Below are 114128 nucleotides of genomic sequence, written 5' to 3'. Positions count from 1 at the left end.
CCGAGGACGACCCCGAGGACGAGTCGGACGTCGAGCCGGACGCCGAGCCGGACGCCGACCGCGCAGCCGACCGCGCCGCCGACCCCGAGCCCGACGAGTCGGGTCCCGGGAAGGGCTGAGGGGCGTGCGCGAGTACCTCGTGCTGTTCCTGGTCGCCGGGGCGGTGACCTACCTGCTCACGGTCGTCGCCCGCGAGATCGCCCTGCGCACCCACGCGGTGGCCGCGGTCCGCGACCGGGACGTGCACGCGGAGCCGATCCCCTACCTCGGCGGGCTCGCGATGCTCGGCGGGCTGCTCGCCGCCTACGTGGTCGCGCGCGAGCTGCCGTTCCTGTCCATCGCCAACGACTTCGTGCTCCGCGACGCCGGCGTGGTGCTCATGGCGGGTGCGCTGATCTGCGCCGTCGGGGTGCTCGACGACCTCTACGAGCTCGACGCCCTCACCAAGCTGGGCGGGCAGATCCTGGCCTGCGGGCTGCTCATCCTCTTCGGGGTCCGCTTCTACTTCTTCCCCCAGCCCGACGGGGGGCAGTTCGTCATCGACCCCTCCCAGGGCGCGCTGCTGACCGTCTTCGTCGTCGTGGCCACCGTCAACGCCGTGAACTTCGTCGACGGTCTGGACGGCCTGGCCGCCGGCGTGGTCGGCATCGGCGCGGCGTCCTTCTTCCTCTTCTGCTACCAGCTCACCGTGCTCAGCGACGCCACCCGGGCCACCACGGCCGCGCTGCTGAGCGCCGCCCTCGCCGGCGCCTGCGCCGGCTTCCTCGCCCACAACTTCCACCCCGCGCGGATCTTTATGGGCGACAGCGGCTCCATGCTGATCGGCCTCGTGCTGTCCGCGAGCACCCTCACGCTGACGGGCCAGTTCGAGGCGTCCGACCTGGCGACGGGCTCCGCGACCGGCCGCAGCTTCCTGCCGGTCGTGCTGCCGGTCCTGCTGCCCGTCGCGATCCTGGTGGTGCCGCTCGTCGACATGCTGCTGGCGGTGGTGCGGCGCACCCGCGCCGGCCGCTCGCCGTTCGCGCCGGACAAGCAGCACCTGCACCACCGGCTGCTGGAGATCGGCCACTCCCACCGCCGCGCGGTCGTCATGATGTGGCTGTGGGCGGGCCTGGTCGGCTTCGGCACCGTCCTCGCGAGCCTCTACCGCGGACCGCTGATGTGGACGACGCTCGCGGCCATGGTGGTCCTCACGCTCGTGCTGACCCTGATCGTGCCCCGCGCCCCGGCCCCCGCCTTCCTCGGCGAGCTCGAGGGGGAGGAGCAGGACAGCCCGGGCTAGGGACCTGTGACGACCTTGTGATAACTTTCACGAGCGGTTCCAGGCCGGTGCGAGAACGCCCGGCAGGACCGCCGCACCGCCCCCGAGACGAACGGCCGCCACCATGACGACCGCCCGCACCCCGACCCAGCAGATGCTGGTCCTGGGCTCGCTCGGCACCCTCCTGCTCGGAGGGGCCTGCGTGCTCGTGGCCTGGCTCGTGCAGGGCACCCCGGGCCTGTGGGGAGCCCTCGTCGGCATCGCGATCGTCTGGGCGTCCTCGGCGATCAGCCTGCTGGCGCTCGGCGCCACCCGCCGGCTCGACCCGAGCACCACGATGCTGGTCGCGCTGGTGGTCCACACCGGCAAGGTCGCGGTCATCCTCGTGGGCCTCGTCGTGGTGGCCAGCATCGGCCTGCTCGACGAGCGGATCGACCGCTGGAGCCTCGCCGCGACCATCGTCCTGCTGTCCCTGACCTGGACCACCGCGGAGCTCGCGGCCTACCTGCGGACCCGCCAGCCGACCTACGACCTGGATGCCGCATGAGGCCCCGCGACTGCTACGGTCTGGACCGTCGCCGGCGCTCGGCGCGGCACTCGCGTGCCCTCGGCGCGCGGACGTCCCGGGCGCACGGCGTGACGGGTCCCTCGTCGGTCCCGTGCGGCCCGGCCGGTGCGCTCGCGCGCAGCAACACGAGTCATCTGGAGGAGAGACTGTGACCCTCGCCGGTGCCACGATCCGAGCGGCGGAGTCCCCGCCGCAGCCGGGTCCCGCCGACTTCAACCTCCCGCCGATCTTCGAGGTCGCGGGCTTCGGGGTCACCAAGCCGATGGTGCTGGTGGTCGTCTCCGCGCTGATCGTCTTCGGCGTCACCTACGCGATGTCGCGCAAGGCCGCCGTGGTCCCCGGTCGGCTGCAGTTCGCCGGCGAGGCCGTCTACGGCTTCGTGCGCAACGGCGTCGCCCGCGACAACATCGGCGCGCCGGACTACCACCGCTTCGTGCCGTACCTGTTCACGATCTTCTGCTTCGTGCTCGTGAACAACTACTACGGCCTGATCCCGTTCTTCCAGTTCCCCACGATGTCGCGCATCGGCTACGTGGTGGCGATCGCCCTGATCGCCTGGGTCGTCTACAACGGCGTGGGCATCGCCCGCCACGGCGTCGTCGGCTACCTGCGCAACCAGACCCTGCCGCCGGGCCTGCCCTGGTGGATCGTCCCGATCATCGTGCCGCTGGAGTTCCTCTCGAACATCCTGCTGCGGCCGCTGACGCTGACGCTGCGTCTGTTCGCGACGATGTTCGCCGGTCACCTCCTGCTGATCCTGTTCGCCCTCGGTGCGGAGTACCTCCTCCTGCACTCGGACAACCCGCTGGCCATCCCCGGCGGCATCCTGTCCGCCCTGATGGGCATCGCGATCAGCTTCCTCGAGGTCCTCATCATGTTCCTGCAGGCCTACGTCTTCACGCTGCTGACCGCGATGTACATCGGTCTGGCGCTGGCGGACGAGCACTGAGGCAGGTCCCCCGGGCGGTGCCCGCACCGCCCACCCCGAATCGCTCAACCCCCGCGACGCCGTACGGAGCGGCGTCACAACGAAAGGAACTGCCGTGGGTGGCACCTTGAACATGGTTGGTCTCGGCCTCGCCGCGATCGGCCCCGGTATCGGTATCGGCCTCATCTTCGCCGCGTTCGTCAGCGGCGTCGCCCGTCAGCCCGAGGCCGAGGGCAAGCTCCGCACGAACGCGATCCTCGGCTTCGTGCTCTGTGAGCAGCTGTTCGTCATCGGGGTCGCGCTGGCGTTCGTCCTCGCGCCGTAGTCTCCCGACACCGCACCGGAAGGACGACCATGACCACTGACGTGGTGAGGGCAGCGGAGGATCTGAACCCGCTGATCCCGCACGTGTCCGAGATCATCATCGGGCTGATCGTCTTCGCGCTGCTCTTCTTCCTCGTCGCCAAGTTCGTGGCGCCGAACTTCGAGAAGGCCTACGCGGACCGCACGAAGGCGATCGAGGGTGGCATCAGCGCGGCCGAGACCAAGCAGGCCGAGGCCGACGCCAGGCTCGCCGAGCTCGAGAAGCAGCTCGCGGACGCCCGCCACGAGGCGGCGCGGATCCGCGAGGAGGCCCGAGAGCAGGGCGCGCAGATCGTCGCCGAGATGCGCGAGCAGGCCCAGCGCGAGTCGGACCGCATCAAGGAGAACGGCAAGGCCACCATCGAGGCCGAGCGCCAGCAGGCGGTCACCTCGCTGCGGGCCGAGGTCGGCGCCCTCGCGACGTCCCTCGCGGGACGCATCGTGGGCGAGTCCCTCGAGGACGACGCCCGCGCGAACCGCGTGGTCGAGCGCTTCCTCGAGGACCTCGAGGACCTGGAGTCCTCGCAGGGTGCAGCGGGCCGCGGGAACAGCGGAGCCGTCTGATGGCGGGTTCCACCTTCCTGCGCGGGGCGTCCGCGGACGCCCTCGCGACGACCGCCGAGCGGCTCGACGAGCGGCTGTCGGCCGACTCGGGCGACGCGGCCGCGAGCGTCGGCGAGGACCTCTTCGCCGTCGCGATGCTGCTGCACCGCGAGGCCGGCCTGCGTCGGACGGCGACCGACGTGTCGCTCGACCCGGGCTCGCGCTCCGAGCTGCTGCGTCGTCTCCTCGACGGCAAGGTCGGGGCCACGAGCCTCGACGTCGCCGCCGGGGCGGCCGGCCAGCGCTGGACCGCGCCGCGTGACCTCGCGGACGCGCTCGAGCACCTCTCGGTGGTCGCCACCGTCCGCTCGGCACCCGACGCGGACGCCGGTCGGCTGTCCGACGAGCTGTTCACCGCCGCGGCGATCGTGCGCGACGAGTCGGGGCTGCGCGACGCGCTGGCCGACCCGGCGCGCAGCACCGAGGACAAGTCCGCGCTCGTGGACGCCGTCTTCGGGGCCCAGGCGCTCCCGGCGACGACCACCCTGCTCAAGCGGGCCCTCGCGGGGACCCACCGCACGGTGGGCGTGGCGCTCGAGGACTACCAGCGCGTCGCCGCCGACGTGCACTCCGAGCGGGTCGCCACCGTGCGGGTCGCCCAGGAGCTCGGCCAGGCCGAGCTCGACCGGCTCCAGCGGGCGCTCACCCGGCAGTACGGGCGCGAGGTGCACCTCAACGTGCAGGTCGACCCGGCCGTGATCGGCGGCATGCGCGTGGAGATCGGGGACGACGTCATCGACGGCACCGTCTCCTCCCGCCTCGACGAGGCCCGGCGCCGCCTCGCCGGCTGACCGGCCGGCACCGTCGCGGGACACCGCGACGTACTTTCGACACCAGTACGACCGACCCACCGAGAGTAGGGACCCAGACATGACGGAGCTTTCGATCCGTCCGGACGACATCCGGGACGCGCTGCAGCGGTTCGTCTCCGACTACAACCCGGACACCGCCAGCAAGGAGGAGGTCGGCACGGTCGCCGAGGCCGGCGACGGCATCGCCCGCGTCAGCGGCCTCCCCTCGGCGATGGCCAACGAGCTCCTCGAGTTCGAGGACGGCACGCTCGGCCTGGCCCTGAACCTCGACACCCGCATCATTGGTGTCGTCGTGCTCGGTGAGTTCGCCGGCATCGAGGAGGGCCAGACGGTCCGCCGCACCGGCCAGATCCTCTCGGTGCCGGTCGGGGACAACTTCCTCGGCCGCGTCGTCGACCCGCTGGGCACGCCGATCGACGGCCTCGGCGAGATCGAGACCAGCGAGCGCCGCGCCCTCGAGCTGCAGGCGCCCACGGTGATGCAGCGCAAGTCGGTGCACGAGCCCCTGTCCACCGGCATCAAGGCGATCGACGCCATGACGCCGATCGGCCGTGGCCAGCGCCAGCTGATCATCGGTGACCGGGCGACGGGCAAGACCACCATCGCGATGGACACGATCATCAACCAGCGGCAGAACTGGGAGTCCGGCGACCCGGACAAGCAGGTCCGCTGCATCTACGTCGCGATCGGCCAGAAGGGCTCGACCATCGCCTCCGTGCGTGGTGCCCTCGAGGAGGCCGGCGCGCTGGAGTACACGACCATCGTCGCGGCGCCCGCGTCGGACTCGGCCGGCTTCAAGTACCTCGCGCCGTACACCGGCTCGGCCATCGGCCAGCACTGGATGTACGACGGCAAGCACGTCCTCATCGTGTTCGACGACCTCACCAAGCAGGCCGAGGCCTACCGCGCCGTGTCGCTGCTGCTGCGTCGCCCGCCGGGCCGCGAGGCGTTCCCGGGTGACGTGTTCTACGTGCACTCGCGGCTCCTCGAGCGCTGCGCCAAGCTCTCCGACGACATGGGCGCGGGCTCGATGACCGGACTGCCGATCATCGAGACCAAGGCCAACGACGTCTCGGCCTTCATCCCGACCAACGTCATCTCGATCACCGACGGCCAGATCTTCCTGCAGTCGGACCTGTTCGCGGCCAACCAGCGCCCGGCGATCGACGTCGGCGTCTCGGTGTCGCGCGTCGGCGGTGCGGCCATGACCAAGGCGCTCAAGGGCGTGACCGGCTCGCTGAAGGTCGACCTCGCGCAGTTCCGCGCGATGGAGGCGTTCGCCATGTTCGCCTCCGACCTGGACGCCGCGTCGCGCCAGCAGCTCGCCCGGGGCCAGCGCCTGATGGCGCTGCTCAAGCAGCCGCAGTACTCGCCGTACCCGATCGACGAGATGACGGTCTCGCTGTGGCTCGGCACGACCGGGCGCCTGGACAAGGTGCCGACGGACGACGTGCTGCGCTTCGAGCAGGAGTTCATCGACTACCTCAAGCGCAGCCACGACGGCATCCTGTCGGCCATCCGCGAGTCGCTGAAGTTCGACGACGACACGGCCAGCTCGCTCAGCGACGCCTACGACTCCTTCCTGGACCAGTTCGAGACCTCCGACGGGTCCTCGCTGAAGCCGGGCAAGGAGCAGCACGAGGCGCTCGAGGACGAGGACATCGAGCAGGAGCAGATCGTCAAGCAGAAGCGGGGCTGAGGTAACCCATGGCTGTATCGCTGCGTGAGTACCGCGCGCGGATCAAGTCGACGGAGTCGATGAAGAAGATCACGCGCGCCATGGAGCTCATCGCTGCGTCCCGCATCATCAAGGCGCAGCAGCGGGCGCAGGCGGCCGCGCCGTACGCGCGGGAGCTGACCCGTGCGGTGTCGGCGGTGGCGACGTTCTCCAACGTCGAGCACCCGCTGACCACCGAGCCGGAGGACCCGAAGCGGGCCGCGGTGCTGGTCGTGACCAGCGACCGCGGCCTGGCCGGGGCCTACTCCTCGTCGGTGCTGCGCGAGGCGGAGCGCCTCGCGGAGCGCCTGCGGGGCGAGGGCAAGGAGGTCGACACCTACATCTCCGGACGCAAGGGGCAGGCCTACTTCGGCTTCCGCCAGCGTCCCGTGGTGCGGGCGTGGACGGGCTTCTCCGACCAGCCGACCTACGAGAAGGCCGCCGAGATCGGCCAGGCGCTGATCGCGGCGTTCCTCGCCCACGAGGGCGAGCAGGGCCAGGTCTCCTCGCGCGGCGCGGAGGGCGAGGAGTACGAGGTGCCCGCCGTGGACGAGGTCCACGTCGTGTTCACCCGCTTCCGCTCGATGCTCTCGCAGGAGCCGAGCACGATCCGGCTGCTGCCGCTCGAGGTCGTCGAGGGGGCCGAGCGCCCGGAGTCCTCCGAGCTGCTCCCGCTCTACGAGTTCGAGCCCAGCGCGGAGGAGGTGCTCGACACGCTGCTGCCGCAGTACGTGCAGAGCCGCATCTACTTCGCGCACCTGCAGGCGGCGGCCTCCGAGCTCGCGGCCCGGCAGCAGGCCATGAAGTCGGCCACCGACAACGCCGACGAGCTCATCAAGAAGTACAAGCGGATCGCCAACCAGGCCCGCCAGGCCGGCATCACCCAGGAAATCAGCGAGATCGTCGGTGGCGTCAACGCGCTGGCCGACGCCAACGCCGGGAGTGAGTGAGAGACAGACATGACTGCCACCATCGACGAGACCACCACCTCCGGCGACGCCCAGGGCGCCACCGGGCGGATCGCCCGGGTCATCGGCCCGGTCGTGGACATCGAGTTCCCCACGGACGCGATGCCCGACATCTACAACGCCCTCAAGGTCGACCTGGAGCTCGGCGGCGAGACCCAGACGCTGACCCTCGAGGTCGCCCAGCACATCGGTGAGGGCATGGTCCGCGCGATCTCCATGCGCCCCACCGACGGCATGGTGCGCGGCTCGACCGTGCGCGACACCGGCGGCCCGATCTCGGTGCCCGTCGGCGACGTCACGCTCGGCAAGGTGTTCAACACCACCGGCGAGTGCCTGAACCTCGCCGAGGGCGAGACCCTCGGCGAGGTCGAGCGGTGGGGCATCCACCGCAAGGCGCCGGCGTTCGACCAGCTCGAGTCGAAGACCACGATGTTCGAGACCGGCATCAAGGTCATCGACCTGCTCACGCCGTACGTGCAGGGCGGCAAGATCGGCCTGTTCGGCGGCGCCGGGGTCGGCAAGACCGTGCTGATCCAGGAGATGATCGCCCGCGTCGCCAAGGACCACGGCGGCGTGTCGGTGTTCGCAGGCGTCGGCGAGCGCACCCGTGAGGGCAACGACCTCATCGAGGAGATGACCGAGGCCGGCGTCATCGGGCAGACCGCCCTGGTGTTCGGCCAGATGGACGAGCCGCCGGGCACCCGGCTGCGCGTCGCGCTCTCGGCGCTGACGATGGCGGAGTACTTCCGCGACGTGCAGAACCAGGACGTGCTGCTCTTCATCGACAACATCTTCCGGTTCACCCAGGCCGGCTCCGAGGTCTCGACGCTGCTCGGTCGCATGCCCTCCGCCGTGGGCTACCAGCCCAACCTGGCCGACGAGATGGGCCAGCTGCAGGAGCGGATCACCTCGACGCGCGGTCACTCGATCACCTCGCTGCAGGCGATCTACGTGCCCGCCGACGACTACACCGACCCGGCGCCGGCGACGACGTTCGCGCACCTCGACGCCACCACGGAGCTGTCCCGCGAGATCGCCTCGCAGGGCATCTACCCGGCCGTCGACCCGCTGACCTCGACGTCGCGGATCCTCGACCCGCAGTACATCGGTCGGGAGCACTACGACTGCGCGATCCGCGTCAAGCAGATCCTGCAGCGCAACAAGGAGCTCCAGGACATCATCGCGATCCTCGGCGTCGACGAGCTCAGCGAGGAGGACAAGGTGATCGTGCAGCGGGCGCGCCGCATCCAGCGCTTCCTGTCGCAGAACACCTACGTCGCCAAGCAGTTCACCGGCATCGAGGGCTCGACAGTCCCCGTGGCCGACACGATCGAGGCCTTCAACAAGATCGCCGACGGCGAGTACGACCACGTCGCCGAGCAGGCCTTCTTCATGTGCGGTGGCCTCGAGGACGTCGAGGCCAAGTGGGCCGAGCTGCAGAAGAACGGTTGATCTGATGGCTGACTCGACACGCTCCGGCCTCCAGGTCGAGCTGGTCGCCGCCGACCGCCTGGTGTGGTCGGGGGAGGCGTCCCGCGTGGTCGCGCGCACGGTCGAGGGCGACCTCGGCGTGCTGCCCGGCCACGCGCCCCTGCTCTCGGTGCTCGTGCCGGGGGTGGTGGACGTGCAGACCACCGACGGCGAGACCTGGTCGGCCGCGGTCGACACCGGCTTCCTGTCGGTGGCCGACGACCGGGTGTCCATCCTCTCCGAGTACGCGCAGCTGTCGCACGAGATCGACCTCGAGAAGGCCCGCGCCGACCTCGAGCGGGCCCACGAGGCCGGCGAGGACGACGACGAGGCCGTGGCGGCCGTCCGGAGCGCCGAGGCGCGCATCCGGGCCGCCGAGCGCAGCTCCTGAGGTGACGCACGCCGTGACGCCCGGTGCCCCGTCAGGGGTGCCGGGCGTCACCGCTACCCTGACTGACGTCGGGGCGGCCGGCGGACGGGCTCACGACGCAGGAGGGTGCGGATGGCGTGGTGGCAGGTCGCACTGGAGGCCCTCGGGGCCGTGCTGCTGCTCGTCCTCCTCTACGGCGTGGCCCTCGTCGTCCGTCGCCGCTGGATCGCCCGCGACGGCGGCACCTTCGAGCTCAGCCACCGGGTCCGCTCGGACCGTGAGGGTCGTGGCTGGGTCCTCGGTCTCGGCCGGTACTCGGGGGAGACCCTCGAGTGGTTCCGGATCTTCTCGCTCTCGCCGCGCCCCCGCCGCACCTTCGCGCGCGAGACGCTCTCGCTCGGCGCCCGTCGCGACCCCCGCGCCGCCGAGCTCGCCGCGCTGTACGCCGACCACGTCGTCGTGTGCTGCCGCACGCCCCAGGGCGAGGTCGAGCTCGCGATGAACCCGTCCTCGGTGACGGGGTTCCAGGCGTGGCTCGAGGCCGGCCCGCCCGGCGTCCGGGGTGGCGTCTGATGCGCGCCGCGATCTGTGTGGTCCTCTCGCTGCTGGCGGCGGTCGCCGCGGCCACCGCCGCCGTCCTGGCGCTGACCGGTGTCGTGGTGGCCGACCCGGAGCGCCCCGGGCGGCTCGGCGCGCTCGCCCTCGCCTCGCCCGGGCTCCGGGAGGACGCCACCGCCTACCTCGTCGACGGCCTGCGTGAGCAGGGCCTCGCCGCCGGCGCCGACGACGCCCAGGTGGCGGCCGCGACCGAGCAGGCCGTCCGCGACCCGCGAGTGCGCGAGGCGCTGGCGGCCGCGGAGATCACCGACGACGGCGACCTGCGGCTGGGTGGGGTCTACGACGCCGTGGCGGAGCGCCTCGAGGAGCGGGGCCGCACCGCCGAGGCCCGCCGGCTGCGTCAGCTCCCGGACACCCCGCCGGGCTCCGAGGAGCTCGCCGGGTCCCTCTCCGACCTGGCCGGCACGGCCCGGGCGGCGCTGCTGACGGCGGCGGTGGTCGTCGGCGTCGGCGCCGCGGTGCTGCTCGGCCTCGCGCTCCTGGCCGCCCGCCGCCGACTGCTGTGCCTCGGGGGCACGCTGGTGGTCACCGGCGTGATCCTGGCCGTCGGCCTCGAGGTGCTGCCGGTCCTCGCCGGTCCCGAGGGCGTCGACGGCTCGGAGTGGCTCTCCGCCGCCCGGGGGCTCGACGAGGCCCTCGGTCGCCCGGGGACGGTGACCGCGGTCGCCGTGACCGTCGTCGGCGCCGTGCTCGCGCTGCTCGGCCTGCGCTCCCGTCGTACGGCCGGGTCGGCGGCAGCTCCCGCCTGAGGCGGCTCGACCCGGCGACAGCTCCCGCCCGGGACGGCTCGAGCCGGCGGCAGCTCCCGCCGCGGGGCGGGATCTTCTGCCGGGTCGGCCCTCAGGCGTCGTCGAGCACGACCTGGAGCAGACCGGTCACCAGCTCGAGGTACGCCGCGGTGCGGCCCGGGCCGTCGAGGCCGCGCAGGTCGGCGGCGGGCGTCGCGCCCCAGACCACGACGGTGTCGTCGTCCGGGGTCTCCTCGCCGTCGGCCGGGTCGGCGGGCTCGCCGTCCGGGGCCCAGAGGGTGATGTCGGGCTCGGTCAGCCCGTCGCGCAGAACGAGCCACACGTGGACGGCGTCCCACTCGACGCCGAAGCGGGCGCCGATGTCGCGCCGGGCCTCCGCCACGCCGGCGTCGGCGTGGAGGGCGTCGCGGGCGGCGTCCCAGGCCGGGTCGGTCGCGGGCACGAAGCCGAACGCCGGGTCGTCGGGGTCGACCCCGTCCGGCAGCGCGGGCTCCTCGCCGGTCCAGGCCGAGCCCACGCCGTCGGGGAGGTCGGCGGTGAGCCACTGGAGCACGAACGGCGAGCGGTCCCACTCGTCGTCGCCCTCGAGCCCGGCGACGAGCAGCGCCTCGGCGCCCTCCCAGCGCCACGCGCCGGGGTCCAGCTCGCCACCGGTCTCCCGCGTCGACCGGTACGTCGACCGGCCGGCCGCGACGACCGCGGCCGCGAGCAGCTCGGCGGCGTCACCCTCGTGGGTCGCGGGCACCCGGCACCGCGCGAGCAGCCCCTCGACCGCCTCGTCCAGCGCGGCACCGAACGCGTCGACCTCGTCGGCGGCGAGCTGCGCGGAGAGCCGGGCGACCGACCCGTCGTCGGCGACCCCGTCGAGCAGGTCGATGAGGGCCCAGAAGCGTGCGTCGTCCACGGCCCCAGCCTCTCAGGTCGTCGTCGCGGCCCCGAGGGGAGCCGCGAAGAACCGCCGCTCGTGCTCCACCGACGCCGCGAACGCCGCCCGCATCCGCTCCCGCACCTCGGGTCGCGCGCGGGCGGCGGCCTCGCCGACGAGCCGGACGGCCTCGGCGGTCGTGGCCGCGAACGCCTGGTCGCCGTAGGTGCGCAGCCACGCGGCGTACGGGTGGCCGTCGTGGGCCTGCGGGAGCAGCCGCGAGCCGACGTCCTCGTAGACCCAGAAGCACGGCAGGAGCGCCGCGACGAGCACCTCGTGGGAGCCGCGGGCGACCGCTGCCAGCAGGTGGTCGACGTACGCCGTGAGCGCGGGGCCGGGCGTGGCGTCGAACAGCTCCGCGGGAGGCAGGAAGCCGCCGTGCAGCTGCAGCTCGGTGGCGACCGCCCCCTCGGCGGCCGCCGCCCAGAACGCCTGCTCGGCCGCGGTCGGGGCCGTGGCGCTCGCGGCGGCCAGCGCTCGGGCGAACTCGCGGAGGTAGAGCGCGTCCTGGCCCACGTAGTCGTCGAAGGCACGGCGGTCGAGCGACCCGTCGCCGAGCGCCCGCACGAAGGGCAGCGCGTCGATGGCCGCGCGAACGGGAGCCGTCTCCCGCCACCAGCCCTCGGTGACCTCGGCGGCCGCCGGTGGGGTCTCGGTGCCGCCGCGCGCCCAGAGCCCGGCGAAGTGGGAGACCGGCCCGCGCCCGGTGCCCACGTGCAGGTCGTCGGCGGCCGCGACCGACTCGCGCAGCCAGCGGGTCGCCTCGGCGACGGCGTCGGGCCACGAGCCCCTCGCGCACCGCAGGGTCGCGACGGCCGACGACAGCGAGCACCCGGTGCCGTGGGTGTGCGGGGTCTCGACCCGGGCGCCGACCGTCTCGACCACGGTGCCGTCGGGGTCCACGAGCGCGTCGCGCACGACGGGGTCGTCCACGAGGTGGCCGCCCTTCGCGAGCACGCGCACCCCCAGTCCCGCGGCCACCTCGCGCGCCTGGGCCAGCACGCCGGCCCAGTCCGTGGCGGGCGGGCCGCCGGCGAGGACCGCCAGCTCGGGCACGTTGGGCGTCACCAGGTCGGCGACGCCCCGCACCAGCTCGCGCAGCGCGTCGACGGCCTCGGCGTCCAGCAGCCGGTCCCCGCTGGTCGCGACCATGACCGGGTCCACGACGACCACGGGCGGCCGGTGGGCCGCGAGCCAGTCGTGGACGGTGCGCACCAGGTCGGCGTCGGCGAGCATCCCCACCTTGACCGCGTCGACCACCACGTCGTCGCCCACGGCGTCGAGCTGCGCCCGCAGGAAGTCGTCCGGGGGGCGGTGGACGGCGCGCACACCCCGGGTGTTCTGCGCGACCAGCGCGGTGACCACGGCCATGCCGTAGCCGCCCTGGGCGGCGATCGACTTCAGGTCGGCCTGCACCCCGGCCCCGCCCGTCGGGTCGGTGCCGGCGATCGAGAGCACGCGGGGGATCACGCCGCCCGCTCCCACGCCCGCACGAGCCGCCGCGTCTGCAGCGCGGGGTCGGCCGCCGCGCAGATCGCCGAGACGACGGCGGCGCCGTCGAAGCCGCCGGCGCGCAGCGCGGGCAGGTCGTCGACACCGAGCCCGCCGATCGCGACCGAGGCCAGCCCGTGGCCCGCGGCGACCGCCGCCAGCGCCGTCGCGCCCGCGAGACCCAGCGGAGCCGGGGCGTCGGGCTTGGTCGAGGTGGCGTGCACGGCGCCGATCCCGACGTGGTCCGCGCCGTCGGCGGCGGCCCGGCGCAGCTGGTCGGGCGTGGAGGCGCTGACGCCCACCAGCATCCCGGGGCCGAGCGCCTCCCGCGCCCGTGCGGGGGAGCCGTCGCCCTGCCCGAGGTGCACGCCGTCCACCCGGGCACCCGCCTCCCGGGCGGCGAGGACGACACCCAGCCGGTCGTTGACGAGCAGCCGGACGTCGTCGGGAACGGCGTCGCCGACCGCTCGCAGCAGCGCCAGCACCTCGGCGTCGGCCGCGTCCTTGGCGCGCAGCTGCACCCAGCGCACGCCGCCCGCGACGGCGGCCACGACGGTCTCGACGACGTCGCGGCCGGCGCGGGCCGCCTGCGCGCCGTCGGTCACGAGGTAGACCCCGTCCGGGGCGCTCACGCGAGCCCCGCCGGAGGCGTGGCGGGGTCGAGTGCGGCCAGCTCGTCGAGGAGGGCGACCGCGAACGAGCCCGGCCCGCCCGCCCCCGGACGTCGACCGGCGGCGGCCGCCGCCGCGCCGTACCAGGCGCAGGCCGCGGTCGCGGCCACGAGCGGCGCCGACGAGCCGGCGAAGGCCGCGACGACGGCGCCGAGGAGGCACCCCCCGCCGGTGACGCGGGTCAGCAGCGGGTGGCCCCCGGGCACGCGGACCTCGAGCACCCCGTCGGTGACGAGGTCGACCGGACCGGTGACCACGACCACCCCGCCGGTCCGCGCGGCGAGCTCGCGGGCCGCGGGCAGCGCGGCCGCCACGTCGTCGGCGCTGTCGGTGCCGCGCCCGCCCCCGCCGAGGCCCGCGAGCGCCATCACCTCGGAGGCGTTGCCCTTGACGACGGCGGGCCGCCGCTCGACCAGCTCGGCGGCCAGCGCCGTGCGCACGGGCAGCGCGCCGATCGCGACCGGGTCGAGCACCCAGGGGGTGCCGGCCTCCTCGGCGGCCGTCACGGCCTCCCGCATCGCCTCGCGCTGCGCGGCGTGGGGCGTCCCCAGGTTGACCAGCACGCCGGAGGCCACGCGGGCGAACGGCCCCGCCTCCTGCGGCACGTCGACCATGGCGGGGGAGGCGCCGAGCGCCAGCAGCCCGTTGGCGGTCAGGGGCATGACCACCGCGTTGGTCAGGCACTGCACCAGGGGCGCCTGCTCCCGGAGGCGCGCCAGCGCGCCCGCCAGGTCGCCCGGCGTGGGTGCCCCAGCAGGGTCGGGACCGGGGGCGGCAGCCGGGGAGATGGACCCGGAGGAGGGGTGGGAGGACGACGTCACCACGGACATCCCTTCGCTAGTACGAGCTAGATCAGGTTCGACGGGTGTGATCTCAGCCCCGCGCAGGGGGCACCCCGTGTCGATCCCGACCGTACCGGGCGAGGGATGGGAGGGCGGTCGCGGCCTGCCGACGGGTCAGCGCCGGCCGGTGCCGGTGACCGCCCGTCGGCGCCGGGTCAGCGCTCGCCGCCCGGCTTCCACAGCACGTCGCCGACGGAGCGGTTCGCGTGGCGGGCGAGGATGAACAGCAGGTCCGAGAGCCGGTTGAGGTAGGCGATGGCGACGACGTTCATCCCCTCGCCGTGCTCGGCGTGGGCACGCCAGCCCGAGCGCTCCGCACGCCGGCACACGGTGCGGGCGACGTGCAGCAGGGCCGCGCCGGCCGAGCCGCCCGGAAGGATGAAGGACCGCAGGGGCTCGAGGTCCTCGTTGTAGGAGTCGCACCACCCCTCGAGCCGGTCGACGTAGGCCTGCTCCACGCGCAGCGGCGGGAACTCGGGGTCGGCGACGACCGGGTTGCCGAGGTCGGCGCCGGCGTCGAAGAGGTCGTTCTGGACGGTGCGCAGCACCTCCACGACGTCGTCGTCGAGCCCGCCGAGCTCGATGGCGACCCCGATCTGGGCGTTGAGCTCGTCGACGTCGGCGTAGGCGTGCAGCCGCAGGTCGTTCTTCGTCGTCTCGGTCATGTCGACCAGCCGGGTGCGCCCGCCGTCGCCGGTCCGGGTGTAGATGCGCGTCAGGTTCACCATGGGCCCAGGGTAGGGCCCGGGCACGACGCCGCGGGTCGGTCGGGCGCGCCCCGTAGATTCTCCGCATGGACCTGCCCCGCACGCCCGTGCTGCGCCGCTCGCCGCTGCTGTACGCCGCGCTGTTCGCCGTGCCCGGTCTCGGCCTCGCCGTCGCCGGCCTCTTCCACCCGCACTCGCTGTCCTACGAGACCTCCGGTCTCTGGTACGGCCTGCACCTGCCCGGGCTGCTGTTCTTCCCGCTGGTCGGCGTCGCGCTGGTGATGCTGGTCCGGGGCCGCACCGACCTGCTGTCGTGGGCGATCCGGCTCACCGCCTACGTCTACATGACCTTCTACTCCGCGCTCGACGTCGTCAGCGGCATCGGGGCGGGCTACGTGACGCGCGAGCTGGGCCCCGACGTGCCCCGCCCCGACGCAGTGAGCCTGATGTTCCGGATCGGCACCCCGCTGGGCGAGGTGGGCTCCTACGCCCTGATGGCCTGCGTCGTGCTGGTGCTCGCGGACGCGGTGCGACGGATGCGGGTCGCCGCGCTGCCGGGCGTCCTGCTGCTGCCCGGCGCCTACCTCGTGCACGTCGGCCACATCTTCAGCCCCGAGGGGGTCGTCGGCATGGCGCTGCTGGCGGTGGGATCGGCCGCACTGGCGTACGCCGCGGCGACACGGGCGGGCGGTTCCGCGGGTAATGCAACCTCGGGGGCCCTCCACGCGTCACCCTGAGCAGACGGTCGCGTCCGACGCGGCCGAAGGATCGGGGGATCTGATGCTGGCCGAGGTGACCACGGACCTGGACGGACGGCGTCTCGTGCTGTCCGGCGACGTCGACTGTCGGAGCACGGCGCGGCTGCGCACGGCGCTGGCGGAGCTGCTGGAGACCGCCGACCCGTGGAGCGACGAGCCGGGCGCCGACGTCGTCGTGGTGGACCTCGCGGCGGTCGAGTGCGTCGACGTGACCGCCCTCAAGGTGCTGGCCGCCGCGAGCTGTCGCGCCGGGGCGCGCGGACGCCGGGTGGTGCTGCGAGCGCCCGGACCCGCCGTACGACGGCTGCTGCACCTGACCCACCTGATCCGCGTGGTCGAGCTCGAGCCGGCGCACGCCGACGCCTGAGCGCCCGGCTCCGCCGTGCGCGGGGCCGGGTCCCCGGGCCCGGGCCGTGTGGCCTTTTCCACACCGCTCGACCGGTTACCTACCAGTAGCCACGGGACTACCCTCCGGTCATGGCAGACCCCACCGCGTCCGGCCCGCTCACGCCGGAGCCCACGGCCCCCCGTCCGTCGCGGGACCGCCCCTGGGTGATGCGCACGTACGCCGGCCACTCGACCGCGACGGCGTCCAACGCGCTGTACCGCGGCAACCTCGAGAAGGGCCAGACCGGCCTCTCGGTCGCCTTCGACCTGCCGACGCAGACCGGCTACGACCCCGACAGCCCGCTCGCCGCGGGCGAGGTCGGGAAGGTCGGCGTGCCCGTGCCCCACCTCGGGGAGATGCGCCGGCTCTTCGAGGGCATCCCGCTCACGTCGATGAACACGTCGATGACGATCAACGCCACGGCGATGTGGCTGCTGGCGCTGTACCAGGTCGTCGCCGAGGAGCAGGCCGGCGTCGGCGGGGGCGAGGGGTCGCCCACCGCCGAGGAGGTCGCGGCGCAGCTCGCCGGCACCACCCAGAACGACATCATCAAGGAGTACCTGTCCCGCGGGACCTACGTGTTCGGCCCCGAGCACTCGCTGCGGCTGATCGCCGACGTGATCGCCTACACGGTCAACCAGGTCCCGAAGTGGAACCCGATCAACATCTGCAGCTACCACCTGCAGGAGGCGGGCGCGACACCGACGCAGGAGCTCGCGTACGCCATGTGCACCGCGATCGCCGTGCTCGACCAGGTCCGCAACGGCGGCCAGGTGGCCGAGGAGGACTTCCCGGCCGTCGTGGGCCGGATGTCGTTCTTCGTCAACGCCGGGGTCCGCTTCGTCGAGGAGACCTGCAAGATGCGGGCCTTCGTCGAGCTGTGGGACGAGCTGTGCCGCGAGCGGTACGGCGTGACCGACCCCAAGATGCGCCGCTTCCGCTACGGCGTGCAGGTCAACTCGCTCGGGCTGACCGAGGCGCAGCCGGAGAACAACGTGCAGCGCATCGTGCTCGAGATGCTCGGCGTGACGCTCTCCAAGAACGCCCGGGCCCGAGCACTCCAGCTGCCGGCGTGGAACGAGGCGCTCGGCCTGCCGCGACCCTGGGACCAGCAGTGGTCCCTGCGGCTGCAGCAGGTGCTGGCCTTCGAGTCCGACCTGCTGGAGTACGAGGACATCTTCGACGGCAGCCACGTGATCGAGGCCAAGGTCGCCGAGCTGGTCGCCGGCGCCCGGGAGGAGATGGACCGCGTGCAGGCGATGGGCGGGGCGATCGCGGCCGTCGAGTCCGGCTACATGAAGCAGGCCCTCGTCTCCGCCCACGCGGCCCGCCGCGGGCGCATCGAGAGCGGCGAGGAGAAGATCGTGGGCGTCAACGTCTACACCTCGACCGAGCCCTCGCCGCTGACCGCCGACCTCGACGGGGCGATCCAGACCGCCGACCCCGAGGCCGAGCGCGCGGCGCTGCGATCGGTCGAGGAGTGGAAGGCCGGGCGCGACCAGGCCGCGGTCGACGAGGCACTGGCCCGGCTCGCCGCCGACGCGAAGACCGACGCCAACCTGATGACCGCCACCCTCGCGGCCGCCCGCGCGGGCGCGACGACGGGGGAGTGGGCCGGCACGCTGCGCGAGGTGTTCGGCGAGTTCCGTGCGCCGACCGGAGTCAGCGGGGCCGTGGGCGTCGTGGCCGCCGCCGGTGAGGCCGGCGACGAGCTGCGGGCGGTGCGGGAGAAGGTGCGCACGACCGGTGAGGAGCTGGGCGGGCGCCTGCGCCTGCTCGTCGGGAAGCCCGGTCTCGACGGCCACAGCAACGGCGCCGAGCAGGTCGCCGTGCGGGCCCGCGACGCCGGCTTCGAGGTCGTCTACCAGGGGATCCGGCTCACGCCCGCGCAGATCGTCCGCGCCGCCGTCGACGAGGACGTGCACTGCGTGGGGCTGTCGATCCTGTCGGGCTCGCACATGGAGCTCGTGCCGGCGGTGGTCGAGGGGCTGCGCGCCGAGGGGCTCGGGGACGTGCCGGTCATCGTCGGCGGGATCATCCCCGACGCCGACGCCCGGAGCCTGCGGGAGGCGGGTGTCGCCGCGGTCTACACGCCGAAGGACTACGGGCTGACCCAGATCATGGGCAGCATCGTCGACGTCATCCGGGGCGCCGAGGGCCTCGCGGTCGACTGACGCGGGTCCGCCGCGCTCACCAGCCCCAGGAGCCGGGGATGCCCTTGAACGGTCCGACGACCTTCGAGGTGATCCACCCGCCGTAGAACCCGCCCTCCTGGGGCTGCACCCGCTCGCCGTCCACGAAGCACGCCTCGACGGCCAGCGGGGTGACGGCCCAGTGGCCGCGGAGGTCGACGAACCCCGGCGTCGGGTCCGGGTAGGTCCAGGCGGCCTGCTCCGCGCGGGCCTCGCCGCCGACGAGGTCGGCGTAGGCCGCTCGGCCCTTCCACTCGCAGAACGACCCGCCCTCGATCCGCACGAGCGCCCCGGGGGCGAAGTCCTCCTCGGGCAGGTAGTACGTCGGGGGGTGGGAGGTCTCGAGCACCCGGTAGGTGCGGGTGGAGGAGGCGACGACGACGCCGCCGACGACCACCTCGACCGTCTCTCGGCTGCGGACCAGGTCCGGGGGTCGGGGGTAGTCCCAGACCGACTCCTGACCGGGTGCGGGCTTCTCGGGCTTCGGCCGCTTCACGTCGCCATTCAACGCCCGGGCTCCAACCCGGCCACCGGAGCCACCCGCGGATCCGGACGTGGACACAGGTAAGGCTTGCCTGACCTGCTGCTAGGTTGACGGCATGGGCAAGAAGTCGGGCATCACCTCGCTGGGCAAGGTGCCGAAGACGAAGTGCTGCGAGTCCCGCTCGAAGTGCGACCGCTGCCCGCTGCGGATGCTCAAGGAGGGCACGCTCCCCGTGGAGTACGCCGTGCGCAAGCGCCGGCTGGTCCACGCCGACACGAAGACCCCGGTCTCGAAGGACGAGCTGCCGAAGAAGGTCAAGAAGTCCACGAAGCCCGCGAAGCCCTCGAAGCGCAAGGACGCCGCGAGGGTCGACCGGAAGGGCCGTCGGCTGCCCTCCGCGGCCTGAGGAGACAGATGACCCCCACCCGGTTCGCCGCCCAGCTGAACGAGCAGGTGGGTCACGAGCTCGCCGCGCACAACCAGTACCTCGCCTGCGCCGTGCACTACGACGCGCTGACCATGCCGCGCATGGCCGCCTTCTTCTACGCCCAGGCGCTCGAGGAGCGCCAGCACGCGATGATGATGGTGCGCTACCTGCTGGACACCGACGCCGAGGTCGCCATCCCCGCCCTGCCCGCCCCCCGGTCGTCGTTCGCCGACGTCGTGGCCCCGATCGCGCTGGCGCTCGAGCAGGAGAAGCAGGTCACCCGCCAGATCAACGCGCTGGTGCGCACTGCCCGCGACGAGGACGACTACGCCGCCGAGCAGTTCCTGCAGTGGTTCGTGAAGGAGCAGGTCGAGGAGGTCGCGACCATGTCGGACCTGCTGGCGGTCGCGACCCGCAACGCGAGCGACGTCGACGACATCGAGGACTGGGTCGCTCGTGAGCAGACCGCCGAGGGCGCCGACCCCACGGCCCCGCCCGCCGCGGGCGCCTGAGACCCCGGGACCGGCGGGACCGCCGCGGAGCCGCTCCGGTCACTCGAAGAGCGCACGGACGTCCTCGGCGGTGATCGCGCCCGACGAGGCCCCACCACCGTCTACGACCTGGGCGAACAGGGCGGCCTTGCGCGCCTTCAGCGCCATCACCTTGTCCTCGATCGTGTCGGTCGACACGAGGCGGTAGACCATCACGGTCCGGTCCTGGCCGATCCGGTGGGCGCGGTCCACCGCCTGCGCCTCGGCCGCCGGGTTCCACCACGGGTCGAGCACGTACACGTAGTCGGCCTCGGTGAGCGTGAGCCCGGTGCCGCCGGCCTTGAGGCTGATCGCGAAGACCGGGACCTCCCCGGAGCGGAAGCGGGTGACCTCACGGGCCCGGTCGGTCGTGCTGCCGTCGAGGTAGGCGTGGTCGATGCCGGCGGCCTCCAGCCGGGCGGAGACGCGGCCGAGGAAACCGGTGAACGAGCTGAACACCAGCGCCCGGTGGCCCTCCGCGACCACCTCGCCGAGGTGCTCGAGCAGCAGGTCCGCCTTCGCGGAGCCGACGGCCTCGTGCTCGGCGTCGACCAGGGCGGGGTCGAGGGCGAGCTGTCGCAGCCGGGTGAGCGCCGCGAGGATCGCGACCCGGTTCTCGCTGAAGTCCTCCAGCAGCCCGAGGATCCGCTGCCGCTCGCGCGCCAGGTGGGCGTCGTAGAGGCGCCGGTGCCGGGGCGCCAGCTCGACGTCGAGCACCTGCTCCTGCTTGGCGGGGAGGTCGGGGGCGACCAGCTCCTTGGTGCGGCGTAGCACGAACGGCTTGACGCGCCGGCGGAAGCGCGCCAGGGCGGCCTCGTCGCCCTTCTCGACCGGCGTGGCCACCGAGCGGGTGAACGACGCGAGCCGGGGGTAGAGCCCCGGGGCGACCAGCGAGAGCAGCGACCACAGCTCCGTGAGCCGGTTCTCGAACGGCGTGCCGGTCACCGCGAGCAGGAACGGCGCCCGCAGACCCTTCACCGCGAGGTGGGCGCGGGAGCGGTGGTTCTTGACCTGCTGGGCCTCGTCGAGCACGACCCCGCCCCAGGCCACCGCGGCGTACTCCTCGGCCTCCAGCCGCAGCAGCGTGTACGTCGTGACCACCACGTCGGCGCCGGCGGCGAGCTCGGCGACGCTGCCGCCGCGCCGGGTGCCGGTGCCCGTGACCGGGACCACCCGCAGGCCCGGGGTGTGACGGGCGGCCTCGGTGGCCCAGGCGCCGACGACGCTGGTCGGGGCGACGACGAGGAACGGGGTGTCGTCGCCGCGGCCGCGGGTGTGCGCGACGAGGGCGAGCACCTGCAGGGTCTTGCCCAGCCCCATGTCGTCGGCCAGGACCCCGCCGAGGGAGTGCTCCCACAGGAAGGCCAGCCAGGCGAAGCCGTCGCGCTGGTAGGACCGCAGCTCGGCGCTCACCCCGCTCGGCTCGGGACGGGGGATCCCGGTCAGGTCCCGCAGGGCGCGGGCACGGGCCACCCAGTCGGCGACCGACGGGTCGACGTCGCCGAGGTCGGCCAGCGAGGCGAGGGTGTCGAGGTCGTGCCGGCCGACCCGCAGGTCACCGGGTCCGGGGCCCTCACCGGGCTCCCGCTCGTGGACCTCGGCGGCGGCGGCCACCGCCTCGGACAGGGCGGTCAGCTCGGGGGAGTCCGTGGGCAGGTAGAGCCCGCTGGGGAGCACGAGGTAGTCGGCACCCTCGGTGAGCGCGGCGATCACCTGGGGCAGCGGCAGCCGCTCGCCCTGGACCTCCACGACGACCGTCAGGTCGAGCCAGTCGGTGGCCGCGGGAGCGCCGTCGGTGGCGGTGGCCGACGGCTCGGGCCCGGCGAGCTCGACGGTGACCCGCGCCGGTGACTCCGCCCGCCGGAAGTCCGGGCGGTGGCTCTCGTGGACCTCCAGGCCCTCACGCGACCGCCAGTCGGGGATCTCGAGCAGCGCGAGCGAGACCGCGTCGGAGCCGCCCACCTCGCGGTCCTCGACGTCCAGCGGGCCCCGCTCCCGGTGCTCGGCGAGGACCCGGCGCTCCTCGGCGCGGTCGCGGACCCCGCCGAGCGACTCCTCCGACGACACGGAGCAGGCCCGTCGGGCCTCGTCCTCGCCGTAGGCCCAGCCCCAGCGCACGTCGGCGCTCGAGCCGTCGCGCCAGGTGATCGCCACCGACAGGCGCGGCGTCAGCCGGTCGGGCACCGCGACGCTCGCGTCGCTCGAGGTCACCGGCACGAAGCGGCGCAGCCGGGTCAGGTAGTCGTCGAGCTCGGCCGCGGCCTCGGCGGGGACCACGACGGGCCCGTCCTGGGCGAGCGCGCGCAGGGTCGCCGTCGGCATCGCGCCCTCGAGGGCGGCGAGGGTGAGCACGCCGTCCTCGACCAGCGCGACGGTGTGGGAGGGCACGCCGAGCAGGGTCAGGCCGGAGACGGGCCGCACCACGTCGTCCACGACGACGCCCAGGTCGACCACGAGGTCGGCGTCCGCGGGGGCGTCACCGGCCCGCCGCCCGCCGGGACCGGCGGGCCCGCCGCCGGCCAGCCGGGTGTCGGCGGCGAACGAGACCGGGTCGTCGAGCAGCCGCAGCCCGCTCAGCGGCGCGTCGGCGTACACCTCGATCCCGGCGTCGCGGGCCGACCGCAGCAGCCGCACGACACGACGACCGAAGTCGGCCAGCGACGGCTCGGTGCCGCCGTACCAGTAGGAGCCGCCGAGGGCCTGCTGCAACGCGGCGAGGGCCTCGAGCTGGGCGGGGTCGTGCCGGCGGGTGGCGACCATGCTGGGCACGGTCTGCCAGTCGATGCCCGACTTCACCCAGCCCCGGGTGCCGCGACGCATCGGCCGGAGGGTGACACGGGCGCCGTCCCCGACGGCGAACCGGTCGCGTCGACCCGCGTCGTGGCCGATCCGCAGCGCCAGCGGGGGGTGCTCGCCGACCGGCGGCTCGGAGGCGCCGAGGTCGGCCAGGACGGCGTCGAGGCGCCGGCGCCACACGGGGACGACCTCGCGCGCGCGAGGCTCGTCCGGGTCGGGCTCCGGCGGCAGCTCGCGGGCCAGGTGGCCCAGGGTCAGGCAGAGGGCCGCGCCGTGCTTGCACTGCAGGGTGACCGGGCAGGTGCACCAGCTGTCGACGAGGGGCGCGGGCCGGGGCGCGTCGTCCTGCAGCCCGCTGATCTCCACCGTCACCCGGTAGGCGCGCGTGGCCGAGCCGTGGACCTCGCCACGCGCCACGAGGTGCCCGCCGTCGCGCAGCTCGACCTCCACGCCCGTGACCAGCCGGTCCAGGGCGTACGCCCGTGCGCGGTCCAGCGCGCCGGCGTCGAAGCTGCCGAGGAGCACCTGCGGCTCGGCGAGGTGGTGGAGGACCATGACGACGATCGTGCCAGCGCCCGCCGACGGTCGTGCCGCGCCGTCCACAGGCCCCGACGGGCGCCCTCAGCCCTCCGTGCGGCGGTCCCAGCGGCGGTAGGCGACGACGGCCGCCGCGATGCCCAGCACCAGGGCCCCGAGCGCCCCGAGCAGTCCACCCCCCTCGCCGAGCGCGGCCTCGGCGAGGGTGCCGACGAGCACGGCCAGCGTCATCACCGCCACGGCCAGCCCGAGCCGCACCCCGATCTCGGCCATCAGCAGCGACGAGAACGACCGGCCGCCGGCGGGGTCCGCGGCGCCGTCCGGGCCTGCGTCGGGGCCTGCGTCCGGGCCCGTGATCGGGCCCGGCCCCACTGCGGGGGACCGCAGGGGCGTGACGCCGACGACGGCGTCCAGGGGCACGGCGCCGTACACGTGGGGGAACCGCTCACCGCGACCGGCGGGGTCGGCCGAGGCGGGGTCGGCGGGCTCCTCCACGACGGGGGCGTCGAGCCGGTCGGTGTCGATGGTCAGCAGCACCAGGGGCTCGACCACGTCGCCGTAGACGGTTTCGCGGACGCGCTGCCACTGGTCGGCCCGCGAGCAGTGCACGAAGCCCACCTCGGCGAGCGAGCGCCCCCGCGTGGAGCGGTCGTAGTAGGAGCCGCCCTGCGCGGCCCGCCACTCCGAGGCCAGCGCCACGTGGAAGATCCGCATCAGCCGCGCGCCCGGGGCCGCGCCATCAGAACAGCCGCGAGGTGGGGTCGTCGAGGCCGCGCAGGGCGTCGTAGTCGACGACCGCGCAGGCGATGCCGCGGTCGGTCGCGAGCACCCGCGCCTGCGGCTTGATCTCCTGGGCCGCGAAGATGCCCTGCACCGGCCCCCGCCGCGTCAGGGCCGGGTCGCGGTTGAGAAGCTGGAGGTAGCGCGTGAGCTGCTCCACGCCGTCGATCTCGCCGCGGCGCTTGATCTCGACCGCCACCGAGACGCCCGCGGCGTCACGGCACATCAGGTCGACCGGGCCGATCGCGGTCGGGAACTCGCGGCGGACCAGCGAGAGGCCCTCGGCGAGGGTCGCGGGGTGCTCGGCGAGCAGCTCCTGCAGGTGCTTCTCGACGCCGTCCTTGACCAGGCCGGGGTCGACGCCGAGGTCGTGGACCGCCTCGTGCAGGACCTCCTCGAGGGTGATCCGCAGGGTGTCGTCGGTCTTGGGGCTGGTGACGGTCCACTCGCGGCGGCCCTCGTCGTCGACCCCCTCGCGCAGGGTGCACGGCGGGGACATCCAGTTCAGCGGCTTGTAGGAGCCGCCGTCGGAGTGCACCAGCACCGAGCCGTCGGCCTTGATCATCAGCACCCGGGTCGCCATCGGCAGGTGGGCGGTCAGCCGACCTGCGTAGTCGACCTGGCACCGCGCCACCACGAGTCTCACGTCGGCGCAATCTACCGGTCCGGTCACGACCGGGTGACCTGCCTTGCGTCCGCCGAGCGGGGGACGGTTGAGTGGCGCCCCATGTCGCCCTCCCCGCCGTCCGACGTCGTCGTGCTCGCCGCCGAGACCACCCAGGAGGGCTGGCTCGGTCGCGTGGAGCAGGCGATCAGCGACGGGTTCGACCCCGTCGCCTCCGCGGTGTCGGGCGTCGTCTTCTACGCCCCGACCGTCGGCGGGATCACCTTCCCGCTGATCGTCCTGTGGCTGGTGGCCGCGGCCGCCGTCTTCACCGTGTACTTCCGCGGGATCCAGTTCTACAGCTGGGGCACCTCGAAGGACCTGATCAGGGGCACGTACTCCCGCGCCTCCGACCCCGGCGAGGTCACCCACTTCCAGGCCCTGTCGTCGGCCCTGTCCGGCACCGTCGGCCTCGGGAACATCGCGGGCGTCGGCGCCGCGGTGACGCTGGGCGGTCCCGGTGCGACGTTCTGGATGATCATCGCCGGGCTGCTCGGCATGTGCACCAAGTTCGTCGAGTGCACGCTGGGCGTGAAGTACCGGGAGGTCCACGAGGACGGGACGGTCACCGGCGGCCCGTTCCGCTACCTCCCGGTCGCCTTCGCCCGGTTCGGCTCGGGCGTCAGCTGGGCGCTGACCTCGGTGTTCGCGGTCGCGCTGTTCTTCTTCGGCGCGGTCGGCGGCAACATGTTCCAGGCCAACCAGACCTTCGCCCAGGCCCGCGAGGTCACGGGCGGGGAGGACGGGCTGCTGGGCTCGGCCGGAGCCTCCCTCGTCTTCGGGCTGCTCCTGGCGGGCGGGGTGGCGGCGGTCATCATCGGAGGCATCCAGTCCATCGGCCGGGTCACCTCCAGGCTGGTGCCGGCCATGGCCGTCGTGTACGTCGTCGCGTGCCTGCTCGTGATCGGCGCCAACGTCGACCACGTGCCGTCGGCCCTCGGCGCCATCGTCCAGGGGGCCTTCTCGCCCACCGGTGTCGCCGGCGGTGCGGTCGGCGTGCTCATCATCGGCTTCCAGCGCGCGGCGTTCTCCAACGAGGCGGGCGTCGGCTCCGCCCCGATCGCGCACTCCGCGGTCAAGACCAGGCACCCGGTGAGCGAGGGGTTCGTGGCGCTGCTGGAGCCGTTCGTCGACACCGTCGTGATCTGCACGATGACCGCGCTGACGATCGTCATCGCGGACACGGCCTACTACTCCGAGCAGCGTCAGGCCGTGGCCGGGGGAGCCGCCGCCCCCGACGGCGTGGTCGTCACCTCCGACGCGTTCGAGACGTTCCTGCCCTGGTTCCCGGTCGTGCTGGCCGTGGCGGTCGCGCTGTTCGCGTTCTCCACGCTCCTCACCTGGAGCTACTACACGCAGAAGGCGTGGTGCCACTTCTTCGGTCGTTCCGCGCGCAGCGAGAACACCTTCAAGGTGTTCTTCTGCGCGTTCACGGTCGTCGGGACGGTGATCTCCTTCGGCTCCGTGATCGACTTCGCCGACTCGATGCTCTTCGTCTGCGCGATCGTCAACCTGCTGGCGTGCTACCTGCTCCTCCCGGTCGTCAAGCGCGAGCTCCGCAGCTTCCGCGAGGGCCGCCGGTCCGGCGCCATCACCCCGGTCCCCCACGAGGAGCGTTCGACCACGTGAGCGACCTCCACGCGACGCACCTCGGCGAGCACGGACCGCGCGTCGTGTTCTGCCACGGCCTGTTCGGCCAGGGCCGCAACTGGACGACCGCGGCGAAGGCGCTGGCCGGGCGCCACCGGGTGACCCTGCTCGACATGCCCAACCACGGGCGCTCGGCCTGGACCGAGCACCTCGACTACGTCGACATGGCCGACACCGTGGCCGCGACGGTCCGCGGGGGAGGCGAGGACCCCGTCGCGCTGGTCGGTCACTCGATGGGCGGCAAGATCGCGATGCTGCTGGCCCTGCGCCACCCGGACCTCGTCGAGCGGCTGTGCGTGGTCGACATGTCCCCGGTGACCTACGACGCCGGGCGGAGCGAGTTCGCGGGCTACATCGCGGCGATGTCCGGGATGGACCTCGACGCCCTCGAGCGGCGCGCCGACGCCGACGCGGCGCTGTCCCCGGCCGTGCCCCACCCCACGATCCGGGGCTTCCTGCTGCAGAACCTGCGCAGCGGCGGCACCGACGGAGGCTGGCGCTGGGCGCCCAACCTGGCCCTGCTCGGCGCCGAGCTCGAGGTGCTGTCGGGCTGGCCGGAGGACCGCCTCGCCGACACCACGCCGTACGACGGGCCGGTGCTCTGGGTCGCGGGCGCCACGTCGCCGTACGTCACCGACGACTACGAGCCCGCGATGTCGCGGTGGTTCCCGCGCCAGCGCCGGGTGACCGTCAAGAACGCGGGCCACTGGGTGCACTCCGAGCAGCCGGAGGTGTTCGCCGAGGTCCTGCGGCGCTTCGTCGACGGCGCCTGACCCCGACCACGCAGGCACCTGCGGCGTGAGGACCGTCACGTCCGCGGCGGCGGCCCGCGTGCCATGATCCGGGCCATGACGACCCTCGCCGAGTCCACCGACAGCGCCGCCGACTCGGCGCGCCCCATCACGACCGTCGGGGTGGTCGGCCTCGGCACGATGGGGGCCGGGATCGCGGAGGTCTTCGCCCGCCACGGCTTCTCCGTCATCGGCGTGGAGCGCGACGACGCGGCCGCCGAGCGCGGCCACGGCCACCTCACCCACTCCACCGACCGTGCCGTGGCCCGCCAGAAGCTGTCCGAGGAGGACGCGGCGGCCCTCATCGGGCGGATCCGGGTCTCCACCGACCTCGCCGACCTCGCCGAGGCCGGCCTGGTCGTCGAGGCGATCGGCGAGTCGCTCCAGCTGAAGAAGACCCTCTTCGCGGCCCTCGACGACATCGTGTCGCCCGACGCCGTGCTCGCCACCAACACCTCGTCGCTCTCGGTCACCGAGATCTCCACCGCCACGAGCCACCCGGGCCGGGTCGTCGGCATGCACTTCTTCAACCCCGCTCCGGTGCAGAAGTTCGTCGAGGTGGTGCGCACGGTGGTCACCGAGCCGCGCGTGCTCGAGGACGTCACGACCCTCGTCGAGCAGCTCGGCAAGAGCCCCGTGGTGTGCGGTGACCGCGCGGGCTTCATCGCCAACACGCTGCTGTTCGGCTACCTCAACCACGCGGCGTCGATGTACGAGACCCGCTACGCCAACCGCGAGGACATCGACGCGGCCATGCGGTTCGGCTGCGGCTACCCCATGGGCCCGCTGGCCCTGCTCGACCTGATCGGCCTGGACACGGCGTACGAGATCCTCGAGACGATGTACCGCCAGGGTCGCGACCGGCTCCACGCGCCCACGCCGCTGCTCAAGCAGATGGTCTCGGCGGGCCTGCTGGGCCGCAAGACCGGTCGGGGCTTCTACACCTACGAGGGTCCCGACAGCCCCGTCGTCGTCGCCGACGAGCAGACCCCGACCGCCGACGACATGCCGGCGCTGCGTCGCGACGTGCGGCTGGTCGGCGTCGTCGGCACCGGCACCATGGCCTCGGGCATCGTCGAGGTGATGGCCAAGGGCGGCTACGACGTCGTGTTCGTCGGCCGCTCCCAGGCCAAGGTCGACGCGGTGCACGCCCGGGTCGCGAAGTCGCTGGACAAGGCGGTGCAGCGCGGCAAGCTGGAGGAGTCCGCCCGTGACGAGGCGCTCGGTCGCCTCACCGGCTCCACCTCGCTGGACGACCTCGCCCCCGTGGACCTCGTCGTCGAGGCGATCGCGGAGGACCTCGGGGTCAAGACCACCCTGTTCGAGAACCTCGACGAGATCTGCAAGCCGGGCGCGATCCTGGCCACCACCACCTCGTCGCTCCCGGTGATCGAGCTGGCCCGGGTGACCGGCCGGCCCGCGGACGTGGTCGGCATGCACTTCTTCAACCCGGCGCCGGTGATGCGCCTGGTCGAGGTAGTCTCGACGGTGGCCACGGCCGACGACGTGACCGAGACCGTGCAGGCGCTGTGCGGCACGGTCGGCAAGACCGCGGTCAGCTGCGGCGACCGTGCGGGCTTCATCGTCAACGCGCTGCTGTTCCCCTACCTCAACGACGCCGTGAAGATGCTCGAGGGCCACTACGCCACCGCCGACGACATCGACACCGCCATGAAGCTGGGCTGCGCGCTGCCCATGGGCCCCTTCGAGCTGCTCGACGTGGTCGGCAACGACGTGTCGCTCGCCATCCAGCGCGAGCTGTACCTGGAGTTTCGCGAGCCCGGGTTCGCCCCGGCGCCCCTGCTGGAGCACCTCGTGACCGCGGGCTACCTCGGGCGCAAGACCGGCCGCGGGTTCCGCGACCACAGCCGCTGAGCCACGGGCAGACTGTCGGGGTGCGCGCTCTCCTGACGGCCCTGCTCACCGGTCTGCTGCTGCTCGGGGCGACGCCCGCCTCGGCCGCGCCCGAGCCGCTGCCGGCCGACCTCGACCGGTGGGACTACCAGATCGGCGGGCCCCGCGCGGTCGGCGACCGGGTCGACGTCGTCGTGCGCGACCGCGAGGCGCGGCCGGCCGGGGTGTACGACGTCTGCTACGTCAACGCCTTCCAGACCCAGCCGGGGGAGCAGCGGTTCTGGCGCGAGCGGTGGTCGCTGGTGCTGAAGGACGGTCGCGGCCGTCCCGTCGTGGACGCGGGCTGGGGGGAGTGGCTGCTCGACATCCGCACGGCCGCGAAGCGGCAGCGGCTGGCGCGGATCGTCGGTGGCTGGTTCGCGGGGTGCGCCGCGGACGGCTACGAGGCGGTGGAGCCCGACAACCTCGACTCGTTCTCCCGCAGCCGCGGTCACCTCGACCGTGCCGACGCCCGTGCCTTCGCGCGGCTGCTGGTCGCGCGCGCCCACGCGGCGGACCTGGCGATCGCGCAGAAGAACTGGGCCGAGCTGGACGGGAGCCGCCTCGGCTTCGACTTCGCCGTGGCCGAGTCGTGCGCGCGGTGGCGCGAGTGCGACCGCTACGCCACGGCGTATGACGGGGCGGTGCTGGCGGTGGAGTACGACGCGCCGTCCTTCCGTCGGGCCTGCGCGCGCTGGGCTGACGACGTCGCCGTCGTGCGCCGCGACCGCGCCGTGACCCCGCGCGGGGTCCGCCGCTGGTGCTGACCCCGCGGTGGTCGGCGGCGCGACGGTGCCCCGACCGGCGGGCCGGGGAGGATCAGCCGCCGTCGCGCCGGCGGGCGCGGTAGGCGGCGGCGGCCTCGCGGTTGCCGCAGGTGGTGGAGCAGAAGCGGCGTGAGCGGTTGCGGGAGAGGTCGAGCACGAGGCCCGCGCAGCCGTCGGCGGCGCAGAGGGCCAGCCGCGAGAGCTCGTCCGCGCGGATCACGTCGATCATCGCCATCGCGGTCTCCACGACGATGCGGTCGGCCAGGGGCCGGTCGTCGTCGATCGCGTGGAGGTGCCAGTCCCAGCCGTCGTGGCGGGCCAGCCGCGGCACGGCCCCGGCCTCGGCGAGCAACCGGTTGACCACCGGCGCCGCCTCGTCGCGCTCGGCGGTCAGCAGGTCGCGCAGCACGGGTCGCAGCTCGCGCACGGCCGCGAGCTCGACCTCGTCGCGGTCGTGGCGACCGGTGTAGCCGTACTCCAGCCACAGCGCGTGGAGATCCTCGACGTCGGTGAGCGTGTCCGGGGCCTCCGCGCTGTTGACCAGGGCGGTGGCCGCCTGCAGCGCCATCACGGTGTCATGGGTGAAGTCCACGTTGACACCTTACGCGACGCGGACCTAGTGTCAGGTGCCATGAGCAGCATGACTCCTGACGTCCGCCGGAGCGGCGTCGCCTCGGGCCTCGCCTTCGCCCTCGTCTCCGCGACCGTCTTCGGCCTGGCCGGTCCCCTCGCCCGCGGTCTGCTGGACAACGGCTGGTCCGCGGGCGCCGCGGTGCTCGCGCGGATCGGGATCGCCGCGGTCGTGCTGGCACCTGCCGCGATCTGGGTGCTCCGCGGACGCTGGGCGCTGCTGGGCGCCAACCTCGGCGTGGTCACCGTCTACGGCCTCGTCGCCGTCGCCGGCATCCAGCTCGCCTTCTTCTACGCCGTGACCTACCTCGAGGTCGGGGTCGCCCTGCTCATCGAGTACACCGCCCCGGTCGCGGTCGTCACCTGGATGTGGCTGCGCCACGGCCAGCGTCCCGGACGACTGACCCTGGCCGGCGCGCTCGTCGCCGCGCTCGGCCTCGTCCTGGTGCTCGACGTCGTCTCGGGCGCGTCGCTCGACGCGGTGGGGGTGGCCTGGGCGCTCGCGGCGATGGTCGGCCTGGCCGTCTACTTCGTGCTGTCCGCCTCGCAGGACAACGGGCTGCCGCCGATCGTCCTCGCCGAGGGCGGGCTCGTCGTCGGCACCGTGGTGATGGCGCTCGCCGGGGTCGTCGGCCTGGTGCCGATGACCGCCTCCACCGCGCCCGCGACCTACCAGGACGTCGCGGTGCCCTGGTGGCTCGCGACGCTCGGGCTCGGGGTGCTCTGCGCGGCCGTCGCCTACGCCACGGGCATCGCCGCCGGGCGCCGGCTGGGCTCGCGGCTCGCCTCGTTCGTCGGGCTCAGCGAGGTCCTCGCCGCGCTCGTCTTCTCGGTGCTGCTGCTCGCCGAGCTGCCCGGCCCCTGGCAGCTCCTGGGCGGTGTGCTGGTCCTCGCGGGCGTCCTGCTCGTCCGGGCCGGCGAGCCGGACCCCGACGCCGACCTGCCGGCCGCCGCCCACCTCGGCGCGGCGGACGCCGCGGTCGGGCCGGAGGCGGGGGTGGCAGGCTCGCGCCCATGACCCGCGAGTGGGACGCCTCGACGTACGACGCCCTGCCCCTGCCGCACGAGGCCTGGGGCGCGGGCGTGCTCGACCGCCTCGGTGCGGGCGGCCCCGTGGCCGGCGAGCGGGTCCTCGACGCGGGCTGCGGCACCGGGCGGGACGCCGCGGCGCTGCTGGCGCGCTGGCCCGAGGCCGACCTCGTCCTGCTCGACGGCTCCCGGACCATGCTCGACCGGGCGCGCGAGCGGCTCGGCGGGCGGGCGACGTACGTGGAGGCCGACCTCACCCGGCCGCTGCCCGACGGGGTCGGGCGCCCCGACGCCGTGATGAGCGTCGCCGCGTTCCACTGGGTCCCGGACCACCGCGCGCTGTTCGCGCACCTCGCCCGGGTCGTGCGCCCCGGCGGGCGCCTGGTGGCCGAGTGCGGGGGAGCGGGCAACCTGGCCGGGCTGCGCCCCGCCCTCGCCGCGGTCGACCCGACGGCGGTGGGCGAGGAGTGGACGTTCGCCGACGTCGGGGCGACCCGCGCGGCGCTGACGGCCGCGGGCTGGCGGGCGGACGGGGTCCGCCTGCGGCCCGACCCGATCCGCCTCGAGGACCCCGCGCTCCTGCGCACCTACCTGGCGACGGTCGTGCTCGGCGCCCACGAGGCACGCCTGGGCGAGGACTACCCGCGTTTCGTGGACGCCGTCGCGGCGGCCCTCGACGAGCCCGTCGTCGACTACGTGCGCCTCGAGGTCGAGGCGCACGTCGCCTGAGGTCCGCCTACTTCTTGCGCGGGTTGCGGGCCGGGGCCGCCTTCCCCGACGAGGTCGGCGCGGTGGCCGGGCCGGCTGCGGTGCCGCCCGGGGTGCCCGTCGACGCGGCCTCGGGGGCGTCCGGGACCTCCGGCTCGTCCGGGTCGTCGTCGCCGAAGCCGGCCACGACGTCGCGCAGGGCACCGAGCTGGACGGCGATCGCCTCGCGGCGCTTGACCATCCGCTCCACCTGCGAGCGCACCGCGGCGAGCTCGCGCTCGGACTCCTTGGTGCGGCTGTCGGTGATCGCCTCGGCCTGGGTGCGGGCGGAGGCCACCACCTGCTCGGCCTCGCGGCGGGCCCGCGACAGGACCGCCTCGGCCTCGCGCTGCGCCTGCTGCCGGTTGTCGGTGGCCTGGGCGATCGCGTCGCGGGCCCGCTGCTCGGCGGCGTCGGCCCGCTGCTCGGCCTCGGTGACCAGTCGGGCGGTCTCCGCGGTCGCGCTGGCGTGGTGGTCGGAGGCCTCGCGGGCCAGCCGCTCCTTCTCCACGGCGAGGGCGCGGCGCGCCTCCTGGGCCTCGCGGTCGGCCGCCGCACGGACCTTCTCGGCCTCGCGGGTCGCCGACGTGCGCAGCTCGTTGGCCTCCTGCTCGGCGGCCAGCCGCAGCTGGTCGGCCTGGCGCTGCGCCGAGGCACGGAGGTCCTCGCCCTCCGTGCGGGCCAGCGTGCGCTCGGTCTCGGCGTCCGCCATGACGCGGGAGCGGGTCTCGTCGAGGTCCTTGAGCTGGACCAGGCGCATGTCGTCGGCGTCGCGGGCCGCCTCGGCGCGCACGGCCTTGGCGTCGCGCTGGGCCTGCTCGCGGATCTCGGCGGCCTCGCGCTCGGCGGCGAGCCGGACGTCGGCGGCCTCCTCCTCGGCGAGGCGGAGCATGGCGCTCGCGCGCCCCCCGAGCCCGGCGTACGACGGGTTGCGGTTCTCGGCGAGCTCCTGCTCGAGCTCGGAGATGCGGGCCTCGAGGTGGCCGTGGCGACGCTCGGCCTCGGCGAGGTCGGTCGCCAGCGCGGCCCGCTCGCCGGCCATCTCGCGCACGGCGGCGTCCACGGCGGACCTGTCGTAGCCCTCCAGGCCCCACTTGCGGATGACCGGGAAGGTCGGGAGGGGCGCGTTGGCCGCGGCCCGGGCGCTCCCCGAGGCCGTCGGTGCGCCCGCCGGGCGGGCGGGGCCGGGCCCGGACGGCGCGCGGCCGGTCGGTGCCGGCCCGCCCGGGCGGGTGGCCGGCTGCTGGCGGGTCCGCTCGGACTCCGCGCCACCGGCGGCGGAGTCGGCCTGGGAGCCCACCGTGGGAATCGCCTCGGTGGCCTTCTCGTCGGCGGGATCAGCGGCCCCCGGACGCGGAGTCCCCTCGGCCGGGGTCGGCGGCGCGTCCGCGTCGTCGTCGAAGATGGACAGGCCGCGATCGCTCATGCAGGCCCCTCTCCTGGTCGGTGCGGTCAGGAAGCCTCCAGTCTGTCCGATCCACCGCGCCAAACCCACCCCGCGCCCGGCGGGTCCCGGGGATGTGACGCAGCCGACCGGCCCGATCGCCCGCCGGGCGGGCGATCAGGCCGGTCGAGGAGCCGATCAGACCCCGCGGAACCGGTTGATCGCGTCGAGGTGGGTCGCGCGGAGCTCGTGGTCGCGGACGCCGAGGCCCTCCTCGGGCGCGAGGCACAGCACGCCGACCTTGCCCTGGTGCTTGTTGTGGTGCACGTCCAGCGCGGCCTGGCCGACGTCCTCGAGACGGTAGGTGCGCGAGAGCGTCGGGTGGATCTTGCCCTTGGCGACGAGGCGGTTGGCCTCCCAGGACTCGCGGTAGTTGGCGAAGTGCGAGGAGATGATGCGCTTGAGGTTCATCCACAGGTAGCGGTTGTCGTACTCGTGCATGTAGCCGCTCGTGGAGGCGCAGGTGGTGATCGTGCCGCCCTTGCGCGTGACGTAGACCGAGGCGCCGAAGGTCTCGCGGCCCGGGTGCTCGAAGACGATGTCGATGTCCTCGCCCCCGGTCAGCTCGCGGATCCGCGACCCGAAGCGCTTCCACTCCCTCGGGTCCTGCGCGGTGCCCTCGTCGTTCCAGAAGCGGTAGCCCTCCTCGGAGCGGTTGATCACCAGCTCCGCGCCCATCGAGCGGGCGATCGCGGCCTTCTCCTCGTTGGAGACCACGCAGACCGGGGTGGCGCCACCGTTGAGCGCGTACTGCGTGGCGAAGCCGCCGAGGCCGCCGGAGGCGCCCCAGATCAGGACGTTGTCGCCCTGCTTCATGTCACCGCCGTTCTTGGAGACCAGCTGGCGGTACGCCGTGCAGTTCACGAGCCCGGGGGAGGCGGCCTCCTCCCAGGTCAGGTGGGCGGGCTTGGGCATCAGCTGGTTGGCCTTGACCAGCGCGACGTGCGCCAGGCCGCCGAAGTTGGTCTCGAAGCCCCAGATGCGCTGCTCGGGGTCGAGCATCGTGTCGTTGTGGCCGTCGGGACCCTCGAGCTCCACCGACAGGCAGTGCGCGACGACCTCCTGGCCGGGCTTCCAGGTGTGGACACCGGGCCCGGTGCGCAGCACGACGCCGGCGAGGTCGGAGCCGACCACGTGGTAGGGCAGGTCGTGACGCTTGGCCAGCGGCGAGAGCCGGCCGTAGCGCTCCAGGAAGCCGAAGGTGGAGACGGGCTCGAAGATCGAGGTCCACACGGTGTTGTAGTTGATGGCCGAGGCCATGACGGCCACCAGCGCCTCGCCCGGGCCCAGCTCGGGCATCGCCACGTCCTCGACGTGCAGCGACTTGCGGGGGTCCTTGTCCTTGGCGCTGAGGCCCTCGAACATGTCGACGTCGTCCTTGCGGACCAGCGCCGCGGTGTAGGACTCGGGCAGGTCGAGGGCGGCGACGTCCTCGCTGGTGGCGTCGTCGGAGGTGATGGCGTCGAGGATCTGCTGCACGGTCTCTCCTGGGTCGGGCGGGTCCGGGGTGGCTGCAAACTACCGACGAGTAACCGCCCCGGGTGCTCCTAGTGTCGTATGTCACGTGCGCGACCGGGCCCTCCGACGGGGCAGGTCGGCCCCCACCGACCGGTCGCCTGTGTCCCCGATCACAGCCCGTGGGTAGTCTCGGCGCAGCGGCGTACGGCGGCCATCGAGGCCGGCACCGACGCGCGAGGCGCGAGCCGACACGGGAGGCGACATGACCGCACCACTGATCACCCGGGTGGCTCGGTGAGCACCGTCGAGCAGGAGCGGGAGTCCGCGCAGGAGGGCCAGGAGTCCCCCGCGCTCGCGACCCCGATGGACCTGCTGCTCGCCGACGCCGGCACCAGCCCGATCCGGCGCTTCGTGCCCGGCATGTCGGGGGTGCGCTTCGCCGCCGGCCTCGCGCGTCACCCGCGCCGCGTCGTGGGTCGTACGGCGGGCCTGGCCGGCGAGCTCGTGAAGGTCGGGCTCGGCCGCTCCGAGGTCGCGCCCGCCGAGAAGGACCGCCGCTTCGCCGACGAGGCCTGGGCGAAGAACCCCTTCTTCCGGCGGACCCTGCAGTCCTACCTCGCCGCCGGCCACGCGGTGCGCGGCCTGGTCGACGACGCCGACCTCGACTGGGGCGACGACCAGCGCATGCGCTTCATCGTCGACAACCTCGTCGAGGCGCTCTCGCCGACCAACCACCCGCTGACCAACCCGAAGGTGGTCAAGCGCACGATCGACACCGGCGGCGGCAACCTCGTGGAGGGCGGGCGCCGCTTCGTGCGCGACTTCGCGACCGCGCCGCGGGTGCCGTCGATGGTCGAGGCCGACGCGTTCGCGGTCGGCGAGGACGTCGCGGTCACGCCGGGCGAGGTGGTGCTGCGCACCGACGTCTTCGAGCTCATCCAGTACACGCCGCAGACCCCGAAGGTCCGCGAGGTCCCGGTGCTGGTGGTGCCGCCGACCATCAACAAGTACTACGTCATCGACCTCGCCCCGGACCGCTCGCTGGTCGAACACCTGGTGCGCTCGGGGCTCACCGTCTTCTGCGTCTCCTGGCGCAACCCGGACGTCCGGCACGCCGACTGGGACCTCGACACCTACGGCGCGGCCGTCGTGGAGGCCATGGACGCCGCGCAGGCCATCGCCCGGCAGCCGAAGGTCTCGGTCTTCGGCATCTGCTCCGGCGGCATGATCACCTCGATGGTGCTGGCGCACCTGGCGGCCATCGGCGAGCAGGACCGCGTCGCGTCGTACAGCCTGGCGGTGACGGTCCTCGACCAGTCCCGCGCCGGCGTGACCAGCGCGCTGCTCTCGCACAAGGCGGCGGCGGCCTCGACCCGGCTCTCGCAGGACAAGGGCTACCTCGACGGCCGCGCGCTGGCGGAGATCTTCGCGTGGCTGCGGCCCAACGACCTGATCTGGAACTACTGGGTCAACAACTACCTGATGGGTCACGCGCCGAAGGCGTTCGACATCCTCTACTGGAACGCCGACCCCGTGCGGATGAGCGCCGGGATGCACCGCGACTTCATGGACCTCGCGATCCGCAACGCGCTGGTCGAGCCCGGGGCCTCGACCATGCTCGGCTCGCCGGTGGACCTGTCGGCGATCACCGTCGACTCCTACGTCGTGGCCGGGATCGCGGACCACCTGTGCCAGTGGCAGTCGTGCTACGAGGCGACGCAGCTCTTCGGCGGCGACACCCGCTTCGTGCTGTCGACCAGCGGCCACATCGCGGCGATGGTCAACCCGCCCGGCAACCCGAAGGCCAACTTCCGCACCTCCCCGACCCGCGACGGGCACCCGTCCAACCCCGCGGACCCGCAGGAGTGGCTGGCCGCCGCGCCCCGGGTGCAGGGCAGCTGGTGGGAGAACTGGAGCGACTGGCTCACCGAGCGCAGCGGCGACGAGCGCGGCAAGCCGCGCAGGCTGGGCAACGCCGAGCACGAGCCGGTCGCCGAGGCCCCGGGCACCTATGTCCACGACCGCTGAGCGGCTCGACGTGTCGACGCCCGGCCCCCGCCCGGTCACCGGCCGCGACCGCGACCGGGTCCGCCAGGTCTCCGTGCGCGGGATCTCGGCGCGGGTCTCGGTCCGCCCGGGCGTCGGTGCGCTGACCGACGCCCCGCCGCTGCTGCTGTGCAACGGCATCGGCATCAGCCTCGAGGCCCTCCAGCCGCTCGTCGACCACCTCTCGCCCGAGCGCGGGGTCGTGCGCTTCGACGTGCCGGGGATCGGCGGCTCCGCGCTGCCGCCCACGCCGTACGCGATCGCGGCGCTGAGCTCGTGGGTCACCGCGCTGATGAAGAAGCTGGGCCACCGCCAGTTCGACGTGCTCGGGCTGTCCTGGGGCGGCGGGCTGGCCCAGCAGCTGGCGGTGCAGTCGCCCCGACGCGTCCGGCGCGTGGTGCTCGTCGCCACCGGCACCGGCGTGCTGATGGTGCCGGCCCGTCCCGAGGTGCTGCGGATCATGGCCACGCCCCGCCGCCACCGCGACCCCGACTACGCCGCCACCGTCGCCTCGACGATCTACGGCGGCACGATGCGTACCGACCCCGCCCGCGGGGCGGCCCTGCTGCACGCCACCACCCGGTCGGGACCGAAGCGCGGCTACTACTACCAGCTCGCGGCGATGGCCGGCTGGTCCAGCCTGCCGTTCCTCGGCCTGCTGCGGCAGCCGACGCTGGTGATGGGCGGCGACGACGACCCGATCATCCCCGTGGCGAACCCGCGGATGCAGGCGGCGCTGATCCCGCACTCCCGGCTGCACGTCTACCACGGCGGCCACCTGGGCCTGCTCACGGAGGCCGACGACAACGTCCCGGTCGTCGAGCGGTTCCTGTCCGCGTCCGACCCCCTGAGCGACACCCCCGAGGAGACCGCGTGAGCGACCCGGCCGGCCAGATGACCATCGAGGTCGACGAGACACCGTTCTCGGACTTCCTCGGATTCGAGCTGCTCCTGGCCGAGGAGGACCGCGAGCTGCTCGGCCGGGTGCGGGCCTTCATGACCCGCGAGGTCGAGCCCGTCATCAACGAGCACTGGACCCGCGCCAGCTTCCCCCACGAGCTGGTCCCCGGCATGGCCGAGCTCGGCATCGCGGGCCTGGCGTACGACGGGCCCGGCTGCCCCGGTCGCGGCGCGCTGGTCGACGGCCTGGTCGCCATGGAGCTCGCGCGGGTCGACCCGTCGATGGGCACCTTCATGGGCGTCCACGGCGGGCTCGCGATGGGCTCGGTGATGATCGGCGGCTCCGACGAGCAGCGCGAGCGCTGGCTGCCCGCGATGGCCCGGATGGAGAAGATCGGGGCCTTCGGGCTGACCGAGCCCGACGTCGGCTCGGCGATCAGCCAGGGCCTCGCGACGACCGCGACGCGCGACGGTGACGGCTGGGTGCTGAACGGCCGCAAGAAGTGGATCGGCAACGCCGCGTTCGCGGACCTGGTGATCATCTGGGCGCGCGACACCGACGACGGCCAGGTCAAGGGCTTCGTCGTCGAGAAGGGCAGCGAGGGGATCGAGTTCACCAAGCAGGAGGACAAGATCGCCCTGCGCGTGGTCCAGAACGCCGAGATCACCCTCACCGACTGCTACGTGCCCGAGGAGAACCGGCTGGGTCGTGCGGAGTCGTTCCGCACCACCGCCGACGTGCTCCGGGTGACCCGGATGGGGGTGGCGTGGCAGGCGGCGGGCTGCGCCCGCGGCGCGTTCGAGCACGCCCTGCGCTACACCAAGCAGCGCGAGCAGTTCGGGCGTCCGATCGCCGGCTTCCAGCTGGTGCAGGACCTGCTGGTCAAGATGCTGTCCAACGTCACGGCGTCGACGGCGATGAACGCCCGCGCGTCCCAGCTGCAGGACGCCGGCCAGCTCCGCGACGAGCACGCCTCGCTGTGCAAGGCCCACGCGACCGCGCGGATGCGCGAGGCCGTTGGGTGGGCCCGGGAGGTCCTCGGAGGCAACGGCATCCTGCTCGAGCACCACGTCGGACGGTTCGTCGCCGACGCCGAGGCGATCTACTCCTACGAGGGCACCCGCGAGATCAACACCCTCATCGTCGGCCGCGCGATCACGGGGGAGTCGGCCTTCGTGTGACCCCGGCGGTGCGCCCGACCCGGGTCCTGACGGTCGCCGTGGCCCTGCTGCTCGTCCTGACGGGCTGCGGCGGGGGACCGGGACCGCAGGAGCCCGACCCGGAGCAGGTGGCGGTGCCCGCCGGCGTCGATGCCGACGACCCGGTCCTCGGGTGGTTCGAGGTGACCGCGGTCGCCGCCGACGCCCTGGGCTCGCCGGTGCAGTCGCCGCGCAGCGCCCTGTGGGCCACCGCGTGGAGCGCCGGTGAGGCGGCCGTGGACGCGGTCGGCACGGCGGGGCCGGAGGCCGCTGCTCCGGCCGGCTTCGCGCAGGCGGTCCACGACGTCCTCGTCGACCGGGTGCCCGTCGTCGCCGAGGCCGCCGACGCGCAGCTCGCCGCGACCCTCGACGCCGTCGCCGAGGTCGTCACCACGGCGGAGCGCGACCGGGCCGCCGCGCTCGGGGCCCGGGTCGCGGACGGCGTCCTGGCGCGACGGGCCGGCGACGGCCTGAGCGCCGCGGAGGTCGCGGTGGGCGCGGACTCCTTCGTGCCCCGCGGCGGGCCGGGCGCCTGGGTGCCCACCGACCCCGGCACCGCGCCGAGCCAGCCGGCCCTGGGGCGGGCGCGCCCGTTCCTGGTGACCCCGGGGCGCGTGGCCGTGCCGGCCCCGCCCGCCCTCGGCAGCCCGGCGTACCGCGCCGACCTGGCGGAGGTCCGTGCCCTCGGCGCCGCCGACTCCCCGACCCGCACGGCTGCTCAGACCGAGACCGCGCTGTTCTGGGCGGACGACAGCCTGAGCGCGTGGACGCAGGTGCTGCGCGGCCTGCTCGCGGCCCGGCCCGAGCAGCCGCTGGAGCAGCGGGTCCACCTGGTCGCCGTGCTGCACCAGGTCACGACCGACGCGCAGATCGCCTGCTTCGCCGCCAAGTACGACGTGCAGCGCTGGCGGCCCGTCACGGCGATCCGCGAGGCCGCTCCCGACGGCACCGCCGATCCCGACGGCGACCCCGCCACGATGCCCGACGCGACCTGGGAGCCGCTCCTGACGACCCCGTCCCACCCGGAGTTCCCGAGCGCCCACACCGTGTACGCCGGAGCAGCCGAGGTGGTCCTCGACGCGCTGGTCGGCGCACCGTCCGAGCCCGTGCGGATCCGCGTGGACGGCCTCCCGCCGCGTGACTACACCGACTGGACCGACCTCGTCGAGGAGAACGTCGAGGCCCGGGTCGCGTCCGGCATCCACTACCGGACCTCGGACGAGGCCGGCGCGGCCCTCGGGCGCGCCGTGGCCCGGGCGGCGCTGTCCGTGCTCGCCCGCCCGGCCCGTGGCTGAGAGGGGCCGAGATGGGGCCGGGGTCGCGGCGCAGCCGGGTCTCAGGCGGGCTCGACGAGCTCCACGAGCACGCCGCCGGCGTCCTTGGGGTGGACGAAGTTGATCCGCGACCCGGCCGTCCCGCGGCGGGGCTCGTCGTACAGCAGCCGGAGGCCGCGCTCACGCAGCGTGGCGGAGACCGCGTCGACGTCCGCGACCCGGTAGGCCACCTGCTGCAGCCCCGGACCGGAGCGGTCGAGGAACTTCGCGATCGTCGAGTCCTCCGAGAGCGGCGCGAGGAGCTGGACGCAGGACCCGGAGTCGCCGACGGCCATCATCGCCTCGCGCACGCCCTGCTCCTCGTTGGTCTCGGAGTGGACCAGGCGCATCCCGAAGGAGTCGCGGTAGAACGCGATCGCCGCGTCGAGGTCGGGCACGGCGACCCCCACGTGGTCGACGGCGGTGAACAGGTCGGTGGGCAGGCCCGTCGCGGGGCCGCCGGTGGCGTCGGTGCTCATCGCCCCATCGTCGTACGACGGGCCGCGGCGCGGGGCGTGGTGTGACGTGCGCGACACCCCTACTCGGCGTCGGTACCCGTCGGTAAGGTCCGCAGCGGAACCACCCATCAGCTGGAGCGCAGGCCTGGAGGTCAGTCATGTCCGGATCCGTCATCGTCGCCGGAGCACGCACGCCGATCGGACGACTGCTGGGCGGGCTGAAGACCCTGTCCGCGGCCGAGCTCGGCGGGGTCGCGATCAAGGGCGCCCTCGAGAAGGCCGGCGTCGCCGGCGAGGACGTCGACTACCTGATCATGGGCCAGGTCATCCTGGCCGGCGCCGGCCAGAACCCGGCGCGCACCGCGGGTCTCGCGGCGGGCCTGCCGGCCTCGCTGCCGTCGATCACGATCAACAAGGTCTGCCTCTCGGGCCTCAACGCCATCGCGACCGCCGACGCGATGATCCGCGCCGGCGAGGCCGACGTGATCGTGGCCGGCGGCATGGAGTCGATGACCAACGCGCCCCACCTGCTGCCGAAGTCGCGCGAGGGCTTCAAGTACGGCGACACCGCGCTCGTCGACTCGATGGCCTACGACGCCCTCTACGACCAGCTCACCCAGCAGGCGATGGGCGCGCTGACCGAGCAGTGCAACGCCGACGGCCTCGGCCTGACCCGCGAGGAGCAGGACGCGTTCTCCGCGCGCTCCCACCAGCGCGCCGCCGAGGCGTGGAAGAACGGCGTCTTCGACGACGAGGTCGTGCCCGTCTCGATCCCGCAGCGCAAGGGCGACCCGGTCGTGGTCGCCGCCGACGAGGGCGTCCGCGGCGACACGACCACCGAGTCCCTCGGCGGCCTGCGCCCCGCCTTCGACAAGCAGGGCACCATCACCGCCGGCTCCGCCTCCCAGATCTCCGACGGCGCCTGCGCCGTGGTGGTGATGAGCAAGGCCAAGGCCGAGGAGCTCGGCCTGGAGTGGCTCGCCGAGATCGGCGCGCACGGCATGGTCGCGGGTCCCGACTCGACGCTCCAGATGCAGCCGGCCAACGCGACCGCCAAGGCGTGCGCCAAGGAGGGCATCAGCCCCGCCGACCTGGACCTGGTCGAGTTCAACGAGGCCTTCGCCGCGGTCGGGATCGCCTCGGCCCGCGAGCTCGGGCTCGACGAGGACAAGGTCAACGTCAACGGCGGCGCCATCGCGCTCGGCCACCCGGTCGGCATGTCGGGCGCCCGCGTGGTGCTGCACCTGGCGCTCGAGCTCAAGCGCCGGGGCGGCGGCACCGGCGCCGCCGCGCTCTGCGGCGGCGGCGGTCAGGGCGACGCGCTGATCGTGCGGGTCCCCGCCTGAGCGCTCGCCGGGGCGGGTCCGCGGACGACCTGGTCGCCCGGGCCCGCGCGGGCGAGGTGCGGGCCGTGGCCCGTCTCGTCTCCTGGGTCGAGGACGAGGCCCCGGCGCTGACGGACGTCGCGCGGCTGCTCGCCCCGCACACGGGGCGGGCCCACGTCGTCGGCGTCACCGGGGCACCGGGCGTCGGGAAGTCGACCACCACGAGCGCCCTCGTGCGCCACCTGCGCGCGCAGGACCGCACCGTGGGCGTCCTCGCGGTGGACCCCTCCTCGCCGTTCACCGGGGGCGCGCTCCTCGGCGACCGGGTCCGGATGGGCGAGCACGCCGAGGACCCGGGGGTGTTCATCCGGTCGATGGCCGCCCGTGGCCACCTGGGCGGGCTGGCGTGGTCGACGCCGCAGGCCGTGCGCGTCCTGGACGCCGCCGGGTACGACGTGGTGCTGGTCGAGACCGTCGGGGTCGGTCAGAGCGAGGTCGAGGTGGCCGGACTGGCCGACACGACGCTGGTGCTGCTGGCGCCGGGGATGGGTGACGGCATCCAGGCGGCCAAGGCGGGGATCCTCGAGACCGCCGACGTCCTCGGCGTCAACAAGGCCGACCACCCCGACGCCGACCGCGTCGTGCACGACCTGCGGGCCGCCGCCGCACTGGTCGAGCGGGAACCGGATGACTGGCGCCCGCCCGTGCGGCGCACCGTCGCGCGCGACGGCACCGGGCTGGCCGAGCTCGTCACGGCGCTCGGCGAGCACCGGTCGTGGCTCGAGGCCTCCGGGCAGCTGGCCCGCAGGCGGGCGCGCCGCGCCCGCGCGGAGGTCGAGGCGATCGCGGTCGCGCGGCTGCGCTCCCGCTGGGCCGACCTCGGCGACGTCGACCTCGACGTGCTGGCGGGCGAGGTCGCCGCCGGTCGCAGCGACCCGTACGCCGCCGCGGCGACGCTGCTCGACGGTCTCGCCGCGCCGGCCGGCGGGTCCGCGCGCCGGTAGGGTCGCCGACCGTGACCACCCGCCGTACGACGAGGGCCGCGGTGCGTCCGCTGCTGCCGGCCGCCGCCGCGCTGGCCGCGCTGGTCGCGCTGGTCGGTGCCGGCGGAGCCGCGGGGGCCGACGACGGCGCGGGGGCGGGGTCGCCGGCCGGGGTGGTCGCGCTCCCGGGTGAGGACGTGGAGCTGTCCTCCGACGCGGACGCCCCGACCCCGGTGACCGCGGGCGCCTGGCGGGGCGACCTCGGTCCGGTGGAGTCGGACTCCGGCGAGGTGTGGTTCGAGTACCGCCGCGAGACCGACGACGCGACGCTGCTCGTCTCCGCGGTCTCCCCGGGCGCGGACCCGGCCCGGGAGGACGCGCTCGAGCTGGAGGTCCTCGACCCCGCCGGGGACCGGTGCACGACCGGCGCCGCCACGAGCACGCGCATCGACGGCGACCCGACCCTGCTGGCCGTCGAGACGGTCGTCGGGGTGCAGGAGGCGGTGCTGGCCGAGGACGAGGACGGCTTCGAGTGCCTCACCGAGAGCCGCCTGCTGATCCGGGTCGCGCGCGGCACGAACGGCGAGCAGGGTCGGGCGCCGTTCACCCTGCGCGTCGTCGAGGAGTCGCCCCTGGTCTCCGCCGACGGGCTGCCCGGACCCCTCGAGCTCGGCGAGCCGGAGGCGCCCGACGTCGACGCGGCGCGGGAGGACCTGCCCGGCGGGGCGGGCCTCGAGGACGCGCCCGAGGCCGCCGGCGGGCGCTACCGCGGCACTACCACCACCGACCGCACCCTCGTCTACCGCGTCCCCGACGTCGGGTGGGGCCAGACCCTGCGCACCGCCCTGGCGGTCGAGCCCGTCCGGCTCGCCGACGGCGTCTTCCTCGGCCCCGACGTCGAGCTGACGGTCCTGTCGCCGATGGGCACCCGGGTGGGTGCCACGGATCCCGACGGGGCCGCCCTCTCCGACGACCGCCTCGGGCTGGTGGTCTCGGCCGGCCCCGTGCGCTACCTGAACCGTCGCGCCGACCTCGACGCCCCGCCGTACGTGCCGGGGGACCACTACGTCCTCGTCACCGTGGAGGCACCGGACGAGGGTCCGGCGCTCGAGGTCGACTACACCCTCGAGGTCGAGGTCGCCGGTGAGGAGGACGAGCCGCCGGACTTCGTGGATCCCGACGCCTACCTGCTCGCGGACGGCGACCGGCAGCCCGTCGTGCGGGCCGTCGGGGCGGGCGGCCTGCTGGCGGGGCTGGGGGCGCCGCTGCGGTACGGCGGGGCCGCGCTGCTGGCGCTCGGGGGCCTGGCCGCGCTCACGGGCGGCGTCCGCACGCTGCGCGCCTGAGACCGCCCGACGTCGTCGGCGCGGCCTCCCGGACGGCGCCGGCCGTCGCGTCTCAGCCGCCGAGGGCCAGGACGACCGCCAGCCCGAGGAGCACGACGCCCACCGCGAGCAGCGCGAGCCCACGCACGGTGGCGCCCGCCGTGCGGGACGCCCGCGGCGAGCGGCGACGCCCCGCGCCCGCCACGGCGGGGGCCCGCGTCGCGTCCGGGTCGGGCGCCCCGGCGGCGGGGGCGCCGTGACCGGGCCCGGGCCGGGCCCCGCCCTCGGGCCCGTCGACCCCGGCCGTCCGGGCGAAGAGGTCGGCCACCGCGACCTGCTCACCGGGTGCCGCGGGCAGGGCCGAGACGTCGAGCGCGAGCATCTCGGCGCGGAGTGCGGCGGCGCTGGCGGGCCGACGGGCCGGGTCCGGGTCGGCGGCGCGGCCCAGCAGCTCCACCAGGGCGGTGACGGCGGCGGGCTCGCTGCCGGGGGCCCAGGGGAGGGGCGGCGACCAGGTCGGGTCGCCCGGGCCCGTCGGCCCGCGGGCGGGAGGGCGCACGGCGGTGAGCATCTCGAGACCGACCACGCCGACGGCGTACAGGTCCTGGCGGGGGTCGGGGTCGGCGCCGTGCTGCTGCTCGGGGGCCATGTAGCCCGGGGTGCCGATCGCGGTCGCCGCCCGGGTCATCCGCGGCTGGTCGACGCCGGCGGCGATGCCGAAGTCCGTCAGCCGCAGGTGGGGCCGGGCGCGGCCGGTGGGCTCGAGGAGCAGGTTCGCGGGCTTCACGTCGCGGTGCACGATCCCGGCGGCGTGCACCGCCTCGAGCGCCTGGAGGGTCTGGTCGAGCAGCGTCGCGGCCCAGCGGGGCGGCAGGGCGCCGTGGGCGCGCAGCAGGTCCGCCACCGAGCCCCCGCGCACCAGCGGCATCGTGAACAGCACGCGCTCGTCCATGCCCGCCCACGACTGCGGCGTGACGACGTGGCGGTGGTCGATGCGCACCGACTGCTCGCGCACGAAGCGCAGCAGCGACGCGGCGTCGGACTGCTGGAGGATCTTCGCGACCTTGAGGGCGCCGTCGGCCTGGTCGCGGACGGTCCAGACGGTACCCATGCCGCCGACGGCGACGGGCTCGAGCAGCTCGTAGCGCCCGGCGAAGACCTCACCCATGGCGCCGCAGCCTACGGTCCGGGGCGTCGTGGTGACCTTGCGACGGGCGCGGTCCGGGGATGGGCGAGGATGGGGGCATGACGCAGCAGCCGTTCAGCCGCCCCGGCGCGGTCGACCTGTCCGCCCTGAAGCGTCCCGCCCCCGCGGGTCCCGCCGGCCCGGGGGCCGCGCGGCCCGGGGGGTCGGGCGGTGCTCCCGGCGGCTCGCCCGCGCAGGGCGGCGCCTACTGGGTCGCGCTCGACGAGCAGAACTTCCAGACCGTGCTCGAGGCCTCGATGTCGGCACCGGTCTTCCTCGTGTTCTTCTCGCCGTCGCGGATGCCGGAGAGCGCCACCCTGGCCGACGACGTGGCCACGTTGGCCGAGGAGTTCACCGGGCGGTTCGTGGCCGGCCTCGTCGACATCGACGCCGTGCCGCAGATCGCCCAGGCGATGCAGATCCCGTCGGTCCCGCTCGTGGTCGCCGTCGTCGACGGACGCCCCGTCCCGCTGCTGCAGGACGTCGTCCCGCTCGAGGAGCTGCGCACCGCCTTCACCCAGGTGCTGCAGCAGCTCACGGCGCAGGGCGTGACCGGCCGGCACCAGCCGCTGGCCGGTGCGTCGGCGGGCGGCGGGGACGACCCCGACGCCGAGCCGGCCGTCGACCCGCGGTTCGCGCCGGCCGAGGACGCGCTGCAGCGCGGGGACGCCGCCGGAGCCGTGGCCGAGTACCGCAGGCTCGTCGACGCCAACCCCGCGGACGCCGAGGCGGCCGCGGGCCTGGCCCGCGCCCAGCTGCTCGAGCGGGCCGGGACCGCCGACCTCGCCGAGGCCCGCGCGGCGGCGGCCGCCGACCCCGACGACGTCGACGCCCAGCTGCTCGTCGCCGACCTCGACCTCCTCGGCGGCCACGTCGAGGACTCGTTCGGCCGGCTCGTCGGGCTGGTGCGCCGGACCCGCGAGGGGGAGCGGGACCGCGTGCGCGAGCACCTGATCTCGCTGTTCACCGTCGTCGGCAACGCCGACCCGCGGGTCCAGCGGGGCCGTCAGGACCTGGCGTCGGCGCTGTTCTGACCCGCCGCCGGGGCCCCGGTCCGGCCGGATTCGCTGTAGGCCGGCGCCCCGCCCGCGAGGGCCGCGGTCGCGGCGGCGACACGGCGGGCGGTCTGCTCCGAGCACCGTGCCGCGACCTCCTCGGGGGTGCAGAACGCCGCGCTGCGGATCTCGCGCTCCTGCCGCACGATGCGGTCGACCACGGCCGGGTCGTGCACGCCGCCGTCGAAGACCAGGCACAGCGCGTCGTCCCACCCGCTCCACGGCGGCAGCCAGTCGGTGAGCAGCAGCGGGCCCGCGTCGACGTCGAGCGCCAGCTCCTCGCGGACCTCCCGGGAGACCGCCAGCTGCGGTGACTCGCCGACCTCGACGACCCCGCCGGGCAGGTCCCAGTCCCGCTTGTAGGTCAGCTGGCACAGCAGCACCCGACCCGACGGGTCGCGCAGCAGCATCTGCGCGATCGCCCGCTTGCGCGGCAGGAAGCTGTTGAGCAGGGCCCGGAAGCCCTCGGGCTCGCCGACCGGCGCGTCCGTGGCGAGTCGCGCGTAGACGACCTCGTCACCCGCGACGCCCCGTCGTACGCCCTCCTTGCGCAGGCCCGACCAGGTCGCGACCCGGTGCGCCCGCGCGTCGCCCGCCGGCACCTGCGCCTCGACCCGGCCGTGCGTCCCCAGCGCCGCCTCGACCGCGCCGCTGACGGCCTCGATCCCGGCGTGGGCCCAGCTCACCCGGGCGACGCCCTCCGACACCGTCTCCGTCCTGGGGTCCTCGCTCACACCGCGACCCTAGGCGGTGCCCGGTCGCCCGCCCCGCCGCGGTCGCGGCCGGCTCGCGCCTGCCCTCCCCGGTTCACCACGCCAGGTGGGGGGCCCAGGCCGGCCGGCGCGTCAGCCCCCGGGCCCGCTCCGCGGTGACCCGCGTGCGGTCGTCGTCGGTCCAGACATCCGGACCACGGCGTGACCGGTCAGCGCGGCGTCGTCGGCGCCGTCAGCCACGACGGGGGAGGAAGAGGTCCCCGTGCGACCTGTGGACGCGGACGGGCCGCGGTCGTCAGGCGCGGCGGCGGAACCAGACGGTCGCGAGGGGGGGCACCCGGATGTCGGCGTGCGCCGGGTGGCCCGCGTGGTCGCCGGCGACGGCCTCGATCGAGCCGAGGTTGCCGACGCCGGAGCCGGTGTAGGACTCGGCGTCGGTGTTGAGCACCTCGTCCCACACCCCGGCGGCGGGCAGGCCCAGGCGGTAGCCCTCGTGGGGGACGGCCGCGAAGTTCGACACGCAGACCAGGTCCGGGGCCGCCTCCGCGGAGCCCGAGCCCTCACCCGACGTCGCCGCCGCGGACCCGCCGAGCGGCGCCGAGCGCCGGACGAACGAGAACACGTTGTGGGGTGCGTCGTTGGCGTCGATCCAGGCGAAGCCGTCCGGGGTGGCGTCGGCGGTCCACAGCGCGGGGGTGTCGGTGTAGACCCGGTTGAGGTCCCTCACCAGCGCGTGCACGCCGAGGTGCTCGGGGTGGTCGAGCAGCCACCAGTCGAGCTCACGGGACTCCGCCCACTCCGACTCCTGGCCGAACTCGGCGCCCATGAACAGCAGCTGCTTGCCGGGGTGGGCCCACATGAAGCCCAGGTAGGCGCGCAGGTTGGCGAGCTGCTGCCACCGGTCGCCCGGCATCTTGCGCAGCAGGGAGCCCTTGCCGTGCACGACCTCGTCGTGGCTGATCGGCAGCACGAAGTTCTCGCTGAACGCGTAGACGAGGGAGAAGGTCATCTCGCCGTGGTGGTGGGAGCGGTAGATCGGCTCGTACGCCGCGTAGTCGAGCGAGTCGTGCATCCAGCCCATGTTCCACTTGAAGCCGAAGCCGAGACCGTCGGCCGACGTCGGCTGGGTGACACCCGGCCAGGACGTCGACTCCTCGGCGATGGTCACCACGCCCGGCGTGCGCCGGTAGACGGTGGCGTTCATCTCCTGCAGGAACTGCACGGCCTCGAGGTTCTCCCGGCCGCCGAAGCGGTTGGGGCTCCACTCGCCCTCCTCGCGGGAGTAGTCGAGGTAGAGCATCGAGGCGACGCCGTCGACGCGCAGGCCGTCGGCGTGGAACTCCTCGCACCAGTAGACGGCGTTGGCGTAGAGGAAGTTGCGGACCTCGTTCCGGCCGAAGTCGAAGATGTGGGAGCCCCACTCCTTGTGCCAGCCGCGCTGGGGGTTGGGGTCCTCGTACAGCGGCTGGCCGTCGAAGCGCGCGAGCGCCCACGGGTCCGTCGCGAAGTGGCCGGGCACCCAGTCGAGGATCACGCCGACGCCCGCCTGGTGCAGCCGGTCCACCAGCAGCCGGAAGCCGTCGGGGTCGCCGAAGCGGCTGTCGGGGGCGAAGTACGACGTGACGTGGTAGCCCCACGAGCCACCGAACGGGTGCTGCATCACGGGCATCAGCTCGACGTGGGTGAACCCGAGGTCGGAGACGTAGCCGACCAGCTCGTCGGCGAGCTGCTCCCAGGTGCGCCCGCGCCGCCAGGAGGCCAGGTGGACCTCGTAGGTCGACATCGGGGCCGCGACGGGCTGCCGCTCCGCACGGGCCGCCATCCAGGCGTCGTCGCCCCAGGCGTACGACGACTCGAACACCCGCGAGGCGGTCTCCGGCGGCTCCTGCGCCCAGCCCGCGAGCGGGTCGGCGCGGTCGGTCCAGACGCCGTCGGAGCCCAGCACGGCGTACTTGTAGTGGGCGCCGGAGCCGACGTCGGGCACGAACAGCTCCCACACGCCGGACGTGCCGAGCTGGCGCATCGGGTGCTGCTGGCCGTCCCAGCCGTTGAAGTCGCCCTTGAGCCGTACGGCGCGGGCGCGGGGCGCCCAGACCGCGAACGAGGTGCCGACGACGTCGCCCTCGAGCCCGCCGGAGTAGCGGTGCACCCGGGCGCCGAGCACGGTCCACAGCTGCTCGTGGCGGCCCTCGCCGATGAGGTGCAGGTCGCCCTCGCGCAGCGTGGGCAGGAAGCGGTAGGGGTCGTCGGTGACGTGGTGGGCGCCGTCGGGGTAGGTCACCGAGATCCGGTAGTCGGGGGTCTCGGCCAGCGGGAGGACGCCGACCCACACCCCGCCGTGCTCGTGGCTCAGCGCGGTCTCGAGCGCACCGTCGGGCGCGGGGGCCGAGCCGTGGCGGATCGTCACGGTCTCGGCGAAGGGCCGCACCACCCGCACGGTCACGCCGGAGCCGTCCGCGGCCGGGTGGGGGCCCAGCACGGAGTGCGGCTGACCGTGCTCGCCGCGCAGCAGGGCGTCGAGCTCGTCGAGCGCCACGGGCACGGGCCCGCCGGGGGCCGACGAGCGGGCGGTCCCCGGGGAGCCATGCTCGGGGGAGGAGGGGGTGGGCGGGAGGGTCATCGCGCTCCGATCCGTGCGATCGCGGCCAGCGGGATGGACACCCAGGTCGGCCGGTTGCGGGTCTCGTACACCGTCTCGTAGACGGCCTTGTCGGCGACGTACGCCGAGAGCAGGGCCTGCTCGGCGTCGGTCAGGTCCCGGCCGGCGTAGGACGACAGGAACGCCGCCCGGTTGCGGTCGGCCCACTCGGCGGCGCGGTAGGCGCGCTGGTGGGCGCCCTCGCCCTCGTCGTCGTCGATGGTGTGCTGGACGACGCGGGGGACGTAGTCGAAGGAGCGCAGCATCCCCGCGACGTCGCGCCACGGGGAGTCGGGCAGCACCCGCTCGCCGAGCGGCTTCGCGGGCTCGCCCTCGAAGTCGACGATCTTCCAGCCGCGGACGGTGCGCAGCGTCTGTCCGAGGTGCAGGTCGCCGTGGACCCGCTGGACGCGGACGCCCTCGAGCGAGGCCACGTCCTCGTAGAGCGACCGCAGCGCGTCGGCGTGGTCGGCGAGGCCGGGCACGACGGGCAGCGCCTCGTCGAGCCGGCGTGCCATCGCGGCAGCGAGCCCGCCCATCGCGGCGCGGTCGGCGGTGGCGGTGGGGAAGTGCTCGGCGAGCGTCTCGTGGACCTCGGCGAGCGCGACCCCGAGCCGGGCGGACTCGGCGGCGAAGTCGCCCCCGACCTCGTCGGCGTGGAGGTCGGCCTCCGCGAACAGGTTGCGCACGGACGCCAGGCCGAGCTCCCAGCCGTCGCTCGCGGTGCGCAGGAACTGCTGGATCATCGCGAGCTGCAGCGGCTCGCCCGAGGTCGGCTCGGCGGTCTCGAGCCAGCCGTAGAGGGCGGCGACGTGCTCGGAGGAGGCCCGGGTGAGCACCTCGTGGATCGCGATGTCGGGGTTGATGCCGGTGGTGACCTTGCGGAACACCTTCATCAGCGAGTCCTCGCCGAACGCCACCGAGGAGTTCGACTGCTCCCCGGTGAACAGCAGCGAGGTGGCGGTCTCGTCGAGCGTGTAGAACGGCAGCCGGTGGAAGGCCAGCCCGGTGTCGGTGCGCAGCACCTTGTCGGGCGCCTCGAAGGCGTCGGAGAACGCGGTCAGCCACGCGGCCATCGCCGCACGGTCGTGCAGGGCGTCGTAGGCCTGGACGGGCGCGTCGGCCCCGGCGGGCCAGGTCGCGACCAGCGCGTACTCGAGGGCCTCCTGCGGCTCGGCGTAGCACGACAGCGGCACCTGGTAGGTCTCGCGCCGGTCGGCGTCGGTGCCCTCGGCGTACTCGACGTCGACGAGCAGCAGCCGCACCTGGGGCGCGTCGCCCGGCAGCCGGCCGAGCTCGCGGACGTCGGTGATCGCGAAGTCCCGGCCCTTGCCGGCGAACCAGCGGGTGCGCACCAGGTAGTCGGCCAGCGAGGCGCGGATCGACCCGGCCCCGAGGTCGGGTGCGGGCAGGTCGGGTGCGGTCGAGTCGGGTGCGGTCGGGTCGGGTGCGCTCACAGCAGGCCTCCGGTGCTCGTGGTCCCGGCGTCGTCGGGCGGGGTGAGCCGCAGCCAGTAGAAGCCGTACGCCGCCATGGTCAGCAGGTAGGGCAGCTCGCCGATGACCGGGAACGGCACCCCGCCGAGGAGCTCGACGGGCCGGTACCCCTGCCAGCGCCGCAGATCCAGCTCGACGGGCTGGGGGAACCGGGAGAGGTTGTTGACGCAGAGGATGACGTCGTCGCGGGCGGTGCCGTCGGCGGCGGTCTCGGTGTGGGTGCGCAGGTAGGACAGCACCGAGGGGTTGGAGCCGCCGAGGTCGGTGAAGTCGCCGAGCCCGAACGCCGCGTGCTGGCGGCGGGCGTGGATCATCCGGCGCGTCCAGTGCAGCAGCGAGGAGGAGTTCTCCAGCTGCGACTCGACGTTGACCGACTGGTAGCCGAACACCGGGTCCTGGTTGAGCGGCAGGTCCAGGCGTCCCGGCGTGGCCGAGGAGAAGCCGGCGTTGCGGTCGGGCGTCCACTGCATCGGGGTGCGCACGCCGTCGCGGTCGCCGAGCCAGATGTTGTCGCCCATCCCGATCTCGTCGCCGTAGTACAGGACCGGTGAGCCGGGCAGCGACAGCAGCAGGGCGCTGAAGAGCTCCATGCGGTTGATGTCGTTGTCCAGCAGCGGGGCCAGCCGTCGGCGGATGCCGATGTTGGCGACCATGCGGGGGTCCTTGGCGTACTCGTCCCACATGTAGTCGCGGTCCTCGTCGCTGACCATCTCGAGGGTGAGCTCGTCGTGGTTGCGCAGGAAGATGCCCCACTGGCAGTTCTCGGGGATCGCGGGCGTCTGCTCGAGGATCTCGGAGATCGGGTAGCGCGACTCGCGACGCACGGCCATGAAGATGCGCGGCATCACGGGGAAGTGGAACGCCATGTGGCACTCGTCGCCGCCGACCGAGTAGTCCCCGAAGTACTCCACGACGTCGGCCGGCCACTGGTTGGCCTCGCACAGCAGCACCCGGCCCGGGAACTCCTCGTCGACGAACCGGCGGACCTTCTTGAGGAACTCGTGGGTCTCGGGGAGGTTCTCGCCGTTGGTGCCGGGCCGCTCGTAGAGGTAGGGCACCGCGTCGAGGCGGAAGCCGTCAAGGCCCATGTCGAGCCAGAACCGCATCGCGTCGATCATCGCGTCGTGCACGGCCGGGTTGTCGAAGTTGAGGTCGGGCTGGTGGTGGAAGAACCGGTGCCAGAAGTACTGGCCGCGCACCGGGTCCCACGTCCAGTTCGACGGCTCGGTGTCGACGAAGATCACCCGCGCCTCGGAGTAGAGGTCGTCGGTGTCCGACCACACGTAGAAGTCGCCGTAGGGCCCCTCGGGGTCCTTGCGGGACTCCTGGAACCAGTGGTGCTGGTCGGAGGTGTGGTTGGCGACGAAGTCGATGATCACGCGGATGCCGCGCGAGTGGGCCTCGTCGAGGAGGTGGTGGAAGTCCTCGACCGTGCCGACCTCGGGCAGGACGCCGGAGTAGTCGGCCACGTCGTACCCGCCGTCGCGCAGGGGCGAGGGGAAGAACGGGGGCACCCACAGGCAGTCGACGCCCAGCCACTGCAGGTAGTCCAGCTTCTCGATCAGACCCCGGAAGTCGCCGGTGCCGTCGCCGTTGGAGTCCCGGAACGAGCGGACCAGCACCTCGTAGAACACCGCGGTCTTGAACCAGTCGGGGGTGTCGCCGGCCGCGAAGTCCGCGTTGTCGGCGGCGGTGGTGCCGGCCGCCGGGTCGGCCTCGAGCGCGGGGTCGCCCGACTCGTGGTCGAAGTCGGGGGCGGGGCCGAGGCCCTCCTTCTCCTGCTCGCCGGTGCTCACGCGGTCCTCCTGACGCTCAAGACGTGCGCGGGCTCGTGGCCGGGGTCGAGCCGCACGTAGTTGTGCTCGCCCCAGCTGTAGGTCTCACCGGTGATCTCGTCGGTGACGGCGAAGCCGTCGTGCCACTCGAGGCCGAGCGCGCCCATGTCGAGGTGGACGGTGGTCTCGCGGGTGGCGTGCGGGTCGAGGTTGACGACCACGATGACGGTGTCGTCCTCGGGGCCCGCCGGCTCGGTGGGCAGCCGGGTGCTCTTGGAGAAGACGAGCACGTTCTCGTCGTCGCTGTGGTGGATGACGACGTTGCGCAGCAGCTGCAGCGCGGGGTGGGCGCGGCGCACCTCGTTGAGGCGGGTCAGGTACGGCGCCAGCGTGCGGCCCTCGGCCTCGGCGCCCTCCCAGTCCCGGACCCGGACCTGGTACTTCTCGGAGTCCAGGTACTCCTCGCTGCCCGGCTTGACCGCGACGTGCTCGAAGAGCTCGTAGCCGGCGTAGACGCCCCAGCTGGGGGCGCTCGTGGCGGCCAGCGCGGCGCGGATCTTGAACGCCGCGGGCCCGCCGTACTGGAGGAAGCCGTGGAGGATGTCGGGGGTGTTGACGAAGAAGTTCGGGCGCATCCGGTCGTCGGTCTCGCGGGCCAGCTCGCGCAGGTAGTCCTCGATCTCCCACTTGGCGGTGCGCCACGTGAAGTAGGTGTAGGACTGCTGGAAGCCGACGGCACCGAGCCCGCGCATCATCGCGGGCTTCGTGAACGCCTCGGCCAGGAACAGCACGTCGGGGTCGGTGCGGCGCACCTCCTTGAGCAGCCACTCCCAGAACGCGACGGGCTTGGTGTGCGGGTTGTCGACGCGGAAGATCCGCACGCCGTGGCTCATCCACAGCCGCACCGTGCGCAGGACCTCCCGGCAGATGCCGGTGGGGTCGTTGTCGAAGTTGAGCGGGTAGATGTCCTGGTACTTCTTCGGCGGGTTCTCCGCGTAGGCGATCGTGCCGTCGGCGCGCGTGGTGAACCACTCGGGGTGGCTGGTGACCCACGGGTGGTCGGGGGCGCACTGCAGCGCGAGGTCCAGCGCGACCTCGAGGCCCAGCTCGCCGGCGCGGGCCACGAACGCGTCGAAGTCGTCGAAGTCGCCCAGGTCGGGGTGGATGGCGTCGTGCCCGCCGTCCTTGCTGCCGATGGCCCAGGGGCTGCCGGGATCGGTGGGGCCGGGGGTCAGCGTGTTGTTGGGGCCCTTGCGGTTGACCTCGCCGATGGGGTGGATCGGCGGCAGGTAGACGACGTCGAAGCCCATCGCCCGGGCCCGCTCCAGGCCGGCGACGGCGGTGCGCAGCGTGCCGGGGACGACGGCGCCGGTGGCCTCGTCGTACGTCGCGCCCTCGGAGCGGGGGAAGAACTCGTACCAGGATCCGTACAGCGCCCGGCGACGGTCGGCGTACGCCGGGAACGGGCCCTCGGTGGTGAGCATCTCGCGCAGCGGGTGGCGGCGCAGGACGTCGAGGAGCGCGGCGTCCTGGGTGGCGGCGAGCCGGGCCGGGACGGGGCGCTCGGTGTCGCGGCAGGCCTCGACCGCGGAGGCCAGCGACGCGCGGTCCGCGGGGTCGGTCACCTCCGCGGCGACCCGTTCGAAGAGCAGCGCGCCCTCGGTGAACATCAGCTCGACGTCGACGCCGGCGGGGATCTTGAGGCCGGCGTCGTGCTCCCACGTGGCCAGCGGGTCCGACCAGGCCTGCACCTCGAAGCCCCACGCGCCGGGCGCGTCGGGGGTCACCCAGGCGACGTACTCGCCCGGCTCCTCGCTCGCCGGCACCATCCGCACCGGCGGCCTCCGGGTGCCGTCGGGGGCGACCAGCACCGCCTCCGCGCCCAGCCGGTCGTGCCCCTCGCGGAACACGGTGGCGGTGACGGGGAAGGGCTCGTCGACGGTGGCCTTCGCAGGCTGTCTCCCGAGGTCGACGAGGGGGGCGACGTCCATGACAGGGATGCGTCCGACCATGCCGTCGACCCTAGCGATGCCCGCCGGACCTGCGACAACCTCGCGTCCACGGTGGGCGGGCCGGGCGCGATGCGCCCGGCCCGTCGTGGCTCTAGACGGGGCAGGCGTCGACCCGCAGGTTGGGTCCCGTCTCGACGTAGTGGCAGGTGACGTAGCCCGACGCGGGGGAGGAGATCCTCGCCCAGTTGCGGCTCGTGTTGCCGCCGATGGTCACGGCCTCCCCGACCGCCTGGCAGTCCACGGTCATCACCGTGCCGTTGGCCAGGCTCGCGACGACGGCCCCCGAGGTGGACGGCGTCGTACGCACGTTGAGGTTGCCGACCGTGGCGCGCAGCCGGGTGCCCCCGGACGGCGGCTCGGTCGGCGGCGCGCCGCCCATCGCGGCGGCGACGTCGGCGCGCATGACGTCGAGGTCGATGAACGACGGGTCGATCTTGCCGGTCGTCGAGGTCTCCCGGTGGCCACGGGCGTACGACGCGTCGCGGCCGAGCCGGTCGAGCACGGCCGCGGTCGCGAGCACCGAGGCGTCGTACTGGGCCTGCGTCATCTCCTGCCGCACCCCGCCGCCGCCGTCGCCGGCGTAGTCGATCTCCCACCCGACCATCAGGGTGTTGCCGTCGCCGGCCGGGATCGGTCCGGAGCCCGCGCTGCGGCCGGCGTGGTTGGCCCGGTTCGCGGAGATGACGTGGAACACGCCGTGGTAATCGACGAGCGCGTGGCACAGAGGCCCCGGCAGGTCGGAGCGGCCGTTGATGCAGATGCCGAGCGCCGGCGCCGGGCGCGAGGCGCTGCTGGGGGCCGCGGTGTGGTGCCACAGCACGCCGATCGGCGAGAAGGACGACCCGGCGCTGCGGCTCAGCCAGTCGCCCTCCTCGACCACCTGGACCCCGGCGCCGCGCAGGACGTCAGCCAGCCACGAGATCGCCACGGCTCACCACCCCCGTCTCGATCAGGTCCGCGAGGCAGGAGGGCTCCGCGGGCGTCTCGTAGCCGCGCGCGTCGACCCGGCCCTCCTCGCCGTACGACGGCCCGCCGAGGACCGTGAGCGCGGCCGGGGCCACGGCGAGCGCCCCCAGCCCCTTCAGCAGTGCGCGGCGGCCGGGGCGCAGGGGCCCGGTCGCGGGGATCGGTGGCGTCATCGCGTTCCCTCCGGGGTGCCGGTGTCGTCACCACCACCCCACCACCAGCCGCCGCGCTCCCGATACGGGGAGAACCCTTGCGTGCGTGAGCTCGTCGGGAGGTGGTCGGGACCGTGGGCGGGCCTGAGGTGGTCGGGACCGTGGGCGGGCCTGAGGTGGTCGGGACCGTGGGCGGGCCTGAGGTGGTCGAGCAGCTCGCGAGCCCTGGCGAGCGCGCGGCGTCGAGACCGCCGGGGACCTTCGTCCACAGCCCAGGAAACCGGCCCTGGCACCACCCTTCACGACCTAGCAGCATCACCGCATGAGCAGATCAGGGGTCGTCTACATGCTCCGCTGCAGCGACGGCGGCTACTACGTCGGGAGCACGACGGACCTCGCCGCGCGCCTCCACCAGCACCAGGAAGGTCTGGGAGCCCGGCACACCCGTCACCGACGGCCCGTCGAGCTGGTGTGGTTCGAGGAGCACGACCGCATCGACGACGCCTTCGCCCGGGAGAAGCAGGTCCAGAACTGGTCCAGGCGCAAGCGTGAGGCATTGATCCGGCAGGCGTACGACGAGCTCCCCGACCTCGCCGAGAGCCGCTACCGCACGGAGCGTCGCGAAGCCGAGACCGCGCGGGCGGCGCTGCGGGATGCCTCGCGGGAGTGAGCGGTCGCGGTTGTCCGCCGACCCCCTCGGTGCGGGTCGGACGTCACGGGATCGGCGGTCTCGACGCCGCGCGCTCGCCGGGGCTCGCGTGCTGCTCGACCACCTCAGGTGCCCGGGCTCCTCGACTTCCTCGTGGCGGCGGTCTCGACGCCGCGCGCTCGCCGGGGCTCGCGTGCTGCTCGACCACCTCAGGTGCCCGGGCTCCTCGACCTCCTCGCGGCGGCGGCCGCGGGAACGGCGTGAGGGGAGGATCGGTGCCACCTGGTGGCACCGATCCTCCCCTCGGGGCCGGTCAGTAGACCTGGAGCTCCGCGGCCCGCACCGACCGACCGCGGTCGCTGGCGGTCTTGCAGTCGGTGGCGTTGGTCGGGTCGTCGTCCTGCTCACCGGCGTAGCCGGAGAAGCCGGTGCACTGGTTCTCCAGCGCCACCATCCGGATCGCGGCGGCCCTCGTGGGCGTCACGGGGAAGGACCGCAGCGTCAGGTCCGGCGCCACCGGTCGTGGCCGCAGGGCCGGGAAGGCGTCGGCCGGCGAGGTGTAGAACCGGCGGAACGTCGCGCCCGGGCTGTCGCACCGGCTGGTGCAGGCCTCCAGGGCGAACCGGCGCAGCGCGGTGAACCGTGAGCCCGACTCGGGGTCGGTCTCGCCCTCGGCCGCCGCGGGGCGGAGCAGGGCGCTCACCTGCACCCGGCGCACGGTCTGCGTGCCCCCGGCCAGGTCGACCGTCACGAACGGGGACTGCCCCGTGTCGACGTCGGTCGAGGAGATCCCGGCCCAGTTGGTGCCCTCGGTGCCGTCGATCAGTGCCTCGGGGGTCAGGGAGCCCTCGCTGGCCGCGAGGACGGAGGCACCCCGCGAGGCGGCGGCGAGGTTGGCCGGGGCCGCCACCGTCACGGTGCGCCTCTGCCCGGCGGCCACCGTCAGGGAGAACCGCGTGGCCCCGCGACCCGGCGAGACGTAGACCAGCTCGTAGCGGCCCGGGGCGAACGACTTCGTGGCCGCGAGCGGCGTCCCGCCCAGGGTGTCGGCGTACGGCGTGGAGCGGGCCTCGTAGTCGCCCACGTAGATCCGGCCCGGTGCGGGGGTGCGGAACGTGACCCGGGCGTTCTCCGACCGCGGCGAGGCGAAGCTCGGCCTGGTGTCGCCCGAGTCCGGGCCCGGCACCGAGGCCCCCTCGCCCATGCCGCGACGGGCGAACGCGTCCCAGATGGGCTTCGCGTTGGCGCCGTCGAAGCGGATCCGGTCGGCGGCGAGGAACGCGTCGCGCATGTCGAGCATGCTCACCGCGCCGTTGGCCTGCAGCAGGAACGAGTCGAACATCAGCTGCACCCAGCGGCGGTTGCCCGGGCAGTCGATCGGGCGCGACGGCGACTGGGAGCCGCTGCCCTGAGCGCAGCGCAGCTGGAGGTTGCGGTCGCCGTAGGGGAAGCGGGACTGGTAGCGGTCGACGAGGGCCTGGCGGACCTCCCACATCGTGCCGTTCCAGATCTCGCCGTCGGCGTGGACCTCGTCACCGGTGGTGTCGAAGCCGTAGTTGGAGAAGTTCAGCGGGTTGCGGTCGATCGCGTAGTCGCGGATGCCCTTGACCCGGTTGCCGGTCGCGTACGCGCCGAGGACCCAGGGCCGGGTGCCGGCGTCGTAGCCGTGGCTGAAGACGTACTCCGCGGCCACCAGGTCGCTCCACGACTCGCCCATGGCGCCGCCGTGCTCGGAGGTCAGGCCCTCGTCGGGCCCGGCGACCATGCGGTTGGTGATGGCGTGGGTGTACTCGTGACCGGCGATCCCGAAGTCCAGCGCCCCGTCGGCGCACGGGGCGTAGAAGGCGCCCGCGAGCGGCTGGAACAGGTACTGGTTGGTGATCCCGGGGATGCCGTCCTGCAGCGTGATCTGGTTGGCGTTGGTGCGCCCGAGCCCGGTGGTCGCCGGGGACCCGGTGATCGCGCCGGCCTGCACGTTGCCGACCTCGGGGTCCTGCGCCCGCGTGGGGTCGGTGTTGCGGCCCAGGTTGGACACCTGCATGTTGTAGTTGCGCTCGGTGAACCCGAGCCCGTAGCTGTAGTCGTGCATCCGGTTGTGGCCGACGTTCAGGTTGGTGACGGCGAACTCGATGTCGTTGCCGCCCGGCACGAGCTGGTCGGGGTTGCACCGCGCGTTGTTCCAGGCGTCGGTGAACTCGGTGTCGTACTCCCGGAACGCCGAGAACGGGCGTTGCATCAGACCGCCCGGGGTGAGCGGGCTGGCCCACGCCTCGGCGGTGCTCGCGTTGTTGCCGAGCGTCGTGAACGACGGCACGTCGACGCCGCGGACGACGTCCCAGGGCGCGCTGAACGGCTGCTCGAGCGGACCGCTGGGCAGGTCGCAGCGGCCGTTGCCGCCCGGCTGGCTGCGGTTGCCGGTCCAGCAGCCCAGGAAGTCGCCGCCGGCCACCGTGTCGGGCGACCAGTCCAGGTCGGGGTTGGCGGGGAAGAACCGGTAGCGGGGCAGCGGCAGCGCGGTCCCGCCGCCGGGGGCGGCGGTGTCGGAGGTCTGCACGACGCCGGTGTAGGCCCCGGGTCCGGGCACGGAGTCGGCGTCGAAGGGGCAGATCCGCACGGCGTAGTCGCCGGCCGGGATCGCGGTGCCCGGAGAGTAGGTGAGCACCTCGGGCGACGTCAGGAGGTCCTGCGAGGCGAGGGTGGTGCCGTCCTCGTCGAGCAGGGTCACGGTGATGTCGTCGACCGGGACCACGGTGGTCGCGGCGACGGTGACGGTGCGGGTGGCGCCGTCGGTCAGGGTGAACGGGTGCTCCGGGCCGCACGAGGTGGCGGTCACCGAGCCCTGGAACGGCACGGTGCGCACCTGGGTCGCGACGGGGGAGGCCGCCGTCGTGGCGGACGCGGGCGCGGCGGCACCGGGGGCCCCGGCGTGCTCGACCTGGTTCTCCCGCAGCAGCACCCGGCCCGAGACGGCGTCGAGGACGACGGTGTACGCCGAGGCCTCGCCGCCGACGACGTCGACGACGTTGGCCTCGATCACTGGGCGGACGGTGCCGTCGGCCCCGGCCAGCGCCGAGACGCGGGCCTGCTGCTCCTGCAGCAGCCCGGGGACGTCGAGGCGGGTCCAGGGGCGCAGCGAGCCGACCACCCCGGCGGCGTCGTCGACGCTCTCGCTGATGCCGTCGAGGGCGTCGCCGGCGAGGTCCAGGCCGACGTACTCGGCGGCGAGCCGCCAGCCCTCGCCCGGGTCCAGGGTGGGGGCGTCGGCGAGGGCGCCGGGCGCGGCCTTCACGAGGGAGGACGAGACGTACTCGACGCGTCCGCGGGCGATGCCGACGCTCACGAGGCCGCCGCGGGCGGAGGCCAGCCGGTCCTCGCCGCCACCGAAGGTCTGGCGCAGCAGCACCGCGCGTCCGCTCGAGCCCTGCAGCGGTGCGTCGTTGACGAGCTCGAGGCCCTGGACCACCTCGGCGCTGACGCCGAGCAACGAGCGGTTGGCGCCGAGCCAGGCGCGGGCGGCGTCGACGGGGCCCCCGGTCGCGGCGCCGAGGTCGGAGCCCCCGGCCGGGCTGACCGACGCGGCGGTGCCGAACCGGTTCCAGGTGACCCGCAGGCCGAGCCGCTCGGCGGCGGCGCGCTGCGCCGGGCTCGGCGAGGCCAGGCCCCGGACGTCGAGGTCCTCCAGGCCGCGGGGGGCGTCGGCCAGGGTGACGGTGTCGTCGGTGGGGAGGGCCGCCGCGGAGGCGGTCGTGGCGCTCTGGGAGAGCGCGGGCAACGGCGTCAGGCCGGGGATCGCGGCGGCGACCAGCAGGCTGACGGCCACGGCTCCGAGACGGGGCCGGCCGAGGGGGCGAGGTGTCATGACTCCCCCCAACGGGGCCGGGGGGTCGTGGTTACGCGCCGATCCGGGGACCCCGTCGCGCACGACGGGCTTGGATCGATCCAAGCAAAGCGTTACGTTCCGTCCGTGCGCGCTATCCGTCGGTTCACGGTCCGTCCCCTGCTGCCCGAGGCGCTGGAGGGTCTCGCCGTCCTCGCCCGCAACCTCCGCTGGTCGTGGCACCCCGAGACCCAGGACGTGTTCGCGGCGGTCGACGCCGAGCTGTGGACGGCCGTCGGCCACGATCCCGGCCGGCTCCTGGGGGCGGTCTCGCGCGAGCGGCTCGCCGAGCTGGAGCGCGACAAGCGCTTCACCCGCATGCTCGCCCTCGCCGTCGCGGACCTCGAGCAGTACCTGACGGGGGAGCGCTGGTACCAGCGCCGCACCGCCGAGGGCGGCGAGGAGGGGCCGCGGGGCATCGGCTACTTCTCCCCGGAGTTCGGCATCACCTCGGTGCTGCCGCAGTACTCCGGCGGTCTCGGGATCCTCGCCGGCGACCACCTCAAGACCGCCTCCGACCTGGGCGTGCCGATCACGGGCGTGGGTCTGCTCTACCGGCACGGCTACTTCCGGCAGTCGCTGTCGCGCGACGGCTGGCAGCAGGAGACCTACCCGGTCGCCGACCCCGACGGGCTGCCGATCACCCTGCTGCGCCGCGGTGACGGCACCCCGGCCACCGTCTCCCTCGGGGTCCCCGGCGGCACCCTGCACGCCCGGATCTGGGTCGCCCAGGTCGGACGCGTCCCGCTGCTGCTGCTCGACTCCGACATCGAGGCCAACGAGGGCCACCTGCGCGACGTGACCGACCGCCTGTACGGCGGGGCCGGCGAGCACCGGCTGCTGCAGGAGCTGCTGCTCGGCGTCGGCGGCACCCGTGCCATCGGCGTGCACGCCGAGATCACGGGGGCGCCGTACCCGGAGGTCTTCCACACCAACGAGGGCCACGCGGGCTTCCTCGGCCTGGAGCGCATCCGTCAGCTCTCGGTCGTGGAGGGCGGGCCGGGCCTGCCGCTCGACGCCGCGCTCGAGATGTCGCGCGCGGGCACGGTGTTCACCACCCACACCCCGGTGCCCGCGGGCATCGACCGCTTCCCGATCGACCTGGTGCGCCAGTACTTCGGCGCGGGCTCGGTCGGCAGCGACGGCCCGGTGCCCGGTCTGCCCGTCGACTGGGTGCTGGCCCTGGGCCGTGAGGACTACCCGGGCGGCGACCCCGGCGTGTTCAACATGGCGGTCATGGGCTTCCGCCTCGCCCAGCGCGCCAACGGCGTCTCGCTGCTGCACGGCGAGGTCTCCCGCGGGATGTTCAACGGCCTGTGGCCCGACTTCGACGCCGGGGACGTGCCGATCGCCTCGATCACCAACGGCGTCCACGCCCCGACCTGGGTCGCGCGCGAGGTCTTCGGGCTCGCCGCCGACGCCGGGGCGGACCCCGACGACCCGACCGCGTTCGAGGCCGTCGACAAGGTCCCCGCGGCCGACCTGTGGCGCACCAAGCGCGTGCTGCGCTCGCGCCTGGTCGACGACGCGCGGCGGCGCCTGCGCGCCTCCTGGCTGGAGCGGGGCGCCGCGCCGGCCGAGCTCGGCTGGATCGACGACGCCCTCGACCCCGACGTGCTGACGATCGGCTTCGCGCGGCGGGTCCCGTCGTACAAGCGGCTGACGCTGATGCTGCGCGACCCCGCGCGGCTCAAGCGGCTGCTGCTGCACCCCGAGCGCCCCGTCCAGCTGGTCATCGCCGGCAAGTCGCACCCCGCCGACGACGGCGGCAAGCGCCTGATCCAGGAGCTCGTCCGCTTCGCCGACGACCCCGAGGTCCGGCACCGGATCGTGTTCCTGCCCAACTACGACATCGCGATGGCGCAGCCGCTGTACCCCGGCTGCGACGTGTGGTTGAACAACCCGCTGCGTCCCTACGAGGCCTGCGGCACCTCCGGCATGAAGGCGGCGCTGAACGGCGGGCTCAACCTGTCGATCCTCGACGGCTGGTGGGACGAGTGGTTCGACGGCCACAACGGCTGGGCGATCCCGTCCGCGGACGGCGTCGACGACCCCGACCGTCGCGACGACGTCGAGGCCACGGCCCTCTACGACCTCGTCGAGCACGAGGTCGCGCCCCGCTTCTACGACGTCGACCGCGAGGGCGTGCCGGACCGCTGGGTCGCGATGGTGCGCCACACCCTGAAGTCGCTCGGGCCGAAGGTCCTCGCCTCACGGATGGTGCGGGACTACGTGGCCGAGCTGTACGCCCCCGCCGCCGCGACGGCGCGGCTGCTCGACGGCGACTTCACCGGCGCCACGGAGCTCGCGGCGTGGAAGGCGCACGTGCGGGCGCAGTGGGGCGCCGTGCAGGTCGAGCACGTGGAGACCGCCGACCTGCCGGACACCCCCGAGCTCGGGGCCACCATGTCGGCGCACGCCTACGTCGCGCTGGGCGGGCTGTCGCCCGACGACGTCGTCGTCCAGCTCGTGCACGGGGGGATCGGTGCGCACGACGAGCTGACCGGCACCGTCGCGGAGCCGCTGGCGGTCGCCGAGTCCTACGACGGCGGGCGCCACCGCTTCGAGGGCACCGTCACCCTCGACCGCACCGGCCCCTTCGGCTACACGGTCCGCGTCCTGCCGCGCCACCCCCACCTGGCCTCGTCCTCCGAGCTGGGCCTCGTCGCCCTGCCCTGACGGCGGGCCCCCTCCCGGGGGCCGCTCTCAGGGCGCGTGGGGGCGGGGACGGGCGCTGGTGTCGCGCTCGCTGCCGGCGAGGCGGTAGGCCGCGGCCGGGTAGGTGCCGAGCATCCGGAGCTCGTCGGTGAAGAACGACAGCTCCTCGAGCGCGTAGGCGAGACCGGTGTCGTCGGGGTGGCCCTCGACGTCGACGTAGAACTGGGTGGCCGCGAAGACGCCGCCGACCTGGTAGCTCTCCAGCTTGGTCATGTTGACGCCGTTGGTCGCGAAGCCCCCGAGCGCCTTGTAGAGCGCGGAGGGGATGTTGCGGACGCGGAAGACGAAGCTGGTGACGTACGGCGTGCCCTCCTGCCGCTCCACCTCGACGGGCTCCGGCGACAGGGTCACGAAGCGGGTCGTGTTGTGGTGCTCGTCCTCGACGTCGCGCGCCAGCACGTCGAGGCCGTAGAGCTCGGCGGCGAGCGCGGGCGCCAGGGCCGCGACCGACGGGTCGCCGCCCTCGGAGACCTCGCGGGCCGCCCCGGCGGTGTCGTCGGCGACCACCGCGCGCCAGCCGTGCTCGCGCATGATCGTGCGGCACTGGCCGAAGGCGTGGGCGTGGCTGCGGGCGGTGCGGACCTCGCCGATCGCCGTGCCCGGCAGCGCCATGAGGTGGAAGTGGATGGGCAGGAAGTGCTCCCCGACCAGCCACAGGCCCGACCCGGGCAGCAGGTGGTGCACGTCGGCGACCCGGCCAGCGCTGGAGTTGTCGATGGGGATCACGGCGAGGTCGGCCGTGCCCGACTGCACCGCGCCGATCGCGTCCTCGAACGTCTGGCAGGGCATCGGCTCGAGGTGCTCGGCCATCTGCTGGGCGGCGAGGTGGGAGTTCGCGCCGGGCTCGCCCTGGTAGGCGACGCGACCGGTGGCGGGGCGGGTGCTCACGGACGACGAGCCTAGGGCGCCGGCCGGGCGGGGTGCGCTCAGGTCTCGCGCAGCACCACGACGCAGCGCGCGTCCAGGTCGAGGGAGGAGCCGGCGGCGACCACCGTGCCGACCGGGAGGCTCGGCACCGTCGACAGCACGACCTCGCCGGCCTCGACCCAGTCGTTCTCGGGCAGCGCGACCGTGACCGGACCCGGTCGTGCGTGCAGCCAGATCAGGAACGACGCGTCGTGCTGCTGCTCCCCGCGCGGGCCGGGGGAGCGGAGCGGGGAGCCGGACAGGAACATGCCGACCACGGCCAGGTCGGAGTGCCAGTCCTCCGGGGTCATCTCGCGCCCCGACGGGTGGATCCAGGCGAGGTCCTTGGGACCGCCCGGCACCGTCGGGCGCCCCTCGAACCAGTGCCGCTGCGCGAGCGCCGGGTGCTCGCGCCGCAGCCGCAGCGCCGTGCGCACCACGTCGTGCACCTCGTCCCAGGTGGCCTCCGCCGACCAGTCGACCCAGGACGTCTCGTCGTCCTGGCAGTAGGCGTTGTTGTTGCCGCCCTGGGTGCGGCCGCGCTCGTCGCCGGCGGTGATCATCGGGACGCCGTTGGACAGGCACAGGGTGGCCATCAGGTTGGCGGCCTGGCGGCGGCGCAGCTCCACCACCCGCGGATCGTCGGTCTCGCCCTCGACGCCGTGGTTGGAGGAGCGGTTGTCGTCGGTGCCGTCGCGCCCGTCCTCGCCGTTCGCGTCGTTGTGCTTGCGCTCGTAGGTGACCAGGTCGCGCACCGTGAAGCCGTCGTGGGCGGTCACGAAGTTCACCGACGCGTACGGCGAGCGGCCGTCGTCGGCGTACAGGTCGGAGGAGCCGGCCAGCCGGGTCGCCACCGAGCGCAGCGCGCCCTTCTCGGAGCGGTCTCCGCGCCAGAAGTCGCGCACGGCGTCGCGGAACTGGTCGTTCCACTCCACCCACGGCGGGGGGAACCGCCCCACCTGGTAGCCCTCGCCGGTGGCGTCCCACGGCTCCGCGATGAGCTTGACGTGGCGCAGCACGGGGTCCTGGCCGATCGCGGAGAGCAGGTGCCCGGCGAGGTCGACGTCGTGGCCGTCGCGCGTCAGGGCGGGCAGGAGGTCGAACCGGAACCCGTCGACGTGCATCTCGGTCACCCAGTAGCGCAGCGAGTCCATGATCAGCCGCAGCGAGGCCGGGTGGTCGGTGGAGACGGTGTTGCCGCAGCCGGTGGCGTCCCAGTAGTGGGGCACCTCGCCCTTCCGCGACGACGGCGCGCGGTGGTAGCAGCGCTCGTCGAGGCCGCGCAGCGACAGCACCGGGCCGTCGAGGCCGCCCTCGGCGGTGTGGTTGTAGACCACGTCCAGGATCACCTCGAGGCCCGCCGCGTGCAGGGCCTTGACCATGGCCTGGAACTCGGTGACCTGCCCGCCCAGCTCGCCCGCCGAGGAGTACGCCGCGTGCGGGGCGAGGAAGCCGATCGTGTTGTAGCCCCAGTAGTTGACCAGGCCGCGCGCCGCGACGCCGGGCTCGGTGAGGAACTGCTGGACCGGCAGCAGCTCGACGGCCGTGACCCCCAGGTCGCGCAGGTACGACGTGACCGCGGGGTGGGCGAGCCCGGCGTAGGTGCCGCGGAGCTCGGGCGGCACCTCGGGGTGGAGCATCGTGAGGCCCTTGACGTGCGCCTCGTAGATGACGGTGTCGCGCAGCCGCCGGCGCGGCGGGGTGTCGCCGCCCCAGTCGAAGCCGTCGCGCACCACGACCCCGCGCGGCACGTACGCCGCGCTGTCGACGCCGCTCGGCGCGTCCGCGTGGGGGTCGTCGTACACGGCCGGGTCGTCGGTGAAGCCCCCCGTCACGGCGCGGGCGTAGGGGTCCAGGAGCAGCTTGGCCGGGTCGAAGCGCAGCCCGTCGGCCGGGTGCCAGGGGCCGTCGGCGCGCAGGCCGTAGCGCGTGCCCGGGACCAGGCGCGGCACCGCGCCGTGCCACACGCCGAGCGACTGCTCGGGCAGCCGGTGGCGGGTCTCGACCCCCGCCTCGTCGAAGGTGCACACCCACATGGCGGTGGCCGCCGGCGCGTGCACGGCGAAGTTGGTCGCCTCCGGCGCCCACGTCGCGCCCAGCGGGAAGTGGCGCCCGGGCCACACCTCCGCCGACTCGCCGAGGCTGGTCCACCCGCTCGTCTGTGTCATCGCCTCGTCATTGTTCCGCAGGAGGGCACAATGCGTGCCATGACCGCGAACGCCGACGAGACCAGCGACCAGTCCTCCGCCCAGCGGACCGTCCACCTCGAAGTCGCCGACGGGGTCGCGACGATCCGGCTGGACCGGCCGAAGATGAACGCGCTCGACGTCTCGACCCAGGAGCAGATCCGCGCCGCGGCACAGGAGTGCACCGACCGCGACGACGTCCGCGCGGTCGTGCTGTGGGGCGGGGAGCGGCTGTTCGCGGCCGGCGCCGACGTGGTCGAGATGGAGACGATGTCGCACCGCGACATGGTCAAGCGCTCCGGCGGCCTGCAGTCCGCGCTGAGCGCCGTCGCCCGGATCCCGAAGCCCGTCGTCGCCGCGGTCACCGGCTACGCGCTCGGCGGCGGCTGCGAGCTCGCGCTGTGCGCCGACGTGCGGATCGCCGCGGACGACGCGACCCTGGGCCAGCCCGAGGTCCTGCTGGGGATCATCCCGGGCGCCGGCGGCACCCAGCGCCTGACGCGGCTCGTCGGCATCAGCACCGCCAAGGACCTGATCTTCACCGGTCGCTTCGTCAAGGCCGACGAGGCGCTGGCGATCGGGCTGGTCGACCGACTCGTCCCCGCCGCCGAGGTGTACGACGCCGCGCACACCTGGGCCGCGCAGTTCGCGGCCGGTCCGGCGCTCGCGCTGCGCGCGGCCAAGGAAGCGATCGACCGCGGGATCGAGACCGACCTGGAGACCGGCCTCGAGATCGAGCGGGCGGCGTTCGCGGCCCTCTTCGCCACCGCCGACCGCGCCGCCGGCATGCGGTCCTTCGTCGAGAACGGGCCCGGGAAGGCGACCTTCACCGGGGAGTGAGCACTACTCGTGGGTAACCCCGCGGGCAGCACAACCGTTCACCCTGTTGTAATCGCGCCGGATGGGCAAGAATCGTCCGTCGACGCGCGTCTTCGAGGAGGAGCCATGTCGACCGAGACCGACAAGCCCACGCCCGAGTCCACCGGCGACCCCAAGGCCCGTACGCGCGCCGAGGTGAAGGCCAAGCGCGAGGAGAAGCGGGAGGAGCGCCGCGCGGCGCGCGCCGAGAAGGCCGCGGACAAGGAGTCGCGGGCCGCTGAGAAGGCGGCCGCGAAGGAGTCGCGTGCGGCGTCCTCCTCGGCGCCGAGGACCGGGTCGAAGGGTTCGGGCGACAAGGGGGACAAGGGGGAGAAGGCCGCGAAGGGCGTCGCCCTGCTGAAGGGCGGCGTCGACGGGGTCCGCACCCTGCTCGGCCAGGTCGTCTGGATCGTCGCGGTCGTCTGCGCGCTGTTCCTCGCGGTCGGCGCGCTGTGCATCGCCCTCGACGCCAACCGCGGCAACGAGCTCGTCGAGTTCGTGCTGCGCGGCGCCGACGTCGTGTCGCTGGGGATCTTCTCGCTCGAGGACGGCATCAAGACGTTCGTGGGCGTCAACTCCGACGTCAAGAACGCCCTGGTCAACTACGGGATCGGCGCCGTCGCCTACCTCATCGTGGGCCGCGTGCTGGAGCGCGTGATCCGCCCCTGACGGTCGGGTACCGGACGTGTGAGGCTTGCCACCCGTGCCACCCCTGCCCCGACTAAGTGACTCGCGGGTAACATCGAGGCACATCCGAGCGCACGTACAGGAGGGGCCCCCGGGCCACACCATGAACATCGTTGTCTGCGTGAAGTACGTCCCTGACGCCACTGCCGACCGGCAGTTCGAGTCCGACAACACCGTCGACCGCGTCGGTGTCGACGGTCTGCTGTCCGAGCTCGACGAGTACGCCGTCGAGCAGGCCCTGCAGATCAAGGAGAAGCGAGCCGACGAGGACGTGACGATCACCGCGTTGTGCGTCGGCCCCGAGAAGGCGGTCGACGCCGTCCGCAAGGCGCTGCAGATGGGCGCCGACAAGGGCGTCCACGTCTCCGACGAGGCGATCGCCGGCTCCGACTACGGCGCCACCTCGCTGGTGCTGGCCAAGGCCGTCGAGAAGATCGCCGAGGAGGCCCCGGTCGACCTCGTCATGTGCGGCATGGCCTCCACCGACGCCGCCGGCAGCGTCATCCCGGCGATGCTGGCCGAGCGCCTGGACTACCCGCAGGTCACCTTCGGCTCGAAGATCGAGACCCAGGGCGACCAGGTGCGCATCCAGCGCGACGGCGATGTCGCCACCGAGATCATCGGCGGGTCGATGCCGCTGGTGCTCTCGGTCACCGACCAGACCGGCGAGGCCCGCTACCCGTCGTTCAAGGGGATCATGGCGGCGAAGAAGAAGCCGATGGAGACCTACTCCCTGGCCGACATCGGGGTCTCCTCCGACGACGTCGGGCTCTCGGTCGCCTGGACCGAGGTCACCGAGGCCACGCCCCGCCCGCCCCGCGAGGCCGGCGAGGTCCACACCGACGAGGACGGCTCTGGCGCCGGAGCGCTGGCCGACTTCCTCGCCTCGAAGAAGTTCATCTGAGGAGCCGACCGATGTCTGAAGTTCTCGTCCTCGTCGACCACGTCGACGGCGCCGTCAGCAAGCCCACCCTCGAGCTGCTGGCCCTCGCGGGCCGTCTCGGCGAGCCCTCCGCGGTCTTCATCGGCCCCGCGGGCTCGGCGTCCGACGCCGCAGCCCGCCTCGGGGAGTACGGCGCGGCCAAGGTCTACACCGTCGACGACACCGAGGTGAAGGGCTACCTCGTGGCCCCCAAGGCCGAGGTGCTCGCGCAGCTCGTCGAGAAGACCTCGCCGGCCGCGGTGCTCGTCGTGTCCTCCTACGAGGGCAAGGAGATCGCCGCCCGCCTCGCGATCAAGACGAAGTCGGGGCTCATCACCGACGCCGTCGACATCGCCGCGGACGGCACCACCACCCAGGCCGTCTTCGCCGGCAACTACTCGGTGCAGGCCAAGGTCACCTCCGGCACCCCGATCGTCACGGTGAAGCCGAACTCGGCCGCGCCGGAGAAGTCGGACGCCGCCGGGACCGTCGAGGAGTTCGCCGCGACGATCTCCGACTCGGCCAAGAAGGCCCAGATCGTGGCCTCGCAGCCGCGTCAGTCGTCGGGCCGTCCCGAGCTCACCGAGGCCGCCATCGTGGTCTCCGGCGGGCGGGGGACCGGCGGCGACTTCGCCCCCGTCGAGGGTCTCGCGGACGCGCTCGGCGCCGCCGTCGGCGCCTCCCGCGCCGCGGTCGACTCCGGCTGGATGCCCCACAGCTTCCAGGTCGGGCAGACCGGCAAGACCGTCTCCCCGCAGCTCTACGTCGCCAACGGGATCTCCGGCGCCATCCAGCACCGCGCGGGCATGCAGACGTCCAAGACCATCGTCGCGGTCAACAAGGACGAGGAGGCACCGATCTTCGAGCTCGTCGACTTCGGCGTGGTCGGCGACCTCCACGCGGTCCTGCCCGCCCTGACCGACAAGGTCAAGGAGCGCAAGGGCTGACCCCTCGCCCCTCACGCAGGGCCCGGCACCTCCACGGTGCCGGGCCCTGCGTCGTTCCCGGGTGTCGGACGGCGCGGGTGCGCCCGGTCATGTCCCGCGGTGTCACGGGCACTGCAGGGGGCCTGGGCAGCCGTTCTGGCGCAGGGATCCTGCTGCAGTCGGGCCGCGGTCCCCGTCATCCACAGACAAGGGTTCACCCGGTAGCCGAGGTGCGGTTCGCGACGTAGCGTGCCGGGCGAGACGTCGTTGGACCGGTGTCGCGTCGGTACCGCCTCGGAACTGTGGGAGCCCCTCCATGCACCACCCCCGCACCGTGCTCGCCCTCGTCCTGACGGGCACCCTGCTGCTCGGCGCCGGCTGCTCGGACGAGGGGGCCGAGGCCGACCCCCAGCCGATCCTGCCGTCCAGCTCCTCGGCCTCACCGACCGACGAGCCCACCCCGTCGGCGTCGCCGACCGAGGCGCCCACGATGCCGGCGGCGGCGGAGGAGCGGACCTTGGGAGGAGCGGAAGCCTTCGTCCGCCACTGGGTGGACACGTTCAACTATTCGACCAGTACGGGCGCAACCCAGCCTCTTGAGACCCTGAGTGACGACACCTGCGAAGGCTGCGCCAACATCGTGTCCGCGACAGACGTCATTTATGACGCCGGGGGACGGATCGAGTCAACCGGGTGGAAGATCCGCCGTGTGGGGGTCACCCCGGGCGAGACCGTCCGAGCGCCATCGGTTGCCGCCCAGATCCAGCGATCTTCACAGCGCGTGTTTCAGACGCCCGAAGGTCGAGCAGACCGCTACGAGGGTGGCCCGGCGGCCTACATCTTCGACCTAACTTGGAGCGGCGGGTGGCGGATGGCGGAGGTCGAGGTCGTCGATTCATGAGGTGGATCGCCGCGCTGTTCGTGATTGCTCTTACCTTGACCGTCTGCGAGCCGATGGGTACCGCGAGTGCCGACCCGTCGGGTGGTGTGACTGCTGGCGGGGACTATTTCGACCTTGCCGTGACGGGTACGGGTGCAGGGGGGACGTCTGCACCGGGTTCGACAGCGGGCGGCGGTCCCGTGAGCGGTGCTAGTTCCGGGGGTGGCCCTGTTTCCTACTGGATCCCGACGTGCGCCCCGATCTTGGGTCTCAGCACCGTGTCGGCAGCGGACGGCTGCGGCGGGTCGGGCATCCCGTGTGGTGACGGGGGCACCGTCGGCACGACGTACACGCTCGCCGGAGGCGTCCACACCAACAACGGGATGGGGTGCATCGAGCCCACCGAGCCCGGTGCAGTGACCACCGCTGCCGCGGCGCCTGTCATCACGCCCGCGATGATCCTGTCCGCCTTCCGCCGGATCCCGCTGCCCGACTCCGAGATCGTGGTGCAGCCGCCGGGCGGGGAGACGTTGGTCAACTTCGACACGATCTTCTCGACCGAGGCGGAGGAGGACACGGCGTCGGTGAGCCTGCTGGGTCAGCTGCTGGAGTTCGAGGCGTTCCCGTCGTCGTACACGTGGGAGCACGGGGACGGCTCGACGCAGACCACGGACCACCCGGGACGTGCGTACGCGGAGGGTGTGGCGGCGAGCCGCTACGTGAGCCACCGCTACGAGGACGCCCAGGTCACGGTGGAGCCGAGCGTGGACACGACCTGGTCGGGTCGCTACCGGTTGAACGGGGGCCCGTGGCTGCCGGTGGCGGGCACGGTCACGATCGAGGGCGACCCCTCCAGCCTGCGCGTGGTGGAGGGGCAGCCCAACCTCGTGGGCTGAGGCCGGCCCGTCGGGGACGGCACCAGCCGCGAGGTGGTGGCAGCGCTGCCGCCTCAGCTGCCCGTGATCAGACCGACCGGGGCGACCCGGACGGTGCGCGCCCCCGGCTTGCCGCCGAGCCAGATCTTGCGCAGGGCGCGGTTGTCCTCGGTCGAGGACTCCACCAGCCGGCCCTCGGGGTTGGCGTCGACCGCGATCCAGTACTGGCCGTTGGGCAGGCCCTTCAGGTTGAAGGACTGACCGGCCCGGTACTGGCTGTAGGTGTCGCCCGACCCGGCCGACAGCACCTGACGCACCGACTGCGCGCCGCGCCCGCCGCACGCCGTGGACAGGTCGGTGCCGTCGGGCTGCCAGTCGGCACCGGGGAGCGTGTAGTCGACGGCGTCGGTGTTGGCGAGGCAGAACGACTGCTTGCGGCTCCGGAAGACCTCGGCCTGGTCCTTGCTCAGCAGCGAGTAGCGGGCGAAGTCGAGGAAGTGCCAGTGGTTGTGCGAGGGGGCGGCGTGCCAGTGCATGGCGCCGATCCGGCGGTAGCCGGTCTGCTCGCCCTCGGCGTCGAAGAAGTACTGGTAGGCGTCCATCATCTCCTCGCCACGGCGGCGGAAGCCGTCGACGACGAGCGGGCTGTCACCGGCGTTCCAGACCGTCGCCGCGAAGGCGAGGTGGTTGCCCGTGCCCGTCACGGACATCCCGAAAGCGGGCAGCGACTTCAGGTCGGCCAGCGGCCCGTCCGGCACCGGGCCGCCGTCGCCCGGGGGCTGCGGCTCGGGGTGCGCGGCCGCGCCGTTCGGGGCCACCGGTCCGCCGGCGACGCGCCAGCCCGTGCCCCACCCGTCGCCACCGCGCGCCGTGCGCACCTGCAGGGGGTAGCGGACCGTCGCGTCCTCGGGCGCCACGCCCAGCAGCGCGGCCCACGCCGGCGTGATCCGGGCGACGACCGTGTGGCGACCCGCCGCCAGCCGGGTGCGGCTGTAGAAGTCGGTGACCGGGTTGCCGTAGCCCTTCGCGACGCCTTGGACCGACCCGATCGTGAACGGGTTCCAGGGGCAGCCGTACGGGTACGGCGAGCGCGCGGGCGCGTCCGGGCCCATCCGCTGGGGCTCGTAGGAGTTCAGGCACACCCGCGGGCTGCGCGACCACACCGCGCGGCCCTTGGCGTCGCGGATCGTGATGTCGACGAAGTCCTCGAGCTGGTCGAAGCCGCGGATCATGCTGCGCGGCACCTCCCCGCTGCCCGCCGACGTGGTGAACGTCGTGACCGGCTCGACGTCCCAGGAGGCCCGCTTCGTGCGGATCTCGAGCGGACCGCCCTGGGCCACGACCCGCAGGCCGAGGTCGCCGTACGCGTACCTCCCCTCGCGGAAGAGCTTGGCCCCGGGGGCGCCCACCAGGGCGACGGGCGAGGTCGGCTCGACCTCGTCGGCCGCACCGGCGCTCACCGGAGCCCCCACGGCGGGCGCCAGGGACGCGGTCAGCGCGGCCAGGGTGGCGGCGGTCAGAGCGAGACGACGTCGGTGCACGGTTCCCCCAGGAGCTCGATGGTCTTGCCGGGGAGGACGCCGGCCGGGGCCCGCGGGTTGCCCCGAGCGTCCGGATCGTCGCACCGGTGCGCGGTTTCCCGCCGACCGGTCTAGACCGGCTCGGCCCGGGAGCGCGGGCGTCCCGATCGCGGCTCGGCGGCACGACCCCGGTACGATGCCGACATGTCATCGATCGCGCCGTACGTGGTGCTCGCGTCCGAGGCCGCCGGCGAGCCCGAGATCAGCGTCTGGCTGGTGGGCGCCATCACCTTCGCCATCCTGCTGATCCTCCTGGCGGTCGTCGTCGGCATCGGCGGAGGCCGCGACCACTCGTGACCGGCCGTCGGGTCGGTGTCATGGGTGGCACCTTCGACCCGATCCACCACGGTCACCTCGTCGCGGCCAGCGAGGTGCAGTCCTGGTTCGGGCTGGACGAGGTCGTCTTCGTGCCCACGGGCGACCCCTGGCAGAAGTCGGGTCGCGACGTCTCGCCCGCCGAGCACCGCTATCTGATGACGGTCGTCGCCACGGCGTCGAACCCGCGCTTCACCGTCTCCCGGGTCGACATCGACCGCGACGGCCCGACGTACACGATCGACACCCTGCGCGACCTGCGGGTGCAGCTGCCGGACGCCGAGCTCTACTTCATCACCGGCGCCGACGCCCTCGCGGAGATCTTCACGTGGCGCGACGCCGAGGAGCTCTTCGGCCTCGCGAACTTCGTCGGCTGCACCCGGCCCGGCTACACGATGGACGCCGCCACCATCGACGCCATCCCCTCCCAGCGCATCACCATGGTGGAGATCCCCGCGCTGGCCATCAGCTCCACGGACTGCCGTGAGCGCACGTCCAAGGGCGACCCGGTCTGGTACCTCGTGCCCGACGGCGTCGTCCAGTACATCGCCAAGCACCGCCTGTACGCCGGCTCCGACGAGCCCGATGCCGTGCTGACGGTGCCCCACCCCTCCGACCACGCGGGAGACCCATGACCGCCTCCGACCACGCCGTCGAGCTCGTCACCGTCGCGGCACGCGCCGCCTCCGACAAGCTCGCCCAGCAGATCGTCGCCTTCGACGTCTCCGAGCAGCTCGCCATCACCGACGCCTTCCTCATCGCCTCGGCCGGCAACGACCGCCAGGTCCGCTCCGTCGTCGAGGCCGTCGAGGACGCGCTGCGCGAGATCGACGTCAAGCCGATCCGCCGCGAGGGCCACCGCGAGGGGCGCTGGGTGCTGCTCGACTACGGCGAGATCGTCGTGCACGTGCAGCACGAGGAGGAGCGACAGTTCTACGCCCTCGAGCGGCTCTGGCGCGACTGTCCGGCCATCGCGCTGCCCGCCGACGTCACCCGCGAGCGGTGACCTCGCCGACCACCCCGCCGACCGCCCCGCCGACGGGCGACGAGCGCCCCGGACGCACCCTCGTCCTGGTGCGCCACGGCCGCACCGCCTGGAACGCCGACGGTCGCGCCCAGGGCCAGACCGACGTGGACCTCGACGAGCTCGGGCACGAGCAGGCGGCCCGGATGGCGCCCGTCGTGGCGGCGCTCGGCCCGAGCGTGCTGTGGTGCTCCGACCTCGCGCGCGCCCGTGACACCGCGTCGTACGTCGCGAAGGAGCTGGGCGTCGAGCCCACCGTCGACCGGCGCCTGCGGGAGTTCCACCTCGGCGAGCGCGAGGGGGTCCGCCGGGCCGACTGGGTCGCCCGGTGGCCGGACGAGCGGGCGCGGTTCGAGGACGGCGACTACGACGTCGTCCCCGGTGGCGAGCGGCGCGCCGAGGTCGCGAGCCGCATGGGCGAGGTGTGCCGCGCCGTCCTCGACGCGGTCGGCCCGGGGGAGACCGCGGCGGCGGTGTCCCACGGCGGCGCCATCCGCACGGCGGTCGCCTCCCTCCTGGGCTGGGACACCCCCGGAGCCTCGAGCCTGCGGGGCCTCGACAACTGCGGCTGGACCCGCCTGGCCGAGCGCACGTACGGCGGGCCGCTGCGCCTGGTGTCCTGGAACGAGCAGGCCTGACCCCGGTTTCGCACCCCTGCCCGGTGCGGGGTAAGGTTCCCGTCGTTGTCCTGCTCCGGCGGGACGCGATCTGGGGCTGTGGCGCAGCTGGTAGCGCACTTCCATGGCATGGAAGGGGTCAGGGGTTCGAGTCCCCTCAGCTCCACCGGATCACCTCGAAACGCCCCGCGTCCCTGTCTCGGACCGGGGCGTTCGTCGTCCGGGGCGCGTGGGCTGGCGAAGACGACCGGTTCACGAGACATTGACTCCATGAGCCACCCGATCACCGTGCTGTGGAGCATCCCGCGCTCCGTCTCGACCTCCTTCGAGCGCATGGTCAGCGAGCGGGGCGACCACCTCGTGCTCGACGAGCCGTTCTCCCGGGCCTACTACTTCGGCCCCGACCGCCGCTCGGACCGCTATGACCGGACCATCCCGCACAGCTCCCTGCGCGAGGTCGTCGAGGAGATCGAGGAGGCCGCACGCGAGCGGCCGGTGTTCGTCAAGGACATGGCCTACCAGGCCCAGGACCTCCTCGACGGCGACTTCGTCGGGCGGGTGCGCAACGCGTTCATGGTCCGCCACCCCGCCGCGACGCTGCGCTCCCTGGCGCGGACGTGGCCGGACTTCACCGACGACGAGACCGGGTGGGCCCACCTGGACCGGGTCGCCGACCTCGTCGAGGACGCCGGTGAGCCCCTCGTCGTGGTCGACGCCGAGGCGCTGTGCGCAGACCCCGAGCGCGTCGTGGCCGACTTCTGCGACCGACTCGGCCTCGACCACCGACCGGACGCCCTGACGTGGGAGCCCGGGATGCGACCGGAGTGGGAGCTGTGGCAGGAGTGGCACGGGTCCACCGCCGGCACGACCGGCTTCAGCCCGCTGCGCCCGCCACCGCCCCCGCCGGGGGACGACCAGCACCGCCTGCGGGCGGCGTACGAGGCGGCGATGCCCGTCTACGAGCGACTGCTCGCCCACGCCGTGCGAGGCGCCTCCAAAGACAAGTAAGTCGATAGTGTTAGGTTCTTCGGACCGCCGACCACCCGAGGAGCAGCAGCGTGTCGATCGTCCTGAACGCCTTCCTGATGAGCACCGGCCACCACGAGGCGTCCTGGCGCCTGCCGGAGTCCGACCCCGGGGCGCACCGCGACGTCGCCCACTTCCAGGCGCTCGCCCGCACGGCCGAGGCCGGCCTGATGGACTCGGTGTTCTTCGCCGACAGCCCGTCGGTCCGCTCCGACCTGGCCCGCAGGCCGGCGGAGTCGCTGGACCCGGTGCTGCTGCTGACCGCGATGGCGGCCGCCACCGAGCGCATCGGGCTGGTGGCCACGGCGTCGACCACCTACAACGAGCCCTACAACCTCGCCCGGGCGTTCGCGTCGCTCGACGTGATCAGCGGCGGGCGCGCCGGCTGGAACGCCGTCACCTCGGCGGACCTGCAGGCGGGGGCGAACTTCGGGTTCACCAGTGCCCCGACCCACGCGGAGCGCTACGAGCGCGCGCAGGAGTTCCTCGAGGTCGTGCTCGGCCTCTGGGACGGCTGGGACGACGACGCACGCGTCGCCGACAAGGGCTCCGGCGTCCACACCGACCCGGCTCGGGTCCGCGACCTGGAGCACGTCGGGCGACACTTCCGGGTGAAGGGGCCGCTCAACGTCGGTCGCAGCCCCCAGGGCTCGCCGGTCGTCGTGCAGGCCGGGTCCTCGGTGCCCGGCGTCGCCCTCGCCGCCCGCTACGCCGAGGCCGTGTTCACCGCCCAGCCCACCCTCGCCGAGGGGCGCGACTTCCACGCCCGGCTCAAGCGCGCCGTGGCCGGCGCCGGCCGCGACCCCGAGCACTGCAAGGTCCTGCCCGGCCTGGTGCCGATCCTCGGGGGACCGAGGAGGAGGCGCGCCGGCTGGAGTCCGAGCTCGACGACCTGGTCGTCCTGGACCACCCGCTGCGCCAGCTCTCCGAGACCGCAGGCGTCGAGCTCGACCTGGACGCCCCGCTGCCCGCGGACATCCGTCCCGCCGAGGAGGTCCAGGGCAACCGCACCCGCTACGAGCTGATCGTCGCGATGGCGCGCGAGGAGTCGCTGACCGTGCGGCAGCTGCTGCTGCGGCTGGGCAGCGGTCGCGGACACCGCGCGTTCACCGGGACGCCCGAGCAGGTCGCGGACACGATCGAGGAGTGGGTGCGCGCCGGTGCCGCCGACGGCTTCAACGTCATGCCGCCGGTCCTGCCCCGCGGCCTGGAGGACTTCGTGACCCACGTGGTGCCGCTGCTGCAGCAGCGCGGCCTGGTCCGTCGCGAGTACGCCGGGTCGACCCTGCGCGAGCACTACGGGCTGCCCGTGCCCCCGGTGGGCGGCCGCGCGCCGGGTCTCGCGCAGACGGGTTGAGCCCGGGCGGGCGTCGGCCGCCGGCCTAGGCTCGCCGCATGACCCTGAGCGACGCCGACGTCCAGGCCGTGCTGGAGCACATGAACGCCGACCACCGCGACGCCAGCCTCGCCATCGCGCGGGCGCACGGCTACCCGGCCGCCGACGACGCCGAGATGACCGGCGTCGACGAGCACGGCGCGACCTGGCACGTCAGCGAGGGGCCGACGGAGGCCGCCGTACGGGTGACGTGGCCCGACGGCCCCGTCACGGGCCCCGACGGGGTCCGCCGGGCCGTCGTGGCGCTCAGCCGCGCGGCGCGATGAGTCCCGGGGTCGCGGCGGGTCGGTGAGACCATGACCACCCACACGCTGGCCGTGCCCGGCGCCACCCTGACCTACGACGTCCACGGCGAGCTCACGCCCGGGACGACCCCGCTGGTGCTCGCCGGCTCCCCGATGGACGCGGCCGGGTTCACGACCCTGCGCTCCCACCTCACGGACCGCGTCGTGGTCACCTACGACCCCCGCAACGCCGGACGGAGCTCCGCGGACGACCCGGCCGCGGCGGTGAGCGCGGCCCGGCACGCCGAGGACCTCCACGCCCTCGTGGACGCCCTCGGCGCCCGCCCGGTCGAGCTGTTCGGCACGAGCGGCGGCGCCACCAACGCCCTGGTGCTCGTGGCGCGCCACCCCGAGGACGTGGCGGTCCTGGTCGCCCACGAGCCGCCGATGGCCGCGGTCCTGCCCGACCGCGAGGCCGTGCTCGGCGCCGTCGACGACCTGGTGAGCACGTACGACGCGTCGGGGAGCGGACCGGCCATGGCGCGGTTCATCGCCCTGGTGACGCACCGTGGGCCCGTGCCGGGGGACTACCTCGAGCGTCCCGCGCCGGACCCGGCCGCCTTCGGACTGCCGACCACGGACGACGGGCGGCGCGACGACCCGCTGATGGCCAACATGCGCGACCGGGGCCTCGACGCGGCGCTCGACGTGAGCGCGCTGCGCGCGGCCCCCACCCGGGTCGTGCTGGCGGTGGGGGAGGAGTCCGGCGGACCCGAGGACGGGGAGATCGCCGGCCGCGCCGCCCACGCCGTGGCGGCCGCGCTCGGTGACGACGCCGTGGTGTTCCCGGGCGGGCACGCCGGCTTCCTGGGCGGAGAGCACGGCCAGACCGGCCGGCCGGAGGAGTTCGCCGCGCGCCTGCGCGAGGTGCTCGCCGGTTAGGGGGCCGCCCCCGGCCCGGCCTCAGCCTGGGTGCCGTCGGTGCCGTCGGTGCCGTCGGTGCGGACGGCGACCTCGGCGACCTCGGCGGCTAGGCGCCGCGGGTCGTCGTCCGGCAGGGAGGTGATCAGCAGGCGGCGCGGGTGGGCGGCCGACCCCGTGACCAGCCAGGTCTGCCCGGGCCGCACCCGGCGTGCCTCCTCGACGAGGCGCGGGTCCGCGCCGGTGACGAGGGAGGCCGCTCCCACGGTGTCCGTCGGCTGCGTCAGCGCCGTGCGGACGACGTGACGAGGGTCGTACCGACGCAGGTCCCAGGCGCGTTGCTGCTCGGACCAGGCCGCGGGGTGCAGTGCGACCCCCAGCTCGGACTCCGCCCGGACCCGCTGGTCGTCGACGAGGGCACGGAACGAGCGCACCAGGGTGGCGAGGCGGTGGGCGTGGACCGGCAGCTGCTGGGGGCCCACCAGGACCCCGGCGACGAGGGCGACCAGGACCAGCTTCTCGAAGCTCAACCCGGACACGGGCGCTCCTCTCAGGACAGGGACGGGGCGGGATCGGGCCCGGGGAGGGCACGACGGGCGGCGCGGGCGTCGTGGACGTGCGTCACGAGGACCGCGACCCCGAACAGCCCGGCCATGGGTGCCGCGACGAGGAACATCGACAGCAGGTCGGCGGCGGGCGTGACGAGGGCGCTGAACAGCGTGATCACGACGACGATCAGCCGCCAGCTGCGACGGATGGACGCGGCCGGCGCCAGCCCCAGGACGTTGAGCATGACGACCACCACCGGCAGCACGAAGGCGATCCCGATGGCGACGACGAGGGTGAGCACGAAGTCGACGTAGTACGTGGCGGTCAGGATCGTGGTGTCCTCCGCCGCCGAGAAGCCCGCCAGGAGCTCGACCATGTGGGGGAAGAGGGCGAGCCCGAACGCACAGCCGCCGGCGAACAGCGGCACCGCGGCCAGCCCGAAGCCGAGGGCGTGGAGCCGCTCGCGGCGGGTGAGGCCGGGGGCGAGGAACGCGAACACCTCGCGGGCCCAGACCGGGCTCGAGAGCACGAGGCCCGCCATGACCGCGATCCGCATCCGCAGGTCGAAGGCCCCGGTGACGGTGTCGTAGTTGAGGCTCGCGGCCCGGTCCCGGGCGATCTGCTCGACGGGCGCCCGCAGCACGTCGAGCACGTCGTCGGCGAGCCAGAAGCCGAGCGCGATGCCGACCAGCACCGCCGCCGCCGCGCGGACGCCGCGTCGGCGTGCCTCGGCGAGGTGGTCGACCAGGGGCATCGTCCCCCGCGCGACGGAGGCGGTGGTCACGAGGCGCTGCGCACGCTCGGCGCCTCGGCCGGCGAGGTCCCCGGCGCCGTGCCGGTGGCGCCGGCGCCGGTGACGTCGTCGCCGACCTCGTGCTTGAGGATCCGGACCGACTGACCGACGCTGCGGGCCAGCGCCGGCAGCTTGGTGGAGCCGAAGACGAGCAGGACGATGGCGAGGATGACGAGGGCGTGCCAGCCCGTGAGGTTCTGCAGCATGGGGTTCTCCTGGGTGCGTGGTGTGCGTGGTGCGCGTGGTGTGCGTGCGGGGGAGGGGCGTCAGGCGGCGTCGGCGGGGGGCTCGCCGGACGGGGGCTCGCCGCCGGGACCGCCGCCGCCGGGAATGCCTCCGCCCGCGGCGCCCGGCTCGGTCGAGGTGTCGACCCCGACCGCGAGCGTCGCGGTGTAGCCCGCGTCGACGTCGCCCGTGATCGTCGGGACCTGCAGGGTCCAGTCGCCCTCGCCGAACAGGCTGTCGTCGGAGACCCGGGTCCCGACGGCGGCGAGGTTGTCGGTGGATCCGGCGTACGTGTCGAGGGCGTAGACGTCGGCCAGCATCTCCGGCGGGAAGGCGAGCTGGGAGGTCGCGACGACGTTCGCGACGTCGGTGGCCGAGTCGAGGTCGGGGTAGACCTCGAAGTGGACGTGCGGCCAGCGACCCGAGTAGCAGGCGGGGACGACGGTGGTGAAGGTGACCTCGCCGGCGCTGTCGGCGACCTGGATGCCGCGCAGGTAGGTCTCGTCCTCCACGCCGGAGGAGTACATCGAGTAGCGGCCCTGGGCGTCGCAGTGCCACACGTAGACCGCGACCCCGGCGAACGCCGCGTCGCTCTGCAGGTCCGTGACCTGGAGGGTGAGCCGCAGCGGCACGCCGTCGGCGACCGTGCCGCCGTCGAGGCTCGAGGTGATGTCGCTGCGCTCGATGCCGGACTCGGTGAGCACGTTGACGTCGGCGGTGCCGTCCGCGGGGTAGGGGCCGTTCGTCTCCTCGGGGATCTCGCCCTCGGAGGTGGTCGCCGCGGCGGAGGCGGTCGACGTGGACTCGGTGGCGCTCGAGCCCGAGCCGCCGCCGCAGGCCGCGAGGGCGAACGCGCCCGCACCGACGCCGACGAGGCCGAGGACCCGCCGGCGCGTGACGAGGGTGCCGAGGTCGAAGCCGGCGCCCTGGTCGACGACCTCGTCGTCGGGGCGCGCGAGCGCGCGACCCTCGTACGTCGGGCCGTCGGGCGACGGCTGGGGCTCGGGGATCTGGCTCACGGGGGACCTCCTGGTCACGTCGGGATGGGGACGTGATCACGATGACCCGCGCTCGTGTGCTGGAGGTGTGCTGTGCCTGTCGCCTTCCTGTGAGCCTGCGGTGGGTCTCAGGCGTGACGCAGGACGGCCAGGCTGGTGAGCCGCTGCTCGGTGGTGCCGGGGTCGTCCACGGGCCCCGACAGCCGGACGGTCGCCGGGTCGTCCGCCGGGCTCAGCAGCGCCAGCGCGACCGGGCGCTCGCCCCACCGGCCGGCGGCGACGAGCGACTCCACGGTGAGGGCGGCGGCGTGGTGGCCGTCGTCGCGCAGCCGCCGGGCACCCGCCGCGGACAGCGCGACCCGCGGGTGCCAGCGCACCACGCGGGGGATCACGGCCATGATCCGGCCGGCGTGGTGGAACGCGAGGTGCTCGACCTCGGCCGGCAGGCGCTCCTCCGCCGCGCACACGTACGCCGCGTGGTCGAGGAAGGTGCGCCACGCGCCGGGCTGGGTGACCAGCAACGTGTCGCGTCGCGCCGACGCCGCCACCCGCGGCCCGGTCGACGCCGGCCCGGTCGACACCTGGGCTGTCGACACCCGAGCGGTCGACGCCGGGTCGGTCCCGACCGCGACGTCCGGCACGTCGGCGACGTTCGGCGTGCCCTCGGCGTCGTCGGCACCCGACGGGCCGTCCGGGTCCGGCGCGGCCCGCAGGACGTCGTGCCGGTCCTCGTCGTGCACGAGGCCCTCGGCGTCGAAGAGGTGGACCAGCTCGGTGAGGAGGACGTGGCTGCGGGCGTCGACGATCCGGTCGGGGGCCCCGAGCGCGTCACGCACGGCGTCCGCCATCCAGGCGAACGAGATCCACACGACCTGGTCGCGGGACTCCTCGGCGACGCCGTCGGGCTCCGCGAGCCACGTCGGCACCGGCGGGTCCGGGGTCAGCACGAACAGCCAGTGCCCGGGGCGCAGGCCGCCGGCCAGGCGCCGGACGCGGTCCCGGGAGGGGCCCTCCTCCTCGAAGGCCCCCCGGGTGGTCACGACCTCGAACGACCAGTCGACGTGCGCCGTCAGCCGGGCCGCGGAGCGCATCGTCGCCGGCGCGACCTCGACCGCCCGCAGCGCGTCGCCGACGCCGCCCGCGTGCGCGAGCAGGTCGCGGACCAGGGTCAGGTCGGCGCGCATCAGCACCGCGAGCACGGCCGACTCCACGCGGTCGTCGCCCGCGCGCTGGAAGATGGATACAGACATGTCAACGGCCCCCCGCCGCAGTGCGCCGACTCCATCACCCCCCGGTTCGGGAGCGGCGCTCACACACAAGAATAGGAGACGACCCCCCGGCCGCCTCCGGATCACCCAACGGACGACCGCCCCGGAGGTCACGGCCGGCGGGGGCCGACGTGACACCCCCCACGTCGGGCCGGGGTACCGGAATGCCGACCGGACCCGTCGTGTTCAGTCGCTCGCCCACTGATCCGTCACGGCCCGCCGCGGCCCGACCCCAGGAGGACCACCCCATGACCGTCGCCGTCACCGGAGCCACGGGACTGCTCGGACGCCACGTGCTCGACGAGCTGCTCGGCCGCGGTCTCGAGCCCGGCCAGCTGCGCGCCGTCGGACGCAACACGACGGTGCTCGACGCCCTCGACGCCGAGCTCGGCATCGACACCGTCCAGGCGGCGTACGACGCACCCGAGACCCTGGTGCCCGCGTTCGACGGTGTCTCGACGGTCGTCCTGATCTCCTCCAGCGAGGCCGGTCGCCGCATCGGCCAGCACCGCAACGTCATCGCGGCCGCGCGCGCGGCCGGGGTCGAGCGTCTGGTCTACACCAGCCTGCTGCACGCGGACCGCAAGCAGATCTCGCTCGCCGCCGAGCACGAGGCCACCGAGGAGCTGATCGCCGAGAGCGGACTGCCGGCCACGATCCTGCGCAACGGCTGGTTCAGCGAGAACTACCTCGGGGCCCTCCAGCAGGCCGGCACCACCGGGATCCACCTCACGAGCGTCGGGGACGGGCTCGTCGCCAGCGCGTCCCGCCGCGACTACGCCGCCGCCGCGGCGGTCGCCGCGCTCGAGGACACCCACGCCGAGCGGACCTACGAGCTCTCCGGCGACGTCGCCTGGCCGCAGACCGAGCTGGTGAGCGCCTTCGGGTCGATCCTGGGGCGCGAGGTCGAGCTGCGCCAGCTGAGCCGTGACGAGCACGCGGCCGCGCTGACCGAGTCCGGGCTCGACCCCGCGGTGGTGCAGTTCCTCGTCGGCATCGACGCCAGCTGCCGCGCGGGCGCCCTGGCCGACACGACCGGTGACCTCTCCCGCCTCACCGGCCGCCCCACGACGCCGCTGGCCGACACCCTGCGCGAGGGCCACGCGACGGCCGCGTGAGCCCGGACCCCCGCCCGCCCCTGCCCGGCTGGGACGAGGACGCCCGCCCGCGGACCACGGCGTACGACGAGGTCGACGCCGCGGCACGGGCCCGCGGCGACCACCTCCGCGCGATCCACGACATGTACCGCGACGGGCTCGCGCAGGTGGCCGACGTCGTCGACGCCGTGGCCGTCGGGGCGCAGGACCTCGGCGCGGCCCGCGAGGCCGTGCAGCGGCTGGGGCTGCGGGCGGCGGCCGAGCAGGCCGGGTCGTTCTGCGGCCAGCTCTGCCGGGCGGTCGACGCGCACCACCGCATCGAGGACGCCGTGCTCTACCCCGCGCTGCGCGGCGCCGACCCCGGCCTGGGCCCGGTGCTCGACCGGCTCGACGAGGAGCACGTCGTGGTCCACGCCGTCCTGGTGCGCCTGGACGAGACCCTCGTCGAGGTCGCGCGACGCCCCGAGCTGGTCACCGTGCTCGCCGAGGAGGTGGCCCACCTGCGGCGGCTGCTGGAGTCCCACTTCCGCTACGAGGAGGAGCAGATCTGCGCCCCGCTCGGCGCGCACGGCATCGCCGTGTGACGCGGTCGGCAGGAAAGGTCCCCGGGCCGCTGCGGCAGGGGTGGGTGCGCGAGGAGGTGACCCGGGAGTAACGTCCCGGCCTGGTGTGGCACCACGCACACCACCCTGCACACGGGGCACACCGGTCCGCGGGCGGGGCACACACGGGGCTCCGCCATCCTGACGGCGCCGGAACGCTCGGAGGTCGGATGGACGAGGCGCTGCGCCTGGACGCCAACTGGGTCGACTACCTGCTGGTCGCCCTCTACTTCGGTTTCGTGCTGGGCATCGGCCTGGCCGCCCGCCGGCAGGTCTCGACCAGCCTGGACTTCTTCCTCTCCGGGCGCAGCCTCCCGGCGTGGGTGACCGGCCTGGCCTTCGTGTCGGCCAACCTCGGCGCCGTCGAGATCGTCGGGATGAGCGCCAACGGCGCCAACTACGGCATCGCGACGATGCACTACTTCTGGGTCGGCGCCGTCCCGGCGATGCTGTTCCTCGCGATCGTGATGATGCCGTTCTACTACGGCTCGAAGGTCCGCAGCGTCCCGGAGTTCATGCGCCGCCGCTTCGGCACCGGCGCCCACCTCGTCAACGCCGTCAGCTTCGCGGTGGCCCAGCTGCTGATCGCGGGCATCAACCTGTTCCTCCTCGCGACCGTGGTGGAGGTGCTGCTCGGCTGGTCGCTGATCGTCTCGCTGGTGGTCGCCGCGGCCGTGGTGCTCACCTACACCGCGCTGGGCGGGCTGTCCGCGGCGATCTACAACGAGGTCCTGCAGTTCTTCGTGATCGTCGCCGCCCTGCTGCCGCTGACGCTCGTCGGCCTGCACAAGGTCGGGGGCTGGGACGGCCTGACGCAGGCCGTCACGGAGAGCCCCGGCGGGGCCGAGCAGCTCTCCTCCTGGCCCGGCACGGCCCTGACCGGCTTCGACTCGCCCGTGCTGTCGGTCGTCGGCATCGTGCTCGGGCTGGGCTTCGTGCTGTCGTTCGGCTACTGGACGACGAACTTCGTCGAGGTCCAGCGCGCGATGGCCGCCGACTCGATGGCCTCCGCGCAGTCGACCCCGGTCATCGGGGCCTTCCCGAAGATGTTCATCCCGTTCATCGTCGTCATCCCCGGCATGATCGCGGGCGTCCTGGTCACGGAGATCGCGACCGAGAAGGCCGCGGGCGGGGAGCCGGCGTACAACGACTCGCTGCTGTACCTGATCCGCGACCTGCTGCCCAACGGCATGCTCGGCGTCGCGATCGCCGGCCTGCTCGCGTCGTTCATGGCCGGCATGGCCGCCAACATCTCCGCGTTCAACACCGTCTTCAGCTACGACCTGTGGCAGCAGTACGTGAAGAAGGACGAGCCCGACGAGTACTACACGCGCGTGGGCCGGCTGGCGACGGTCGGGGCGACGGTGATCGCGATCGGCACCGCCGGCATCGCGTCGTCGTACTCCAACATCATGGACTACCTCCAGACGCTGTTCGGGTTCTTCAACGCCCCGCTGTTCGCGACGTTCATCCTCGGCATGTTCTGGAAGCGGATGACCGCCACCGCCGGCTGGGTCGGCCTGGTCGCCGGCACCGGCTCGGCGATCGGTGTCTGGGTCCTCTCGGGCGACGTCCTCGGGGTCATCGGCCTGTCGGGCCAGGGCGCGGCGTTCGTCGCGGCCGGCGTGGCGTTCGCCGTCGACATCGTGGTCTCGGTCGCGGTCAGCCTCGTGACCACCCCGCGTCGCTACGACGACCTGCGCGGGCTCGTCTGGTCGCTCACGCCGAAGGAGACGTTCCGCGACGAGGACGCCGAGACCCTGCCGTGGTGGCGCCAGCCCACCAAGATGGCCGCGATCGCCCTGGTCATGGTCATCGGCCTCAACCTGCTGTTCCTGTAGAGGAGGACCTCCATGAGCGACGACACCCGCACCACCGGCCGGACCCGCAAGCGCAAGGCCGGGGCGTTCGACGTCCGCACCTTCATCGCCGCCCTGATCGGCCTGTACGGCGTGATCCTGCTGCTGACCGGGCTGTTCGGCACCTCCGAGGCCGACCTGGCCAAGGCGGACGGGCTCAACGTCAACCTCTGGACCGGCCTCGGCATGCTCGTGTTCGCGGCGGCCTTCCAGGCGTGGGCGGTGCTGCGGCCCGTGCGCGTGCCGGTACCCGACGACCAACCGGCGTCCGAGGCTCCCTGAGCCACCGCCCGCGCACCGGCCCGTCCCGCACCGCGGGGCGGGCCGGCGCCGTGTGGGCTACCGTAGGGGCGTGAACAGCCGCCTGCTCCTTCCCTAGCCGCGTCGCACCCGACGCGGCCGCCCCTCTGCGCGAGGGGCTTTTTTGTGCCCTGACCCCGACGGAGCAGAACCACCGAGGAGATCGTGATGACCAGCGAGCAGCACCCCGCCCGGGACGGCGCCGGTGAGGCCGCGACGTACGACGTCGCCGCGGCCGAGGCCACCTGGCCGCAGCGCTGGGCGGAGCTCGACCTGTTCACCGCCGACGACGGGTCGGCGAAGCCCACCAAGTACGCGCTGACGATGTTCCCCTACCCGTCGGGCGACCTGCACATGGGTCACGCCGAGGTCTTCGCGCTGCACGACGTGATCGCCCGCTACTGGCGCTTCCGCGGCTACGAGGTGATGGACCCGATCGGCTGGGACTCCTTCGGGCTGCCGGCCGAGAACGCCGCGATCCGCCGCGACGAGCACCCCGCGACCTACACCTACGCCAACATCGAGACGCAGGCCGCGTCGATGCGCCGCTACGGCCTCGCGTTCGACTGGTCGCGCCGGCTGCACACCTCCGACCCGGAGTACTACCGGTGGACCCAGTGGCTGTTCCTGCGCTTCCGCGAGCAGGGGCTGGCCTACCGCAAGAACAGCGCCGTCAACTGGTGCCCGGTCGACCAGACCGTGCTGGCCAACGAGCAGGTCGTCGACGGCGAGTGCGAGCGCTGCGGTGCCGTCGTCACCAAGCGCGAGCTCACCCAGTGGTACTTCAAGATCACCGACTACGCCCAGCGCCTGCTCGACGACCTGGAGACGGTCGAGGACCGCTGGCCGCGGCGCGTGGTCAACTCCCAGCGCAACTGGATCGGCCGCTCCGAGGGTGCCTACGTCGACTTCCGGGTCACCGGCCGCGACGAGCCGCTGCGGGTCTACACCACACGGCCCGACACCCTGTACGGCGCGACCTTCATGGTCGTGGCCGCCGACGCGCCGCTGGCGCGCGAGCTGGTCGCCGACGAGCAGCGCGCGGCGTACGAGCAGTACCTCGAGGGCGTCCGGTCGGCCTCCGACATCGACCGCCTCTCGACCGACCGACCCAAGACGGGCGTCGACCTCGGCGTCACCGCGACCAACCCGCTGACGGGCGAGGACATGCCGGTGTGGGCCGCCGACTACGTGCTGGCCGACTACGGCACGGGCGCGATCATGGCGGTGCCGGCGCACGACCAGCGCGACCTCGACTTCGCCCGGGCCTTCGGCCTGCCGGTGCGCCGCGTGGTCGACACCGGTGAGGAGGACCCCGCGGTGAGCGGGGTCGCGACCTCGGGCGACGGGACCTACGTCGACTCCCCGCTGCTGGAGGGCCTGAGCGACAAGACCGCCGGTGTCGCCGCCGCGATCGACAAGCTGGAGGCCGACGGCCTGGGGGAGCGGACCGTCAACTTCCGCCTGCGCGACTGGCTGCTGAGCCGCCAGCGCTTCTGGGGCTGCCCGATCCCCGTCGTGCACTGCCCGACCTGCGGGGAGGTCGGGGTCCCCGACGACCAGCTCCCGGTCGAGCTGCCGGAGCTCAAGGGCGCCGACCTGAAGCCCCGCGGGGTGTCCCCGCTGGCCGCGGCGCGCGACTGGGTGGAGGTGGCCTGCCCCTCGTGCGGCGGTCCCGCCGAGCGCGACACCGACACGATGGACACGTTCGTGGACTCGTCGTGGTACTTCCTGCGCTTCACCTCACCCGGCTACGACGAGGGGCCCTTCGACCCCGAGAAGCTGCGCCGGTGGGGCGCCGTCGACCAGTACGTCGGCGGGCTCGAGCACGCGGTGCTGCACCTGCTGTACGCCCGGTTCTTCACCAAGGTCCTGCACGACATGGACATGGTCGACTTCGTCGAGCCCTTCGACGCCCTGCTCGGGCAGGGCGTGGTGATCAACCAGGGCCGGAAGATGTCGAAGTCCCTGGGCAACGGCGTCGACCTGGGCGCGATGATCGACACCTACGGTGTCGACGCCGTCCGACTGACCCTGGTCTTCGCCAGCCCGCCGGAGGACAACATCGACTGGGCCGACATGTCGCCCGGCAGCTCGCAGAAGTTCCTGCAGCGCGCCTGGCGGCTCGCCGGCGACGTCACCTCGGAGCCGGGCGCCGACCCCGCGTCGGGCGACCGGGCCCTGCGCTCGGTCACCCACCGCACCGTGCGGGAGGTCGAGGAGCTCGTCGAGGGCATGCGCTTCAACGTGGTCGTCGCACGGGTGATGGAGCTCGTCAACACCACCCGCAAGGCGATCGACTCCGGCTGCGGACCCGCCGACCCGGCGGTCCGGGAGGCGGTCGAGGTCGTGACCGTGCTGCTGTCGCTGGTCACGCCCTACGTCGCGGAGGAGATGTGGGCGACGCTGGGCCACGGCCCCTCGGTCGCCGTGGCCGCGTGGCCCGTCGTCGACGAGGCGCTGCTGGTGCAGGAGTCGGTGACCGCGGTCGTCCAGGTCAAGGGCAAGGTCCGCGCCCGCCTCGAGGTGTCGCCCGACATCTCCGAGGCCGACCTCGAGGCCGCGGCGCTCGCGGAGGTCGCGTCGTACCTGGAGGGGGCGACGGTCCGCACGGTGATCGTCCGGGCGCCCAAGCTGGTCAACATCGTCGTCTGAGCGGGCCCGGGGGCAGCCGGCGGCCGGACGTTCACCTGGGCGTCGGGCCCCGGTCGCCGGACGGGAGTGTGATCGGGTCCATGCAGACCTCTCGGAGAACAGTCCTGTCCGCGGGCGCCGTCACCGGCGGCGCCCTGCTCGTCGGCTCCGCCGCCGCACCGGCCCCGGCGGAGCCCCGCGACCGTCGGGCCACCGCCGCCGCCCAGCGGCTCCCGGCGGACCCGTTCACCCTCGGCGTCGCCTCGGGCGACCCCGCCCCGGACGGCTTCGTGATCTGGACCCGCCTGGCGCCCAGCCCGACCGCCGCCGACGGCCTGGGCGGCATGCCGAGCAGCCGCTACCAGGTCCGCTTCCAGGTCGCGACCACCCGGCGCTTCCGCGGTCGCGACGTGGTGAAGCGCGGCGAGGTCACCGCCGGGCCGGAGACCGCCCACGCCGTCCACGTCGAGCTGCGGGGCCTCGAGCCGGGCCGCCCGTACTACTACCGCTTCGCCGTCGGTCGCTGGACCTCCCCGGTCGGTCGCGGCCGCACCGCCCCGCGGCCCGGCGCGCTGGCCTCGCTGACGATGGCGTTCACGTCGTGCTCCAACTACCCCGCGGGGTTCTTCACCGCCTACCGCCACCTCGCCGAGGAGCGTCCCGACCTCGTGCTCAACCTGGGCGACTACCAGTACGAGGGGGCGCAGGGGGCCAACGCCCTGGGCCGACCCCACCTCGGCCCGGAGACCACCACCCTCGCGGGCTACCGCCAGCGCCACGCGCAGTACAAGACGGACCCGGACCTGCAGGCCGCCCACGCGGCGGCCCCGTGGGTGGTCGTGTGGGACGACCACGAGCTCGACAACAACTGGGCCGACGACGTCTCGGAGAAGCCCGCCGAGCAGGGCGCCTTCGCGGCCCGACGCGTCGCCGCGTTCCGCGCCTACTACGAGAACATGCCGCTGCGGCGGACCTCCGTGCCCCGCGGTCCCGACCTGCAGCTCTACCGCCGCATCCAGTGGGGCCGCACCGCCACCTTCCACATGCTCGACACCCGGCAGTACCGCGACGACCAGGGCTGCGGGGACGGGTTCCGGACCGACTGCCCGGCCGCCGACGACCCGGCGCGGACGCTGACCGGCGACGCGCAGGAGCAGTGGCTGATCGACGGCTTCCGGGAGTCGACCGCCCGCTGGGACCTGCTGGGCCAGCAGGTCTTCTTCGGCCGCCGCGACTCCGCCCAGGGGGCCGAGGAGACCGTCTCGATGGACGCCTGGGACGGCTACGCCGCCTCCCGCGACCGCGTCGTCCAGGGCTGGCAGGACGCACGTGTCCGCAACCCCGTCGTGCTCACCGGCGACGTCCACGCCCACTGGGCCTCGGAGGTGCTGCGCGACCCCGAGGACGGCGACTCGGCCGTCCTCGGCTCGGAGCTGGTGACCTCCTCCATCACCTCCGGGGGTGACGGCTACGACCAGCCCGACGGGGAGCACCCCTGGGCGGACTGGAACCCCAACCTGCGGTTCTGGACCAACCTGCGCGGCTACGTGTCGACGACCATCACCCCCGACTCGCTGACCGCGGACTTCCGCTGCGTGCCCCGCGTCACCACGCCGGACGCCGGGGTGTTCACCCGGCGCCGCTACGTCATCGAGGACCAGGTGCGCGGTCTCCAGCTGGCCCTCGACGACCCGCAGCCCCCCGCGTCGTTCTCGGCCCGCTCGCTGCCGAGCGACGAGCAGATCATCCGCGACACGATCCGGGAGGAGACCGGCTACTGACTCCCCGTCGAGGCGGGGAGCGGGGAGCCCGGCCCCCTGCCCCCGCGCGTCGTCGCTGATCTAGGGTGCGCGGCATGCCGTCGTCCGCACCCCACCGCGTGGTCGTGACGGACTCGACGGCCAGCCTCCCGGCCGCGCTCGTGCGCGAGCGGGGGCTGGTCGTCGTCCCGCTCCAGGTCGTCATCGGCGACGAGGTCCTGGACGAGGCCGTCACCGAGGACGGCACCGTCGACGGGGCCGACGGCGCCACCCCCGCCCGGGTGGCCGCGGCCCTGCGGGCGCACCGGATGGTCTCCACCTCGCGGCCCAACCCGGCGGCGATGGCCCGGGTGTACGCCGAGCTGGCCTCGGCCGGCGTCGACGAGGTGGTGGCGGTCCACCTGTCCGGCGAGGTCAGCGGCACCGTCGAGTCCGCCCGCTCCGCCGCCCGCGACGCCCCGGTGCCGGTGCACGTGGTCGACACCCGTCAGGTGGGGGTCGCCACCGGGTACGCCGCGCTGGCGGCCTCCCGCGTCCTCGAGGCGGGCGGCACGGGCGCGGAGGCGGCCGACGCCGCCGGCCGGCGCGCCGCGGCCGCCTCGTCGTACTTCTACGTGGACACGCTGGAGTACCTGCGTCGCGGCGGCCGGATCGGCGCCGGCGCCGCGCTGCTCGGCAGCGCCCTGGCGGTCAAGCCGCTGCTGACCATCACCGACGGCGTGGTCGGACCGCTCGAGCGGGTGCGCACGACCTCCAAGGCGCTCGGTCGGCTCGAGGCGCTGGCGGTGACGGCGGCCGAGGCCGCGGACGACCGCGTCGAGGTCGGGGTCGCGCACCTGGCCAACCCCGACCGCGCGGCGGACCTGGCGCAGCGGCTGACGGAGCGGCTCGGTGAGCGGCTCGCGCACCCCGAGGTGCGCTGCGACGAGCTGGGCGCCGTGCTCGGCGCCCACGTCGGCCCGGGCATGGTCGCGGTCTGCGTCTCGCCGCTCGTCCGCGCCACCTGACCTCCACATCCCACGCCGAGGACGGGTCGTCCACAGCCGGGCGCCCGACCCGGGCGGCCCGCGTCCCGCGGTGCCTAGCGTCATCGGCATGGGACCCCTGCGACCGCGCCGACCCGGGGCGACCGCCGCCCACCAGGAGGCCGTCGCCCGTCGTCTCGCGCTGCTCGACGCGGAGCTGACGGCGGTGCGCACCGGCGCCGGCTCCCGACCGGGGGCCGCAGGGCGTCGCGACGAGGAAGCGGTCGCGGGCCCGGGCCGGGACGACGGGGACCACGGGGACCGGGACGGGTCGGACTGGGACGACTGGGACGAGTGGGACGAGGTCGGCGACACCGTCTCGCCCGGCGCGCCCACGGCGGGCGGCTGGGACGTGGCCCCCGCGAACCCGGCACCCGACACCCACACCCGCGTGCGGCCCGCGGGCGTGCCGGGGGCCAGGCCCGCACCCGACGTCGAGGTCGTGCTCGGGGAGGTGGCGACCCCGGGTCGTCACGCGTCGCGGCGGCCGGGGCGCCCGGCGGCCGCGGAACCGGCCCCGGGCCTGGCCGGGCGACCGTGGCTCGCCGCGCTCCCGGAGACGCTGCGTGGCCGCACGGGGCTCGGGGCGGCGCACCTCGCCGTGGTCGCCGTCCTCGTCAGCCTGGGCCTCGGGGTGACCTGCTGGTGGGTCCTGCGCAGCGCTCCCGACCCGCTCCCTCCCACGTCCCCGGCCGGGGCGCTCGTGACGCCCTCCGCCACCGCTGCGCCCGGAGTCGGCGCGCCGACCCCGGCGGCCCCCGCGGCGACCGCACCCTCCGGGGCGGGCGACCCGGTGGGAGGCGCGGGCTCGGCGGGCTCGGCAGGCGAGGCGGGCGAGGTGGTCGTGGACGTCGCCGGCAAGGTCCGGCGCCCGGGGATCGCGGTCCTCCCGGCGGGCTCCCGGGTGGCCGACGCGCTGGCCGCGGCCGGGGGAGCGCGACCCGGGGTGGACCTCACCGGGCTGAACCTGGCCCGGGTGCTCCTCGACGGCGAGCAGGTGCTCGTGGGCGTCGTCCCCGCGGCGGTGCCGGGAGCGCCGGGAGCGCCGGGCGCCCCGGCCACGACCGCGCCGGGCGTCCCGGCGGTGCCCGGTGCGCCCGCCGCCCTCGTGGACCTCAACACCGCCGACCTCGCGCTGCTCGACACGCTGCCCGGTGTCGGGCCCGTCACCGCGCAGGCCATCCTCGACTGGCGCGCCGAGAACGGCGGGTTCACGGCGGTGGAGGACCTGCTCGACGTCAGCGGCATCGGCGAAGTCACCCTGGCCGAGCTGACACCGCTCGTCACGGTGTGAGGTGGCGGCGGCGACGGACGTGCGCCCGGACGAGGCCCACGACGAGGAGCGGGACCCGCCGGAGCCGCCCGACCTGCGGATGCCGGTGCTCGCGCTGGGTGCGTGGGCCGGCGGGCTGCTGGGCCTGACGTGCCCTCCCGTCGGGCTCGCGCTGGTCCTGGGAGCGGTCGTCGTCGCCGGGGCCGCACTCGGCACGGCGTGGGGCCGCCGGGGTGCGCCGCCCGGGGCCCTGCGCGCCGCGGCCGGGTGCGTGCTCGTCCTGGTGGCCGTGGCGGTCGTCGCCGCGGTGCGGGTCGCCCTGGTGGCGGGGGACCCGGTGGCCGCTCTCGCGGAGGACGGCAGCGCCGTCAGCGGCCTGGGCACGGTCACCTCCGACCCCCGTCTGGAGCAGGGGTCGTTCTCGGACTACGTGCTGGTCCGGGTGCGGGTGACCGAGCTGAGCGCCCGCGGCCGGGACCTGTCGGTCTCGGCGCCGGTGCTCGTCCTCGCGGACCCGTCCTGGGCCTCCGTGCGGCTGGGGTCGCAGGTGCGGCTGGCGGGACGGCTCGAGGCCGCGGAGGGCGACGACCTCGCCGGGCTCCTCACGGCGCGGGGCGACCCGGTCGAGGTGACGGCCCCGGGCCCGCTGTGGCGGGGTGCGGACGCCGTCCGCGCCTCGATCCGCGACGCGGTGGAGCACCGACCACCCGCCCAACGGGGGCTCGTGCCGGCCCTGGTGGTCGGCGACGACTCCCGGTTGCCCGCCGACCTCGAGGAGGACTTCCGCACCACCGGCCTCACGCACCTCCTCGCGGTCTCCGGCACCAACCTCACCCTGCTCGTGGGTGCTCTCCTCGTCGTGGCGCGGTGGGCCGGGGTCCGCGGCCGGTGGCTGCAGCTGGTGGGAGCGGTCGGGATCGTCGGCTTCGTGCTCCTGGCACGGACGGAGCCGAGCGTGGTGAGGGCCGCGGCGATGGGGGCGGTGGCGCTGCTGGCGATGGGCGGCAACGGGGTGAGGCGCGGGAGCCGGGCCCTCGGCGTCGCGGTGACGGTGCTGCTGCTGGTCCACCCGTGGTTCGCGCGGTCGCCGGGGTTCGCCCTCTCGGTGCTCGCGACCGCCGGCATCATCGTGCTGGCACCCGTCTGGCGCGACGCGATGGCCCGCCGACTGCCGCGCTGGCTGGCGGAGGCGATCGCGGTCCCGGCCGCCGCGCAGCTCGCCTGCACCCCGGTCGTCGCGGCCCTGTCGGGGCAGGTGAGCCTCGTCGCGGTGGCGGCCAACCTGCTGGCCGCGCCCGCCGTCGGCCCCGCGACCGTCCTGGGGCTCGCGGCCGGCGTCGTGGGTCTGCTCGCCGACCCGGTCGCGGGTGCGGTCGGCACGCTGGCCGGCTGGTGCGTGGCCTGGATCGTGCTCGTCTCCCGCCGCGGGGCGGCGGTGCCGACCCCGGCGGTGGACTGGGGCACGACGCCGCTCGCCCTGGGGGTGCTGACCGTGCTGTGCGTCGTCCTCGCCCTCGCGGCGCCGTACGTGCTGCGGAGCGGCGCCGGGTTCCTGCTCGTCCTCACGGCGTCGGTGGTGGTGGTCGTGGTGCCGCTGCCGACGCCCGGGTGGCCGGCGCGCGACTGGGTGCTCACGGCGTGCGACGTGGGCCAGGGCGACGCCCTGGTGCTGCGGGCGGGGCCAAGTGCGGGCGTGGTGGTCGACTCCGGACCCGAGCCCGCAGCGGTCGACCGCTGCCTGGACCGCCTCGGTGTGGACCGGGTGCCGCTGCTGCTGCTCACCCACTTCCACGCCGACCACGCGGGAGGTCTGGAGGGAGTGCTGTCCGGCCGGGAGGTGGGGGCCGTCGAGGTGACCGCGCTCGCGGAGCCGGCGGACTCCGCCGCCGCGGTCGCCCGGTCGGCGGCGCGAGCAGGGGTGCCGGTCCGGGTGCCGGCGTACGGCGAGACCCGCACGGTCGGGGCGGTGACGCTCCAGGTCCTGGGGCCCCTGCCGGGTGCGCCGGCGACGACGTCGGGCGCCCCGCCCTCCGACGGCGAGGGGTCGGCGGCCAACGACGCCAGCCTCGTGGTGCTGGCCGAGGTCGGCGGGGTCAGCGTGCTGCTGACCGGTGACGTCGAGCCGCCGGCGCAGGAGGAGCTGGCCCGGTCCGTGCCGGGCCTGCGGGTCGACGTGCTGAAGGTGCCGCACCACGGGAGCCGTCACCAGGACCTCGACCTGCTGCTGTCCCTGGACGCGTCGCTGGCGCTCGTCTCGGTGGGGGAGGACAACACCTACGGCCACCCCTCCGCCGAGGTCCTCGGGCCGCTCGAGGACGCCGGCGTCGAGGTCGGTCGCACCGACACCGACGGTGACCTCCTCGTGGTCGGTGGCGGCGGCGCTCCGGCCCTCGTCACGGCGGACTGACGCACGCGCGGGGCCCGTCGGTGGGCTGTGGCAGTCTGCGGTGCATGGCCTCCCCGACCCGCGCCGCGGCCCCCGCGCCCGCCTCCGTCCTGGGTCGCGTCACGCTGGTGACGGGCAAGGAGGAGTTCCTGCGCGACCGCGTGGTGCGCGACGTGAGGGCCGCCGTGCGCGAGCACGACGCGGAGGCGGAGCTGTCGGAGACCCGGGGCGGCGAGCTCAGCATCGCCACCCTCGGTGAGCTCTCGGCGCCGTCGCTGTTCTCCTCCACCCGCGGGGTCGTGGTCTGGGAGCTGGAGAACCTGCCGGAGGAGTCCGTCGCCGGCCTCGTCGCGTACGCCGGCGCCCCGGCCGAGGACGTCGCCCTCGTGCTGGTCCACTCGGGCGGCCCCCGGGGCAGCGGTGTCCTCGCCAAGCTGCGCAAGCAGGCCGGCGTCGCGGAGACGAAGGTGGGCGAGCTGCGCTCGTGGGAGCTGCCGAAGTTCGCGGCGGCCGAGATCCGGCGCCACGGCTCGGGGCTCGACCAGGAGTCCGCCGGGTTCCTGGTGCAGGCCGTGGGCCACGACCTGCGCTCGCTGGCGGCGGCGGCCCACCAGCTGGCCACCGACTTCCCGGGCCGCACGGTGTCGACCGAGGAGGTCCAGCGCTACTTCGGCGGCCGGGCCGAGGCGACGTCGTTCGCCGTGGCCGACCACGCCTTCTCCGGCCGTCGGGCCCGGGCGCTGGAGGAGCTGCGGTGGGCGCTCGACGGGGGCGTGGCCGCCGTCCTGGTGACCTCGGCGTTCGCGTCGGGGGCCCGCGGTCTGGCGCGCTACCTCACCGCGCCCCGGGGGCTCAAGGAGACCGACCTGGCCCGCGAGGTCGGTGTGCCGCCGTGGAAGCTGAAGAGCCTGCGCGAGCAGGTGCGCGGCTGGGACGAGCGCGGCCTCGGGGCGGCGCTGGTGGCGGTGGCCCGCGCCGACAGCCAGATCAAGGGCGCGGCCAGCGACCCGGCGTACGCGCTCGAGCACCTCGTGCTCACGGTCTGCGACCTGCGGGCGCGCTGAGGCGCGACCCGGACGTCCACCCGTCGTCGTGCGGTGACCGGGCGCGTGCTCGCGAGAGGCGGGTGGGCCCACCGGGCGGCGTGCGGGGCCGTTGCGCGCTCGGAGGTCGGCGTGCGAGCGTGCCGGTCATGTTGCGGCTCGGTGCGGTGGTGATGTCGGTGTCCGACCCCCGGCGGGCCGGCGCGTTCTGGACCGAGGCGCTGGCCCTCGACCCGGACCCGCGGGACCCGGCCTTCCTCGTGCCGAGGGGGGCGACCCCCGGCACCCGACTGCACCTCGACGCGGACGACCGGACGCACCTCGACCTCTGGGCCGACGACCGGGCCGACCGGGACGCCCAGGTCGAGCGTCTGCTGCTGCTGGGCGCTCGGCGGGTGGAGTGGGACTACCCGGACGACGCCGATTTCGTGGTGCTGTCGGACCCCGACGGCACCCTGTTCTGCGTCATCGGCTGAGCCGCACCGCGCTCCCTGGGGTGGGGTGGGCGCCTGGAACGACGACGACCCGCCGTCCGGAGGACGACGGGTCGGCGCGGATCAGCCGGGTGGGGCGACTCAGAGCGAGTTCGCGCGCACCGCGATCTTGGACTTGCGGTTGGCCGCCTGGTTGCGGTGGATGACGCCCTTGGAGGCGGCGCGGTCGAGCTTGCGGCACGCCTCGCGGGCGTGGGCCTGCGCGGCCTCGGTGTCACCGGCGTCCGCGGCCTCGCGGAACTTGCGCACGGAGGTCTTCAGCGCGGTCTTGACCGACTTGTTGCGCTCGCGCGCGGCCTCGTTCTGCTTGTTGCGCTTGATCTGGGACTTGATGTTCGCCACGGGTTGCCTTCGCCTCGATGCTCGACGGTGCTGGACACAAACGGTGCTGCTGGAAGATTCAGGGCGCGGCGCGTTGGCGCTGCGCGCGACGGGTCAATCTAGCAAGGTCGCCGGGCGGCGCCCAAATCACGCCCATCCCCGTCGCTCGCACAGCCAGGCCCACGCCACCTGGGCGCACCAGTCCTGGTGGGCGCGCAGCCAGGGCGAGGTCGGTGGCACCGGACGCTCGCGGGCGGCGAGGAAGAACCCCGCCAGCAGCGCCAGGAGCCGGTCGACGTGGTCGGCGGGGACCTCGCGGGTCAGCGCACGGGTCGCGAGCAGCGACTCGACGTCCACCCCGTCGCCCCGCGGACCCAGCAGCAGCATCACCGTGTCGACCCAGGCGGCGCCGCGGACCGCGAAGTTCCAGTCGCACAGCCAGACCTCGCCCAGGGGACCCAGCAGGAGGTTGTCGTCGCGGACGTCGGTGTGGACCGCGGTGTCCCCCGCGGTCACCTCGACGTGGGCGGCCGCGAGGGCCGCGGCCTCCGCGCGGTGCGCGGCGAGGCCCGGCAGGTCGGGGTCGGGCCCGACCTCGGCCCAGCCCGCGACCGCGTCGGCCATGTCGGCCGCGAACGTCGTGGGCGCCACGGCGGGTGGCGCCGGCGTGAGCAGGTCGGCGCAGTCCTCGAGCGCATCGAGGCAGCGCTCGAGCTCGTCGAGGTCCCACGGTCGTCGTGCGAGCTCGCCCGGCACGTGCTCGATCCCCAGCACCACCCAGTCCTCGTCGGCGTGCCACCAGCGCAGGCGTGGGGCGGGCACCCCGGCCGGGAGGGCGGCGAGGCGTCGGGCCTCGTCGGCGTACGACGCGGCGAACACCCGCTGCGCCTTCACGCTGGCTGCCTTCACGAAGTGACGGGAGCCGTCGGCGCAGGTCAGCACGGACGCCATCCCGGGGGTGAAGCCGCCCGGGCACGAGGCCGCGGACACCACGGGGGAGCCGAGCCGGCGGCCCACGAGGTCGCGCAGGTGCGGGGGGAGGAAGGACCACTCGAGACGACGCGCGGTCGCGCCGTACGGGATGGGCTGCAGCACGCGCCCACCCAATCACGCGCGCGGTCCGGGGCCGGCTCATGCTCCCGGCGGCACCGGGCACCGGGCCCCCGTGCGTCCACCGTGGCCGCCGGTGAGGAGTGTCGATGACGACCGTGGCAGCGCACCTGGCGGAGGCCCTGGCCGAGCACGGGGTCACCCAGGTCTGGGGAGTGGTCGGCGACGCCCTGAACCCGGTGACCGACGCGATCAGCCGTGAGGAGCGCCTCAGCTGGGTGGGGGTGCGCCACGAGGAGGCCGGCGCCTTCGCCGCGGGCGCCCAGGCGCAGCTGTCGGGTCGGCTCGGGGTCTGCATGGGCACCGTGGGACCGGGCTCGGTGCACCTGCTCAACGGCCTGTACGACGCGAAGAAGTCGCACGCCCCCGTGCTCGCGATCTGCGGTCAGGTGCCCCGCGCCGACATCGGCAGCGACGCCTTCCAGGAGGTCGACAACGACGTGCTGTTCGCCGACGTCGCCGACTACTGCGCGACCGTCAACGACCCCTCCCAGCTGCCGCGGGTGCTCGAGCAGGCGGGCAACACCGCGCTCGCGGGCGGGGGCGTCGCGGTCATCACCCTGCCGGGCGACGTCGGCGACCTCGAGCTGCCGGAGGGCACGCCGCCCACCCGGTTCGCGGCCCCGCGCCCGACCCCGGTGGCCGACGAGGCCTGCCTGCGGGAGGCCGCGGTCGCGCTGCACGAGGCGCGGACGGTGACGATGCTCGTCGGCACCGGGGCCCGCGACGCCCGCGCGGAGGTGCTCGCGCTGGCCGAGCGGCTGCAGGCACCGATCGTGCTGACCCTCAAGGCCAAGGAGGTGCTCGAGCACGACAACCCCCACGGGATCGGTCAGGCGGGACTGCTCGGCAACCCCGCCACCACGCAGGCCCTGGACGCCTGCGACGTGCTGCTGATGGTCGGCACCGACTTCCCCTACCCGGCGTACCTGCCCGAGCACGCGACGGTCGTGCAGGTCGACGCCCGCGCCGCCCACGTGGGGCGCCGCACGAAGGTCCACCACGCCGTCGTCGGCGACGCCGGCGACGCCCTGCGCCGGCTGACCCCGCTGGTCGGGGAGAAGCCCGACGACGCGCACCTGCGCTCCGCGCTCGCCACGTACGACGGGTGGCGGGCCGAGCAGGCCCGCCTCGCGGACCCGTCGTACCGGCCCGGCGGCCCGGTGCGCCCCGAGCTGCTGGCCGCCGCGATCGACCGGCACGCCGCGGCGGACGCGGTGTTCACCGCCGACACCGGGCTGGCGACGATCTGGCTCTCCCGGTGGGCCGCGATGGGCGCCGGTCGGCGCCTGCTGGGCTCGTTCAACCTGGGCTCGATGGCCAACGCCATGCCGCAGGCGCTCGGCGCGGCCGCGCTCGACACCGACCGGGAGGTCGTCGCCTGGTGCGGCGACGGCGGGCTCACGATGCTGCTCGGCGACCTGCTCACCGCCGTCGCCGAGGACCTCCCCGTGCGGCTCGTGGTCTTCGACAACGGGCGTCTGGGGCTGGTCAAGGTCGAGCAGCAGCACGAGGACCTCGCCGAGCACGGCACCGGGCTGCCCCAGCCCGACCTCGCCGTCCTGGCCCGGGCGCTGGGCATGCACGCGGTCCACGTCGACTCCGCCGAGGACGTCGACGCCGCGGTGGCCGAGGCGTTCGCCCACCCCGGCCCCGTGCTGATCGACGTCGCCGTCGACCCCGAGGCCACCCCGGAGGACTGACCCCCGGCCCCGGTCGCGGCTCACCCCGTCCCGGTCCCCGCCCGGGGGGCGGGCGGGGCGCCGCTCAGCAGCGCTCAGCAGCGCTCAGCGGCGCCGGGCGCGCAGGGTGCGGGAGTAGATCGAACGGCCGTCGACGTCGCGCAGGTGGACGGTGAGGTCGCGGCTGCCCGCGTCGATCTCGACCTCCCCGAAGAACTGGAAGCCCTCCGCCGGCGACACGTTCGCCGCCTCCGGCGAGGACACGAAGTCCTTGCGGGGCCCGAAGGTGCCGTCGAGGTCGGCCGCGGGGAAGGCCCCGGCGTTGAGCGGTCCCGACACGAACTCCCAGAACGGGTCGAAGGCCTGGAAGGCCGCCCGGTCGGGGGAGTAGTGGTGGGCCGCGGTGTGGTGGACGTCGGCGGTCAGCCACACGTGGTTGCGGATCCCGAGGCGCTGCAGCCCGGCGAGGACGGTCGCGATGCCCTGCTCGCGGCCCAGCGGGGCGCCGTCGTCGCCGTTGGCGATGCCCTCCCAGTCCTCGCCGTCGGGCACGAGCAGGCCGATCGGCAGGTCCGCGGCGACGACCTTCCAGGTCGCGGTGGAGCGCTCGAGCTCGCGCAGCAACCACCGGGTCTGCCGCCGACCCAGCACGCCCTCGCGCTCGGCGGGCTCGAGGTTGGGGGTGTTGGGGTTCTTGAAGGTGCGCATGTCGAGCACGAAGACGTCGAGCAGCGGGCCGTAGTGGATGACGCGGTAGATGCGACCGTCGGGGTCGGGGGACACGTCGGACAGCGGCGTCCACTCGTGGAAGGCGCGGTGCCCACGGCGAGCGAGGGTGTCCACGTCCTTCACCCGGTAGCGGTCGTCGTCGAGGATCTCGCCGGGGTACCAGTTGTTGGTGACCTCGTGGTCGTCCCACTGCACGACCTGCGGGGTGCGGGCGAGGAAGCGGCGCCAGTTGTCGGCGGTGAGGTTGTAGGCGTACTGGCCGCGGAACTCCGCGAGCGTCTCGGCCACCTTGGCCTTGGCCTCGCTGGTCTCGTTGCGCCACGTCGAGCCGTCGGGCAGGGCCACCGTGGCGGCGACGGGTCCGTCGGCGTAGACGTAGTCGCCGGAGCACAGGAAGAAGTCGGCGTCGCGGGAGGTCATCGCGTCGGCGATCCGGAAGCCGCCGTACTCGGGGTTGACGCCCCAGCCCTGGCCGGCGATGTCGCCGGACCACAGGAACCGGACGTCGTCGCGGCGTCCCGGCACGGTCCGCAGGCGCCCGACGACGGGCTCGCTCGCCCGGCGCGGGTCGTCGAGGTCTACCGCGCGCACGCGGTAGTGCAGCTCGGTGCCACGCGGCAGGCCGGAGAGGTCGACGTGGCCGGTGAAGTCGCTGCCGGGGCCCACGACCGGGCCGCGCACGGTGCGGGCGCCGCGGAACCGCGGGTCGCGGGAGACCTCGACCATCAGTCGCGAGCGGCGGTCGGCGCGGCTCCAGACCACGGCGCCCCCGGCGCGCACGTCGCCGGACTGCACGCCGTGGGTCAGCCGCGGGCGTCCGCCGCGGACGAGGGTGGGCGCGGCGACGGCGGGCCCGCCCGCGGCGAGCGGCGCGAGCAGGCCGGAGGTCGCGGCGACGGAGGCCGCGGCGGCCAGGCCGGTGGTGCGCAGGACGGTACGACGGTCGACGGGGTCCGGGCGGGAGGTCATGGCGCCAACCTGACCGACCCGGACGAACCGCGGGTGTCCCCGCGGTGAACTCACCCGGTGATCGGGGCCGGGGTCGGGTAGCGCCGCGGGACGCCGGTCGGGCGGCCGTCGACGACGGGCGTCCGCCGCGCGCCGGCCACGCTGTCGACCGAGTAGACCCCGGTGCCGTCCGGCCCCCAGATCACGGACGACGGGACCTCCGCGTGCTCGGTCAGCTCGACGTGGGCGCCGGTGCCGGGGGTCCACGACAGGACACGCCCGTCACCGGCCCCGTCGCCGGCCGCGTCGCCGGCCACGGTCGCACCGACCAGCGCGAGGTGCGCGGAGTCCGGGGACCACGCCAGCCGCCCGGCCTCGAACCGTGCGGACGGCGGGAGGGTGGCCGTCGGCCGCCAGGTCGTGGTGTCGACGACGGTCGGCGTCCCGCGGTCGTCGAGGCCCGCGAGGGCGGTGCCGTCGGGGCTCCAGGCGAGCTCCGCCAGGGGCCCGTCGAGCGACGCCACCCGCGCGTCCGCGTCGAGGTCGTGGACCACGACGCCGTCGGGCGTGCCGACGGCCAGCAGGGTGCCGTCCGGGGCCAGCGCGAGGGCCCCGGGGTCCTCGACGCCGACGTCGAGCCAGTCGGTGCGGGCGCGGTCGGCGACCGACCACCGCCCGATCCGGTCGTCCTGGGCGGTGGACACCATGGTCTCCTCGTCGGCGGCCACGGCGAACCGGACGCTGCCGCCGCGGCCGTCGGTGGCGAAGTCGACCTCGTGGGCGAGCACCGTGCACGACCCGCCGCCCTCGGTGTCGCCGAAGACCACCCGCCCCCGGGCGTCGTACGTCGGGCCGCTCGAGGAGACCAGCGTGTCGCCCGCCCACACCGGGTCGCCGGCGACGCCGCCGAGGTCGCTCGCGTCGAGCCGGCGGCCGGTGTCGGTGTCCCAGAGGCAGGGCCCGCCGTCGCACGCGACGAGGAGCCGGTCGCCGTCGGGGGACAGGGCCGCGGCGTCCGCCCACACGGTGGCGTCCGGGTCGACGGCGACCGCCGGCGCGACGGAGGAGACGGAGGAGACGGGCCGCACGGTGGGCCCGGCCCCGCGTGCGGCGTCGTCCTCGCAGGTGTCCTCACCGGCCGTGCAGGCGACCAGGAGCAGGGGCGCGAGGAGGCCGGGGACGACCAGCGGGGTCCGGAACGGCATGGCCGGAGCATGCCCCGCGTCCACGGGGGCCAACCCTCGGATGCCCGGGGCCGTGGGGCCGCGTGGGAAGATCGGCCGGACCGTCGTAGAACCCGATCTGAGAGCAGCCGTGGCCACCACCTCCGTCGCGACACCCCAGCAGCCGGGCCGCACCGACCCGGCGCTGATCCGCAACTTCTGCATCATCGCCCACATCGACCACGGCAAGTCGACGCTGGCGGACCGGATGCTGCAGCTGACCGGCGTGGTCAGCGACCGCGACGCGCGGGCGCAGTACCTCGATCGCATGGACATCGAGCGCGAGCGCGGGATCACGATCAAGTCGCAGGCCGTCCGGATGCCGTGGACGGTGACCGACGAGGCCGCCGAGCTGCACGACATCGCGGCCGACACCTACGTGCTGAACATGATCGACACCCCCGGCCACGTCGACTTCACCTACGAGGTGTCGCGCTCGCTCGAGGCGTGCGAGACCGCGGTCCTGCTGGTCGACGCGGCGCAGGGGATCGAGGCGCAGACGCTGGCGAACCTCTACCTCGCGATCGGCGCGGACCTCCACATCATCCCGGTGCTCAACAAGATCGACCTGCCCAACGCGCAGCCCGACAAGTACGCCGCGGAGCTGGCCGGGATCATCGGCTGCGAGCCCGGCGACGTGCTGCGCGTGTCCGCCAAGACCGGCATGGGCGTCGAGGACCTGCTCAACGAGATCGTCGCCCAGACCCCGGCGCCGGTCGGTGACCCCGACGCCCCGCCCCGCGCGCTCATCTTCGACTCGGTCTACGACACCTACCGCGGCGTCGTCACCTACGTCCGCGTGGTCGACGGCAAGCTCAGCCACCGCGACCGGATCAAGATGATGTCCAACGGCGTCGTCCACGAGATGCTCGAGGTCGGCGTGATCAGCCCGGAGCCGGTCAAGGCCGGCGACCTCGGGGTCGGCGAGGTGGGCTACCTGATCACCGGCGTGAAGGACGTGCGCCAGTCGCGGGTCGGTGACACCGTCACCAGCCAGCACCACGGCGCGACGGAGCCGCTGGGCGGCTACAAGCACCCCAAGCCGATGGTCTTCTCGGGGCTCTACCCGATCGACGGCGACGACTACCCGACGCTGCGCGACGCCCTCGAGCGGCTCCAGCTCAACGACGCCGCCCTGGCCTACGAGCCGGAGACCTCCGGTGCGCTCGGCTTCGGCTTCCGCTGCGGCTTCCTCGGCCTGCTCCACATGGAGATCGTGCGCGAGCGACTCGAGCGCGAGTTCGACCTCGACCTGATCTCGACCGCCCCCAACGTGGTGTACGGCGTCCTGATGGAGGACGGCTCCGAGCAGGTCGTCACCAACCCGAGCGAGTACCCCGGCAACGGCAAGATCGCCGAGGTCCGGGAGCCCGTGGTGAAGGCGACGATCCTCTCGCCGAGCGACTACATCGGCGTCATCATGGAGCTCTGCCAGGCCAAGCGCGGCCAGCTCGAGGGGATGGACTACCTCTCCGAGGACCGCGTCGAGATGCGCTACACCCTGCCGATGGGCGAGATCGTCTTCGACTTCTTCGACCAGCTGAAGTCGAGGACCAAGGGCTACGCCTCCCTCGACTACGACGTCTCCGGGGAGCAGGCGGCCGACCTGGTGAAGGTCGACATCCTCCTCCAGGGCGAGACCGTCGACGCGTTCAGCGCGATCGTGCACCGCGACGCGGCCTACGCCTACGGGGTGATGCTCGCCGGCAAGCTGCGCGAGCTGATCCCGCGCCAGCAGTACGAGGTGCCGATCCAGGCCGCCATCGGGGCCCGTGTGATCGCCCGCGAGACCATCCGCGCGATCCGCAAGGACGTGCTCGCCAAGTGCTACGGCGGCGACATCAGCCGCAAGCGCAAGCTGCTGGAGAAGCAGAAGGAGGGCAAGAAGCGCATGAAGATGGTCGGCCGCGTCGAGGTCCCCCAGGAGGCCTTCATCGCCGCGCTCTCCACCTCCGGGCCGGCGGGGGACAAGCCCAAGAAGTAGTCGGCCGGCCGCGGCGCTGGGCACCGCGGCCGGGGACCGTCCCCGCTGGGCCCGTCAGCCGAGGAGGGCCCGCAGGGTGTCGCGGTGGCGGGTGTACGCGGCCCGCCCGGGCCGGGTCGCCTTGTAGGTCGTCGTCGAGCCCCGGCCGCGTCCGGACTTCGCGATCGTCAGGTAGCCGGCCGCCTCGAGGGCGCCGGCCTGCTTGGACAGGTCGGAGTCGCTGACGGCGAGGTGGTCGCGCAGGAAGCCGAAGTCGGCGGACGCGGCGCCGGTCAGCACGGCCATGATGGCCAGCCGCTTCGGTGCGTTCAGGACGGGGTCGAGCCCCGTCAGGGCGGAGGTGGGGATCCCGGTCATGCGAGCCGCGCCCTCACGGCGGCCGAGGCGCGGGCGTAGGCGCGGTTGTAGAGCCACACCGCGAGACCCCAGGTGACGCCGATGAACACGGCGGCGACCCACCCGGCGACGTAGTAGCCGAGGAGGAACGCGACCGGGATCAGCACGACGGGGGCAGCGAAGAGGGCGGCCGTCGGGCGGTGGTACTCCCGCGGCACGGTGCCGCCGTACGACGGGTAGGCCGCCTGCGTGCGGTGGTCCCACCCCAGGTAGCCGAGCACCACCACCAGGTGCACCAGGGACCACACGGTGCCGAGGGTGCCGTCGACGTAGGCGAGGCCGAGGGTGAACGTGGTCGCCCAGACGCCCATGGCGAGAGGGGTCCAGGCCGGGAACCGGTAGCCGGTCCACCCGAGTGCCTCGCCGCGCTCCGCCTCGCGGAGCTCCTGCCGGAGGATCTCGTTGCTTTCCATGGCGGAAACCTTAGGCATTGCTTTCCGGTTTCGCAAGCAGAAAGTCGAAAGGCTGCCGGAGCGCGCGGCCGGCGGGGCCCGGCTCAGGCGGTCTCGCGCGTGACGGTCACGGCGGTGACGGTGATGTCGAGCGCGGCCTCGAGGGCGGCGACCGGGGCGTCGAGCTCGGAGCGGCGGGGACGTCGCGTGCGGGCGAGCCACGCGACCTCGAGCGGACGACGGGCGGCGGAGCCGGTCGCGCGCCACCAGCCGGTGATCCGCCCGTCGACGAGGAGCGGGGGCAGGACGGTGGCGTTGCGCTTGTTCCACAGCCGCTCGTGGTGGTCGGCGGTGATGAAGCGCTCGCGGGCCGAGGGCTCGTAGGCGCACATCAGGGCGTCGAACTCCGGCAGCAGCCGCACGCCGGTCTCCGGGCCCCGCGGCGCCGGGGCGTGGGGGAGGTCCACGTACGTGCGACCGTCGGGGCCGGTCTCGCCCGCGAGGCCCAGCCGCGCCAGGGCGGCGTCGACCGGGCCGAGCGGCAACCCGGCCCACCAGGCGAGGTCCTGCCGGCTGGCGGGGCCGTGCGCGGCCAGGTGGAGCCGGACGAGGTCGGCGAGCGCTGCGGGGTCCGCGACCCTCTCGCGCCGGTCGGGCACGCGGGCCGTCGTGTACCCCGCCGGTCCCTGCCCGTGCCAGCCACCGCGGAGCGGACGGCGGACGAACCCGCCGTGGGTGTAGGACAGCGACCTCCCGACACCCTCCCGGACCGCGTCCGGGTCACGTCCCTCGCGCGCGCCCACCCAGGCGGCCAGGTGCGCGTGCAGCTCGTCGGCGGTGCGCGGCGGGTCCGCGGCGTACGCCTCGAGTGCGTCCCACAGCTCGTCGACCGCGGACGTCGTGGTCCGCAGCAGGCGCGCGAGGTACGCGCGGTGGGCCAGCCGCGTGGCGGCCTCCGTGAGGGGGTGATGGTCGGCCGCCACCGTGTGGACGGTGCCCCGCAGGGACGACCCGCGCACGATGGTCGCCGCCTCGAAGGCCCCGGTGATCGCGGCGTGGGTGGTCCCGGGTCGGCGGGCGGCGAGGCCCAGGAACGACGAGCGGGCGGTCTGGGACTGGATGGGGCCCATCGCCCGCAGGGCGGCCGCCACGTCGTCCGGGCCCTGCGGCGGTGGTCCGTCGACCGGCAGCTGGCGGGCCAGCGCCCGGGCCGCGAGGTCCTCCCAGGTCAGGGTCATGGAGTGATCATGGCCGCCACGAGGGGTCGCGGCCCAGCCGTCCGAGCAGCCGGTCCCGCGCCGGTGCGTCGGCGGGCACGGCCACGGCCGGGGCGCAGATGCCCTCGCCGTACAGCGCTCCACCCCAGCCGTCGGCGGTCGCGTCGAGCTCGGCGGCCTCGGCGTCGGAGACGTCCCACTGCTGTCCCGTGGCCGCCGCGACGTCCCAGGCGTGGACCAGGAGGTCCCACCCGTAGAAGTCGGCCATGGTCGCGCCCACCGTGGTGGGGCCGAAGTAGCCGTCGTAGGCGCGCCCGGCGACGTCGTCGCGGCCCAGGACGTCGAGCACCTCGCGGCGGTGGGCGTCGAAGTCGGTGGGCGTCGGGGCGTCAGCCGCGAGGAGACCCTGCCGGACCAGGAAGTCGCGCTGCGTGGCCACGACGTGGTCGACGACGTCGCGCACGCTCCACCCGGTGCAGGGGGTGGGGGCGCCCCGGTGGAGGTCGGTGGTCAGCAGGGCCGCGAAGCGCTCGGCCCGCTCGGCGAAGCGGGCGGTGTCGGAGGGGGTCTCGGTCGTCATGGCGCCACTGTGGTCCGCCGCCCCGTCGGGTGATTGTGATAATCCGACACCGTGGACGGACACGACGGCGGGCCGGCCCGTGTCGACCCGGTCGACCGCGCCCACCTCACGGGGCGGAGCCGACCGACCCCGCCCATCCACCGCTACGCCCCCTCGGCCGACCTGGCCGGGCTCGTGGAGCGGTACTGGCTCCCGGTGTGGTCCCTCGCGGCGCCGCAGACCCAGCGCACGCTGCAGCACCCGGTGTGCCTGCTGGTCGTGTCACCCACCTACGCCCGCATGTACGGCGTGGCGCGGGGCTCCTCGACGGTCACCCTGGAGGGCACGGGCTGGGCGGCCGGCGTGATGCTGCGCCCGGCCGCGGGTGCGCTGCTGCTCGACGGCCCGGTGACCGGCCTGACGGACACGGCGATCGACCTCGGCGCCGTGCCGACGCTCGACGGCGACGCGCTGACCACCGAGGTCCGCGCCGCCATGGCCGAGGACCCGCACAGCTCGACGGCCCACGCCGCGGTCGTCGCGGCGTACGAGACCCGGCTGCGGCGCCTGCTGCCGGTCGACCCGGAGGGCGAGGTCGTCAACGGGCTCGTCGACTGGCTGGCCGCCCATCCGGAGGTGGTGCGGGTCCGGGACGTGGCGGCGGGGGTCGGGCTGTCGGAGCGTGCGCTGCAGCGGCTGGTGGTCCGCCGCACCGGGCTGACGCCGAAGTGGCTGCTGCAGCGGCGGCGCCTGCACGAGGCCGTGCTCCGGCTCAAGGCGGGCGGCACGTCCCTCGCCACGACGGCCGCCGACCTCGGCTACACCGACCAGGCGCACTTCACCCACGACTTCCGTACCGTGACCGGCATGACCCCCGGCGAGTACCTGGCCGACCAGCCCGGCACCCCCGCGTGACGACGGTCCCGGCCGGGCTCGAGGAGCGACGCGCCGACGGGGAGGACTGGGCGGACTGGCTCGACCGGCTGCCCGCCCTCGTCGACGCCCTGCTCGCGGAGTGGTCCCTGAGGCCGGACGGTGCGGCGCTCCACGGTTTCTGCTCTCTGGTGCTGCCGGTGACCGGACGCGAGGGCCCGGCGGCGCTGAAGGTGACCTTCGACGGCGACGAGGAGTCCGTCCACGAGCACCTCGCGCTGCAACGCTGGGCCGGCGCGGGCGCCGTACGTCTGCTGCGGGCGGCCCCGCGGCGCCGGGCGCTGCTGCTCGAGCGCCTCGACCCGCTCGACCTGGGCGACCTCTGGGACGTCGAGGCGTGCGAGGTCGTGGCCGGGCTCTACGAGGAGCTGCACGTGCCGGCGCTGCCGCAGCTGCGGACCGTCGCGTCGTACGTCGAGCGGTGGGACGCGGCGCTGGGGGACCTGCCGCGCGACGCGCCGCTCCCGCGCCGGCTCGTCGAGCAGGCCCGCTCGCTGACCCGCGACCTCCTGGCCGATCCCGGCGAGCAGGTCGTCGTCCACGGCGACCTGCACTACGCCAACGTGCTCGGCGTGCCGGACCGGTGGGGGGAGTGGCGTGCGATCGACCCCAAGCCGATGGCGGGGGACCGCCACTACGAGCCGGCGCCGATGCTGTGGAACCGGTTCGAGGAGCTGAGCCTCCCCGGCTCGGTCGGCGTCCGCGACGGGCTGCGCCAGCGCTTCCACACCCTGGTCGACGCCGCCGGGCTCGACGAGGACCGCGCCCGCGCCTGGGTCGTCGTCCGGATGGTCCACAACGGCTCCTGGACCGTCCACGACGCGCGCGCGGGCGACCGGGCGCTGACCCCCGACGAGCGGGCCTGGCTCACCCGCTGCGTGACCATCGTCAAGGCCGTCCAGGACTGACGAGTCGGCCCGGATGCGCACGGGACCGACGTCGAGTCGGCCCGGATGCGCACGGAGGAGGCGCCGGGTCGGCTAGCGCGCCAGCGCCGCCTCGACGGACGCGCCGAGCCGCAGCAGGGTGGCGTCGGAGCCGGCGGCGCCGGTGAGCATCACGCCGACGGGCATGCCGTCGGTGCGCGACGGTCCCGCCGGCACCGAGAGCGCGGGCAGGCCGGTGAGGTTCGCGACGACGGTCCAGCAGTCGGTGTACGGCGCCGCCATCGGGTCGGCGAGCTCCTCCGCCGACAGTTCGCCGAACAACAGGGGCGCCGTGGTCGGCATGGTCGGGGACAGCAGCACGTCGCAGTGCTGCAGCGCCCGGGCGACCTGCAGCCGCAGGCGGCGGCGGACGCCCTCGGCACGGTCCAGCTCGGCCTGCCCGGCGACCGTGCCGAGGAGCTCGCGACCCAGGGCGACCCGGCGGACGACCTCCTCGCCGGCCCGGCCCGTGGCGACCCACGGCTCCAGGACGGGCACGCAGGCCGCCGAGGTGAGCGACATGTACGCCGCGAGCCCGCGCGGCCCCTCGGGCACCAGCACGCGGACCACGTCGACGCCCAGGTCGACCAGGACGTCGAGCACCCCGTCGAAGCAGCGCAGCACCCCCGGCTGGTTGACCTGCCCCGAGAGCTCGTCGAGGATCCCGACCCGCAGCGAGCGGACGTCGCGCGGCCGCGGCAGCCCGCCGGGGCCCGGCGATCCGGCCAGCACGTGCAGCAGCCGGCGGACGTCGGCCACCGACCGGCCCAGCGGGCCGACGCGGTCGAGCCGGGGCGCGAACGGCACCACGCCGTCCAGCGGGACCAGGCCCGGGGAGGGGGCCATCCCGACCACGCCGCACTGCGAGGCCGGCTCGCGCACCGACCCGCCGGTGTCGGTGCCGACCGCGAGGGTGGCCATGCCCGCCGCGACGCAGACCGCAGCCCCGCCGCTGCTGCCGCCGGGGCTGCGGCGACGGTCGTGCGGGTTGCGTGTGGCGAGGGCGCGGGAGGTGCGGGTGGAGGCGCCCATGGCGAGCTCGTCCATGTTGGTGCGGCCCAGGAGCACCGCGTCGGCGGCCCGCAGCGCCGCCACGACCCGGGCGTCGCGGACGGCGGGCACGACCCCGGCGGCGGGGGAGCAGCAGGCGGTCACCTCCCCGGCGACGTCGACGTTGTCCTTCACCGACACCGGCACCCCGGCCAGCGGACCGAGCCGGTGCCCGGCGCTGCGGCGCGCGTCGACCGCCGACGCCCCGGCCAGCACGCGCTCGGCGTCGAGGTCGACGAACGCGTGCAGGTCGCCGTCGGAGGCGGCCACGGCCCGCAGGTGCGCCTCGGCGACCTCGACGGCGGTGGTCTCGCCCCGTCGTACGGCGGCGGCGAGGCGTCCCGCGGAGGTCCGGGTCAGGTCGGGCACGCGCCCAGGGTGGCAGCCCGGCGCGCGCGTGGGCTCAGGCGGTCGCGAACCGGCCGAGGACCGCCTCGGCCCGGATGCCGGGCAGGTGCGCGGCGAAGATGCGCTGGTAGCCGAGCTCCTCGCGGCTGCGGGCGGGCGGGAGACCCTCGATCTCGACGTCGGCCCAGTCGGTGTCCGGGACGAAGGACTCCGCGCGACGGGTCATGACGTCGGCCGTGCCCGACCCGTCGCCGAACTGCTCCTTGCGGCGCCACAGGAACTTCTCGGGCAGCCAGCCCGCGAAGGCCTCGCGCAGGATCGCCTTCTCCTGCGCATGCTCCTGGCCGTCCTCGCCCAGCAGCTTCCAGGCCACCGGGACCCGCTGGGCCACGGCGAGCATCTCGCGGGCCAGGAACGGCACCCGGGCCTCCAGCCCGAACGCCATGCTCACCCGGTCGGCGCGCTGGAGGTTCAGGTGGTGCAGCACCTCCAGGCCGTCGACGAGCGCGTCGGCGAGCGCGGCCTCGTCGAGCTCGCGCAGGTGGTGGTAGCCGGCGAAGAGCTCGTCGGCCCCCTCCCCGGTCAGCACGACCTTCACGTGCTGCGCGGCCAGCTCGGAGAGCAGGTAGTTGGGCACCGCGCTGCGCACCAGCGACGGCTCGTAGCTCTCGATCGAGCGCACCACGTCGGGCAGCACCTCGACCACCTCGTCGTCGGTGTAGACGCGCTCGTGGTGCTCGGTGCCGAGGTACGACGCGACCTCGCGCGCCGCGACGAGGTCCGGGCTGCCGACGGTGCCGGCGGCGAAGGAGCGGACGACGGCGCCGGGCCCGTGCGCCCGCTCCGCCTCGCGCACCATGATCGCGGCGACCAGGCTGGAGTCGAGGCCGCCGGAGAGGAACACCCCGACGCCGACGTCGGCCATCATCCGGGCCCGGACCTGGTCCACGAGGGTCTCGCGGATGGCGGTGTGCGCGTCCTCCCGGGCGACGTACGGCGTGCCGTCCCAGTCGGCGGGCCGGCGGGTCCCGAGCGGGTCCTCGCGCAGGTCCACGAACGGCTGCAGGCCGCCGGCGGGCGTCCAGTGGTGGCCGGGCGGGAACTCCTCGACGGCCGCGCGCACCTCGGGCGGGAACGCCCCCAGCTCGGACGCGGCGAGCAGCCGGTCGTCGTGGCGGGCCCAGTAGAGCGGCTTCACGCCGAGCGGGTCGCGGGCGAGCACGAGGCCGTGCTCGGCGGTGACGACGGCGACGGCGTACATGCCCCGCAGGTCGTGGAGGCCGGCCACGCCGCGGTGGGCGACGACGTGGAGGACCACCTCGGAGTCCGAGGTGGTCAGGAACGGCCCGCCCAGCTCGGCACGGAGCCGGTCGTGGTTGTAGATCTCCCCGTTGGCGACCACCCAGGCGCCCGCGGCCGGTCCGGGACCCTCGGCGCGCATCGGCTGGCGCCCGCCGGCGAGGTCGACGATGGCCAGCCGGGTGTGGCCCAGCCAGGTCGCGCCGACCTGCTCGGAGCCCTGCCCGTCCGGCCCGCGGTGGGCGATCGGGGCGAGCATGGACTCACCGGTCGCGCGGGCGACCTCGAGCCGCTCGGGGGTGGGTCGGAAGTCGTGGACGACGGCGATCCCGCACACGGTGCTCAGCTCCTCGGCTGGTCGGAGGCCCAGCCTAGCGAGCGCATGTTGCGGTGAGGTCTCACAGGCGCGGCCTTGCTACCGGCCAGTCACCACGTGATCTAGGTTACGCACCAACACTCGCCCCGCCGGCCCCCGCCGGCGGTGAGAAAGGGAGCCCCATGCCGATCAGCCGCGACGCCTCGTTCCTCGAGAGCCTGCCCGCCAACGTCGCCGTCCAGTTCTTCGACCGGGTCGCGGCGTCGGCGTCGCGCGAGGCGTACCGCTTCCCGGTGGGCGAGGCCTGGGAGTCCGTCACCTGGCAGCAGGCGGGCGACGACGTGTCCGCCCTGGCGGCCGGCCTGATCAGCCTCGGCATCGAGCCGGAGCAGCGGGTCGGGATCGCCTCGGGCACGCGCTACGAGTGGATCCTCGCCGACCTGTCGATCATGGCCTCCGGGGCGGCGACGACGACCGTCTACCCGACCACCAACACCGAGGACACGGCCTACATCCTGGGCGACTCGGAGTGCCGGGTGCTGTTCGCGGAGGACGACGAGCAGGTCGCGAAGGTCCGCGAGCGCCGCTCCGACCTGCCGCTGCTGGAGAAGGTCGTCGTCGTCGACGGCGCCACCGACGGCGAGTGGACGATCAGCCTCGACGACCTGCGGCGGGTGGGCCGCGAGCTGCTCGACCGCGAGCCGGGGGCGGTCCGCGACCGCGTCGCCGCGATCGGCCCCGACCACCTGGCGACCCTGATCTACACCTCCGGCACCACGGGCCGGCCCAAGGGCGTGCGCCTGACCCACCGCTCGTGGGTCTACGAGGGCGAGGCCATCCGCGCGCAGCACATCCTGTCCGAGGACGACCTGCAGTTCCTGTGGCTGCCCATGGCGCACTCGTTCGGCAAGGTGCTGCTGTCGACGCAGATGGCGTGCGGCTTCGCCACCGCGGTCGACGGTCGGGTCGAGAAGATCATCGACAACCTCGCCGTCGTCAAGCCCACCTTCATGGGCGCCGCCCCCCGCATCTTCGAGAAGGCCTACTCGCGGATCACCGTGATGACCGCCAGCGAGGGCGGGGCGAAGGAGAAGATCTTCACCAGGGCCTTCGCCGTCGGCAAGAAGGTCAAGGCGCTGGAGATGGCCGGCAAGCCGGTGCCGTTCGCGCTGCGCGCCCAGTACGGGCTGTTCGACAAGCTCGTGTTCTCCAAGGTCCGTGACCGCTTCGG

Annotated in this window: 104 protein-coding genes, 1 tRNA gene, 1 pseudogene and 1 riboswitch (1 of these 107 running past the window's edge); of the genes and pseudogenes, 66 read left to right on the top strand and 40 right to left on the bottom strand. The window is 74.3% G+C overall.

The features are described from left to right. The 13 genes from ABD158_RS18170 to ABD158_RS18110 all read left to right on the top strand — a co-directional run. Positions 1-119: the final stretch of an L-threonylcarbamoyladenylate synthase gene (locus ABD158_RS18170; protein WP_344009221.1), read on the top strand. It extends 676 nt beyond the left edge of the window; 119 of the gene's 795 nt are visible here — the last part of the coding sequence; its start codon lies beyond the left edge, outside the window; the stop codon is at positions 117-119. A 5-nt stretch (positions 120-124) separates the two neighbouring features. After that, the gene (locus ABD158_RS18165) at positions 125-1282 is read left to right on the top strand and encodes an MraY family glycosyltransferase (RefSeq protein WP_344009219.1); all 1158 of its coding nucleotides are present in this window, start codon (positions 125-127) and stop codon (positions 1280-1282) included. Positions 1283-1385: 103 nt separating this feature from the next. Further along, positions 1386-1808, top strand: a complete 423-nt coding sequence (locus tag ABD158_RS18160) for a Cg1360 family ATP-synthase-associated protein (protein WP_344009217.1) — start codon at positions 1386-1388, stop codon at positions 1806-1808. 169 nt (positions 1809-1977) lie between these two features. Next, the gene (atpB, locus tag ABD158_RS18155) at positions 1978-2778 is read left to right on the top strand and encodes a F0F1 ATP synthase subunit A (RefSeq protein WP_344009215.1); all 801 of its coding nucleotides are present in this window, start codon (positions 1978-1980) and stop codon (positions 2776-2778) included. A 94-nt stretch (positions 2779-2872) separates the two neighbouring features. Next, positions 2873-3082 (top strand): ATP synthase F0 subunit C, encoded by a 210-nt coding sequence (gene atpE / locus ABD158_RS18150; protein WP_344009213.1) that lies wholly within the window; start codon positions 2873-2875, stop codon positions 3080-3082. Positions 3083-3111: 29 nt separating this feature from the next. After that, entirely contained in the window at positions 3112-3684 is a 573-nt protein-coding gene (locus tag ABD158_RS18145; RefSeq protein WP_425573232.1) for a F0F1 ATP synthase subunit B, read from the top strand. Then, positions 3684-4514, top strand: coding sequence for a F0F1 ATP synthase subunit delta (locus ABD158_RS18140; RefSeq protein WP_344009211.1), 831 nt, complete (start codon positions 3684-3686; stop codon positions 4512-4514). The genes ABD158_RS18145 and ABD158_RS18140 overlap by 1 nt, the downstream gene beginning before the upstream one ends. 79 nt (positions 4515-4593) lie before the next feature. Then, the gene (gene atpA, locus ABD158_RS18135) at positions 4594-6234 is read left to right on the top strand and encodes a F0F1 ATP synthase subunit alpha (protein ID WP_344009209.1); all 1641 of its coding nucleotides are present in this window, start codon (positions 4594-4596) and stop codon (positions 6232-6234) included. An 8-nt stretch (positions 6235-6242) separates the two neighbouring features. Then, positions 6243-7202: a F0F1 ATP synthase subunit gamma gene (locus tag ABD158_RS18130; RefSeq protein ID WP_344009207.1), complete on the top strand. Its 960-nt coding sequence runs from the start codon at positions 6243-6245 to the stop codon at positions 7200-7202. A 9-nt stretch (positions 7203-7211) separates the two neighbouring features. After that, the gene (gene atpD / locus ABD158_RS18125; protein ID WP_344009205.1) at positions 7212-8672 is read left to right on the top strand and encodes a F0F1 ATP synthase subunit beta; all 1461 of its coding nucleotides are present in this window, start codon (positions 7212-7214) and stop codon (positions 8670-8672) included. Positions 8673-8676: 4 nt separating this feature from the next. Next, positions 8677-9081, top strand: a complete 405-nt coding sequence (locus ABD158_RS18120; protein WP_344009203.1) for a F0F1 ATP synthase subunit epsilon — start codon at positions 8677-8679, stop codon at positions 9079-9081. Positions 9082-9192: 111 nt separating this feature from the next. Then, positions 9193-9633 carry a DUF2550 domain-containing protein gene (locus ABD158_RS18115; protein WP_344009201.1) on the top strand — a complete coding sequence of 147 codons (441 nt, stop codon included), beginning with the start codon at positions 9193-9195 and terminating at the stop codon, positions 9631-9633. Continuing rightward, a complete protein-coding gene (locus tag ABD158_RS18110; RefSeq protein WP_344009200.1) occupies positions 9633-10427 on the top strand; it encodes a hypothetical protein in 795 nt (264 codons plus the stop codon). Before ABD158_RS18115 ends, ABD158_RS18110 begins: the two co-directional genes overlap by 1 nt. 91 nt (positions 10428-10518) lie before the next feature. On the opposite strand, the gene ABD158_RS18105 is transcribed toward ABD158_RS18110, so the two are convergent. The 5 genes from ABD158_RS18105 to ABD158_RS18085 all read right to left on the bottom strand — a co-directional run bounded on the left by ABD158_RS18105 (position 10519) and on the right by ABD158_RS18085 (position 15084). Continuing rightward, the gene (locus ABD158_RS18105; protein WP_344009198.1) at positions 10519-11331 is read right to left on the bottom strand and encodes a hypothetical protein; all 813 of its coding nucleotides are present in this window, start codon (positions 11329-11331) and stop codon (positions 10519-10521) included. Positions 11332-11343: 12 nt separating this feature from the next. Next, positions 11344-12822 (bottom strand): bifunctional hydroxymethylpyrimidine kinase/phosphomethylpyrimidine kinase, encoded by a 1479-nt coding sequence (locus ABD158_RS18100; RefSeq protein WP_344009196.1) that lies wholly within the window; start codon positions 12820-12822, stop codon positions 11344-11346. Beyond that, entirely contained in the window at positions 12819-13475 is a 657-nt protein-coding gene (gene thiE / locus ABD158_RS18095; protein ID WP_344009194.1) for a thiamine phosphate synthase, read from the bottom strand. The genes ABD158_RS18100 and thiE overlap by 4 nt, the downstream gene beginning before the upstream one ends. Further along, positions 13472-14344, bottom strand: coding sequence for a hydroxyethylthiazole kinase (thiM, locus tag ABD158_RS18090; protein WP_344009192.1), 873 nt, complete (start codon positions 14342-14344; stop codon positions 13472-13474). Before thiM ends, thiE begins: the two co-directional genes overlap by 4 nt. After that, a riboswitch (TPP riboswitch) is annotated at positions 14327-14422 on the bottom strand. (Overlaps the previous gene by 18 nt.) An 89-nt stretch (positions 14423-14511) precedes the next feature. Then, complete coding sequence (locus tag ABD158_RS18085; RefSeq protein WP_344009190.1) at positions 14512-15084, bottom strand: cob(I)yrinic acid a,c-diamide adenosyltransferase; 573 nt, start codon at positions 15082-15084, stop codon at positions 14512-14514. A 65-nt stretch (positions 15085-15149) separates the two neighbouring features. On the opposite strand from ABD158_RS18085, the gene ABD158_RS18080 reads away from it, so the two are divergent. The 3 genes from ABD158_RS18080 (at position 15150) to ABD158_RS18070 (ending at position 18383) form a co-directional block, all read left to right on the top strand. Next, on the top strand, positions 15150-15800 hold the full coding sequence (locus ABD158_RS18080; protein ID WP_344009188.1) for a hypothetical protein: 651 nt from the start codon (positions 15150-15152) through the stop codon (positions 15798-15800). A 43-nt stretch (positions 15801-15843) separates the two neighbouring features. Beyond that, positions 15844-16188, top strand: a complete 345-nt coding sequence (locus tag ABD158_RS18075; RefSeq protein ID WP_344009186.1) for an STAS domain-containing protein — start codon at positions 15844-15846, stop codon at positions 16186-16188. A gap of 110 nt (positions 16189-16298) precedes the next feature. Continuing rightward, complete coding sequence (locus ABD158_RS18070; RefSeq protein ID WP_344009184.1) at positions 16299-18383, top strand: protein meaA; 2085 nt, start codon at positions 16299-16301, stop codon at positions 18381-18383. A gap of 16 nt (positions 18384-18399) precedes the next feature. Here the strand turns inward: ABD158_RS18070 and ABD158_RS18065 are convergent, their stop codons facing one another. Next, positions 18400-18897 (bottom strand): DUF427 domain-containing protein, encoded by a 498-nt coding sequence (locus ABD158_RS18065; RefSeq protein ID WP_344009182.1) that lies wholly within the window; start codon positions 18895-18897, stop codon positions 18400-18402. Between the two features lie 103 nt (positions 18898-19000). Between ABD158_RS18065 and ABD158_RS18060 the strand changes: the two genes are divergently transcribed. Both ABD158_RS18060 and ABD158_RS18055 read left to right on the top strand, forming a co-directional pair. After that, positions 19001-19291, top strand: coding sequence for a hypothetical protein (locus tag ABD158_RS18060; protein ID WP_344009180.1), 291 nt, complete (start codon positions 19001-19003; stop codon positions 19289-19291). 8 nt (positions 19292-19299) lie between these two features. After that, on the top strand, positions 19300-19824 hold the full coding sequence (locus tag ABD158_RS18055; RefSeq protein WP_344009178.1) for a ferritin: 525 nt from the start codon (positions 19300-19302) through the stop codon (positions 19822-19824). Positions 19825-19863: 39 nt separating this feature from the next. Here the strand turns inward: ABD158_RS18055 and ABD158_RS18050 are convergent, their stop codons facing one another. The 3 genes from ABD158_RS18050 to nucS form a co-directional block, all read right to left on the bottom strand. After that, the gene (locus ABD158_RS18050) at positions 19864-23193 is read right to left on the bottom strand and encodes a DEAD/DEAH box helicase (RefSeq protein ID WP_344009176.1); all 3330 of its coding nucleotides are present in this window, start codon (positions 23191-23193) and stop codon (positions 19864-19866) included. Between the two features lie 66 nt (positions 23194-23259). Continuing rightward, complete coding sequence (locus tag ABD158_RS18045) at positions 23260-23889, bottom strand: DUF952 domain-containing protein (RefSeq protein WP_344009175.1); 630 nt, start codon at positions 23887-23889, stop codon at positions 23260-23262. A gap of 25 nt (positions 23890-23914) precedes the next feature. Then, positions 23915-24601 carry an endonuclease NucS gene (gene nucS / locus ABD158_RS18040; RefSeq protein WP_344009173.1) on the bottom strand — a complete coding sequence of 229 codons (687 nt, stop codon included), beginning with the start codon at positions 24599-24601 and terminating at the stop codon, positions 23915-23917. Positions 24602-24682: 81 nt separating this feature from the next. On the opposite strand from nucS, the gene ABD158_RS18035 reads away from it, so the two are divergent. The 4 genes from ABD158_RS18035 (at position 24683) to ABD158_RS18020 (ending at position 29720) form a co-directional block, all read left to right on the top strand. Continuing rightward, positions 24683-26248, top strand: a complete 1566-nt coding sequence (locus ABD158_RS18035; RefSeq protein WP_344009171.1) for an alanine/glycine:cation symporter family protein — start codon at positions 24683-24685, stop codon at positions 26246-26248. Next, the gene (locus tag ABD158_RS18030) at positions 26245-27042 is read left to right on the top strand and encodes an alpha/beta fold hydrolase (RefSeq protein WP_344009169.1); all 798 of its coding nucleotides are present in this window, start codon (positions 26245-26247) and stop codon (positions 27040-27042) included. Before ABD158_RS18035 ends, ABD158_RS18030 begins: the two co-directional genes overlap by 4 nt. Before the next feature lie 75 nt (positions 27043-27117). Beyond that, positions 27118-28935: a 3-hydroxyacyl-CoA dehydrogenase family protein gene (locus ABD158_RS18025; RefSeq protein WP_344009167.1), complete on the top strand. Its 1818-nt coding sequence runs from the start codon at positions 27118-27120 to the stop codon at positions 28933-28935. Positions 28936-28955: 20 nt separating this feature from the next. Then, the gene (locus tag ABD158_RS18020) at positions 28956-29720 is read left to right on the top strand and encodes an endo alpha-1,4 polygalactosaminidase (protein ID WP_344009165.1); all 765 of its coding nucleotides are present in this window, start codon (positions 28956-28958) and stop codon (positions 29718-29720) included. Between the two features lie 52 nt (positions 29721-29772). On the opposite strand, the gene ABD158_RS18015 is transcribed toward ABD158_RS18020, so the two are convergent. Further along, complete coding sequence (locus ABD158_RS18015) at positions 29773-30312, bottom strand: CGNR zinc finger domain-containing protein (protein ID WP_344009163.1); 540 nt, start codon at positions 30310-30312, stop codon at positions 29773-29775. A gap of 39 nt (positions 30313-30351) precedes the next feature. Between ABD158_RS18015 and ABD158_RS18010 the strand changes: the two genes are divergently transcribed. Next, positions 30352-31368: an EamA family transporter gene (locus ABD158_RS18010; protein ID WP_344009161.1), complete on the top strand. Its 1017-nt coding sequence runs from the start codon at positions 30352-30354 to the stop codon at positions 31366-31368. Next, complete coding sequence (locus ABD158_RS18005) at positions 31365-32108, top strand: class I SAM-dependent methyltransferase (protein ID WP_344009159.1); 744 nt, start codon at positions 31365-31367, stop codon at positions 32106-32108. The genes ABD158_RS18010 and ABD158_RS18005 overlap by 4 nt, the downstream gene beginning before the upstream one ends. Positions 32109-32115: 7 nt before the next feature. On the opposite strand, the gene ABD158_RS18000 is transcribed toward ABD158_RS18005, so the two are convergent. Together ABD158_RS18000 and ccrA are read right to left on the bottom strand one after the other, a co-directional pair. Then, positions 32116-33552, bottom strand: coding sequence for a coiled-coil domain-containing protein (locus ABD158_RS18000; RefSeq protein WP_344009157.1), 1437 nt, complete (start codon positions 33550-33552; stop codon positions 32116-32118). Between the two features lie 156 nt (positions 33553-33708). After that, a complete protein-coding gene (gene ccrA / locus ABD158_RS17995) occupies positions 33709-35049 on the bottom strand; it encodes a crotonyl-CoA carboxylase/reductase (protein WP_344009155.1) in 1341 nt (446 codons plus the stop codon). 273 nt (positions 35050-35322) lie between these two features. Here ccrA and ABD158_RS17990 point away from each other — a divergent pair, with 273 nt between their 5' ends. From ABD158_RS17990 to ABD158_RS17975, 4 genes are read left to right on the top strand one after another with little or no spacing between them, the layout of a single operon-like run. Further along, positions 35323-37056, top strand: a complete 1734-nt coding sequence (locus ABD158_RS17990) for a PHA/PHB synthase family protein (RefSeq protein WP_344009153.1) — start codon at positions 35323-35325, stop codon at positions 37054-37056. Then, on the top strand, positions 37040-37951 hold the full coding sequence (locus ABD158_RS17985; protein WP_344009151.1) for an alpha/beta fold hydrolase: 912 nt from the start codon (positions 37040-37042) through the stop codon (positions 37949-37951). The genes ABD158_RS17990 and ABD158_RS17985 overlap by 17 nt, the downstream gene beginning before the upstream one ends. Continuing rightward, complete coding sequence (locus ABD158_RS17980) at positions 37948-39156, top strand: acyl-CoA dehydrogenase family protein (protein WP_344009149.1); 1209 nt, start codon at positions 37948-37950, stop codon at positions 39154-39156. Before ABD158_RS17985 ends, ABD158_RS17980 begins: the two co-directional genes overlap by 4 nt. Positions 39157-39164: 8 nt before the next feature. After that, positions 39165-40469 (top strand): vanadium-dependent haloperoxidase, encoded by a 1305-nt coding sequence (locus ABD158_RS17975; protein ID WP_344009147.1) that lies wholly within the window; start codon positions 39165-39167, stop codon positions 40467-40469. A gap of 41 nt (positions 40470-40510) precedes the next feature. On the opposite strand, the gene mce is transcribed toward ABD158_RS17975, so the two are convergent. Further along, positions 40511-40966 (bottom strand): methylmalonyl-CoA epimerase, encoded by a 456-nt coding sequence (gene mce, locus ABD158_RS17970; RefSeq protein ID WP_344009145.1) that lies wholly within the window; start codon positions 40964-40966, stop codon positions 40511-40513. A gap of 137 nt (positions 40967-41103) precedes the next feature. Here mce and ABD158_RS17965 point away from each other — a divergent pair, with 137 nt between their 5' ends. The 3 genes from ABD158_RS17965 to ABD158_RS17955 are packed head-to-tail and all read left to right on the top strand — an operon-like array spanning position 41104 to position 44599. Further along, complete coding sequence (locus tag ABD158_RS17965; protein ID WP_344009143.1) at positions 41104-42291, top strand: acetyl-CoA C-acetyltransferase; 1188 nt, start codon at positions 41104-41106, stop codon at positions 42289-42291. After that, on the top strand, positions 42288-43274 hold the full coding sequence (gene meaB / locus ABD158_RS17960) for a methylmalonyl Co-A mutase-associated GTPase MeaB (protein ID WP_344009463.1): 987 nt from the start codon (positions 42288-42290) through the stop codon (positions 43272-43274). Before ABD158_RS17965 ends, meaB begins: the two co-directional genes overlap by 4 nt. An 11-nt stretch (positions 43275-43285) precedes the next feature. Then, entirely contained in the window at positions 43286-44599 is a 1314-nt protein-coding gene (locus tag ABD158_RS17955; RefSeq protein ID WP_344009141.1) for a hypothetical protein, read from the top strand. A gap of 52 nt (positions 44600-44651) precedes the next feature. On the opposite strand, the pseudogene ABD158_RS17950 reads toward ABD158_RS17955, so the two are convergent. Then, a pseudogene (locus ABD158_RS17950) lies at positions 44652-45755 on the bottom strand (serine/threonine-protein kinase); the annotation flags it as partial. A 68-nt stretch (positions 45756-45823) separates the two neighbouring features. Here ABD158_RS17950 and ABD158_RS17945 point away from each other — a divergent pair. Beyond that, positions 45824-46798 (top strand): co-chaperone YbbN, encoded by a 975-nt coding sequence (locus ABD158_RS17945; protein WP_344009139.1) that lies wholly within the window; start codon positions 45824-45826, stop codon positions 46796-46798. On the opposite strand, the gene ABD158_RS17940 is transcribed toward ABD158_RS17945, so the two are convergent. The 7 genes from ABD158_RS17940 to ABD158_RS17910 all read right to left on the bottom strand — a co-directional run bounded on the left by ABD158_RS17940 (position 46771) and on the right by ABD158_RS17910 (position 56592). After that, entirely contained in the window at positions 46771-47553 is a 783-nt protein-coding gene (locus tag ABD158_RS17940) for an NUDIX hydrolase (protein WP_344009137.1), read from the bottom strand. The genes ABD158_RS17945 and ABD158_RS17940 overlap by 28 nt on opposite strands. A gap of 274 nt (positions 47554-47827) precedes the next feature. Next, positions 47828-50152, bottom strand: coding sequence for a 1,4-alpha-glucan branching protein GlgB (glgB, locus tag ABD158_RS17935; protein ID WP_344009135.1), 2325 nt, complete (start codon positions 50150-50152; stop codon positions 47828-47830). Then, on the bottom strand, positions 50149-51627 hold the full coding sequence (locus ABD158_RS17930) for a maltokinase N-terminal cap-like domain-containing protein (RefSeq protein ID WP_344009133.1): 1479 nt from the start codon (positions 51625-51627) through the stop codon (positions 50149-50151). Before ABD158_RS17930 ends, glgB begins: the two co-directional genes overlap by 4 nt. Then, entirely contained in the window at positions 51624-53300 is a 1677-nt protein-coding gene (gene treS / locus ABD158_RS17925) for a maltose alpha-D-glucosyltransferase (protein ID WP_425573236.1), read from the bottom strand. The genes ABD158_RS17930 and treS overlap by 4 nt, the downstream gene beginning before the upstream one ends. A 158-nt stretch (positions 53301-53458) precedes the next feature. Continuing rightward, entirely contained in the window at positions 53459-55453 is a 1995-nt protein-coding gene (locus ABD158_RS17920; RefSeq protein ID WP_344009129.1) for an alpha-1,4-glucan--maltose-1-phosphate maltosyltransferase, read from the bottom strand. 91 nt (positions 55454-55544) lie between these two features. Next, the gene (locus ABD158_RS17915; protein WP_344009127.1) at positions 55545-56381 is read right to left on the bottom strand and encodes an N-acetylmuramoyl-L-alanine amidase; all 837 of its coding nucleotides are present in this window, start codon (positions 56379-56381) and stop codon (positions 55545-55547) included. Further along, positions 56359-56592: a hypothetical protein gene (locus tag ABD158_RS17910; RefSeq protein ID WP_344009125.1), complete on the bottom strand. Its 234-nt coding sequence runs from the start codon at positions 56590-56592 to the stop codon at positions 56359-56361. The genes ABD158_RS17915 and ABD158_RS17910 overlap by 23 nt, the downstream gene beginning before the upstream one ends. A gap of 301 nt (positions 56593-56893) precedes the next feature. Between ABD158_RS17910 and ABD158_RS17905 the strand changes: the two genes are divergently transcribed. After that, positions 56894-57241 carry a GIY-YIG nuclease family protein gene (locus tag ABD158_RS17905; RefSeq protein WP_344009123.1) on the top strand — a complete coding sequence of 116 codons (348 nt, stop codon included), beginning with the start codon at positions 56894-56896 and terminating at the stop codon, positions 57239-57241. A gap of 292 nt (positions 57242-57533) precedes the next feature. Here ABD158_RS17905 and ABD158_RS17900 read toward each other — a convergent pair whose 3' ends face one another. Next, on the bottom strand, positions 57534-61079 hold the full coding sequence (locus ABD158_RS17900) for a M36 family metallopeptidase (RefSeq protein WP_344009121.1): 3546 nt from the start codon (positions 61077-61079) through the stop codon (positions 57534-57536). 105 nt (positions 61080-61184) lie between these two features. Here ABD158_RS17900 and glgP point away from each other — a divergent pair, with 105 nt between their 5' ends. Then, positions 61185-63776, top strand: a complete 2592-nt coding sequence (glgP, locus tag ABD158_RS17895; RefSeq protein ID WP_344009119.1) for an alpha-glucan family phosphorylase — start codon at positions 61185-61187, stop codon at positions 63774-63776. A 27-nt stretch (positions 63777-63803) separates the two neighbouring features. Here the strand turns inward: glgP and ABD158_RS17890 are convergent, their stop codons facing one another. Together ABD158_RS17890 and glgX are read right to left on the bottom strand one after the other, a co-directional pair. Next, positions 63804-64703, bottom strand: a complete 900-nt coding sequence (locus ABD158_RS17890) for a prephenate dehydratase (RefSeq protein ID WP_344009117.1) — start codon at positions 64701-64703, stop codon at positions 63804-63806. 38 nt (positions 64704-64741) lie between these two features. After that, the gene (glgX, locus tag ABD158_RS17885) at positions 64742-66889 is read right to left on the bottom strand and encodes a glycogen debranching protein GlgX (protein ID WP_344009115.1); all 2148 of its coding nucleotides are present in this window, start codon (positions 66887-66889) and stop codon (positions 64742-64744) included. Between the two features lie 39 nt (positions 66890-66928). Here glgX and ABD158_RS17880 point away from each other — a divergent pair, with 39 nt between their 5' ends. The 6 genes from ABD158_RS17880 (at position 66929) to ABD158_RS17855 (ending at position 72076) form a co-directional block, all read left to right on the top strand. Beyond that, positions 66929-67747, top strand: coding sequence for an enoyl-CoA hydratase/isomerase family protein (locus tag ABD158_RS17880; protein ID WP_344009113.1), 819 nt, complete (start codon positions 66929-66931; stop codon positions 67745-67747). Positions 67748-67852: 105 nt separating this feature from the next. Beyond that, positions 67853-68434 (top strand): hypothetical protein, encoded by a 582-nt coding sequence (locus ABD158_RS17875; RefSeq protein ID WP_344009111.1) that lies wholly within the window; start codon positions 67853-67855, stop codon positions 68432-68434. 139 nt (positions 68435-68573) lie between these two features. After that, entirely contained in the window at positions 68574-69356 is a 783-nt protein-coding gene (locus ABD158_RS17870; protein WP_344009109.1) for an electron transfer flavoprotein subunit beta/FixA family protein, read from the top strand. Positions 69357-69367: 11 nt separating this feature from the next. After that, positions 69368-70321 (top strand): electron transfer flavoprotein subunit alpha/FixB family protein, encoded by a 954-nt coding sequence (locus ABD158_RS17865; protein WP_344009107.1) that lies wholly within the window; start codon positions 69368-69370, stop codon positions 70319-70321. Positions 70322-70616: 295 nt separating this feature from the next. Then, positions 70617-71201: a DUF6318 family protein gene (locus ABD158_RS17860; protein WP_344009105.1), complete on the top strand. Its 585-nt coding sequence runs from the start codon at positions 70617-70619 to the stop codon at positions 71199-71201. Positions 71202-71458: 257 nt separating this feature from the next. Continuing rightward, entirely contained in the window at positions 71459-72076 is a 618-nt protein-coding gene (locus ABD158_RS17855) for a hypothetical protein (RefSeq protein ID WP_344009103.1), read from the top strand. A 53-nt stretch (positions 72077-72129) separates the two neighbouring features. Here the strand turns inward: ABD158_RS17855 and ABD158_RS17850 are convergent, their stop codons facing one another. Continuing rightward, entirely contained in the window at positions 72130-73515 is a 1386-nt protein-coding gene (locus tag ABD158_RS17850; RefSeq protein WP_344009101.1) for a lysyl oxidase family protein, read from the bottom strand. A 264-nt stretch (positions 73516-73779) separates the two neighbouring features. Between ABD158_RS17850 and ABD158_RS17845 the strand changes: the two genes are divergently transcribed. The 10 genes from ABD158_RS17845 (at position 73780) to ABD158_RS17800 (ending at position 79179) form a co-directional block, all read left to right on the top strand. After that, positions 73780-73932, top strand: a complete 153-nt coding sequence (locus tag ABD158_RS17845; RefSeq protein ID WP_344009099.1) for a hypothetical protein — start codon at positions 73780-73782, stop codon at positions 73930-73932. Then, entirely contained in the window at positions 73929-74585 is a 657-nt protein-coding gene (gene nadD, locus ABD158_RS17840; RefSeq protein ID WP_344009097.1) for a nicotinate-nucleotide adenylyltransferase, read from the top strand. The genes ABD158_RS17845 and nadD overlap by 4 nt, the downstream gene beginning before the upstream one ends. Continuing rightward, positions 74582-74956 (top strand): ribosome silencing factor, encoded by a 375-nt coding sequence (rsfS, locus tag ABD158_RS17835; protein ID WP_344009095.1) that lies wholly within the window; start codon positions 74582-74584, stop codon positions 74954-74956. Before nadD ends, rsfS begins: the two co-directional genes overlap by 4 nt. Next, complete coding sequence (locus ABD158_RS17830) at positions 74953-75612, top strand: histidine phosphatase family protein (RefSeq protein ID WP_344009093.1); 660 nt, start codon at positions 74953-74955, stop codon at positions 75610-75612. Before rsfS ends, ABD158_RS17830 begins: the two co-directional genes overlap by 4 nt. 72 nt (positions 75613-75684) lie before the next feature. Further along, positions 75685-75757 (top strand) — tRNA-Ala (locus ABD158_RS17825). 104 nt (positions 75758-75861) lie between these two features. Further along, on the top strand, positions 75862-76599 hold the full coding sequence (locus ABD158_RS17820; RefSeq protein WP_344009091.1) for a sulfotransferase-like domain-containing protein: 738 nt from the start codon (positions 75862-75864) through the stop codon (positions 76597-76599). 50 nt (positions 76600-76649) lie between these two features. Continuing rightward, the gene (locus ABD158_RS17815) at positions 76650-77642 is read left to right on the top strand and encodes an NtaA/DmoA family FMN-dependent monooxygenase (RefSeq protein WP_344009089.1); all 993 of its coding nucleotides are present in this window, start codon (positions 76650-76652) and stop codon (positions 77640-77642) included. Between the two features lie 8 nt (positions 77643-77650). Next, positions 77651-77974: an LLM class oxidoreductase gene (locus ABD158_RS17810; RefSeq protein WP_344009087.1), complete on the top strand. Its 324-nt coding sequence runs from the start codon at positions 77651-77653 to the stop codon at positions 77972-77974. 38 nt (positions 77975-78012) lie between these two features. Continuing rightward, positions 78013-78279: a DUF2470 domain-containing protein gene (locus tag ABD158_RS17805; RefSeq protein WP_344009085.1), complete on the top strand. Its 267-nt coding sequence runs from the start codon at positions 78013-78015 to the stop codon at positions 78277-78279. A gap of 30 nt (positions 78280-78309) precedes the next feature. Then, on the top strand, positions 78310-79179 hold the full coding sequence (locus tag ABD158_RS17800) for an alpha/beta fold hydrolase (RefSeq protein ID WP_344009083.1): 870 nt from the start codon (positions 78310-78312) through the stop codon (positions 79177-79179). Here the strand turns inward: ABD158_RS17800 and ABD158_RS17795 are convergent. From ABD158_RS17795 to ABD158_RS17775, 5 genes are all read right to left on the bottom strand, one after another. Beyond that, a complete protein-coding gene (locus ABD158_RS17795; RefSeq protein WP_344009081.1) occupies positions 79176-79697 on the bottom strand; it encodes a twin-arginine translocase TatA/TatE family subunit in 522 nt (173 codons plus the stop codon). The genes ABD158_RS17800 and ABD158_RS17795 overlap by 4 nt on opposite strands. Positions 79698-79708: 11 nt before the next feature. Further along, entirely contained in the window at positions 79709-80491 is a 783-nt protein-coding gene (tatC, locus tag ABD158_RS17790) for a twin-arginine translocase subunit TatC (protein WP_344009079.1), read from the bottom strand. Next, positions 80488-80706, bottom strand: coding sequence for a Sec-independent protein translocase subunit TatA/TatB (locus ABD158_RS17785; RefSeq protein ID WP_344009077.1), 219 nt, complete (start codon positions 80704-80706; stop codon positions 80488-80490). The genes tatC and ABD158_RS17785 overlap by 4 nt, the downstream gene beginning before the upstream one ends. 60 nt (positions 80707-80766) lie before the next feature. Beyond that, the gene (locus ABD158_RS17780) at positions 80767-81744 is read right to left on the bottom strand and encodes an intradiol ring-cleavage dioxygenase (protein ID WP_344009075.1); all 978 of its coding nucleotides are present in this window, start codon (positions 81742-81744) and stop codon (positions 80767-80769) included. 107 nt (positions 81745-81851) lie between these two features. Next, complete coding sequence (locus ABD158_RS17775; RefSeq protein WP_344009073.1) at positions 81852-82973, bottom strand: hypothetical protein; 1122 nt, start codon at positions 82971-82973, stop codon at positions 81852-81854. 266 nt (positions 82974-83239) lie between these two features. On the opposite strand from ABD158_RS17775, the gene ABD158_RS17770 reads away from it, so the two are divergent. From ABD158_RS17770 to ABD158_RS17720, 11 genes are all read left to right on the top strand, one after another. Continuing rightward, complete coding sequence (locus ABD158_RS17770) at positions 83240-84109, top strand: NAD(P)H-binding protein (protein ID WP_344009071.1); 870 nt, start codon at positions 83240-83242, stop codon at positions 84107-84109. Beyond that, positions 84106-84672: a hemerythrin domain-containing protein gene (locus ABD158_RS17765; protein ID WP_344009070.1), complete on the top strand. Its 567-nt coding sequence runs from the start codon at positions 84106-84108 to the stop codon at positions 84670-84672. The genes ABD158_RS17770 and ABD158_RS17765 overlap by 4 nt, the downstream gene beginning before the upstream one ends. Before the next feature lie 188 nt (positions 84673-84860). Then, a complete protein-coding gene (locus tag ABD158_RS17760; protein ID WP_344009068.1) occupies positions 84861-86531 on the top strand; it encodes a sodium:solute symporter family protein in 1671 nt (556 codons plus the stop codon). A 12-nt stretch (positions 86532-86543) separates the two neighbouring features. Then, positions 86544-86831, top strand: coding sequence for a hypothetical protein (locus ABD158_RS17755; protein WP_344009066.1), 288 nt, complete (start codon positions 86544-86546; stop codon positions 86829-86831). A gap of 186 nt (positions 86832-87017) precedes the next feature. Next, positions 87018-89504 (top strand): leucine--tRNA ligase, encoded by a 2487-nt coding sequence (leuS, locus tag ABD158_RS17750; protein ID WP_344009064.1) that lies wholly within the window; start codon positions 87018-87020, stop codon positions 89502-89504. 80 nt (positions 89505-89584) lie between these two features. After that, the gene (locus ABD158_RS17745) at positions 89585-91264 is read left to right on the top strand and encodes an alkaline phosphatase D family protein (protein WP_344009062.1); all 1680 of its coding nucleotides are present in this window, start codon (positions 89585-89587) and stop codon (positions 91262-91264) included. A 74-nt stretch (positions 91265-91338) separates the two neighbouring features. Further along, complete coding sequence (locus ABD158_RS17740; RefSeq protein WP_344009060.1) at positions 91339-92250, top strand: DegV family protein; 912 nt, start codon at positions 91339-91341, stop codon at positions 92248-92250. Positions 92251-92338: 88 nt separating this feature from the next. Further along, positions 92339-93562, top strand: coding sequence for a ComEA family DNA-binding protein (locus ABD158_RS17735; protein ID WP_344009058.1), 1224 nt, complete (start codon positions 92339-92341; stop codon positions 93560-93562). A 1-nt stretch (position 93563) separates the two neighbouring features. Continuing rightward, positions 93564-95948: a ComEC/Rec2 family competence protein gene (locus tag ABD158_RS17730; protein ID WP_344009056.1), complete on the top strand. Its 2385-nt coding sequence runs from the start codon at positions 93564-93566 to the stop codon at positions 95946-95948. A 44-nt stretch (positions 95949-95992) separates the two neighbouring features. After that, complete coding sequence (holA, locus tag ABD158_RS17725; protein ID WP_344009054.1) at positions 95993-96991, top strand: DNA polymerase III subunit delta; 999 nt, start codon at positions 95993-95995, stop codon at positions 96989-96991. Between the two features lie 128 nt (positions 96992-97119). Next, positions 97120-97446 (top strand): VOC family protein, encoded by a 327-nt coding sequence (locus tag ABD158_RS17720; protein ID WP_344009052.1) that lies wholly within the window; start codon positions 97120-97122, stop codon positions 97444-97446. A 99-nt stretch (positions 97447-97545) separates the two neighbouring features. On the opposite strand, the gene rpsT is transcribed toward ABD158_RS17720, so the two are convergent. Together rpsT and ABD158_RS17710 are read right to left on the bottom strand one after the other, a co-directional pair. After that, entirely contained in the window at positions 97546-97806 is a 261-nt protein-coding gene (rpsT, locus tag ABD158_RS17715; RefSeq protein WP_344009051.1) for a 30S ribosomal protein S20, read from the bottom strand. Positions 97807-97932: 126 nt separating this feature from the next. Next, positions 97933-98880, bottom strand: a complete 948-nt coding sequence (locus tag ABD158_RS17710; RefSeq protein ID WP_344009049.1) for an aminoglycoside phosphotransferase family protein — start codon at positions 98878-98880, stop codon at positions 97933-97935. Between the two features lie 104 nt (positions 98881-98984). Between ABD158_RS17710 and ABD158_RS17705 the strand changes: the two genes are divergently transcribed. After that, entirely contained in the window at positions 98985-100598 is a 1614-nt protein-coding gene (locus tag ABD158_RS17705; protein ID WP_344009047.1) for a thiamine pyrophosphate-binding protein, read from the top strand. Positions 100599-100682: 84 nt separating this feature from the next. Here the strand turns inward: ABD158_RS17705 and ABD158_RS17700 are convergent, their stop codons facing one another. Together ABD158_RS17700 and ABD158_RS17695 are read right to left on the bottom strand one after the other, a co-directional pair. Next, positions 100683-102275: an alkaline phosphatase D family protein gene (locus ABD158_RS17700; RefSeq protein WP_344009045.1), complete on the bottom strand. Its 1593-nt coding sequence runs from the start codon at positions 102273-102275 to the stop codon at positions 100683-100685. 50 nt (positions 102276-102325) lie between these two features. Continuing rightward, entirely contained in the window at positions 102326-103459 is a 1134-nt protein-coding gene (locus ABD158_RS17695; protein WP_344009043.1) for a WD40 repeat domain-containing protein, read from the bottom strand. Between the two features lie 109 nt (positions 103460-103568). Here ABD158_RS17695 and lepA point away from each other — a divergent pair, with 109 nt between their 5' ends. Continuing rightward, a complete protein-coding gene (lepA, locus tag ABD158_RS17690) occupies positions 103569-105461 on the top strand; it encodes a translation elongation factor 4 (protein ID WP_425573231.1) in 1893 nt (630 codons plus the stop codon). A gap of 54 nt (positions 105462-105515) precedes the next feature. Here lepA and ABD158_RS17685 read toward each other — a convergent pair whose 3' ends face one another. The 4 genes from ABD158_RS17685 to ABD158_RS17670 all read right to left on the bottom strand — a co-directional run bounded on the left by ABD158_RS17685 (position 105516) and on the right by ABD158_RS17670 (position 108046). Then, the gene (locus ABD158_RS17685; RefSeq protein WP_344009039.1) at positions 105516-105818 is read right to left on the bottom strand and encodes a transcriptional regulator; all 303 of its coding nucleotides are present in this window, start codon (positions 105816-105818) and stop codon (positions 105516-105518) included. Next, positions 105815-106270 (bottom strand): hypothetical protein, encoded by a 456-nt coding sequence (locus ABD158_RS17680; RefSeq protein ID WP_344009037.1) that lies wholly within the window; start codon positions 106268-106270, stop codon positions 105815-105817. The genes ABD158_RS17685 and ABD158_RS17680 overlap by 4 nt, the downstream gene beginning before the upstream one ends. Before the next feature lie 83 nt (positions 106271-106353). After that, on the bottom strand, positions 106354-107487 hold the full coding sequence (locus tag ABD158_RS17675; RefSeq protein ID WP_344009035.1) for a winged helix DNA-binding domain-containing protein: 1134 nt from the start codon (positions 107485-107487) through the stop codon (positions 106354-106356). Positions 107488-107494: 7 nt separating this feature from the next. Further along, entirely contained in the window at positions 107495-108046 is a 552-nt protein-coding gene (locus ABD158_RS17670) for a maleylpyruvate isomerase N-terminal domain-containing protein (protein ID WP_344009033.1), read from the bottom strand. A gap of 51 nt (positions 108047-108097) precedes the next feature. Here ABD158_RS17670 and ABD158_RS17665 point away from each other — a divergent pair, with 51 nt between their 5' ends. Next, positions 108098-108940, top strand: coding sequence for a helix-turn-helix domain-containing protein (locus ABD158_RS17665; RefSeq protein WP_344009031.1), 843 nt, complete (start codon positions 108098-108100; stop codon positions 108938-108940). Beyond that, the gene (locus ABD158_RS17660; RefSeq protein WP_344009030.1) at positions 108937-109866 is read left to right on the top strand and encodes an aminoglycoside phosphotransferase family protein; all 930 of its coding nucleotides are present in this window, start codon (positions 108937-108939) and stop codon (positions 109864-109866) included. Before ABD158_RS17665 ends, ABD158_RS17660 begins: the two co-directional genes overlap by 4 nt. Before the next feature lie 72 nt (positions 109867-109938). Here the strand turns inward: ABD158_RS17660 and ABD158_RS17655 are convergent, their stop codons facing one another. Then, positions 109939-111303 carry an amidase gene (locus ABD158_RS17655; protein ID WP_344009028.1) on the bottom strand — a complete coding sequence of 455 codons (1365 nt, stop codon included), beginning with the start codon at positions 111301-111303 and terminating at the stop codon, positions 109939-109941. Between the two features lie 34 nt (positions 111304-111337). Next, positions 111338-112918, bottom strand: a complete 1581-nt coding sequence (gene asnB, locus ABD158_RS17650; protein ID WP_344009026.1) for an asparagine synthase (glutamine-hydrolyzing) — start codon at positions 112916-112918, stop codon at positions 111338-111340. A gap of 161 nt (positions 112919-113079) precedes the next feature. Between asnB and ABD158_RS17645 the strand changes: the two genes are divergently transcribed. After that, a partial coding sequence (locus ABD158_RS17645) for an AMP-dependent synthetase/ligase (RefSeq protein WP_344009461.1) occupies positions 113080-114128 on the top strand: 1049 nt, incomplete at its 3' end.

Origin of the sequence: Nocardioides lentus, from assembly GCF_039529515.1 — a bacterium.
In the GTDB taxonomy this organism is placed as follows: Bacteria; Actinomycetota; Actinomycetes; order Propionibacteriales; family Nocardioidaceae; genus Nocardioides; species Nocardioides lentus.
The sequence above is the reverse complement of the archived record's forward strand: the minus strand, read 5'-3'. Positions and strand labels throughout refer to the sequence as shown.

Coding starts and splice junctions, on each gene's coding strand:
- ABD158_RS17720 (WP_344009052.1), top strand. CDS start 97,120: ATGTTGCGGCTCGGTGCGGTGGTGATGTCGGTGTCCGACCCCCGGCGG.
- ABD158_RS17775 (WP_344009073.1), bottom strand. CDS start 82,973: ATGTCTGTATCCATCTTCCAGCGCGCGGGCGACGACCGCGTGGAGTCG.
- ABD158_RS18025 (WP_344009167.1), top strand. CDS start 27,118: ATGACGACCCTCGCCGAGTCCACCGACAGCGCCGCCGACTCGGCGCGC.
- ABD158_RS18075 (WP_344009186.1), top strand. CDS start 15,844: ATGCTGGCCGAGGTGACCACGGACCTGGACGGACGGCGTCTCGTGCTG.
- ABD158_RS17985 (WP_344009151.1), top strand. CDS start 37,040: ATGTCCACGACCGCTGAGCGGCTCGACGTGTCGACGCCCGGCCCCCGC.
- glgB (WP_344009135.1), bottom strand. CDS start 50,152: ATGACCCTCCCGCCCACCCCCTCCTCCCCCGAGCATGGCTCCCCGGGG.
- ABD158_RS17680 (WP_344009037.1), bottom strand. CDS start 106,270: ATGGAAAGCAACGAGATCCTCCGGCAGGAGCTCCGCGAGGCGGAGCGC.
- ABD158_RS17805 (WP_344009085.1), top strand. CDS start 78,013: ATGACCCTGAGCGACGCCGACGTCCAGGCCGTGCTGGAGCACATGAAC.
- ABD158_RS18000 (WP_344009157.1), bottom strand. CDS start 33,552: ATGAGCGATCGCGGCCTGTCCATCTTCGACGACGACGCGGACGCGCCG.
- ABD158_RS18145 (WP_425573232.1), top strand. CDS start 3,112: ATGACCACTGACGTGGTGAGGGCAGCGGAGGATCTGAACCCGCTGATC.
- thiM (WP_344009192.1), bottom strand. CDS start 14,344: ATGTCCGTGGTGACGTCGTCCTCCCACCCCTCCTCCGGGTCCATCTCC.
- glgX (WP_344009115.1), bottom strand. CDS start 66,889: ATGACACAGACGAGCGGGTGGACCAGCCTCGGCGAGTCGGCGGAGGTG.
- atpA (WP_344009209.1), top strand. CDS start 4,594: ATGACGGAGCTTTCGATCCGTCCGGACGACATCCGGGACGCGCTGCAG.
- ABD158_RS17900 (WP_344009121.1), bottom strand. CDS start 61,079: ATGACACCTCGCCCCCTCGGCCGGCCCCGTCTCGGAGCCGTGGCCGTC.
- ABD158_RS18005 (WP_344009159.1), top strand. CDS start 31,365: ATGACCCGCGAGTGGGACGCCTCGACGTACGACGCCCTGCCCCTGCCG.
- ABD158_RS17760 (WP_344009068.1), top strand. CDS start 84,861: ATGGACGAGGCGCTGCGCCTGGACGCCAACTGGGTCGACTACCTGCTG.
- ABD158_RS17745 (WP_344009062.1), top strand. CDS start 89,585: ATGCAGACCTCTCGGAGAACAGTCCTGTCCGCGGGCGCCGTCACCGGC.
- ABD158_RS18050 (WP_344009176.1), bottom strand. CDS start 23,193: ATGGTCCTCCACCACCTCGCCGAGCCGCAGGTGCTCCTCGGCAGCTTC.
- ABD158_RS17785 (WP_344009077.1), bottom strand. CDS start 80,706: ATGCTGCAGAACCTCACGGGCTGGCACGCCCTCGTCATCCTCGCCATC.
- ABD158_RS17705 (WP_344009047.1), top strand. CDS start 98,985: ATGACGACCGTGGCAGCGCACCTGGCGGAGGCCCTGGCCGAGCACGGG.
- ABD158_RS17685 (WP_344009039.1), bottom strand. CDS start 105,818: ATGACCGGGATCCCCACCTCCGCCCTGACGGGGCTCGACCCCGTCCTG.
- ABD158_RS18085 (WP_344009190.1), bottom strand. CDS start 15,084: ATGGTGAACCTGACGCGCATCTACACCCGGACCGGCGACGGCGGGCGC.
- ABD158_RS18045 (WP_344009175.1), bottom strand. CDS start 23,889: ATGCGGATCTTCCACGTGGCGCTGGCCTCGGAGTGGCGGGCCGCGCAG.
- ABD158_RS17865 (WP_344009107.1), top strand. CDS start 69,368: ATGTCTGAAGTTCTCGTCCTCGTCGACCACGTCGACGGCGCCGTCAGC.
- mce (WP_344009145.1), bottom strand. CDS start 40,966: ATGAGCACCGACGCCACCGGCGGCCCCGCGACGGGCCTGCCCACCGAC.
- ABD158_RS18070 (WP_344009184.1), top strand. CDS start 16,299: ATGGCAGACCCCACCGCGTCCGGCCCGCTCACGCCGGAGCCCACGGCC.
- ABD158_RS17875 (WP_344009111.1), top strand. CDS start 67,853: ATGTCGACCGAGACCGACAAGCCCACGCCCGAGTCCACCGGCGACCCC.
- ABD158_RS17860 (WP_344009105.1), top strand. CDS start 70,617: ATGCACCACCCCCGCACCGTGCTCGCCCTCGTCCTGACGGGCACCCTG.
- ABD158_RS18140 (WP_344009211.1), top strand. CDS start 3,684: ATGGCGGGTTCCACCTTCCTGCGCGGGGCGTCCGCGGACGCCCTCGCG.
- ABD158_RS17695 (WP_344009043.1), bottom strand. CDS start 103,459: ATGCCGTTCCGGACCCCGCTGGTCGTCCCCGGCCTCCTCGCGCCCCTG.
- ABD158_RS17905 (WP_344009123.1), top strand. CDS start 56,894: ATGAGCAGATCAGGGGTCGTCTACATGCTCCGCTGCAGCGACGGCGGC.
- rsfS (WP_344009095.1), top strand. CDS start 74,582: ATGACCGCCTCCGACCACGCCGTCGAGCTCGTCACCGTCGCGGCACGC.
- ABD158_RS17755 (WP_344009066.1), top strand. CDS start 86,544: ATGAGCGACGACACCCGCACCACCGGCCGGACCCGCAAGCGCAAGGCC.
- ABD158_RS18110 (WP_344009200.1), top strand. CDS start 9,633: ATGCGCGCCGCGATCTGTGTGGTCCTCTCGCTGCTGGCGGCGGTCGCC.
- ABD158_RS17920 (WP_344009129.1), bottom strand. CDS start 55,453: ATGGTCGGACGCATCCCTGTCATGGACGTCGCCCCCCTCGTCGACCTC.
- ABD158_RS17810 (WP_344009087.1), top strand. CDS start 77,651: ATGGCGCGCGAGGAGTCGCTGACCGTGCGGCAGCTGCTGCTGCGGCTG.
- ABD158_RS18035 (WP_344009171.1), top strand. CDS start 24,683: ATGTCGCCCTCCCCGCCGTCCGACGTCGTCGTGCTCGCCGCCGAGACC.
- ABD158_RS17700 (WP_344009045.1), bottom strand. CDS start 102,275: ATGACCTCCCGCCCGGACCCCGTCGACCGTCGTACCGTCCTGCGCACC.
- ABD158_RS17945 (WP_344009139.1), top strand. CDS start 45,824: ATGACGCAGCAGCCGTTCAGCCGCCCCGGCGCGGTCGACCTGTCCGCC.
- ABD158_RS17965 (WP_344009143.1), top strand. CDS start 41,104: ATGTCCGGATCCGTCATCGTCGCCGGAGCACGCACGCCGATCGGACGA.
- ABD158_RS18120 (WP_344009203.1), top strand. CDS start 8,677: ATGGCTGACTCGACACGCTCCGGCCTCCAGGTCGAGCTGGTCGCCGCC.
- ABD158_RS17820 (WP_344009091.1), top strand. CDS start 75,862: ATGAGCCACCCGATCACCGTGCTGTGGAGCATCCCGCGCTCCGTCTCG.
- ABD158_RS17770 (WP_344009071.1), top strand. CDS start 83,240: ATGACCGTCGCCGTCACCGGAGCCACGGGACTGCTCGGACGCCACGTG.
- leuS (WP_344009064.1), top strand. CDS start 87,018: ATGACCAGCGAGCAGCACCCCGCCCGGGACGGCGCCGGTGAGGCCGCG.
- ABD158_RS17800 (WP_344009083.1), top strand. CDS start 78,310: ATGACCACCCACACGCTGGCCGTGCCCGGCGCCACCCTGACCTACGAC.
- atpD (WP_344009205.1), top strand. CDS start 7,212: ATGACTGCCACCATCGACGAGACCACCACCTCCGGCGACGCCCAGGGC.
- ABD158_RS17735 (WP_344009058.1), top strand. CDS start 92,339: ATGGGACCCCTGCGACCGCGCCGACCCGGGGCGACCGCCGCCCACCAG.
- ABD158_RS17880 (WP_344009113.1), top strand. CDS start 66,929: ATGACCGCGAACGCCGACGAGACCAGCGACCAGTCCTCCGCCCAGCGG.
- ABD158_RS18055 (WP_344009178.1), top strand. CDS start 19,300: ATGACCCCCACCCGGTTCGCCGCCCAGCTGAACGAGCAGGTGGGTCAC.
- ABD158_RS17670 (WP_344009033.1), bottom strand. CDS start 108,046: ATGACGACCGAGACCCCCTCCGACACCGCCCGCTTCGCCGAGCGGGCC.
- ABD158_RS17910 (WP_344009125.1), bottom strand. CDS start 56,592: ATGACGCCACCGATCCCCGCGACCGGGCCCCTGCGCCCCGGCCGCCGC.
- ABD158_RS18080 (WP_344009188.1), top strand. CDS start 15,150: ATGGACCTGCCCCGCACGCCCGTGCTGCGCCGCTCGCCGCTGCTGTAC.
- ABD158_RS18160 (WP_344009217.1), top strand. CDS start 1,386: ATGACGACCGCCCGCACCCCGACCCAGCAGATGCTGGTCCTGGGCTCG.
- ABD158_RS18060 (WP_344009180.1), top strand. CDS start 19,001: ATGGGCAAGAAGTCGGGCATCACCTCGCTGGGCAAGGTGCCGAAGACG.
- ABD158_RS18010 (WP_344009161.1), top strand. CDS start 30,352: ATGAGCAGCATGACTCCTGACGTCCGCCGGAGCGGCGTCGCCTCGGGC.
- ABD158_RS18115 (WP_344009201.1), top strand. CDS start 9,193: ATGGCGTGGTGGCAGGTCGCACTGGAGGCCCTCGGGGCCGTGCTGCTG.
- ABD158_RS17675 (WP_344009035.1), bottom strand. CDS start 107,487: ATGACCCTGACCTGGGAGGACCTCGCGGCCCGGGCGCTGGCCCGCCAG.
- ABD158_RS18130 (WP_344009207.1), top strand. CDS start 6,243: ATGGCTGTATCGCTGCGTGAGTACCGCGCGCGGATCAAGTCGACGGAG.
- ABD158_RS17740 (WP_344009060.1), top strand. CDS start 91,339: ATGCCGTCGTCCGCACCCCACCGCGTGGTCGTGACGGACTCGACGGCC.
- ABD158_RS17845 (WP_344009099.1), top strand. CDS start 73,780: ATGTCATCGATCGCGCCGTACGTGGTGCTCGCGTCCGAGGCCGCCGGC.
- holA (WP_344009054.1), top strand. CDS start 95,993: ATGGCCTCCCCGACCCGCGCCGCGGCCCCCGCGCCCGCCTCCGTCCTG.